General features: G+C 49.5%; 68 protein-coding genes. 41 read left to right on the top strand and 27 right to left on the bottom strand.

Going from position 1 to position 98,978, the window contains the following annotated elements; translation table 11 throughout:
• The 6 genes from IC229_RS28025 to IC229_RS28000 all read left to right on the top strand — a co-directional run.
• The coding region (locus IC229_RS28025) for a beta strand repeat-containing protein (RefSeq protein WP_223834228.1) at window positions 1-1,763 on the top strand (1,763 nt) is incomplete at its 5' end.
• Between the two features lie 49 nt (window positions 1,764-1,812).
• Window positions 1,813-6,642 (top strand): beta strand repeat-containing protein, encoded by a 4,830-nt coding sequence (locus tag IC229_RS28020; protein ID WP_190891157.1) that lies wholly within the window; start codon window positions 1,813-1,815, stop codon window positions 6,640-6,642.
• Between the two features lie 213 nt (window positions 6,643-6,855).
• The gene (locus IC229_RS28015; RefSeq protein WP_190891155.1) at window positions 6,856-7,995 is read left to right on the top strand and encodes an amidohydrolase; all 1,140 of its coding nucleotides are present in this window, start codon (window positions 6,856-6,858) and stop codon (window positions 7,993-7,995) included.
• Window positions 7,996-8,216: 221 nt separating this feature from the next.
• Complete coding sequence (locus tag IC229_RS28010) at window positions 8,217-9,221, top strand: NAD(P)/FAD-dependent oxidoreductase (RefSeq protein ID WP_190891153.1); 1,005 nt, start codon at window positions 8,217-8,219, stop codon at window positions 9,219-9,221.
• Between the two features lie 62 nt (window positions 9,222-9,283).
• Window positions 9,284-9,610 (top strand): 2Fe-2S iron-sulfur cluster-binding protein, encoded by a 327-nt coding sequence (locus IC229_RS28005; protein ID WP_190891164.1) that lies wholly within the window; start codon window positions 9,284-9,286, stop codon window positions 9,608-9,610.
• A gap of 205 nt (window positions 9,611-9,815) precedes the next feature.
• Window positions 9,816-11,960 (top strand): S9 family peptidase, encoded by a 2,145-nt coding sequence (locus IC229_RS28000; protein ID WP_190891151.1) that lies wholly within the window; start codon window positions 9,816-9,818, stop codon window positions 11,958-11,960.
• 145 nt (window positions 11,961-12,105) lie between these two features.
• Here the strand turns inward: IC229_RS28000 and IC229_RS27995 are convergent, their stop codons facing one another.
• The 5 genes from IC229_RS27995 to IC229_RS27975 all read right to left on the bottom strand — a co-directional run bounded on the left by IC229_RS27995 (window position 12,106) and on the right by IC229_RS27975 (window position 17,494).
• Window positions 12,106-12,804, bottom strand: coding sequence for a hypothetical protein (locus IC229_RS27995; protein WP_190891149.1), 699 nt, complete (start codon window positions 12,802-12,804; stop codon window positions 12,106-12,108).
• 81 nt (window positions 12,805-12,885) lie between these two features.
• Window positions 12,886-13,212, bottom strand: coding sequence for a hypothetical protein (locus IC229_RS27990; RefSeq protein ID WP_190891147.1), 327 nt, complete (start codon window positions 13,210-13,212; stop codon window positions 12,886-12,888).
• A gap of 160 nt (window positions 13,213-13,372) precedes the next feature.
• Window positions 13,373-15,043 carry an autotransporter outer membrane beta-barrel domain-containing protein gene (locus IC229_RS27985; RefSeq protein WP_190891145.1) on the bottom strand — a complete coding sequence of 557 codons (1,671 nt, stop codon included), beginning with the start codon at window positions 15,041-15,043 and terminating at the stop codon, window positions 13,373-13,375.
• Between the two features lie 177 nt (window positions 15,044-15,220).
• On the bottom strand, window positions 15,221-17,215 hold the full coding sequence (locus tag IC229_RS27980; RefSeq protein WP_190891143.1) for an autotransporter outer membrane beta-barrel domain-containing protein: 1,995 nt from the start codon (window positions 17,213-17,215) through the stop codon (window positions 15,221-15,223).
• Window positions 17,216-17,311: 96 nt separating this feature from the next.
• Window positions 17,312-17,494 carry a hypothetical protein gene (locus IC229_RS27975; protein ID WP_190891141.1) on the bottom strand — a complete coding sequence of 61 codons (183 nt, stop codon included), beginning with the start codon at window positions 17,492-17,494 and terminating at the stop codon, window positions 17,312-17,314.
• A 24-nt stretch (window positions 17,495-17,518) separates the two neighbouring features.
• Between IC229_RS27975 and IC229_RS27970 the strand changes: the two genes are divergently transcribed.
• The 3 genes from IC229_RS27970 (at window position 17,519) to IC229_RS27960 (ending at window position 23,426) form a co-directional block, all read left to right on the top strand.
• Complete coding sequence (locus IC229_RS27970; protein ID WP_190891139.1) at window positions 17,519-18,073, top strand: RNA polymerase sigma factor; 555 nt, start codon at window positions 17,519-17,521, stop codon at window positions 18,071-18,073.
• Window positions 18,074-18,304: 231 nt separating this feature from the next.
• On the top strand, window positions 18,305-19,114 hold the full coding sequence (locus IC229_RS35950) for an exosporium glycoprotein BclB-related protein (RefSeq protein ID WP_190891137.1): 810 nt from the start codon (window positions 18,305-18,307) through the stop codon (window positions 19,112-19,114).
• 49 nt (window positions 19,115-19,163) lie between these two features.
• Window positions 19,164-23,426, top strand: coding sequence for a putative Ig domain-containing protein (locus IC229_RS27960; RefSeq protein ID WP_190891135.1), 4,263 nt, complete (start codon window positions 19,164-19,166; stop codon window positions 23,424-23,426).
• Between the two features lie 260 nt (window positions 23,427-23,686).
• On the opposite strand, the gene IC229_RS27955 is transcribed toward IC229_RS27960, so the two are convergent.
• Window positions 23,687-25,228: a S10 family peptidase gene (locus IC229_RS27955; RefSeq protein ID WP_190891133.1), complete on the bottom strand. Its 1,542-nt coding sequence runs from the start codon at window positions 25,226-25,228 to the stop codon at window positions 23,687-23,689.
• A 242-nt stretch (window positions 25,229-25,470) separates the two neighbouring features.
• Between IC229_RS27955 and IC229_RS27950 the strand changes: the two genes are divergently transcribed.
• The 7 genes from IC229_RS27950 to IC229_RS27920 all read left to right on the top strand — a co-directional run bounded on the left by IC229_RS27950 (window position 25,471) and on the right by IC229_RS27920 (window position 34,240).
• A complete protein-coding gene (locus IC229_RS27950) occupies window positions 25,471-26,745 on the top strand; it encodes a M20/M25/M40 family metallo-hydrolase (protein WP_190891131.1) in 1,275 nt (424 codons plus the stop codon).
• A 149-nt stretch (window positions 26,746-26,894) separates the two neighbouring features.
• Window positions 26,895-27,650 (top strand): SDR family NAD(P)-dependent oxidoreductase, encoded by a 756-nt coding sequence (locus tag IC229_RS27945; RefSeq protein ID WP_190891129.1) that lies wholly within the window; start codon window positions 26,895-26,897, stop codon window positions 27,648-27,650.
• Between the two features lie 258 nt (window positions 27,651-27,908).
• Window positions 27,909-30,467 (top strand): DUF7133 domain-containing protein, encoded by a 2,559-nt coding sequence (locus IC229_RS27940; RefSeq protein ID WP_190891127.1) that lies wholly within the window; start codon window positions 27,909-27,911, stop codon window positions 30,465-30,467.
• 9 nt (window positions 30,468-30,476) lie between these two features.
• Window positions 30,477-31,535, top strand: a complete 1,059-nt coding sequence (locus IC229_RS27935) for a sugar phosphate isomerase/epimerase family protein (RefSeq protein WP_190891126.1) — start codon at window positions 30,477-30,479, stop codon at window positions 31,533-31,535.
• A 128-nt stretch (window positions 31,536-31,663) separates the two neighbouring features.
• On the top strand, window positions 31,664-32,449 hold the full coding sequence (locus IC229_RS27930) for an SDR family NAD(P)-dependent oxidoreductase (RefSeq protein WP_190891124.1): 786 nt from the start codon (window positions 31,664-31,666) through the stop codon (window positions 32,447-32,449).
• Window positions 32,450-32,547: 98 nt separating this feature from the next.
• On the top strand, window positions 32,548-33,885 hold the full coding sequence (locus IC229_RS27925) for an MFS transporter (RefSeq protein WP_223834227.1): 1,338 nt from the start codon (window positions 32,548-32,550) through the stop codon (window positions 33,883-33,885).
• A 22-nt stretch (window positions 33,886-33,907) separates the two neighbouring features.
• On the top strand, window positions 33,908-34,240 hold the full coding sequence (locus tag IC229_RS27920; RefSeq protein WP_190891122.1) for a hypothetical protein: 333 nt from the start codon (window positions 33,908-33,910) through the stop codon (window positions 34,238-34,240).
• 8 nt (window positions 34,241-34,248) lie between these two features.
• Here the strand turns inward: IC229_RS27920 and IC229_RS27915 are convergent, their stop codons facing one another.
• Window positions 34,249-36,081 carry an Ig-like domain-containing domain gene (locus IC229_RS27915; RefSeq protein WP_190891120.1) on the bottom strand — a complete coding sequence of 611 codons (1,833 nt, stop codon included), beginning with the start codon at window positions 36,079-36,081 and terminating at the stop codon, window positions 34,249-34,251.
• Between the two features lie 262 nt (window positions 36,082-36,343).
• Between IC229_RS27915 and IC229_RS27910 the strand changes: the two genes are divergently transcribed.
• From IC229_RS27910 to IC229_RS27860, 11 genes are all read left to right on the top strand, one after another.
• Window positions 36,344-37,852 carry a hypothetical protein gene (locus IC229_RS27910; RefSeq protein ID WP_190891118.1) on the top strand — a complete coding sequence of 503 codons (1,509 nt, stop codon included), beginning with the start codon at window positions 36,344-36,346 and terminating at the stop codon, window positions 37,850-37,852.
• 120 nt (window positions 37,853-37,972) lie between these two features.
• Complete coding sequence (locus IC229_RS27905) at window positions 37,973-38,416, top strand: hypothetical protein (RefSeq protein ID WP_190891116.1); 444 nt, start codon at window positions 37,973-37,975, stop codon at window positions 38,414-38,416.
• 116 nt (window positions 38,417-38,532) lie between these two features.
• Complete coding sequence (locus IC229_RS27900; protein WP_190891114.1) at window positions 38,533-40,023, top strand: hypothetical protein; 1,491 nt, start codon at window positions 38,533-38,535, stop codon at window positions 40,021-40,023.
• Between the two features lie 95 nt (window positions 40,024-40,118).
• On the top strand, window positions 40,119-43,550 hold the full coding sequence (locus IC229_RS27895) for an acetate and sugar kinases/Hsc70/actin family protein (RefSeq protein ID WP_190891112.1): 3,432 nt from the start codon (window positions 40,119-40,121) through the stop codon (window positions 43,548-43,550).
• 97 nt (window positions 43,551-43,647) lie between these two features.
• Entirely contained in the window at window positions 43,648-44,961 is a 1,314-nt protein-coding gene (locus IC229_RS27890; RefSeq protein WP_190891110.1) for a hypothetical protein, read from the top strand.
• Window positions 44,962-45,185: 224 nt separating this feature from the next.
• Window positions 45,186-46,655 (top strand): caspase family protein, encoded by a 1,470-nt coding sequence (locus IC229_RS27885; RefSeq protein ID WP_190891109.1) that lies wholly within the window; start codon window positions 45,186-45,188, stop codon window positions 46,653-46,655.
• Between the two features lie 21 nt (window positions 46,656-46,676).
• Window positions 46,677-48,188, top strand: a complete 1,512-nt coding sequence (locus tag IC229_RS27880; RefSeq protein ID WP_190891107.1) for a M48 family metalloprotease — start codon at window positions 46,677-46,679, stop codon at window positions 48,186-48,188.
• 37 nt (window positions 48,189-48,225) lie between these two features.
• Window positions 48,226-49,509, top strand: a complete 1,284-nt coding sequence (locus IC229_RS27875) for a caspase family protein (RefSeq protein WP_190891104.1) — start codon at window positions 48,226-48,228, stop codon at window positions 49,507-49,509.
• Between the two features lie 27 nt (window positions 49,510-49,536).
• Window positions 49,537-50,364, top strand: coding sequence for a hypothetical protein (locus IC229_RS27870; protein ID WP_190891102.1), 828 nt, complete (start codon window positions 49,537-49,539; stop codon window positions 50,362-50,364).
• The gene (locus tag IC229_RS27865) at window positions 50,361-51,938 is read left to right on the top strand and encodes a CHASE2 domain-containing protein (RefSeq protein ID WP_190891100.1); all 1,578 of its coding nucleotides are present in this window, start codon (window positions 50,361-50,363) and stop codon (window positions 51,936-51,938) included. Before IC229_RS27870 ends, IC229_RS27865 begins: the two co-directional genes overlap by 4 nt.
• A gap of 53 nt (window positions 51,939-51,991) precedes the next feature.
• Window positions 51,992-52,597, top strand: a complete 606-nt coding sequence (locus tag IC229_RS27860) for a retropepsin-like aspartic protease family protein (protein ID WP_190891098.1) — start codon at window positions 51,992-51,994, stop codon at window positions 52,595-52,597.
• Between the two features lie 213 nt (window positions 52,598-52,810).
• Here the strand turns inward: IC229_RS27860 and IC229_RS27855 are convergent, their stop codons facing one another.
• Window positions 52,811-53,674 carry a glycoside hydrolase family 16 protein gene (locus IC229_RS27855; protein WP_190891096.1) on the bottom strand — a complete coding sequence of 288 codons (864 nt, stop codon included), beginning with the start codon at window positions 53,672-53,674 and terminating at the stop codon, window positions 52,811-52,813.
• A gap of 216 nt (window positions 53,675-53,890) precedes the next feature.
• On the opposite strand from IC229_RS27855, the gene IC229_RS27850 reads away from it, so the two are divergent.
• Window positions 53,891-55,315, top strand: coding sequence for a WG repeat-containing protein (locus tag IC229_RS27850; protein ID WP_190891094.1), 1,425 nt, complete (start codon window positions 53,891-53,893; stop codon window positions 55,313-55,315).
• Window positions 55,316-55,381: 66 nt separating this feature from the next.
• Here IC229_RS27850 and IC229_RS27845 read toward each other — a convergent pair whose 3' ends face one another.
• From IC229_RS27845 to IC229_RS27835, 3 genes are all read right to left on the bottom strand, one after another.
• Complete coding sequence (locus IC229_RS27845) at window positions 55,382-57,022, bottom strand: hypothetical protein (protein WP_190891092.1); 1,641 nt, start codon at window positions 57,020-57,022, stop codon at window positions 55,382-55,384.
• A gap of 82 nt (window positions 57,023-57,104) precedes the next feature.
• On the bottom strand, window positions 57,105-58,145 hold the full coding sequence (locus tag IC229_RS27840) for a hypothetical protein (protein ID WP_190891090.1): 1,041 nt from the start codon (window positions 58,143-58,145) through the stop codon (window positions 57,105-57,107).
• The gene (locus IC229_RS27835; RefSeq protein ID WP_223834226.1) at window positions 58,145-58,534 is read right to left on the bottom strand and encodes a PKD domain-containing protein; all 390 of its coding nucleotides are present in this window, start codon (window positions 58,532-58,534) and stop codon (window positions 58,145-58,147) included. Before IC229_RS27835 ends, IC229_RS27840 begins: the two co-directional genes overlap by 1 nt.
• Window positions 58,535-58,860: 326 nt before the next feature.
• Here IC229_RS27835 and IC229_RS27830 point away from each other — a divergent pair, with 326 nt between their 5' ends.
• Entirely contained in the window at window positions 58,861-62,616 is a 3,756-nt protein-coding gene (locus IC229_RS27830) for a PAS domain S-box protein (protein WP_190891088.1), read from the top strand.
• Window positions 62,617-62,683: 67 nt separating this feature from the next.
• Here the strand turns inward: IC229_RS27830 and IC229_RS27825 are convergent, their stop codons facing one another.
• From IC229_RS27825 to IC229_RS27785, 9 genes are all read right to left on the bottom strand, one after another.
• Window positions 62,684-63,085, bottom strand: coding sequence for a Dabb family protein (locus IC229_RS27825; protein ID WP_190891086.1), 402 nt, complete (start codon window positions 63,083-63,085; stop codon window positions 62,684-62,686).
• 60 nt (window positions 63,086-63,145) lie between these two features.
• Window positions 63,146-63,712 (bottom strand): GNAT family N-acetyltransferase, encoded by a 567-nt coding sequence (locus IC229_RS27820; protein WP_190891084.1) that lies wholly within the window; start codon window positions 63,710-63,712, stop codon window positions 63,146-63,148.
• A gap of 5 nt (window positions 63,713-63,717) precedes the next feature.
• On the bottom strand, window positions 63,718-65,280 hold the full coding sequence (locus tag IC229_RS27815; RefSeq protein ID WP_190891082.1) for a serine hydrolase domain-containing protein: 1,563 nt from the start codon (window positions 65,278-65,280) through the stop codon (window positions 63,718-63,720).
• 254 nt (window positions 65,281-65,534) lie between these two features.
• Window positions 65,535-66,575: a ScyD/ScyE family protein gene (locus tag IC229_RS27810; protein WP_190891081.1), complete on the bottom strand. Its 1,041-nt coding sequence runs from the start codon at window positions 66,573-66,575 to the stop codon at window positions 65,535-65,537.
• 187 nt (window positions 66,576-66,762) lie between these two features.
• A complete protein-coding gene (locus IC229_RS27805; RefSeq protein ID WP_190891079.1) occupies window positions 66,763-68,253 on the bottom strand; it encodes a capsule assembly Wzi family protein in 1,491 nt (496 codons plus the stop codon).
• A 182-nt stretch (window positions 68,254-68,435) separates the two neighbouring features.
• Window positions 68,436-69,365: a nucleoside hydrolase gene (locus IC229_RS27800; protein WP_190891077.1), complete on the bottom strand. Its 930-nt coding sequence runs from the start codon at window positions 69,363-69,365 to the stop codon at window positions 68,436-68,438.
• A 93-nt stretch (window positions 69,366-69,458) separates the two neighbouring features.
• Window positions 69,459-70,811 (bottom strand): magnesium transporter, encoded by a 1,353-nt coding sequence (gene mgtE, locus IC229_RS27795; protein WP_190891075.1) that lies wholly within the window; start codon window positions 70,809-70,811, stop codon window positions 69,459-69,461.
• 68 nt (window positions 70,812-70,879) lie between these two features.
• Complete coding sequence (gene rsmA / locus IC229_RS27790) at window positions 70,880-71,671, bottom strand: 16S rRNA (adenine(1518)-N(6)/adenine(1519)-N(6))-dimethyltransferase RsmA (protein ID WP_190891073.1); 792 nt, start codon at window positions 71,669-71,671, stop codon at window positions 70,880-70,882.
• Between the two features lie 174 nt (window positions 71,672-71,845).
• Window positions 71,846-72,262 carry a hotdog fold thioesterase gene (locus tag IC229_RS27785; protein ID WP_190891072.1) on the bottom strand — a complete coding sequence of 139 codons (417 nt, stop codon included), beginning with the start codon at window positions 72,260-72,262 and terminating at the stop codon, window positions 71,846-71,848.
• Between the two features lie 140 nt (window positions 72,263-72,402).
• On the opposite strand from IC229_RS27785, the gene IC229_RS27780 reads away from it, so the two are divergent.
• The 5 genes from IC229_RS27780 to IC229_RS27760 all read left to right on the top strand — a co-directional run bounded on the left by IC229_RS27780 (window position 72,403) and on the right by IC229_RS27760 (window position 76,320).
• Complete coding sequence (locus IC229_RS27780; protein ID WP_190891158.1) at window positions 72,403-73,038, top strand: histidine phosphatase family protein; 636 nt, start codon at window positions 72,403-72,405, stop codon at window positions 73,036-73,038.
• A 115-nt stretch (window positions 73,039-73,153) separates the two neighbouring features.
• Complete coding sequence (locus tag IC229_RS27775; protein ID WP_190891070.1) at window positions 73,154-74,272, top strand: sensor histidine kinase; 1,119 nt, start codon at window positions 73,154-73,156, stop codon at window positions 74,270-74,272.
• Window positions 74,273-74,364: 92 nt separating this feature from the next.
• Complete coding sequence (locus IC229_RS27770; protein WP_190891068.1) at window positions 74,365-75,099, top strand: LytR/AlgR family response regulator transcription factor; 735 nt, start codon at window positions 74,365-74,367, stop codon at window positions 75,097-75,099.
• Between the two features lie 111 nt (window positions 75,100-75,210).
• The gene (locus IC229_RS27765) at window positions 75,211-76,008 is read left to right on the top strand and encodes a DUF3298 and DUF4163 domain-containing protein (protein ID WP_190891066.1); all 798 of its coding nucleotides are present in this window, start codon (window positions 75,211-75,213) and stop codon (window positions 76,006-76,008) included.
• An 18-nt stretch (window positions 76,009-76,026) separates the two neighbouring features.
• Window positions 76,027-76,320, top strand: a complete 294-nt coding sequence (locus tag IC229_RS27760; protein ID WP_190891064.1) for a hypothetical protein — start codon at window positions 76,027-76,029, stop codon at window positions 76,318-76,320.
• Between the two features lie 68 nt (window positions 76,321-76,388).
• Here IC229_RS27760 and IC229_RS27755 read toward each other — a convergent pair whose 3' ends face one another.
• Window positions 76,389-77,696, bottom strand: coding sequence for a bZIP transcription factor (locus IC229_RS27755; RefSeq protein WP_190891062.1), 1,308 nt, complete (start codon window positions 77,694-77,696; stop codon window positions 76,389-76,391).
• Between the two features lie 402 nt (window positions 77,697-78,098).
• Between IC229_RS27755 and IC229_RS27750 the strand changes: the two genes are divergently transcribed.
• Entirely contained in the window at window positions 78,099-78,638 is a 540-nt protein-coding gene (locus IC229_RS27750; RefSeq protein WP_190891060.1) for a hypothetical protein, read from the top strand.
• A gap of 94 nt (window positions 78,639-78,732) precedes the next feature.
• Here the strand turns inward: IC229_RS27750 and IC229_RS27745 are convergent, their stop codons facing one another.
• From IC229_RS27745 to IC229_RS27730, 4 genes are all read right to left on the bottom strand, one after another.
• A complete protein-coding gene (locus tag IC229_RS27745; protein WP_190891058.1) occupies window positions 78,733-85,602 on the bottom strand; it encodes a leucine-rich repeat domain-containing protein in 6,870 nt (2,289 codons plus the stop codon).
• 217 nt (window positions 85,603-85,819) lie between these two features.
• Entirely contained in the window at window positions 85,820-86,863 is a 1,044-nt protein-coding gene (locus tag IC229_RS27740) for a methyltransferase (RefSeq protein WP_190891056.1), read from the bottom strand.
• Window positions 86,864-87,294: 431 nt separating this feature from the next.
• Window positions 87,295-88,050: a LytR/AlgR family response regulator transcription factor gene (locus IC229_RS27735; protein ID WP_190891053.1), complete on the bottom strand. Its 756-nt coding sequence runs from the start codon at window positions 88,048-88,050 to the stop codon at window positions 87,295-87,297.
• A 97-nt stretch (window positions 88,051-88,147) separates the two neighbouring features.
• Complete coding sequence (locus IC229_RS27730; protein WP_190891052.1) at window positions 88,148-90,175, bottom strand: histidine kinase; 2,028 nt, start codon at window positions 90,173-90,175, stop codon at window positions 88,148-88,150.
• A 249-nt stretch (window positions 90,176-90,424) separates the two neighbouring features.
• Here IC229_RS27730 and IC229_RS27725 point away from each other — a divergent pair, with 249 nt between their 5' ends.
• The 5 genes from IC229_RS27725 to IC229_RS27705 all read left to right on the top strand — a co-directional run bounded on the left by IC229_RS27725 (window position 90,425) and on the right by IC229_RS27705 (window position 95,347).
• A complete protein-coding gene (locus IC229_RS27725; RefSeq protein ID WP_190891050.1) occupies window positions 90,425-90,604 on the top strand; it encodes a hypothetical protein in 180 nt (59 codons plus the stop codon).
• Window positions 90,605-90,854: 250 nt separating this feature from the next.
• Window positions 90,855-91,925, top strand: a complete 1,071-nt coding sequence (locus tag IC229_RS27720) for a hypothetical protein (RefSeq protein WP_190891049.1) — start codon at window positions 90,855-90,857, stop codon at window positions 91,923-91,925.
• A gap of 13 nt (window positions 91,926-91,938) precedes the next feature.
• Complete coding sequence (locus IC229_RS27715) at window positions 91,939-93,426, top strand: MBOAT family O-acyltransferase (protein ID WP_190891047.1); 1,488 nt, start codon at window positions 91,939-91,941, stop codon at window positions 93,424-93,426.
• Between the two features lie 7 nt (window positions 93,427-93,433).
• Entirely contained in the window at window positions 93,434-93,757 is a 324-nt protein-coding gene (locus IC229_RS27710; protein WP_190891045.1) for a hypothetical protein, read from the top strand.
• Between the two features lie 75 nt (window positions 93,758-93,832).
• A complete protein-coding gene (locus tag IC229_RS27705; RefSeq protein WP_190891043.1) occupies window positions 93,833-95,347 on the top strand; it encodes a tail fiber domain-containing protein in 1,515 nt (504 codons plus the stop codon).
• 788 nt (window positions 95,348-96,135) lie between these two features.
• On the opposite strand, the gene IC229_RS27700 is transcribed toward IC229_RS27705, so the two are convergent.
• Both IC229_RS27700 and IC229_RS27695 read right to left on the bottom strand, forming a co-directional pair.
• The gene (locus IC229_RS27700; RefSeq protein ID WP_190891042.1) at window positions 96,136-96,489 is read right to left on the bottom strand and encodes a TerB family tellurite resistance protein; all 354 of its coding nucleotides are present in this window, start codon (window positions 96,487-96,489) and stop codon (window positions 96,136-96,138) included.
• Between the two features lie 65 nt (window positions 96,490-96,554).
• A complete protein-coding gene (locus IC229_RS27695; RefSeq protein WP_190891040.1) occupies window positions 96,555-97,529 on the bottom strand; it encodes a hypothetical protein in 975 nt (324 codons plus the stop codon).
• 200 nt (window positions 97,530-97,729) lie between these two features.
• On the opposite strand from IC229_RS27695, the gene IC229_RS27690 reads away from it, so the two are divergent.
• Window positions 97,730-98,413, top strand: a complete 684-nt coding sequence (locus IC229_RS27690; protein ID WP_190891038.1) for an MCP four helix bundle domain-containing protein — start codon at window positions 97,730-97,732, stop codon at window positions 98,411-98,413.
• Window positions 98,414-98,978 lie beyond the last annotated feature (565 nt).

The raw sequence follows: 98,978 nt of genomic DNA, 5'->3' as shown, positions 1-98,978 counted from the left end.
AAAACCTGGCAACAACGACCAACTCCGCCATTGATCTGAGCACAAACAATACTGGTGGCACCGTCAATTTTGGTGGCGGCAACTTAGTCATCACCACCACGAGCGGTACAGGTTTTAATGCGACGGGTGGGGGCACGGTGAACGTAACGGGTATGGGTAATACCATTACTACGACAACAGGAACTGCCCTGAATGTTGCCAACACCACCATTGGAGCAAACAATCTTACTTTTCAAAGCATAACAGCAGGGACGGCAGCGAGTGGTGCTCCAGCAACGGGAATTAATCTTACAACTACAGGGGCATCAGGAGGACTGATTGTTACTGGCATCGGTACAACGGCGGGTTCAGGGGGAACTATTCAGAAATGTACGCATGGAGTTTACGCTAACTCAAGCCGTAATCTCTCCTTGTCAAATATGAATATTATCAACAATGGTCAGAACCAAACTCAGGCAGGAAGCAGCAGCAATGTAGGAGGTGATTTAGTGACGGGAAACAATTTGCAAGCCGTAGCTAATATCACGCTCTTCACGATTACGAATGCCTCATTCACTAATTTAAGCGTAACAGGAAGTGGTCAAATCGGGATTAATGGCAATGCAGTAAATGGCTTAACCCTATCAAACTGTACTGTCAATAGCAATGGCAATGAATCGTTCGAGAGTGGTATTGCGCTACAAAACGCATCAGGTACTATCAGTATAACCGGAACTTCTGTCCGCAATAATCGGGCACGGCATTTACATATTGCCAATGGTAGTGGTACGATGACGCTCAATACCTCATCTTCTCAATATGGCCATACAGCACTGGGCATAGGTACTCCAGAGTCTCAGCAGGGTATTCTACTCCAATTATTCGGCACTTCGAATTCTACAATAAATGCCTCTTCATTGACCATATCCAACAACGAGATTATTTCAGGCGGAACTGTTTACGCAAACGGCTTCCAAATCAATGCAGATAATGGCAGTCCGGTTGTGAACGGCAGCATCACGAGCAGCACATTCGATTATAATGCGGCACATGTGTTCATTAACGCTGGCGGGACGTCAACTGTCACCTTCAATACACAGAATAATCTCACTATGACACACTGTGATCTTCAGGCGATAAACTATACAGTTCTTGGTGGAAGTGCTGCTATTACCGCTAATCTTACAGGAACAATTTCCGGCAATCAAATCGGAGTTGGTGCTATTGGAGGAACCTCAGCCGGTGCCAATATTCATGCTATCGACATCAATAGCGGCAGTAATTGGGCGGGACAAATGCATCTCACAATTAGCAATAACACAATCCGGCAAGTATCAGGAGGCATTATTTTAACGCTCGCAGGGGCACCCGCAGCAAATGCAGTTACACCAGAGGTACATGCAAAAGTTACCGGCAATACTATAAGTAATGCATTGAATCCGACCGAGGAGGCAATCAAGTTAAATGCAGCTGTTACTTCAGCTAATCCTAAATTATTCGTTTGCTGGGATGTGGGCGGGACAGGTTTACAAAATGTAGTTTCAGGAGATTGGGCAACCGGTGCTTCTCAAGCGTCCTTGTATCTGCGAAACCGGTTTACGGGTAATGGCAGCATTCGTTTGCCAGGTTATGGCGGTTCCAGTACTGATGATGCTGCTGTCACCTCTTATCTGGCTGGTAGAAATTCAATTACGGCTGGTCCAAGCTCCGGGCAGGTGGCGGTCTTGGTTACGCATACTGGCACTACACCGTTTACTGGTGGGGCAGCGTGTACAGTCCCCTAACAATGGAAATTGACAGATGCAAATCTACTTGTATAACTAAATCAAAGACATGAAACGACTATTACTATTCCTCTTCACTCTGCTGACCGGCTATCAGGCCTCGGCCCAGCTTAGTCCCTTAGCCATTGGCGATATGGCCCCCGGTAAATCGGTGGTGGTTATCTACGACGTAACGGTCAATAACCCCACCTCCGCATCGGTCATTACCAACCGGGGCGTCATCAGCGGGACTAACTTTGCCACCGTTAGCACCAACATCACCAATACACCCATCGTCTCCTCCAACGCCAACCTCTCTGCGCTGGCGTTGAGTCCGGGTACGCTGAGTCCGCCCTTTGCTTCCAGCATCACCGCCTACACGGCCTCGGTGCCCAACTCGGCTTCGTCAGTCGCCGTTACGCCTACGGTGGAGCAGGCCAATGCCACCGTATCGGTCAATGGCTCGGCGGTGGCCAGTGGCAGTCCCATCAACGTACCACTGGCGGTTTGTGCCAATATCATTAGTGTTTCGGTTACGGCGCAGGACGGTACGACCACCAAAATCTACTCCCTCACCGTCAATCGGGATGCTCCACCCGTCATCCTGACGGCCAGTAGCCCCATCAGTTGTACGGCACCGGTCGTTACGCTCACCGCTACGTCGGGTTTTGCCTCCTACGTCTTCGGCGGGGGAGCCAGTCAGGTTGGCGGTGCCTCCAGTAACACAGCCACCGTCGCCACGGCAGGCACCTATTCAGTCACGGCTACGGCAGCGGGCGGCTGTAGCAGCACGGCTACCCTATCGGTCACCGGCAGCACCACCGCCACGCCGGTGAACCTGACCCTCAGTGGGGCCATCACGTGTGCCAATCCCACTGTTACGTTGACCGCTACGTCAGGTTTGCTCAGCTACACCTTCAGCGACGGAGCTACCCAAAGCTCACCCGCTAACACGGCCACCGTCAGTACGTCGGGCGTCTACTCGGTCAGTGCTACCAACGCATCCTACTGCGTCTCTACCACCAACGTAACGGTGACGGGCAGCAGCGCCGGTTCGCCCGTGAGTTTAACCGTCAGTGGGGCCATCAGTTGCAGCAGCACCAGCGTTACGTTAACGGCCTCCTCAGGATTTACCACCTATGTTTTCGACGGAGGAGCCAGTCAACAGGGCGGCTCGGGTGGTAACACAGCCGTGGTCAGTACGTCGGGCGTTTACTCGGTAACAGCTACCGATGCCAACGCCTGTAGTTCTACCGCCAACGTATCAGTCAGCGGCAACACCACGCCTACCCCGGTCACCCTGACGGCAAGTGGTACGTTAAGTTGCACCAACACGGCCGTCACGATCACCGCTACGCCCGGTTTTGACAGCTACATATTCAGCACAGGAGCCGCTCAGCAGGGTGGTTCCGGGGGAAATACAGCCATCGTCAGCACAACGGGCGTTTACTCGGTGACGGCCACCAATGCGGCTGCCTGTAGCTCCACCACCAACGTAACGGTGAACGGCGATGGCCCCTCACCGATCAATCTGACGGCCAGCAGCCCCATCAGTTGCACGGCTACCAGCGTTACGTTAACGGCTACGTCGGGCTTTGTCAGTTATACCTTCAACAACGGGGCCATTCAGGGCTCACCAGACAACACGGCCACAGTGAGCACCTCTGGAGTGTACTCGGTGAGTGCTACCAATGGACTAGGCTGCGTTTCCTCGACGTCGATTACGGTCACGGGCAGCAGTACCCCTACCCCGGTGAGTCTGACGGCTGGTGGCACGCTGAGTTGCCCCACTCCGATCGTAACGTTAACGGCGACGTCGGGTTTTGTCAGCTACGTATTCAGTGCCAGCGCCAGCCAGCAGGGCGGCCCAGCCGGCAATACCGCCACGGTCAACACGGCGGGTGTGTACTCGGTGACGGCCACCAATGCCAACGCCTGTTCATCCACCGCCATCGTAACAGTGACAGGTAGCACTACGTCCACTCCCGTTAGTTTGACCACCAGTGGAACCCTAAGTTGTACAACCCCTACCGTTACGTTGACGGCGACGGCGGGTTTTGTCAGCTACGTATTCAGTGCCAGCGCCAGCCAGCAGGGCGGGCCAGCCGGCAATACAGCCACGGTCAACACCTCAGGTATCTATTCCGTAACGGCCACCAATGCCAACGGCTGTAGCACAACCGCCACCGTAACGGTCACCGGCAGCAGTACGCCCATTCCCGTTAATTTGATCGCCAGTGGAACGCTAAGTTGTACCCTTCCGACCGTTACGTTGACCGCGACGTCGGGTTTTGTCAGCTACGTCTTTAGTGCCAGCGCCAGCCAGCAGGGCGGCCCAGCCGGCAATACGGCCACGGTCAACACGGCGGGTGTCTACTCGGTGACGGCCACTAATGCCAACGCCTGTTCATCCACCGCCATCGTAACAGTGACGGGCAGCAGTACACCCACTCCAGTTAATCTGACGTCGAACAGCCCCATTAGTTGTATCACACCGACGGTCACGTTAACGGCGACGTCGGGTTTTGTCAGCTACGTATTCAGTGCCAGCGCCAGCCAGCAGGGCGGCCCAGCCGGCAATACCGCCACGGTCAACACGGCGGGTGTGTACTCGGTGACGGCCACCAATGCCAACGCCTGTTCATCCACCGCCATCGTAACAGTGACAGGTAGCAGTGTCCCCACCCCGGTGAGTCTGACCGCTGGTGGTACGTTGAGTTGCCCCACTCCGATCGTTACGTTGACCGCCACGGCAGGTTTTGCCAGCTATGTGTTTAGTTCAGGGGCTAGCCAACAAGGCGGGCCAGCCGGCAATACCGCCACGGTCAACACCTCAGGTATCTATTCAGTGACGGCCACCAATGCCAACGCCTGTTCATCCACCGCCATCGTAACGGTGACGGGTAGTACTACGGCTACTCCTGTGAATCTGACGGCTAGTGGCCCGATTAGCTGTAGTGCGCCTACCGTTACGTTGACGGCGACAGCAGGCTTAGTGAGTTACACCTTTAGTACGGGAGCCAGCCAGCAGGGCGGCCCAGCCGGCAATACCGCCACGGTCATCACATCGGGGAGCTACTCGGTGAGCGCGACCAACGCGTCGGGTTGCGTTTCCACTACGTCCATCGCCGTCACTGGCAGCAGCACCGGCGCGCCCGTCAGCCTGACGTCGAACGGCCCCATTAGCTGCCCCACCCCCACCGTTACTCTGACCGCTACGTCGGGTTTTGTCAGCTACGTATTTAGTACTAGCGCCACCCAGCAGGGCGGTTCGGGCGGCAATACGACCACGGTGAGCACATCGGGTGTGTACTCGGTGACGGCCATCGATGCCAACGCCTGTTCATCCACCGCCATCGTAACAGTAACGGGTGGCAGTACGCCTACCCCAGTTAGTTTGACCACCAGTGGAACCCTAAGTTGTACAACCCCTACCGTTACGTTAACGGCGACGGCGGGTTTTGTCAGCTACGTCTTCGGCGGAGGGGCCACTCAGCAGGGCGGCTCAGGTGGCCATACGGCGACCGTCAACGCAACAGGGATCTATTCCGTAACGGCCACCAACGCCAACGCCTGTAGCTCCACCGCCGTCGTAACCGTCACGGGCAGCAGCACCGCTACACCCGTCAGCCTCTCTGTCAGCGGGACGCTGAGTTGCTCAGTCACCAGCGTGACCCTGACCGCTTCACCTGGATTTACCGGCTATGTCTTCAGTCCAGGAACCACGCAACTTGGCGGGTCAGGGGGCAATACGGCGGTGGTGAGCACCTCGGGCGTCTACTCGGTGAGTGCTACCAATGCCTCCGGTTGTCAGTCTGCGACCAGTATCACCGTGGGTTACCAGAACTGTCCCCCAACGGTGGCCAATGCCATACCGCCCCAATCGGCATCGGTGGGAGCTGCCTTTAGCTATACCATCCCGGCCAATACGTTCACCGATCCCGAAACGCCCAACAACCTGGTGCTAACGGTGAGCGGACTACCGGCCGGGCTGAGTTTCGTAGCGCCTTCGACCATTACGGGGTCACCCTCGACCTCGGTGGGATCGCCCTTCACGGTGACCGTGGTGGCTACTGACCCGCAAGGACTCTCCGTGTCCACTACGTTCAGCCTGTCGGTAGCTCCCACCAGTTTCGCCATCACCAGCGTGAGCATGCTCGACTGTAACCACATCTCGTATTACGCCCGTCGGATCAATTTCATGGTCAGCTACAGCGGCACCAATGGCCAGCCCATCAGCCTCTCGGTGGTCAATGAACTGACGGCTACTACGGCCAGCGGCCCCTATTCGCTGACGGTCTTCACCGATAATCCGGTCATTACCATCACAGCTCGCCAGCAGGGTACACCGGGCATGGCCAGTTTCAACTACAACTGGCTGGCCAATTGCGCTAACGGCTCCCCGATCGTGCTCAACCCGATTCCGCCCCAGTCGGCCACGCTGGGTCAGTCGTTCAACTATGCTATTCCGGCCAACACCTTCACCGATGCCGAGACGCCTAACAGCCTGGTATTGAGCGTTACGGGGCTACCGCCTGGCTTAACTTTTGGACCGCCTTCGACCCTCACGGGTACGCCTTCCACCACGTTGGGATCGCCGTATAACGTAACGGTGGTGGCGACCGATCCGGGTGGAGCGACGGTGGTCACTACGTTCCAGATCGATGTATCTCCCTCGGCTGTTGTTTGTCCGAGCATGGTCACGGTGAAGGCGGGCCCCTGGAATGACCCCACTACGTGGTCGTGCGGTCGGGTTCCCACCCAAACGGATATCGTGACGCTGAATCATCTGGTGAATCTGCCGGACGGATATGTGGGCAAGGCGTTCCGGGTCATCTATACAGCCGGTGGTCGGTTGTCACTTGGTTCATTGAGTCGATTGCAATTATTCGGGCAATGATGATCTGAGAAACGTAAGCGATCCTCCGGGATAATAGTACTACATCCAAATTCTAACTAGCCCCAATGTATCCCGGTCCTGAATCACTCAGGCCGGGATATTTTTTGCCCTAACATTGCCAGTCGGAGTGATTATTTACGTAACGTTTTATGCTATTTTGGGAGTAAGAACTAGCCAATAGACGTAGTAATTCCATAAAATTCTGCCCTAACCATGAATACCGACACGACCAACGCATTTATTCGATTCCGCCGGGAACTGCATCAATTTCCCGAACGATCGGGGAAGGAAGTGGAAACGCAGTCACGTATCAACGCGTTTGTTCGTCCGTTTAATCCGGTACGTATCGATGAAGTGGGTGGAACCGGACTTTTGCTACAATACGGTGCCGACGTAGCAGGGCCGACTACGGTATTTCGTGCGGATACGGATGCGCTGCCCATTCAGGAAACCAATACGTTTGCCCACCGGTCAACTAAAGCGGGGATTTCGCACAAATGCGGACACGATGGACACACGGCCATTATGGCCCGACTGGCGTCGCTGCTGGCTCAGCAGTCATCACTACGTGGTCGCGTTTATCTGCTCTTTCAACCCGCCGAAGAAACTGGTCAGGGCGCTCAGGCCGTCCTGAACGACCCAATTTTCGCAGCTATCCAGCCCGACCGAATTTATGCGCTGCATAACCTGCCCGGTTTTCCGCAAGGGGCAATTATTTGCAAATCCGGCTCGTTCACGCCATCGGTACAAAGCATGATTGTTACGTTTCACGGGCGAACATCGCACGCGGCTGAGCCAGAAAATGGCGCTAATCCCGCTTACGTCATGGCCGATTTTCTGCTAAAAAGCAAAGCCCTAATCAACCCCGATACGCAGGCTGACGATTTTGCCCTGATTACGCCTGTTCATACGGTGTTGGGTCATAAAGATTATGGTACGTCGGCGGGTTACGGTGAAGTTCATCTGACTCTACGTACCTGGACGTCACTACGTATGGAGCAGTTGGTACGTCAGCTAGTCGATTCACTGTCAACTAGTTGCAATGGGACTGCACTTACGACGGAAATAACGTTCACCGACGTATTTTTTGCCAATGAAAATCATCAGGAAGCTGTCGAAGAAGTCCGACAGGCGACGCACAAATTAGGTTACGTATTCACCGAAACAGAGCAGCCGTTTAAGTGGGGCGAAGATTTCGGACTTTTCACGCAGCAATACAAAGGAGCGATGTTCGGCATCGGCGCGGGCGAACACTCCCCTGCTCTGCATAACGACGATTACGATTTTAACGATGCGCTGATCGAACCAGCCGCCCGGTTGTTTCTGGAATTAGTAAAGTTGCATCACGGGTAGTCTTCGCACTACGTTGACTTAGCCAGTATTCATGTTACGTCTCGAACGGTTGAATCATTCCGTTTGCTTATCCCTCATTCCAAATTCTGATAGTCATCGCACTCACGCGGCACCTACCTTTACGGTGATTTATGAATGGATAACGAAGAATGCAGAATGAATAATCAGTTGACTGTCAGACATTATCCATTATCCATTATTCATTACTCATTACTCAAAAGATGGTAACAACAGATATTTGCATAATTGGCGCGGGTCCGGTAGGCCTGTTCGCCGTTTTCGAAGCGGGTTTATTGAAAATGCGCTGCCACCTGATCGATGCACTGCCGCAAATAGGCGGTCAACTTTCGGAAATATATCCGCAAAAGCCGATTTATGACATTCCCGGTTATCCGGCCATCAATGCCCAAACGCTGGTCGACAATCTGATGACGCAGATTGCTCCTTTTAATCCGGGATTCACGCTGGGTGAACGGGTAGAACAACTGGATCGCCAAGCCGACGGTTCTTACGTAGTGACCACCAACGACGGTACGTCCGTTCATTGTCAGGTGGTTGTGATTGCCGGTGGGCTGGGTTGCTTTGAACCGCGCAAGCCAGAGATAGAAAATCTCGAACGGTTTGAAGGGAAAGGCGTGGCCTACATGGTCAAGAATCCAGAACAATTGCGCGACCGGCGCGTCGTGCTGGCCGGTGGTGGCGACTCGGCCCTCGACTGGACCGTCTTCCTGGCCGACGTAGCGAAAGAAGTAACACTGGTTCACCGTAGTGATACGTTCCGGGGAGCGCCCGATTCGGCGGAAAAAGTGTTTCATCTCGCCAGTCAGGGACGGGTAAATCTGGTGTTGCAATCGAATATCACCAGCATTCATGGAAACGGGCATTTGCAGGAGGTGAGCATCACGGCCAAAGACAAGACCGTAACCACGCTGCCTGCCGACAACCTGATTCCGCTCTTTGGCCTGACGCCCAAACTTGGCCCCATCGCCGACTGGGGACTTACCATCGACAGATCGGCTATCGTGGTCAATACCACGGATTACGCGACCAACGTGGAACGGATCTACGCCATCGGCGATATCAATACGTATCCCGGCAAGCTGAAACTGATTTTGTGCGGCTTTCACGAAGCGGCTCTCATGTGCCAAAGCGCTTTCCGCTACGTTCACCCCGACCAGAAATTGAGTTTCAAATACACGACCGTAAACGGAGTACCAACTTTTTAAAATGAGTCGATAGTCGTTAGTTATTAGTGGCTGACGACTATCGACTGATGACCAAAATACTTATGATCCACTTCACCATTGAAGACCGCGACGGGACGCAGCAACCGATTGAGATTCCCGAAGGCATCAACCTGAGCCTGATGGAAGTGCTGAAAGCATCGGAATACGATATTCTTGCAACATGTGGCGGCATGGCGCTCTGTGCTACGTGCCACGTAAAGGTTTTGGACGGTTTTGATGATCTCCCTTCGGCTCAGGACGCCGAGTTAGATATGCTCGATACGTTACCTGACGCGGATTCAGATAGCCGACTTGCCTGCCAGATACGTGTCGATGAAAGACTGAATGGCGCTACGTTCCGAATTAAAGGCGTGCGGGAATTGGTTTAGTATGATCTGGGATAGAGAGTTTTATCTTAAAAATTCTCTGTGCATCTCCGTGTCTTCTTCGGGCATCTCTGTGTCCCAGCTATTATAACCATATCACGATTTCACGGATAACTAGAATTTTATTTACCCGGCTTGGCAGATTAAAAAATATTCTATTTATTACATGTCTACGCATTTCGGTTACCTAACAACCCACCCGTAGTACATGAAAAAATTTACTCTTTATCTCCTGCTGGCTTGTACGTTTTTACGACAAGCTACCCTAACGCAGGCTCAGCCTTTCTCCCTTGAGTCCATCAAAACGTATCCGTTTCCTAATGAACTGACGAGTTCAGCGCAGGGTTCGCGAATTGCGTGGGCGTTCAACGAGCAGGGGAAACGTAACGTCTACGTAGCGGAAGGGCCTGACTTTACCCCCCGAAAACTGACTAATTACACCGCCGACGATGGACAGGAAATTACCAGCCTGGCTGTATCGGCCGATGGAAAATGGGTCGTTTATGTGCGCGGGGGCGACCACGGCTCCAATTGGGACGACGAACTGCCGGTCAACACAATGGGGACGCCCGTTCCACCCAAAGTTCAGATCTGGAGCGTACCGTTTGCGGGTGGCGAACCCAAAGCGATTGCCGAAGGCGATGCGCCCGTTATCTCACCCAAAAGCGACCGGGGCACGCCAGCCCGAATTGCGTTCATCAAATCCGGTCAGGTTCAGATCGCTCCTGTCGATGGGTCGTCGACGGCAAAAGCGTTGTTTACCGCACGTGGCACCAATGGTTCTATAAATTGGTCGCCGGATGGTTCGAAACTGGCGTTTGTCTGCGACCGGAAAGATCATAGTTTTATTGGCGTTTTTACTGACGAAAAAACGCCTATTACGTGGCTGGCTCCCTCCTTCGCCAAAGACCACTCACCCCGCTGGTCGCCTGATGGCAAGAGGATTGTCTTTGTCCGCACGGCGGGTTCGGGGGGTGCACCTGATTCCATACTGACACGAAAACCGCATCCTTGGTCAATCTGGACAGCCGACGTAGCATCGGGCACGGCTTCGCAGGTTTGGCAATCACCCAAAACGCTTACAGGTTCGGAGCCAACCACGCACGGTGGTACGAATCTGCACTGGGCCGCCAACGAACGTATCGTTTTCTTATCGTATCAGGATGGCTGGCCACATTTGTACTCTATTGCTACGTCGGGCGGAACACCGTTGCTGCTCACACCCGGCGGTTTCATGGCCGAGCACATTACGTTGACACGCGACAAAAAATGGCTGGTTTTCAGCGGAAACACCGGCCCCGACAAGCTCGACATTGACCGCCGACACGTAGTACGCGTACCTGTCGACAAAGCAGCGATGGAAGTACTCACGCCAGGCACTGGCCTCGAATGGACGCCGGTTGTTACGGGCGATGGTGCTACGTTGGCGATGATCAGTGCTACGTCCCAACGGCCTCCACTACCAACCGTTATGGCGTTTGGAAAAGGCACACCGAAAGTGCTTGCCCAAAATCTGATTCCAGCCAATTACCCAATGAATCAGTTGGTTACACCCAAACAAGTTACGTTCAAAGCCCCTGATGGAACAACGGTTCATGGGCAACTTTTTGAACCGGCAGGCGGTCCGTCGAAGAAACCGGCGCTGATTTACGTTCACGGCGGGCCGCCCCGTCAGATGCTTTTGGGTTGGCATTATTCGGATTATTACGCCAATTCGTATGCCATGAATCAGTACCTGACCAGCCTGGGTTTTGTGGTATTATCAGTGAATTACCGGCTGGGAATTGGCTACGGTTACGATTTCCATCAACCGGCAAATGGGGGGGCTACGGGCGCATCTGAATACCAGGATGTGCGCGCAGGTGCGCTCTGGCTGACGGAGCAGCCGCAGGTTGATGCCACAAAAATTGGAATTTACGGCGGTTCGTATGGGGGCTATCTGACAGCCCTGGCGCTGGCCCGCGACTCCAAACTGTTTGCGGCTGGCGTCGATATTCACGGCGTTCATGACTGGAGCGCCCAACGGGCAGGCATGAGTCTCAATCAGTCTGACCGGGTTGAGAAAAGTCCAGATTTAGAGAAAGCAGCCAAAGTGGTCTACGAATCGTCGCCGATTTCGTCGATACGTAACTGGACATCGCCCGTACTCATTATTCATGGCGACGATGACCGAAATGTGCAATTCAGTCAAAGCACCGATCTGGTTCAGCGGCTCGAAAAGCAAGGTGTTCCGATGGAAACTACGGTCATCGTCGATGATACGCATCACTGGATGAAACACACCAACGCCCTGAAACTCGGCAACGCTACCGGCGACTTCTTTAAACGTAAACTCATGACACCCAGACAGTAAGCCGTTTGACGTGGCTTAAAGTCAGCCCGAGCTTATAATGCTCACAACGTAACGGGCGATACGTGTTGATACGTATCGCCCGTTACGTTGGAAATCGTTTTGGAATAGCGTCATTTTTTCTCCAGAAGCTGTTTTACCAGTTGCTTCAACTCATCAACCTCCGCCCGAAGCTGGCTTTTTTTTGCTTCTCTGCCTGAGCGTCTTTTTCTTGTTGGATGCTGTAGAGGGTGAGTTCTTCGATCTTCTCCAGCAACGTAGCGTTCAGGGTCACCAGATCAACCCCTACTTCTACCACCTCTATTGCCGAAGGTACGTTGGGCAAATGACCATGCTCGCCTAGGTACTGCGCCACCCAGCTCAACGGACGTAGCACATACCCTTTTGCAAACACTCGGTCGCTCCACTGTGCTACGTCTTCAATGCGCAGGCGGTGGCGGGCCAGCACGATTTCGCCCTGCTCGTTGACGGTCAGAAACTGGTCGGTCGTGCCATTCCTGAGGTGGGGGTTGAGCAGATGAGTAAACTTGATGGTGCCGCTGTTCTGCAAGCGGATGATACCTCGCACGTCCAGGGGAAACTGCAGGTTGTTGGTGCCGATGCCAACCGCCATACTGGTGTTACCAGGGTTGCCCAGGATAATGGCGTTACTACGGGCCACGGTGGCATAAGCTCCGATGGTCACTGCGTTCTGGAGCGTACCGCTGGTGGGTTGGGTGTTGTAGCCCAGCATGGTATTGTAGCTGCCGGTGATGATGTTGGCCCCCGCATTAGTACCTAGAAAGCTGTTCTGAGAGCCGGTGGTGTTATAGCCCGCACTACTTACTGCCCACAAAACTGTTCTCATCACCGGTGGAGTTGGCGTAGCCCGCATTATGGCCCACAAAGCTGTTGTTGTCACTGGTATTATCGTGACCAGACCCTGTACCTACAAACACATTAAAAGTTCCCCCGTATTGTTCAAACCCGCTTCATAGCCCGTAAACACATTTTCTTTACCCGTCGTTGTGAACTTCCCCGCATCCATCCCGTAAAAACTGTTCCAGTATCCATCAGTCAGCGAATAGCCGGCATTGAAGCCAGTAAACGTATTGCGGTCGCCCGTCAGACTGCCGCTCCCGCCTGCTCCAGGCCCCAGCAGTGTGCTGTTGTTGCCCGGAGAAGCGGCATTGGCTATGTTCGCCACATAGTTAGTCTGGGCCAGAGCCTCCTGGCTCAGCAGGTAGAGGATGGAAATTGCGTAGCATGTTTTCATGTTTTGAATGGGGTTAGGTTTCGATTGAAATGATGTTTACCAAGCCATTTTCGGGCTCAAGGCAAAGGAAAGGTAAACACATTTCAACTGATAGTCAATCGATTAACCCAAACCTAACATACAAAACAAGCGATTAATTAATTGGTGAGCGAGAAAGACATTATTTCTTCTCCAGCAGTTGCCGCACGAGCTGTTTCAGTTCATCTAGCTGGGCCTGTTGCTGCTGATTGATAGCTTTCTGCTCACGGTTATCTTTCTCCAACTTAATGCTATAAAGGGTCAACTCTTCGATCTTGGCCAGTAACGTAGCATCCATCTTCGCCACGTCGATACCCTGCTTCACTACGTCCGTGGCCGAGGGTACACCCGGTAAATGCCTGTTGGCTTTCACGTACCGCTCCACTTCCGATAAGCCCTTCAGTTGGTACGTATCATCGAAGACGTAATCGCTCCACTCGCTGCTGTTCTTGATAGCGACTTTGACCTTCTCGGTGAGGATACCTTCTTCCACAAACAGCTTATAGCCAGAGGGGGTACGTGCTACGTTGTTTCCAATAATGACCGCGTCGTTCTGGGTGCTTTGCAGGAATGAGCCTTTCCGCTGCCAGAACGAGTCAGCTACGCCTTCCCGAGTCGAGCCATTGGTACTGACCAGAATGACATCCCCACTACTGTTGACAGACAGAACTTTAGTTTGGTTAGTCAACGAAGCCGCGTCCGTGCTCTTCAGGTTCGTGAAGCGCAGACCCGACTGCCCATTGGTGCCATGGGTAATCTCCAGCTTATTGTTGGGAGCGGTGTTGCCGATGCCTACTTTCCAGATAGGACTGGGAGCGCCCAAGACAATCGAATTGTCGGCCGATACCTGAGCACCGGCCCCGATGGCAGTGGCGTTATTGACCACGGCCCCGGAGGACACCCCCGCATTCTGGCCGATGAAGGTGTTGCTCTGACCAGCGGCATTGCCGGTGAAGCCAGCCCCATTGCCGATATAAGTATTGTTGCTGCCGGTACCGTTGGCGTATCCCGAGCCATTGCCAATGAAGGTGTTGCCTGCGCCCGAGGTAGTAAGTTGTCCGGAGGAGTTGCCGATGAAGAGGTTGTAGGAGCCGTTGCTACTGGCGCCTGCATAGGCACCCAGAAACAGGTTGCTACCACCACTGATATTGTTAAAGCCTGCCTGGTAACCTGCAAATACATTATTAGTACCTAAAGAGGTTTTATTGCCCGCCTGAACCCCAATCATGATGTTATTTCCGCCTGTGCTCATGTTATAACCGGCCTGGTAGCCTACGGCGATATTATTGCTAGCCGAGAGATTGTAATACCCAGCAGCCCTCCCAAGAAAGGTGTTGTTATCTCCGGTCTCGTTGGTAACACCAGTATTCATGCCTAAGAACACATTATTGTTCCCACTTTTATTGTCGCTGCCTGCACCTGCACCTACAAAAACATTAGTGGTTCCTTGTGTATTACTTTTGCCGGCTTCTTTACCTATAAAAACATTACTACTCCCCGTGAGATTACTATAGCCGGAACTATGGCCTAAAAACGTATTACTGAGTCCAGTGTTATTGCTGAAACCTGCCTGATAACCTACATACGTATTATCGTACCCCGAGGTCAGTTTATTACCTGCCTGGTAGCCTACTACCGTGTTATCATCGCCGTTAGTAGTAATCGATAGACCGGTCCCGATGCCCAGCAGTGTGTTATATAATCCTGGAGTCGCTGTAACCGGCGTACGGATGACTAAATTAGTACCATTCTGCCCATACGTCAGGCCAGATACAAGGGTTGCCACTACGAGAAAGCCGTAAGTCTTTTTCATAATTCTTATCGTTAAGTGTTAGACAATGAAGATAGATTCAGGACGTACTGGAACTGTAAACTTTTGAGTAAGCGGTTGATTACTACGTATCTTACCTATTAACCGGGCATTTAAACATAACGGGCGATACGTATTGATACGTATCGCCCGTTATGTTGGAAATCGTTTTGAGATGCGTTATTTTTTCTCCAGAAGTTGTTTGACCAGTTGCTTCAGTTCGTCGACCTCCGTCCGTAATTGCTTATTATCCTTCTCCTGTTGAATGCTATACAGAGTCAACTCTTCGATCTTGGCCAGTAACGTAGCATCCATCTTCGCCACGTCGATACCCTGCTTCACTACGTCCGTGGCCGAGGGTACACCCGGTAAATGCCTGTTGGCTTTCACGTACCGCTCCACTTCCGATAAGCCCTTCAGTTGATACGTATCATCGAAGACGTAATCGCTCCACTCGCTGCTGTTCTTGATAGCGACTTTGACCTTCTCGGTGAGGATACCTTCTTCTACAAACAGCTTATAGCCAGAGGGGGTACGTGCTACGTTGTTTCCAATAATGACCGCGTCGTTCTGGGTGCTTTGCAGGAATGAGCCTTTCCGCTGCCAGAACGAGTCAGCTACGCCCTCCCGAGCCGAACTATTCATGCTGGCCATCACTACGTCACCCTGTTCGTTGACTGAGAGAAACTTGTATTGATTGGTCATGGCGGCTGGGGTGGAGTTGTTCATGTTCGTGAAGCGCAGGCCCGACTGCCCATTGGTGCCATGGGTAATCTCCAGCTTATTGTTGGGAGCGGTGTTGCCGATGCCTACTTTCCAGATAGGACTGGGAGCGCCCAACACAATCGAATTGTCGGCCGATACCTGAGCACCCGCCCCGATGGCCGTCGAGTTATTAACCACGGCCCCCGATGAGACGCCCGCATTCTGGCCGATGAAGGTGTTGCTCTGACCCGCCCCATTGCCGGTGAAGCCAGCCCCATTGCCGATATAGGTATTGTTCTGACCGGTGGTATTGCCATAGCCTGAGCCATTGCCAATGAAGGTGTTACCCCCACCCGAGGTCGTTTGCTGGCCCGATGAGTTACCGATGAACAGGTTATAAGAGCCGTTGCTGCTGGCACCCGCAAAGGAGCCCATAAACAGGTTACTGCCGCCGGTAGTATTGCTAAGCCCTGCCTGCTGCCCCAGGAACACGTTAAAAGCACCGGAGGTATTGTTAAAGCCCGCCCGGTAACCAGCAAATACATTACTTCCACCGGTATTGGTTCTGTTGCCTGCCTGATAACCCATAAAAACATTGTTCCCACCCGTACCAGCGAGCTCCCCGGCATAAGCACCGACGAAGGTATTCTGGCTTCCGCTGCTATTAGCCCCTCCAGTTCGTCGGCCAATGAAGGTATTAGAGCCCCCACCTTGATTAGAATTACCCGCATAACTACCCAGAAAGGTATTATAGGCTCCACCGGCATTGGCACGACCAGCCACATACCCTAAAAACGTGTTCCCGTCGCCAAGTGTATTACTATAGCCAGCTTCAAAGCCGACAAAAGTTTGTTCAGTACTCGACGAATTGGTGAAGCCAGCTCTACTACCCAACATTACATTCTGGCTTGACGTATTATTATACCCCGCCGAATCGCCTAACATGACATTCCGGCTGGCGGTGGTAACATTTTGCAGCGCTCCGGGGCCGATGGCTACATTCATATCCCCAGTTGTGGTATTGGATCCGGCTAAATGGCCGTAAAACGTATTACTATAACCCGTAGTCAAATCATACCCTGCAAAATAGCCCGTTACTGTGTTTTGAATACCCGCAGTGCCAGCCCCCGAGAACCCACCGATTGAAATGTTTGAATACCCTATTGTAAAGGCCGATCCTGCTCCATACCCTAAAGCCGTATTGTAGCGCCCAGTGGTGTTATTAGCCCCGGCAACCATACCAACAAATGTGTTCCCATCCCCACTAGTATTACTTTGCCCTGCCTGATAACCCACATAAACACCGAACGTACCAGGGCCGCCAGCAGCCGTACCGGCACCAATGCCAAATATGGTGTTTTGCAAACCAGGAGCACCTGAAACCGGTGCTCGGACAATTAAATTATTCTGCCCATACGAAAGGCCGGAAATAAGGAGTGCGGCCGGAAGAAATCCATAAATCTTTTTCATGATGTGTCTCGTTCAGTGTTCAGAGGTGAAGATAGTAGAAGCCTGTCCAATCATCGGTCAAGTTTTGAGTGACCGGTTAGGCCCAACTAGATATACTTAGCGATAGGTATTGAAACGACGTAGCAAATCAGCCATGATTGATTGATTTGCTACGTCGAAACAGGCTAAAATTTGAGCCAATTCCAGAAAATGCGACGAGAGCGTTAGCGAATGCGACGAGAGTGTTAGCGCATGAGTCTCTCCATGCGGAACTTGCCGACCTGTTTTATCAGGAAACAAATAGCTACTCTCCGTTGAAGCCGAATGAAAAAAAGTAAACTTGCCGACAAGCAATTGATAGACGACTTTCAGAGCGTTAATCGTTTTGATAGCTTCGACGAGTTGTACAACCGCTACATCAGGAAAGTCTATCGAACGTGTCTGTCCATGACAAACGATACGTTGACGGCTGAAGATTACACGCAGGACATTTTTATAAAAGTCTTCGAGCGGCTGCATGCGTTTCATAATCGCTCCTCGTTTTCGACCTGGCTGTATGCCATAACCCGCAATCACTGCCTGGATCAGCTACGTTTCAGCAAACGCATTCCCTACGAATCGCTGTCGGCTTATCTGGCGGCTGGAGAGCCTTACTACGTAGCAGAAACCGATTCGACTGAACTGCCGGACTATCGCCTACAGCGATTAACTAATACGATAAACCAGTTGCCGGAAGAAGAACTTACGCTGTTCAAACTGCGGTATGAGCAGGGTTTATCCATCCGGGATATTAGCGCGCGCTGTCAACTGACGGAAGGGAATGTGAAAGTACGCCTGAAACGAACGCGCGATAAGCTAAAGAAGCTGTATACTACCTAATTATCAATAAACTGGACAATAGCTATAATCTGTTGTAATATTATCTTATTAATGTTTACGGTAACTTAAAAACCATTAACAATTATTTTATTTAAATATGTGATTAGATTTTTTTGGTTATAAAATAAAATTACTTACCTATGCACCAGTGATTAATCAAACGTATCATATTGCCTCAATCAGTTACAATAGTTAACAAATGTTCAACCAATTCCTTTAATAAACTCAGTCATGAAAAAAACTTTATTACTCTTCCTCCTCTTTTTCTCATTTGTTAGTTTAGTCAGTTTCGCGCAGGTAGGTATTGGCACCCAAACGCCAGCTGCCGGCGCCCAGCTTGAAATCAATTCCGCAGACAAAGGGTTACTGATTCCCAGGGTAGCCAGCACGGGCAGCGTCACCTCGCCAACCGAAGGCTTACTGGTTTATCAGACGGGCGGCACCGCCGGGTTTTATGTTTATAAAGGCGGAACCTGGGTCAGGCTGGCTACCACGGCGGATATTCCCGCTGGTGGTGGTGGCGGTGGAGCTATCATCCCTTTTGCATCGGGAGTTCCTGTAACCATGGCAACTATTTTGGGTGGTCTGCAAGGAACAGGCGCTTTATTAGGTTTTGGCAATTCTTATTCCGGCGTTTCATTCATTGGCGGAAATATTGATCTGACCGGATTTTCTGGTGGAGATATCAATAAGGCTTTTTCGGTACCGCGAGATGGCACCATTACTTCTCTGTCGGGCTACTTTAGTACAACCAACGCTATGTCATTACTTGGCACGACCATCACGATTCAGGCTCAGTTATATTCATCTAATGCACCAACTAATACATTTACTCCTGTCCCGGGCGCTATTGTCACATTATCCCCTCCGCTCACCGGTATACTGCCTGTAGGAGCTACATCGAGCGGCCTTACTACCGGGTTAAACATACCGGTAACGGCGGGAACCCGTTTACTGCTTGTTTATTCATGCACGGCTGCCGGGTTATCACTTGTAAATACCGCAGTCGGCTATGCTAGTGCTGGGGTAGGCATTAATTAGGGCACTTTTTAAGGTAAGGGTAACTGGGACTTTAGCCAGCCTTTATCTTATGGCGTTCGGCGTATCGCTGTTTCTACGGAACGTAGCAGGCAATCGATTTCCCCCGACGTATCCATTCAATTCGACTCAGTCAAAGCGAAAATCTCTCGACCAGTCATTCATGAAACATATTTTATTTATTATAAGTCTGATGACGCTGCTGTCTGTACGAAGTACAGCGCAGTTTGTCAATCAAGGCACGCTCTTCGTCGGGGCCGGCACCACGGTTTCGACGGTAGACAATTTTACCAACTCCGCGGGCGCCACGGTGACCAACGAGGGTATTATGTCGTTTAGTGCGAACGTAACCAACAACGGTACCTTTGGTAGCGCAAATGGCGAGGCCCAGTTGAAGGGTTCGGCGGTGCAAACCATTGGCGGCACTACTGGATTTACGGCTCGAACGTTAACGCTGCAAAACTCGGCCGCTGGATCGGCTATCGTTTTGGGCGTTCCCATCTCGGTTACCAATACGGTCAATTTTACCGATGGTATTGTCAGTACCAATGGATCAAATCTGCTTACTCTGGGCGATAATGCTGTGGCAGCAGGTGCCGGAAATGCGTCACACGTAGTGGGTCCGGTTCGGAAAAATGGGGATGATGCTTTTTCGTTTCCAATTGGCAATGGTACCACGTATCGCCCAGCGCGAATTGTACCAACAGGCACTCCTGCCGATGCCTATACGGCTCAATACGTTGAAACAGCCCCCGCAAATCCGGCCAACCTGGCAGCCTGTTTAGCCGCTATCTCTGCCAACGAATACTGGCAGATTGATCACACGGTGGGAAGTGGTTCTGCTGCTGTAGGATTAGCGTATCAGAACGTAGCGACCAATTCAGCCATTACTACGTCGTCCGGCTTGCGCGTTGTCCGATACTCGGGTAGCGCGTGGGCTCCTATCTCCTGCTCAGCCAACGGTGGAACAAATGCAGGTATCGTACTGAGCGATGGGGTTACGGGGGGCTCAGCAAATTTCGGCACCTTCACGTTAGGACGTGTGACGAGTGCCAGCCTCACGGCCACGAAAACCGTGTCTGGCTCATTTACTCCGGGGGGCGCTGTTACGTATACGGTAGTTCTAACGAATAATGGAGCTTCCGCACAAGGTGATAATCCAGGAAATGAATTTTCAGACGTATTGCCGAGTGGCTTAACTCTGGTTTCAGCTTCTGCGAGCTCCGGTAGCGCTGGCACCTCTGGAAACACTGCTTCCTGGAATGGGACTATTCCGTCAGGGGGTTCGGTAACGATTACTATTACAGCGATGGTCAACGCAGGAACGGGTGGTCAAACCATTAGTAATCAGGGGACTGTTAATTTTGATGCGGATGGCAACAGCACGAACGAAACCTCTGCTCAGACCGACGACCCAGCGGTAGCGGGTACCAGCAATCCGACTAATTTTACGGTGACCTGTCCAGGTGTGGTAGCCACCCTGACGGCCAGTCCTTCCACCACCATCACCTGCACCCAAACCAGCCTGACCCTAACGGCTCAGGGGGGTAATAGCTATTTGTTCGGCGGTACCGGCATCGTCAGTCAGAATGCCACCTCAGGCACAGCCGTTGTTAATGCAGGAGGTGTCTATTCGGTGACCGTCACCAATACGATTACAGGTTGTTCCAGCACTACGTCTCTGACCATCAGCCAGAATAATTCGGCGCCAACGGTGAGTATCAACCCCAGCAGTGCTACGTTGACCTGCACCAGCCCAACGGTAAGTCTGAGTGCGGTGGGAACCGGTACGTATACATGGAACACGGGCGCCATTACGCAAAGCATCTCCGTAAGCACGGCCACTACGTATTCGGTAACGCTGACGGGCACCAACGGCTGTACGGCCAGCACCTCGATCACCGTCGGTCAGAATACCAACCCGCCCGTGGTAAGTATTAACCCATCGAGTGCTACGTTGACCTGCGCCAGCCCAACGGCGAGTCTGAGCGCAATCGGTACAGGAACGTATCGCTGGAGCACGGGGGAAATCACGCAAACCATCTCGGTAAGCACGGCCAATACGTATTCGGTCACCCTAACAGGAGTCAACGGCTGTACCGCTTCTACCAGTGCGACTGTCATCAGCCAGCAAACCTCGCCAACGGTTACGATCTCGGCCAATCCAGGCCTCATCTTAGGCCCCGGCCAGTCGACTACCCTGACCGCCAGTGGTGCCAACACCTACATCTGGAATACGGGGGCGGCCACCGCTGCCATCGTGGTTACCAATTCAGGAACGTATTCAGTGACTGGCATTGCTGCCAACACTTGCACAGGCACGGCGTCTGTCACGGTAAGTAATCCCTTTGCTATTTCCAGTGTAATCGCCAATACGTGCCAGCAGATTGCCGCTAACCGCTACGTGATCAGCTTTACGCCTGTTTACACCGGTACCAATGGCCAACCCATTAGCTTCTCGGTGGTCAATGAGGTATTCCCAACGACCGCGCCGGGGCCTTATACGCTCCAGTTATACACGGATAACCCCGTGATTACGCTTAAAGCACAGCAGGGTGGCACGCCGGGTGAGGTTACCTATGCCTATAACTGGCTGGCTGCCTGTTCCTCGACCCAACCCAACACCTCCCCAAGGGTGAATCAGCCCCTGACTGATCAGATCGCTAAAGTGGGCGAAGGGTTCGGCTATACCATCCCGCAGCAAACCTTCACCGACAATGAGACTCCTCAAAGTCTGACCCTAAGTGTGACTGGTTTGCCAGCCGGATTGAGTTTCACTCCACCGTCCCAGATTGGAGGTGTACCCACCACGGCGGGCGTCAGCTCGGTAACGGTGACCGCTACTGATCCTGGTGGACTCACCGCCAGAGCCAGCTTCGTGCTGACAGTTGTCGAACCAACGGCAACCAACACACCACCTACGCTGGCGAATCCAATCCCGGCTCAGGTTGGTATTCAGGGGCAGCCCTTCAGCCTGAGCGTCGGTACTACCTTCACCGATGCCCAAACGCCCAATGGACTGGTGCTCTCAGCCAGCGGATTGCCAGCCGGCCTAAATCTGGTGGGTACGATTATCTCCGGTACGCCTTCGGTAAGTGGCACCTCGACGGTTTCGCTAACGGCGGTCGATCCGGGTGGGCTGAGTGCGACCACCAGCTTCATGCTGACGATTCAACCCGCTTCGGTAACGGCCAGCGCACCGTTCGCCATCACAGGGGTGAATCCGATCACCTGTACCCAAGTGGCCAATAATCGCTACGAGATCAGCTTCCAGCCGCGTTATTCGGGCCTCAATGGGCAGACGGTTAATTTCTGGGTAGTCAATGAACTAGTGCCCACCACGGCTCCGGGTCCGTATTCGTTGCAGCTCTACAATGACAATCCAACCATTGTTTTGAAGGCCCGCCAGGATGGCAGTCCGGGTGAGGCTACTTTCAGCTACAACTGGCTGGCTAATTGTGGAGCGCCCCCGCAACCCAATTCGGCCCCACGGGTCAACCAGCCGCTGACCAATCAGACGGCCCGCGTGGGTCAGGAATTTGGCTACACCATTCCACAACTCACTTTCACCGACAATGAGACTCCCCAAAGTCTGGTGCTGAGTGTGAGTGGCTTACCGGCCGGCCTGAACTTCAGTCCGCCGACCCAGATCGGGGGTGTACCGAGCGTGAGCGGGGTGAGTTCAGTGACGGTAACGGCTACTGATCCGGGTGGGTTGTTTGTGAGCACCACGTTCTCGCTGACGGTGTTACCGGCCAATGCACCAGTAGGTTTTGCCATCACAGGTGTGCAGACGATCAGTTGTGTAAGCGCGGGAGCCAATCGTCGGACAATCACGTTCACACCTCAGTACAGTGGTCTGGATGGCAGTCCGGTGAGTTTCTCAGTGGTCAATGAGCTGCTGCCCACCACGAACTCGGGCCCTTACAGTCTAACCTTATACACCGATAATACGACGCTTCAGTTGCGGGCTCAACAGGGCGGGGCAACGGCGAGTTATGCGTATAACTGGCTGGCTGTCTGTAACGCGCCAACCCGGCAGGGCGTATCGGAGCAGACGATACCGTTGCAGGTGAAGGTGCTGGGCAACCCGATAGAGGGGAATGTCGTCAGGCTTAACGTAACGGGTGCTCAGGGTCAGCGGCTGAAGGTCGCACTGGTGAACGGACAGGGTGCTGTAGTTGGCAACCAGGCTGTTGAAGACGCATCTGCTGAGCAGTCGGTCGAACTGCCGTTCAAGGGCGGGGCCGGACTGTATCTCTTACGAGTGAGTACTCCTGAGCAGCAGCAAACGCTCAAGCTTATCAAGCAATAGGCTTCAATTAAATTTGTTTACTCTAAAAACACAAATGCCAACGTTGTTTCCGACGTTGGCATTTGTGTTTTTAGGGTAATTCATTAACAGTGCATTGCTGTCGCACCGGGCTTCGACAGGCTCAGCCTGACAGTCAATCTTGAGTTGACAATTTTAACTTGACTGTCAGGCTGAGCCTGTCGAAGCCCGGTGCGACAGCAATACGTTAATTGATCCTTTATTTGCGGTACGTAGTGATTTTAACCTGAATCGGCCCCAACTCAGCGGCTGCCAGAATAACGGGCCGGGGCGCTGTTTTTCGGCGTACTTTTCTGAATAAACTGGCGCAGATGCTCGTTGCTGGTGGCCAAGTCCTCTTTCCGCAAATACATCATGTGACCGCTTCGGTAGCCTTCCCAATCCATCCGATCTTTCATTTTGCCACCCGCATCCATTTGCCACATGTTGTATTTGGCGTTGAAATAATCGCAGGCACCATCGTAATAGCCCGACTGAACCAGCAGATGCAGGTACGGATTTTGTGCCATCGCCTGACGCAGGTTTTCGCCGGTTCTGTTATTGGTGTTATCCCAAGGGAACGTAGGGCCGAACATGTAGTATTTCAGGTCGGTTTTATAATTCAGCTCGTCGCGCATGTACATGTTGATGGCGGGCGTAAACGAGTGCAGCCACGACGTCAGTTCGGCGTTGTAGTCAGGTGCGACACCCGCATCTTTGCTATCCATACCCAGGTAACGCGAGTCCAACCGGCCCACGGTCTGGCTGCGGGAACGTAGCAGTTCTTTCCAGAAAAAGTTGGTCGGTACGTCGAGATTCTGCTGCATCACCGACGCTTCCGAAAGCCCTGAATAGCGCGCGACTTTCGTCGCAATTTCTTTCCGTTTCTGGTCGCTTAACGCCCCTCCCATCGCCAGCGCAGGTAAGTATTCCTGAATAGTAAAGGTTTCCACTTCGGGCAGTACGTCGGTCAAATCTTTCTTCTGTAAATCGGCCGGTAAGGTTTTATGATACCAGGCCGTAGCCGCAAAATAAGGCAGTTTCAAGGCCCCAGCCGCCGGGCCATCCCGTTCGATACCCAACGTAGTGGGCGATACCAGAATCACCCCATTCAAATACATCCAATGGGCGTTCTGTAACTCCAGCGCCAATCCCGAAACGCGCGTGGTACCGTAGCTTTCGCCGATCAGGTATTTTGGAGACGCCCAGCGATTATAGCGGCTCACGAACGTATTGATCCAATCGGCCAGATACTTAATATCGGCATTGACACCAAAAAACAGTTTAGCCGCTGGTACATCCTTATTGACGGGTCGCGAAAAGCCGGTATTGACGGGGTCGACATACACAATATCCGCTACGTCCAGAATCGAGTTCGGGTTGTCTTTGATGCCGTAAGGCTGAATCGGATATCCTTCATCGTCGACTTTGAGGATACGTGGTCCTGTATAGCCAATCATCATCCAGACCGAAGCAGTGCCTGGCCCTCCATTGAACGAAATCATCAGCGGACGCGCCGACCGATCTGCTACGTCGGAGCGTTCGAAATAAGTAAAAAAGACACCGGCCACGGGCTTGCCTTCTTCGTCCCAGACCGGAATGGTACCTGCCGTGGCTTTATAAGGCACACGTTGCCCCTTGATGGTCACCTGTCCGTTGGTAACTACCTGCGAATCAATATTCAGCGTACGTGAAGCGGGTTTATCGTCTTTAGGCGGTTGCTTTTCGGTCGTGGCCGGTTTTTGTGCATACGTAGCAGTGAGGACAACCGTACTTAATAGCAGGTTGTATAAAGCTTTTTTCATGGATAAAATTGGGTTGATGAGCTAAACAAGAACAAGCCTGAATGGGATATAGGCAACGTAGCAGCCCGTTTTTCGACCGAATATAGGCAGAATTGCAAAATAGTATTTGGCTGTAACTTCATTTCGTACCTGCTTCAGCAACAACGAGGACAAAATCAGGCACTTATTGTACTATTGGCTCATTGGCTCATATCGACAATTATTTTTCTGTATTTTAGCCAGTTAGCGTAATCAAGTCATCTATGAAACCGATTCTTTACTTTGTGCTGCTCGCCAGCTACGCCGTAACCGCCCAATCGCTCACCAAGCCCGAAACCAACGTAGTAACCACTGTAAAAAAGCGGATGCCCGAAACTGAAGCTTTTTTAGAGAAAGTGGTCAATATCAACAGCGGTACGCTCAACAAGGAAGGGGTACGTAACGTCGGCAAACTCATGTCCGACGAGTTCGATAAACTGGGTTTTAAAACCGAATGGATTTCACTACCCGATTCCCTCAATCGGTCGGGCCATCTGGTAGCGACCCGACAAGGGAAAAAAGGCAAAAAGCTGTTTCTGATCGGCCACCTCGACACCGTCTTCGAGAAAAGCCTGCCTATGGAACCGTTCACCCGAGTAAACGACTCGACCGCATCCGGACAGGGCGTGAACGATATAAAAGGGGGTGACGTAGTGATTATTGCCGCGCTCAAGGCGCTGCATGAGCAGAAACTTCTGGACGATACGTCCATTACCATCTATTTTACTGGGGATGAAGAGAGTAACGGTGGTCCCGAGAGCCGACGCGATTTTATTGATCGAGCCAAACGCTGCGACGTAGCACTGGCATTTGAAACCGCTCAGAATCTGAACACCATTACGACCGGGCGCCGAGGTTCGAGCAGTTGGACGTTGAACGTAAAGGCGCGTTCGGGGCATTCATCACGAGTTTTCAGTGATCTGGGCTACGGCGCTATCTACGAAGCCGCCCGCATTCTGACCGAATTCCGGCGTGTGTTGGGCCAGGAAGAATACCTGACGTTCAATCCCGGCCTGATTGTAGGAGGTTCGGAGGTGAAATACGACGATAAAAACGCCAAAGCCGAAACCGTAGGCAAAACCAATATTGTAGCTGGAACAGCACTGGTAAAAGGCGATCTGCGGTTTCTGACTGAAACCCAGAAAGAAAAGGCACGCGCCCGAATGCGCGAAATTGTAGATAAAAGTTTGCCACTGACCAAAGCCACCATTACGTTCGCTGACGGCATTCCGGGGATGGAACCAAATGCAGCCAACGACGAACTTCGGAAACAGGTCGATAAAGTGAGCCAGGACATGGGACTTGGTCCCGTAAAAGCGGGCGATCCTGGCTCGCGTGGCGCTGGCGACGTATCGTTCGTGGCCCAATACATGCCGTGCATCGACGGGTTGGGAGCTTCTGGCAAAGGGGCTCACAGCATCGAAGAAAACATCAACATGAAAGAATTCCCGTTTCTGATTCAGCGAGCGGCCGTACTGATTTACCGTCTGACACGGTAGACGCAGCACCGAATAGCCAAAACTTTCCGCTACCATCATCGTAGTTTTCACCCCATTTTTGCTTTGCTATATGTAACAGCCTTTTCAACTTGCTGAAAAGGCTGTTACGTTTCCAGCTGTTCAACTATCAGTACTAATCCATTTCGTTCATGCAGAGCCGATTTGCGGGTCAGGTAGCTATTGTTACCGGCGGGGCCGATGGCATCGGGAAAGCCATTGCCCAACGTATCGCTTCCGAAGGAGGAACCATTGCTCTCTTCGACATCAACCACGTAACACTCGATCAGACCGTTGCGAAATTCACCAAAGTCGGCTACAACGTAACGGGGCACGTGCTCGACGTATCACAGGAAACGTTGGTTGAGAAAGCCATTCAGGACGTAGTGAAAGCCCAGGGAAAGCTCGATATTATGGTGAATTCGGCGGGGATTGTGGGGCCAACCAACACCAAAATCACCGACTATTCCGCTGCCGATTTCGACCGGATTTACCACATCAACCTGCGGGGTGCTTTCCTGATGACTAAGTACGCCATTAAATTCATGGAGCAGCGAAACTATGGACGTATTCTGCATCTGGCGTCTATCGCCGGTAAAGAAGGTAACCCGTTCATGGCGGGCTATTCTTCCACCAAAGCGGGCGTAATTGGGCTGGTGAAAGGGATTGGCAAGGAATACGCTGAAACCGGAATTACGGTCAATGGTTTGGCTCCGGCGGTTATTAAAACGGCGCTGAATGAAGATACAGCTCCCGAACAACTGGCCTACATGGCCGCCAAAATTCCAATGAAACGTCTGGGCACAGTAGAAGAGGTAGCCGCATTGGCCGCGTGGGTTGTCTCAACCGAAGCGAGCTTCACAACCGGCTTCATATTCGATTTATCGGGCGGCCGCGCTACGTATTGAGTTAGCCAATAGTCGTCAGTCAGTTCAACTTACTAAATAGCCATTTTTGTCATGCTGAGGAACGAAGCACCTTAAAGTTTCCTAGCTAACTCATCAGGAAACTTTAAGGTGCTTCGTTCCTCAGCATGACAAAAATGGCCTTTAAGAAAAGTTTACTATTAAATCCTTCTTCAGGATAAAAGTATTTGTTGCCAATTCTGGACTTTTAGGGTAAACAATCGTTTATCTTCTTCTAAACGATTTCTGTACAGATTGTCCATGCGTAAACACATTCATAGTATTGGTCTGCTGGTTGGATTGGTGGGAATTGGCTTGTTGAGCTTCACGGCCAATCAGCGTGTTACGTGGTCGGAAGGGCCATCACCAGCCAAAACGCCTGCCGAAGAATTAGCTACGTTCCAACTCGACTCCGGCCTGAAAATCCAGTTGGTAGCCTCGGAGCCGATGGTGCAGGACCCGGTGGTGATGACGTTCGATGAAGATGGCCGGCTTTGGGTGGTGGAGATGCGCGGTTTCATGCCGGATATCGACGGAAAAGGTGAATCCAACAAAGTAGGGCGTATTTCCATTCTGGAAGATACCGACGGCGACGGACAGATGGACGCCAGCCGCATTTATATTGATAGTCTGGTGATGCCGCGTGCGCTGGCGTTAGTACCCGGCGGTGCCCTAATCGTCGAAAATTCATCGCTGTGGCTTACGCAGGATAAAAACGGCGATTTGAAGGCCGATTCTAAAACGCTTATCGACGCCAACTACGCCGGAAGCCCGCTGCCTGAACACTCGGGAAATGGCCTCTGGCGCAACATGGACAATTGGTATTACAACGCCAAATCGCGTTTCCGGTACCGATTAGCAAACGGCAATTGGGAACGCGACAGCACGGAATTTCGGGGCCAATGGGGTATTTCTCACGACGATAAAGGGCACCTGTACTATAACTACAATTGGTCGCAATTGCACGCGGATCTGGTACCGCCCAACTACCTGTCCCGAAACAAACATCACAAGCCAACCACCGGCATCGACCACGGCCTGACCATCGACCGCCGGATTCACCCCATCCGGCCAACGCCCGCCGTCAACCGGGGCTACATTCCCGGCACGCTGGATAAAGAAGGTCGTATTCAGGAATTTACGGCTGCCTGCTCACCGCTTTTTTATCGGGAAACAGCGTTACCTAAGGCGTATTACGCCAGCGCGTTTGTTTGTGAGCCAGCCGGAAATCTCATTAAACGCAACGTAGTAAAAGAAAATGGATTGTTGCTAACAGCCCACGATCCTAATCCCGGCAAAGAATTTCTGGCCTCGACCGACGAGCGTTTTCGACCCGTTTCCCTGGCTACCGGGCCTGACGGGGCGCTCTACGTAGCAGATATGTACCGGGGGTTGATTCAGCACCAGGCATACGTAACACCTTACCTGCGCGAGCAAACGCTTTCCCGTGACCTCGTTCTACCCGTTAACCGGGGACGTATCTGGCGGATTGTTCCGGCCGACTGGAAACCTCAGAAATCAAAGAAACTCTCCGGCCTATCGACCGAAGAACTGATACCCGTACTATCATCGCCCGACGGTTGGCACCGCGACATGGCGCAACGATTACTGGTTGAACGTAACGATCAACGTATCGGCCCCGCACTGGCAGAAGCTTCGTTAAAAAGTGACAATTATCTCGGTCGATTTCACGCCTTGTGGGCACTCGACGGATTAAAACTGACCAAATCCGACGTATTGTTTAACGTACTGAACGACAAGGAGCCGCTGCTACGTATCACGGCGTTACGTCTGCTGGAGCCGATGGCGAAAGCCGACAAAACGGTTCGGGATAAGCTTGGACAACGCCTATTAGCTAGCTGGGGAGACGCTCCTATCGAGCAGATTCTGCAAATGGCGCTGTCAGCGTCGGCGCTGGAACCGGCAGTTGCTCACCAACTTTTGGCGAACATAACTGATCGTTACGGTGACTCGGCCCTGATTCGGGATGCTGTAATGAGTAGCTTGCCCGATCAGGAATTCGCTTTTTTGCAGCGATTGATGGCGTCTCCACAATGGAAGCAGCACAGCCCGTCGAAGGAGATTTTTCTGGAAACACTGACCACAGCTATCGTTAAGAAACGTAACACATCAGAACTTACTACGTTGCTGGTCATGCTGGATAAAAATTCGCTGGATTGGCAGCAGAAATCAGTGGTAATGGGCCTGTCGATTCAGGGGGCCAGCAGCAAGTTCAAGCCAATTAAACTCGCATCGACTCCGCGTCTGCTGACCCGCGCCAATTCGTCCATCGACCCAAATCGTATGGCGACGCTACGTTCGCTGTTCGAGTGGCCTGGACACGTAGCAGCCAAAAATCCGGTTCAGAAAAAATCGCTTCTATCTGAAGACGATCAGAAACTTTTCGCCCTCGGTCGGCAGCAGTACCTGACTACTTGTGCAGGCTGTCATGGTACCGATGGCGCGGGTATGGCTCGTTTCGCTCCACCGCTTATCGGTTCCGACTGGGTTCTTGGCGACGATAAGCGTCTGTCACTCATCGTGTTACATGGCATGGAAGGTCCGGTTGAAGTAAACAAGAAAATATACGACGTACCAGATATCCTGCCCGTCATGCCCGCCCATTCTACGTTGGACGACGGCTCCATTACGGCCATTCTAACCTACATCCGCAACGAATGGGGCAACAATGCGGGACCATTAACCAAACGAGTTGTGGGTATGACCCGCGTTACGTCGCAGGGGCGCGTGGTGCCCTGGACGGCTAAAGAACTGAACAATTACATGCTCGAAGCCAAATCCTCTACCGGTAAATTATAAGGCCATTCCATGAACAGACGTGATTTTATCCAACAGGCAAGTGCCGGTACGCTGGCTTTTTCGTTGCCTGATTTTCCTGCTTTCGCCAAAGATGCGCGTATGGGCATTGTCGTTCATTCGTACGCCTTTCGCTGGAATTCAAAAATAACAAGCACAAAATATCCTGGATTCACCGACGCCATCGCCCTGCTGGAGCACTGCCACCAGATTGGCGCAGGTGGTTTGCAGGTTGTCGTCAATGGCTGGACGTCTGATTTTGCCGGTAAAGTGCGCGAAAAACGCGAAAAACTGGGCCTGTATCTGGAGGGTTCCATCGCCGTACCAAAAACAGCCGATGCGCTCCCGAAATTTGAGCAGGAAGTACGTAGCGCCAAAGAATCGGGGATGCAGATACTACGTACCGTTTGTTCGTCGGGGCGTCGGTACGAGACGTATCATTCGGCCGAAGCGTTTCGGGAGTTACAGAAAACGGCCCTGGCGTCCCTCCAACTGGCCGAACCGGTGTTGAAAAAACATCAGGTGAAGTTGGGCGTGGAGAACCATAAAGATTGGCGGGCACCGCAGTTGGCGGCCATGCTCAAGCAAATTAGCAGTGAATGGATAGGCGCTACGGTCGATTTTGGCAATAACATTTCGTTGCTCGAAGACCCGATGGAAGTTGTGCAGACGCTGGCTCCTTATGCCGTCAGTACGCACATCAAAGACATGGCCGTTGAGGAATATCCTGACGGGTTTCTGCTGTCCGAAGTTCCTTTGGGCACAGGCATTTTGGATCTACCGAAAATGGTTGACATCTGTCGGCAGAAAAATCCGAACATTACGTTCAGCCTCGAAATGATCACCCGCGATCCGCTGGAAATTCCCTGCCTGAAAAAAGAGTACTGGGAAACGTTCGGCGACGTACCGGGTGTCGACCTCGCCGAAACGCTACGTATGGTTCGGCAACACAAACCCAAAACGCCCCTCCCCCGCGTTGCCCAACTGGACGGCGAAAAAAAGCTGGCAACTGAGGAAGATAACATTCTTGCCTGCATAAGTTATAGCAAAGACAAACTGGGGCTTAAATAATAGATAATTGTCATTTTTGTCATGCTGGCGAAGGAAGCATCTTAAGGTATCCTTACCCTCGAATTCGGAAACCTTAAGATGCTTCGTTCCTCAGCATGACAAAAATATTCTCCGTATAAACCGTACCAATGACAAAAGAAAAACTTCCAGGAATCAGCCAATTTAACCTGACAGGAAAAGCCGCCATTATCACAGGTGGTTCAAAAGGTCTGGGTCTGGCAATGGCCGCGGGTCTGGCTTCGGCTGGTGCCGACCTAATGCTGGTAAACCGAACCGCCAGTGAGGGCGCTGAAGCCGCCAAAGAAATAAGCGATGATTTTGGCGTAAAAGCTATTTCGTTCGCTGCCGATATTACAAATCAGGAACAAACGGAAGCAATGGCCAAAACGGCTTTTGATACGTTTGGACGTATTGATATTCTCATCAATAGTGCCGGAATCAACATTCGGGGCCCCATAGACGAACTGAGCCTGGACGATTTTAACAAGGTAATGCAAGTGAACGTACAAGGAACCTGGCTCTGCTCCCGCGCTGTAGTTCCATTTATGAAAGAAGCCGGTCGGGGTAGTATTATCAACCTGGCCAGTACGTTAGGATTAGTCGGGTTATCGAACCGCACGCCCTACACCGCCAGCAAAGGAGCCGTCGTGCAGATGACTCGTGCACTGGCTCTCGAACTGGCCCCTTTCAACATTAATGTCAATGCCATTTGTCCAGGCCCTTTCCTGACTGCCATGAACGTACCGATTGCCGATACCGAGGAAGGCAAAAAGTTCGTAGTTGGTGCCACAGCATTAGGTCGCTGGGGCGAACTACGTGAGATTCAGGGAGCCGCCATTTTCCTCGCCAGTGACGCCGGTACGTATATGGTTGGCTCCATGCTGACCGTCGACGGCGGCTGGACGGCGAGGTAAACAATGATGAATGATGAATGATGAATGATGAATGATTTACAAAATCAATTTTTCATTATTCATCATTCATTTCCTATTCTCTAAAACCCGACAACTAAATGCAAGTAAACCCGCTTCCTGTTAAACCGACTCGAGTGCGTTACGGTATGTTGGCGCTCGTTTTTGTCAACGTAGCGATAAATTATCTGGACCGCGCCAATCTGTCGGTGGCAGCTACCCAGCTTGGGAAAGATCTGGACCTGTCGACCAAAGAATTGGGGTATATTTTCTCGGCGTTTGGCTGGGCGTATGCGGCTTTGCAAATTCCAGGAGGCATCATTGCGGATCGATTTGGCCCGCGAATTCTATACGCATTCTGCCTCATTACCTGGTCACTTGCTACTATAGCGCAGTCAGCTGTCAACGGATTCCTGAGTTTATTTTCGCTCCGACTACTGACTGGTACGTTTGAGGCTCCCTCCTACCCAATAAATAATCGAGTTGTAACCAGCTGGTTTCCAGACAATGAGCGAGCGTCGGCTACCGCTATGTACGTGTCCGGGCAGTTTATCGGATTGGCTTTTCTGCTGCCGGCCTTAACCGCAATTCAGGCTTATTCAGGCTGGAAAGTGTTATTTATAGTAACTGGTTTAGTGGGGCTGGTTTGGGGAATTATCTGGTATTTGTTCTATCGTGACCCATTAGACCACCCGCAAGTCAACAAGGCTGAACTGGACCATATTGAGAAAGGAGGAGGATTGTTTCACGGAAAGAAATCGGGCGTCGATAATCCATCGCTGTGGCGCTGGAAAAACTTCAAATTAATCCTGTCAAACCGAACCTTGTGGGGTGTTTACATTGGGCAATTTTCGCTCAATGCGACGCTCTGGTTTTTTCTGACCTGGTTTCCAACTTATCTGGTCAAATACCGGGGAATTGATTTAAAACAATCAGGCTATCTCGGCTCCATTCCATTTCTGGCGGCTTGTGCGGGGTTGCTCCTCTCAGGGTTTATATCCGATCGGTTAGTGAAGCAGGGAACATCGGTAAGTATAGCCCGGAAAACGCCGATTATTGCTGGCCTGCTATTGTCGATAGTTATTATCGGGGCCAACTACACGAACGATGTTACCCTGATTATTTTCTTCATGTCCTTGGCCTTTTTTGGGGTTGGTATGGCACTGATTTCCTGGGTATTTGTGTCGATTTTATCGCCCAAACATTTAATTGGCCTGACTGGTGGTGTATTCAATCTCATGGGCAATCTGGCGTCCATTGTCGTACCCATCACCATTGGGCATTTGATTACGGGGACGGATTTTAAACCGGCTATCGTGTTTATCGGGATCGTCGAATTTATTGGCGCCTGTGCCTATATTTTTCTGGTCGGTAAGGCTGAACGAATTTCGACGGGCGATGATCAATCAGAAAATGCGCTGATTTTTGAACAGAAATAAGTGCTACGTTGTATGCTGGGAAATGAGCTCTCGATTCATCCTTCATATTCCTTCGCTACGTCCTGATGGGATGGCCCTGTTTCCGTTCATTCTGGTACGGCGGCCCAACCCAGACAAAATATTGCTGAATCACGAACGCATTCATTTACGTCAGCAGGCTGAGTTAGGAATTATTCTGTTTTATCTCTGGTACGTAGTGGAATACTTAATCCGCCGAATTCAGTTCCGCGATCACTATTCGGCCTATCGGAATATCTCTTTCGAACGCGAAGCCTTTGCCAACGAACAGAATCTAACGTATCTGACTACCCGAAGTCTCTGGCGTTTTTTTCGTTACGTATCGAAAGAAACCTGAAACGGCACCTAGAAATCAATATCGGTTAGCTCGAAATTCTGCTTCACCCGGATCGTGCCGTCTTCTTCGGTGCCGGAGGTGTAAATGATACGTTCAGGCTGGATACCTTTCTGAACGTTACCAATGTCGCGTTTTCCATTGCCGTTGCTATCGACAATCAGTCGGACGCGGTAAAGACCGGGTTTAAGTCGCCCGAAACTATACGACGTAGTATTCGTCGCCGAACGTATCACTTTGTATTTATCGTCCAGTAATTCCACGATGAATTTGGTACCTGGTGGCCCCAGCGTAGCCGTGTTCACACGTCCGGCGATCAGCCCGTAACTATCCTCATCGGCAATGAGATAGCGAGCCGAAAACCGCGCTAACGTATCACCCTGAACGCTGATGAATGTGCCTTTCCGCAATCGAAAGAGCAACGTATCACGCAGCGTTGTCTTCTGTTTAATCACCAGTCGGGAGAAATTATTGCTCCAGGCCAGATCGGCGAGTGTCAGCTTGAGGGGTTTCGTACTATCTGGCCCGATCACAATTTCGTCAATGCTGTAACGTAGCACGGGTTTGTTGAAAACCAGCGTGAACTCCAGGTTATTGTCAATCGGTTCGCCGGGCGATGGCGTTACCGTAACATTCAGTGGCGTCCGGTTTTTGGCCCTGGTTTTCAGTGGAGAAAAATAAATCCGTTCGCGTAGCTCTGTTACGTTACCTACCGAATCTTCGGCTATAATGGTCGTGTATAACGTATCGCCCGCTGCCCGGTTGGCTGGTCGATACAACCGAATCATTTTCGGGCTTTCCAGAAACGAAACCAACGTATCGACCGACGAACCACCAGTTGTCGATGCTACCGATGTCGACGTAGTAGAAACCGACGTAGCAGTTGTTGAAGCAGGAGCAACCGTTGCCGACGTAGTGGTAGTTGACGTAACAGAAGTATTTGTGGCAGAAGTAGACGTAGAAGATGCTGACGTAGCAGATGCTGATGTAGGGGAAGTTAACGGAAACCGCCCGAACTTGAGCCGGTATTTGGCGATGCCGCTGCTTAGTTCGAGGCCCAGTGTTTCGTCGGTACGTTCGCGTCGGCTGATGCGCGGTTTGCCGTACCCTCGGAACGCTACCATATTCACATCGGTATAATTGCGATTCAGATTTAGTATCGTGTCGCGAAACGCTACCCGCTCTTCTGGCGCGTTGTTTACCAGATTTAAATCTTTATCGTCGAAACCATAAACTCTGTATAGTCCGGCTTTTACGTTTTCGATACGGTAATTTCCGTTACTATCGGTTCGGGCAAAATACTGTGGCCGTTTTCGGTTGATAGGTAACGTATCGGTAGGGGCAAATAAACCGATCACAAAATTCAGAATCGGAAGTCGGCTTTCATCGTCGACAACATTGCCAGTCAGATACAACGAGTCAATCATGTTGCCGGTACTGAAAACCACTTTTGTATCTTTTGCTACGTTACGTTCGGTAATGTCTTTGATACCATCGGCAAAATCGATGGTATACGTAGTATTCGGCAGAAAATTCTTAGCGAAATTCAACCGAATTCCTTTCGGCAATGATTTGACAATGAACGTATTACTATCCTGAGGGGTGATAGTAATTTTCTGTTGCAGGTTTTCGGCATTCACGTACTCATCAAACTCCAGCTCGACCGTTTTTCCAGAATAATTCAATTGGCGGGCCGCTGGCATACTGCTCACCAGTTTAGGAGCTAGTGTATCTTTCTTACCACCCGGCGGCTGGGCAACCTGAGCACAGTTTTGCAGCAAAAACGGAAGAGTTAGCAGAAAGGCAACGACGCAAGAGCGAACTAATTTAGTGTATGAAGCCATCGTGATTAGCTGGCTCAACGTAGGATTTGAAATTGGGGAATCGCTCTTTCGCTCTTTCACTCTTGCGCTCTTTAGATTTACAAAGGTAAACGTCCGTTCATCGTTTCTTGGTGCCGATTGACATAAAATGGGCGTCGGCTTCGTTAGGTTCTATAGAATTTTAAGAAAATTTAAGCCTAGTTACCGAATGGTCGGGTAGTCCGTATGCGATTTGGTACATTTACCGCCCGGAACTGGTTCGCTCAATCACCCGTAAACCTGCATGTTGCAACACCGTTTTTATTTATTCATCCTGCTGATAACATCGTTCGGTTGGCTGGCTTCCTGCTCAAGCCCGGTCGGCGAACTCGATAGCCAGATCAGCGATGCGCTCACCAACGACAATCAAATTGATGCTACCGAGGCCCAGGCCATCCGAGCACTGCTGATAAAAGAGAAGCAAGACCTTGCCGACGAGAAAAAAACGACCAAGCTCTACACCGCTGACGGCGAGGTAGATGACGTAGCATTGACGGCCTACATCAAACGCCATATCGACTACCGAAAACTGGCTAAAGAAGGTGAAGCACCCACCATTGCTCTGACCGGTGCCGCTACGTCGACCAAACCGCTACGTCTGAAACTCTACCTCGAAGCCAGCGCCAGCATGTTTCCATACGATACGCCCGGCGGTAACGGAGCCTTCAAACGCACGCTTAACGATGTACTGACGCAGTTCGACGCCGTGAATCCCGGGAAAGGCCAGCTACACGTAGTGAATACGGAAGTGAACGACCTGGGATTGTCGATGTCGCAGTTTTTCAAGGAGAAAAATATTTTTACGGTCGCGAAAACCAAAGGCAAAACCACCAGCACCGACTTCGAAGGTATTTTCACCGAAATACTACGTAGTACGTCAGGCGACGATTTAAGCGTGCTGGTTTCCGATCTTATTTATTCTGACCCCAGCCTGACTGGAATGAGCGCTCAGAAAACCCTGGACGCGGCCAGTTCATTGCTGACGACCGTTTTCAACCCGTATTCGAATACGCATTCGATGCTGGTTATTAAGCTTAAGAGCGATTTCAACGGTACGTATTATAGCTGGAACAACGCCAAGAAATCCTACAACGGCGAACGTCCGTACTATCTCTGTCTGATTGGACGTAACGAAACCATGCAACGACTGTATAAGGACCAGACGTATCAAACTATCCGCCGTTTCGACCAGTTGCCGGGCTTTGTTGATTCATGGTTTTTCGGTCGTGACACCAAAGCTGTTACGCCATTTTATAGCATCCTGGTTACCGATCCGGCTCGAAAGGGGCGTTTCAAGCGTTCGAATGAAGATGTTCGTAGCCACTCGAAAGCCGTTCACGCGATCACCGATGTGCAACCCGACGTAACAGACAAAAGCCTGACCATTCCGGTAGCAGTCGATTTATCGGCGCTACGTTTGCCCGCTACGTTGCTAACCGACCCTGGTCAGTACGTTGTTTCTGGCAAGGACAATTTTCAGGTGTCGGCGGTACAAACGTATTCGGGAGCGAACGGCACGACGCATAAACTGCTCATTTCCACTAAAAAACCAGCCCGTGGAGAACGTAGCGCCACCATTCGGTTGCGTCGACAGTTTCCACCCCGCTGGATCGCTAACACCACCACAACCAACGATTTGTCGCCGGACCAAAACTCGACGTTCGGTCTCCAGAACCTCCTTCAGGGAGTCGAACGAGCTTATAACCCAAACAACCAAACCGAATATTTCACGCTAACTATCAATTTAGAATGAGTGAAAGAAACCTAAAGAGCGAAAGAGTGAATGAGCGAAAGAGCGGCTGGCGATCCAGCGAAAAGCCTGCGCAAGTTTTCTTTCGCTCTTTCGCTCATTCACTCTTTCGCTCTTTAAACAATGGAAGAATCACTTTATAATTTCTACAACCTGTTTGTCAACGGCGCGCTGCTGGAGGATTTGTATCAGGAAGAACTCCTGTCGCCCCTGACCTGGACGGCCATCGGGATTGCGTTTGTGGTGGCGTTTGCCTTTTACATCTGGCCGTTTAACAAAGTGAGTTTCAGCGGTATGGGAAGCTGGCTGCTGATGATGGGCGTGAGTGCGTTGGTGCTTTTTGTCATTACGCTTGTTACGTGCTACCAGAAAGCCAATCAGGAAATCCCTCGCGACGAAGCCGACCCCGATCAGGGAAATCTGTTCGATCAGGGCGTGAGTATTTTTTTAAGTTACTCCTTTACAATGGCGCTGCTGACCGTCGTTATTTTCTTCATCATCTCAATGTTGATGAAAAATTTCAGTAAAAACGCAAAACACCGGCCTATGTTATGGCCTTCTAAATAATAATGTAGAGACAAGGCATGCCTTGTCTCATATGCGTCAGCAACCATCCGGCATAAAAACCATCCGGACGTGAGACAGGGTGTGCCCTGTCTCTACAAGACAATTGATAAAAAATTATGGCTAAACTATTTGTCTTCGCCATTGGCGGAACTGGCTCGCGGGTGCTGAAAGCCCTGACGTTTTTGCTGGCCTCTGGCGTAAAACTCAACAATACCGACGAGGTGATTCCGATTGTACTGGACCCTCACGCTACGAATGATGACCTGCTACGTACCAAAGATTTGCTACGTGAGTACGGCAATATTCGGGCAAATCTGCAAAACAAACCGACATCGGGATTTTTCAGTACCGAAATCAAAACGCTGAACCGGTCCATTGGTGGCAATGCAACTATTGCCGATACGTATGTCTTTGAATTACAGGGCGTTCAGCAGGAAAAGTTCCGGGATTATATCAATTACGAAGGTTTAGACGCGTCCGCCAAAGCGTTTGCCAGTTTGTTGTTTTCGGAAGAAAACCTGGAAACAAAAATGGACATCGGCTTCGTCGGAAATCCAAATATTGGTAGCACAGTACTGAATCAGTTTAGGTATTCCGATGTATTTCAAGCGTTTGCGGAAAACTTCGGCGCAAACGACCGGATTTTTATCATCAGTTCAATTTTCGGAGGAACGGGTGCCGCTGGCTTCCCAATTTTGCTCAAGAATATCCGGGGTGCGCAGGCCATCGGCCAGATTCCAAACCCGGCGTTCCTACGCGATGCCAAGATTGGAGCCGTAACGGTAATGCCCTATTTCAGCCTCACGACCAATGACAACAAACTGATTGACCCGGCTTCGTTCATCGCCAAAACCAAGGCTGCGCTGAACTATTACCAGAAGGGCGTAAACCCGTCGGTCAATACGTTGTACTATATAGGCGACGATCAGACAAAGGCCTATACGTATGACCCTGGTGCGGGTGGTCAGAAAAACGAAGCGCACTTTGTAGAAATGGCGTCGGCGCTGTCTATTGTCGATTTTATGAACATCGATGATGCTAGTCTGGCTGTCTCGAACGGTCGCCCGAATAACCCGGTTTATAAAGAATTTGGTATCGAGCAGGACGGTATCAGCCTGCAACTGGGCAATCTGGCGGGGGCTACGAAACAACTCATTAGCCTGCCGCTATCGAAAATGGCGCTGTTCAGTACGTATCTCAGCCAGCGGATTCGTCAGGCCGCAGGTACGGTGCAATGGTCCAAAGCGAATCCGCAGATTTCGACTTCATTCCTGAATTCTGGGTTTTTCAATAGCGTCAAAAATTTCGATGCGGCATTCCGGCAGTGGTTGACTGAGATGCGGGAGAACAAACGTTCGTTCGAGCCATTTCTACTTGATGCGGCCAACCTTGGCCATACAGTACGTGGTTTTGAGCCGAAAAAGCGGGGAATTTTCGGAGGTGAGTCGGACGTAAAACTCGACATCATCGACGATTTCGACCAGACTCTCAACAAAAACGCCGAGGGCAAAGCTTACGGTAGTGAAGCCGACAAATTCATTCAGCTTTTTTCCGAGAGTACCGATCAGTTCGTTCGTGAAAAATTGCCCAAAGTGACAGACCATTAATTGTTTCAAGTTTCATGTTCCGGGTTGGCTGACGCCGGTCCGCCGTTATAGTCAGCCAACCTGGAACATGAAACCTGGAACTTTGAACAGAAAAGATGCCTACAACATTCAGCCTACATAACCCCGTACCAGGATTGCATTGGTACGTTAGTAAACCCTTCGGAACCGACCAGATTGCGGCCATCCGCGACCCGCAGGGCGGTCAGACAGTGAAGCAGCCGACCTCGATTCCAAGTCCGTTTGCGCGGTTGGATCTGGTACGTTCGGCATTCCTGAATCTGGCCCTTCGCCCTGACCTCAACGGCACCATGAACGATCAACGTATCGTGTCGGATGCGCTCGATGTGGGGGAGTTGTTTTTTAATTACGACAAGCTTAAAACGTACATCGTCATTACGCCATTCGACGTACGTACCGACCTTGACCGACTACGGCAGCCAACGTCTAATCTGGGGCATAAACGACTCGGCGACGCATTAAAACTGTTTCTGGATCAGGATGCCGCTGAATATAATTTTGGCGACATTAACCGGCTGTTTGTGCTGAGTTACCGGGGGCGAGTGGTGGGTGGTACGTCGCCTAAAACGTTGTTTTTCAGTTCGGGGAACGACCTGAGCTGGGTCGACGTATCGATGGGCAACGACCGGCTGTTTGATAACTCGGTTTGTGCGTTATACCAGCGCGATATTGAGTATCAAAAATTCTGGTATTCCATCAAGCAGTTTATGCCCAATTTCCGCGACCGGTTCCGCGAAGTAGACGACTACCTCAATAGGAACCTCGCATTATTGCAACAAACTAACTCGTCGCTATTCTATGAACACATTCAATCGCAGAATGGGCAGCCGCTGCTGACGCGGGAGAAATTTGAGCAGGATTTTGAGGAATTGACCACGGGTCCGGGCGACATTGTGGAAGTACTTGGTTTTCCGCTACGTAAGAAAAAGTCTGATTCGCGAGCTATCGGTCAGGTTAGTGATTTCATCATTAAGTCGGATAAATACGCTCGGTTATACCCGAATTTGCCGCGTCCGATGGCACTGCAAAACCGCTTTTTCCGGCAATTTACCTACGTACCCCAGGCGCAGTGGAATTCAAATACCGCCGTTCCGTACTTCGCTCGTGAGTCGTGGCGCGACAATCTGAGGCCATTACCCGGTCAACCCGGCAATTATCCATGGCTGACTGTCAGTGATTTACTGGAACCCTACCTCATCCGGCTCCCCTTCCCCACCGACCGGGGCCGCTATTTCGATGGCAACCTGCAAACGCCCGCTTCCGACAAAGGTTTTCTGTTACCTCTCAAGAAAGACTTCTTCGACTTTTTTGATGTCGATGATCTTTTACTTGGCCGCGTTCGGTTGAAAATGGTGCCGCAAGCGGGTGGGATTAACGTAACACTCGACATTCCGGTTACGGCGCCAAGTCAGCCTGGGAACCAATTCGTTACGTTCGAGCGACTCTATAGCTCAACGACAAACGCTGCCCCTAACGAAACGACGAATGAAGGTATCATTGTCGAAAATTCGTTTACGGTTAATATTTATCCGTTCGTGCGGTCGGGGTCAGTAACTGTTCCCGCTGATTACCGGGTGCAGCTCATTGAGTCGGGTTTCGACAGTCAGAATCAGTACGAACTAGCTTATTTCGGGCAGAGAGAAAATAGCGAAGTTAAAGTCGAATCGAAGCACCAACGTACTGTCCGTCAGCAAAATACCGACGGTTCCAGTGTGTACTACGTCCTGCGTGAAGAGTTCGATTATCTACAGGCCAACATTCGTGGCGATGGTAAGGAAATGCACGGCGTCCTGATTCCACGCTGGCAACTTTACAACGGCGGTAGCAAGCAGTTTGAATTTTCAGTCGATTTTGGCACGACGAATACCCACGTCGAATACAAAGTTGATGGGGGCTCTCCCCGCCCCTACGACGTAGCAGAATTGACGCCACAGGTTGCTACGTTGGTTTCTCCCACGCAGTACAATCCGGCCCTGTTCGAGCTGTTTTTACTGTATGATCTGGAATTCGTGCCGCCGACTATCGGCCCCGGCAGACCTGATAATTTCCCGACACGAACCGCCATTGCCGAACCGCTGAACCTGAGTTTCAACCAGCAAACGCAGGCGCTGGCCGATTTCAACATTCCATTCTACGTAGAGCGTCAACCGGCTGGTTCCAACCGCATCACCACTAACCTGAAATGGGCAAAATCCAGCGATCAGACTGAACGGCGTGTAGAGGCTTTTCTGGAAGAATTGCTGATGCTCATCAAAAACAAAGTGCTTACCGAAGGTGGTAATTTGGCCCAGACGACGGTTTACTGGTTCTACCCCGCCAGCATGACGCCCGGTCGCGTGAGCCAACTCCGCGCCGACTGGCAGGAACTGTACGACCGTTATATTGGTGGGTCGGCGGGTCGGCTGCGGGAGGTATCGGAATCAGTCGCGCCGTTCTATTATTACAAGCAGAATCCTACGTTAAGCGCGTCGGCCCGGCCCGTTATCAACGTCGATATTGGCGGTGGTACGTCGGACGTAGTGGTTTACGAACGTAACGAACCAAAGTTGCTGACGTCGTTTCGATTTGCGGGAAACGCCATCTACGGCGACGCGTTCAGCGAGTACGGAGCCGCCAGCCACAATGGATTCGTTCGGAAATATGCCGATAAAATTCAGACACTGCTGGACAGTCAGAGTCTGGGTAACTTGAGCGATAACAACCGGCGCATTCTGGATACGAATCGTTCGGAAGATATCATGGCGTTCTGGTTCTCGATTGAGAAAAGTAACGACGTGAAGGCCAAAAGTATGCTGTCGTTCAACGGGATGCTGGCGAAAGACGAAGATATGAAAGTGGTATTCGTCTTGTTCTTCACGGCGTTACTGTATCACATCGCCAAACTGATGAAGCACAAAGGCATCAGTTTGCCGGGTGCCATTACGTTCAGCGGAACGGGCTCTAAAGTACTGACTATCATTAGTTCCGACGATCAGATGCTGGGTAAACTGGCGCGGGTTATTTTCGAAAAAGTCTACGACCAAACCTACGACGCCAGTGGACTAACGCTGTTCTACGAACGGAAAGGACCGAAAGAGGTGACCTGCAAAGGTGCGCTGATGCAGCCAACCAACAGCCGTCCGGTTGATACGGAAGCGATTAACTACGTCTACCCTGCTACGTTCGAAGACCAATTCCCTACGCTGACTTATGCTGAATTACGGAAACCGGAAGTAGTTGATTCGCTACTGAAAGAAACCAACGCGTTTATCGATTTCTTCTTTGCGATTAATCAGCAGTTTAGTTTCGTGCGGAATCTGAATGTATCGGCGCGGTCGCTGGTGGTGGCCCAACAGGAGTTACGGACGCATCTCGATACGTCGCTCATGGACGGTATTCAACGCAGGGAGAGCGACATTGCAGCTGAATACAGCGGCATGACCGACGCGCTGGGCGCACCCATTGATGAAACGCTGTTTTTCTACCCGCTTATCGGAGCTATCAATAAATTGGCCAATACACTAGCGTGAGTTATGACACAGAGATCACGGAGACACACGGAGATGCACAGAGAAAAATAAAATCTCTGTGTGTCTCCGTGCATTTCTGTGTCCCAACAAAATCCTTATGCGACTACTTATCATTCTTAGCCTACTCACTACGTCTGCGCTAGCCCAGAGCGCGAACCAGGCGGCTGTCGATACGTTGACGAAAGACGTAGCAACGGTTGTTTTTGCCCGTATTCAGCAACCGAAAGCGCAGGAGATTTATGCCATGCTACGTGATTGTGGCGACGGCTGCGATCCGCAAACGATTATTCGGACGGTGGGCGGCTGGGATGCGGTTGGGGCGAAAATGCAGGAGTTGAGCGAGTTAAAGAATACAGCGCAGTTCAACAGTATGGCACCGGCTGAAGCCAATACAGCCATTCGGAAACAACTAGCGCAATTTTATGCCCGCTACAAAACAGATAACAACTACGGGAAGCCACTGACTCCACCGGTACAGGCCCAAATAATTGCCCGAATCGACCAGTTACTTCCGCCCGCTCCAGCACCCGAACCAACAGCAACTGTAACTGAATCATCTGCCAGCTCATCAACGGTTGCCGACGAAGGCACGGGCATCGATCCGAATGCACTCCGGCTGAGTCAGTTGGAACGTGAGCAGAAAGAAAAACAGGACAATCAACTCTGGATGATGATACTTAGTGGAATAGTTGGGCTTTTAGTTGGTGCCGCAGGTATTTATTTTGCGCTCTACCGAAGAGCCAAAGCTGAAATAGAACGACTGACGGACGATAATCAAAAGCTGAGTCGTGATGTTGACTTTTACCGACGTACCAAACCGGCCAATGAACCTCGCCAATCGCAGAATGAGCCAAATCTGAAAGCCAGAGCTTACGACGCTATTATAAACGAACTGGGTACCTCAAATCCACTGGAAGCCATTAAGGAATTAAAGAAACAGTCTACTACGGCATCTAAACCAGCCCCAAGACCCCGTTTTGGCGAACCAACGATTGAGTCGGCGCTAGTTGGCGAGCCCGACCCTATTCAGGTGCAGACGCCTATAGAGCCGCTCCCACCTCTGGAACCGCTGCCACCGATCGCCCGTTCCGAAGTTTTTTATTGCCCTCCTCCCGACCAGAACGGCCAGTTCGACGTATCACAGAAATCGCCGACACTCATACCTGAGTCAGCTTATCGATTTAGCGTGAGCGCCGATAATCCGACGCTCGCTATGTTCCGGTTTGAAGCCGATCCCGGACGTGTAGCTCGCTTCCTGACGTATCGGAATTACATGATTGAGCCTGCCTGCGAAAGCGAAAATCCTTATTCGTCGGTCCACACACGTATCGCCATGCGCCGTGACGGTGAAGCTACGTTGGAAAACGGCACATGGCGTGTAAAAACGAAGGCGTTGATACGTTACGAGTAAGCAGTGGGCTGTACGCTAACAGGCTGATTTAAAGATAAGGAGTTAAACTCCTGTATTGACTTTACCGCTTAGGTTTTCTAGATTTAACACCTTCATTAGTTACATTTGGTACCAATCCAGGTTGGCATGCCAATCAACTATCCACGTGTTAAGTATATCGAAAAATGGGCAGGTGTATTTTCAATTCAAAGTACCTATCAATTTTCTGTATACTCGGCTGGACGATGTTCCTGTCGACGGGCACCGCTCTGTCCCAGACGGCACAGGAATGGGTTAATCGGGCAGATCGGGAAACCAACTATGTCGAGGCAGAACGTCTCTATACGGAAGCCCTTCGCATACAACCCCTGGCCGATGCCGCTTTGCTTGGACGAGCCATCGTGCGGGGGAGACTGGAGCGATTTGATGACGCCATTGCTGATGCTACCGCTGCCATTGCGCTTGTCGATACGTCAGCCCGCTATTACGCCCAGCGCGCTTACTTAAGGGTGCAGATTCATGAGTATGACCGGGCCGCTACCGATTATGAGCGAGCCATTAAACTGAAACCCAGAGAAGCAAATTACTATAGCGGATTAAGTTACTGTCGGGTTAAGCTTGGTCGTTATTCCGAAGCGCTCACTATTGCACAGAAGGGGATTGATCTGAATCCGACTTCTCCCTATCCGTATCGAAACAGGGGTAGGGCCAAAATGTACAGCGGAAAAATAGATGATGCCATTGCCGATTTTCAGCAAAGTCTGAACCGTAAGCATGGAGAAGCCCATCGTGTATTTACGGATTTGGGCGAAGCCTACGAGCGAAAAAATGACTTAACGCGCGCATCGGATTATTACAACAAGGCGCTGAATCTAAAACCGGGCTATCCCGATGCCGCGGCTCGTTTGCGCGGATTATCCCGTTCGGGCGAATCAGGCAGCACAAAATCTACTTCTACGTTTACCGGGAAACGGGTAGCATTAATCATTGGCAATTCTGAATACACCTATTACGCCGAACTCAAAAATCAGCCAATAAATGATGCAGATTCTATGAATATCCGGCTCAATAAGCTTGGATTCTCGACTACCCTGGTAAAGGATACAAAAGGAAAACTTCTCAAGGAAAAAATCAAGGCTTTTTGCCAGGCTGCAACAAATGCCGACCTGGCTTTCTTTTATTTCGCTGGTCACGGATTGCAGTATAATGGCACTAATTATTTACTTCCCGTTGATATGGGTGAATTTTCTGTAACGGATCAGTACGTTCAGGAACTCACTGAAAATGCCTTACTGATTACAACCCTGATCGAACAACTTCAGCAAGCCAACCCGAAATTCTGTATGATTGTGCTCGATGCTTGCCGAGAAACTGCGTTGAAGGGCCTTAAAACTACGTCCTCATTAACCGCGAAAACTACAGGAACGGCTACGAAAGATCGTTTTCCCCTCCCTCCATTCGCGCCTATTGTGGTCGAAAATTTTATCCGGAACTGCTGTGTGGCACAGGCTACTATGGCCGGTACAAAAGCCTGGAATGGACCAGGGAAAAACGGCTATTACACGGAGGCTTTGCTTCGACATCTGAAGAAAGGCAATACCCTGGAACAGACCATGAAGAGCGTTCGGAGTGATGTGCTTGAAATGTCTAAACAGGAGAAACCACCACAACGCCCTGACTATCTGAATCAAACCGCCGACGATCTTATTTTTTAAGGTGATTTTTTTATAACACCGATGAAAATCCACTCCCCTCTCCGATTATTATTTTTCCTGGTGTTGGCTCAACAGCTCGCAGCTCAAACGCCAATGGTCGAAGTGCCACTCGACAAAGAATTTGATAACGCAACGGTTTTGTTGTTCAAGCCACCGTATCAGACGATGACGGTATATATCGAAAGCGACCTTGACCTTCGGTATTCAACAATTAGCATCAACAAAAACAGCCTGTTTTTGAAAAAATCGCTGGGCAATCGAAAGATGGAAAAGTTAAAACCTGACGATCAGCTAATACCAGAAGCTATCAAGTCGGGCATGAAAGTCAATTTACGGATAGATCACTACCAGCGCAGCCTGAAAAATACCGCCAAAGAAGTTGTATTGGCCGACGATTATTATGGCAATACCGGGCTAAAAGGTCTGTACGAGTTTCTGGAGGGGAATCAGGCATCTGTGGATGGGCAGTTGGTGGCACTGAATAGTGGCGTTACTCTGAAAGGACAGAATGAATGGAGAGACAAGAAATTTGAGTCATTTAATGAACTCCAGCTAGGATGCGAATTAAACGTACACGGCAAACGTGAAATAGATGGCATTATCTACGTAACGCGGGGCACTGCCCGGCCAGTTGAATCGAACAGCGATGATCGTCTGCTTCGGCGCGGAGTTGAGCTAGGGATGCAAGTCGATAAGAATCGATTAAACCTGGGGAAAGGGTTTAATCGCACCTTTATTACCGACAATGTTCTTCAGGATTACGTCAATAGCATAGGGCGCAAAATTGTCCCTGAATACATCCGCACCCTACCTATTGATCACCCCGACCATATTGATTTCAAGTATTATTTAGTTGAAGATGAATCGCTTAATGCATCAGCTTTTCCGAATGGAGCCGTAATTATTCATACCGGAATGCTGAGAAGGATCAGCAATGAAGCCCAGCTTGCAGCCGTCATTAGCCACGAAATCGCCCACGTAACGCAAAAACATCACTCAAAGAATTTCCGCAAACGCAAAAACTGGAAAGATGCCAGCAACGCAATCATAGCCGTTTCGACTATTACGACAAGTAGTACAGTACCTGCTCTGGCTGTTGGTATGCTATCGGAAATGTACGTCAGTGAATACAGCCGCACACAGGAAACCCAGGCCGACCGAATTGGCTTACGGTATATGTATGATGCAGGTTATGACCCCCGCGAGGCTGGCAATCTATGGAAGAAACTAGCGCTGGATGATGCCGAATCGCTACGCGACGTGGAGGCTACCAACATGATGCTTCAGATGATGGGCGAAAAAACCGATGACATCCCCGAAAAGCCGGTCGCCCCCGAAAAACGAGAGTCGATTTATGCCTCGCATCCCCGCGCCCGTGACCGGTTTAATCACGTAAACTTTTTACTATCAACAGCCTACGCCAACGCTAACTTCTCAAAAGCGATTGTCAACGCCGAACAACATAAGGCAATGGTGAAACGATTGCGTCTGAAGCCAGCACCAAAACCAGTCCGTCCTAAATCGAAAAAGTAATTGTTCCTATTCGCCTAGTTTATCCCTACCCTTCCCGATGACCAGAAACCTTTACCTCTTAAGTCTACTACTGACACTGCTGATAAATCTATCAACAGCCAAAGGTCAAACGCTTCATTTCATCGTTTTTGCGGATACCGATGATCCAAGTATTGGCGGCAATAATCTTAAAACATACAGTTCTCTCACGGGCAACAATGGTTTGGCCCAGAATATTGCTCAATACAGTGGCCTAAAACCAGAAATAATCGGACGCTACGCTACTGATTGCCGGGCTGATGAGTTGGACAAAGTGCTTAGTAGTTTGAATGTTGGGAAAGATGATGTCGTGTTTTTTTATTTTGCCGGACATGGATTCAACAGTCGTCAGAATGATTTCCCATCACTCATTGTCGGAAAAGCTAACGCCGACCCGGCCACCATTACCGCATCGGCACGCAGCCTGAGCGAACTCTACGCCCGAATTCAGGCCAAAAATCCGCGAATGACCATCGCCATTGCCGATGCTTGTAACACCTATCTTACCGACCCGCCCATAGCCGTCAGCAGTGGCCGAGCTATTGATATTATGCCTTCAACAAGTCTGGCTCCTGAACGGATAAAAGCGCTGTTCCGAAACTGGCAGGGTGGTATACTGATGAGCAGCTCTCGTCCCAAACAATCTTCCCACAGCGACTCAAAAGGAGGCTGGATGAGCATTTCTCTTGAGAATGCATTCAATGACTGGTGTTCGCTGAATTGGAAAAATCCACTACCCCTCAGTTGGAAAACGCTGCTGGATGACGTAAAGAAGCGCACAGAAACCATGGCGCAACAAAACAAACGACAACAGAATCCGCAATTCGTTCTTAACCTAACACCTTTTGTCCCATCGAACGTAGCAACTACTTCCGCCAGCCGATCCATAGCGCCCAAAGCAGAGGGACCATGCCCAGCGCTGGATAAGTTTGTCAATGAACGGGCACTGGCAGGTATCAGGGAAGACATGCCTCTGCTGCGGGATATGAACGAGCACATAACTACCGACAATGCCGAGGAGTACGCCCAGTCGTTTTCAAAGTTCTATACCAATCAGAAGTCGTTCTACGATAGTCTGAATAAGGTACTATTCAATCGCATTGGCAATTTATCGCCCCGTTGCCAGCAGCAATTTGATACGGACACGAAATGGGTGCAGAACAGTGCCAACGAAGTTAACGAGCGTTACCAGGTTATCCAGAAGTACTCCGAGCGCCCCCGCCAACTCGTGCAGCAGGCACGTAGTGATTTGCCTTCAATTATTCGTCGTCTTGAAGAAATACTGGAAAAACTAGACAAGTAAACTGTGTATACTTCTAATGGTGTAACTATGGCAAGGCATAACGTAATATTCAGCTTTCTGCTGGTCACACTAATCCCTTTAGTCGGATTGGGGCAAGGGAAATACCGAGTTGGCTTATGTCCAGGCTCAGTTCAGGCTTATCGTGAACTTGCCGAAACTGTTGATAAGATTACGGGCAATGAAACGAAGGCTACCAATGACCTGATTTACGCTCTAATGAAGTGGAAATCAAATAATAATAAACTAACACGCTTTCAGGTGGCGATTCATTATCCGGATAAAAGAGTACGGTTTTGGCGACTTGGAAACAATGGCGAAGCAACGTTCTTTGCTGTCGCGGCCAGTACTGCGGCCGGACGGGGTGACTTAAATACACAAGCCAAACCAGGCGACAGCCAACGGTGCTTTTTTCAGGATACAACCGTTGTGCTGGATACGCTACGTATTCCGCTGGGAAACCTCAACCCCGATACCCGCTTTACGCTTACCGTTAATGAAAAAAACCATGCCTTGCCCCTGAATGCCGACCGTACAGAATTGTTACTGTATGCGGGTATGTTACCAGAGCTCCCAGCAGGTCGTTATTTACCTGCTACGGTTACAATGGTCGATGAAGTTCACCCGGTGACCTTTTATTTTTTATCGGTCGATGATAGGGCACAGCTCGTACGTTCGCTTCGGGACTGGACATCGAACGATTCGCCAGCCTGTACCGAACTCCCTGATGAGTTAGTATCTTTCTTAACCCAAAATTGGGGCGGAAAACAGTGCGTTAGCCCGGCGTTGTATAATTCAGCCTTACGTCGGGTCGCCAAAAATTTGCTTCGGGCGGAAAAAATCAGTTGTGAGCCATGATCGAAATCTGGCACAATATACTGCTCGAAGCAGTACTTTTTATAGCCCTGTCGGCGCTTATTTTTTATCTATTGACGCTAATTCGGTATAGAGGAGGAAAACGTAAACGGAAGCTTTTTCGCGGGTTATTTTCTTTTGGCAATGCACTTTTACTAACCCTGTTCACCATTGGCTGTTCAAGTAATTATCCGCTTTTGCTCGAAGAGCAAGTAACTTTATTCTCCAAACTTCATCGTTTTAAAAGCTACCTTCACTGGAATCAATCCCCCGACGTATTGCTCGGCAATAATCGTCTTTTGCTTGTCGACGTATCGCATGACATGGCGTTAATTCCAGATCCTTCGCTAAACGAAACCTGGAAATCGAATCAGGTAATTACGGATCGTAAGAAACTAACTCAGTTTTTACAAACACTCGAGGCATTTTCCGATAGCTCCAAGGTAGACTTAGTGGTTTGCGACTTGCTCTTCCCTGAATTCTCACCAGATTCTCTGATAGACAGTACCCTGCGAACCGCCCTTTATTCGCTCAACAAAAAGGGAAAACTAGTACTGGCTCAAAGCGGCCTGGAGGAGAACAAAAACCTGTCCAATACTTCAGCCATTGATTCAGACTTGATGGCTGGTGGATCGGTCGATATTACAAAATATTACGACGAAACATACTTTTCTTATAAGCCTGTTAGTATTAATAAAGACACTAGTCAATCACAACCAAGTTTGCCGTATGTCCTTTACAAAAGACTCAAATTGTATCCATCAATACCTACGAGAAAAGACCTGATATCCAAACCTCCACCTGCCTTTATACCTGACTTCTGGATAGATAATGAAGACGTTAGTCGGGACCCTGATGAATCTGTATGGACCAGGTTTGTAAACTTTCTTCGAGAATCGCTCCCTACATCCACTCTTAGAAAAAATGAGGCTGAATTACAGGAGTTTGCTTATGATTTTCGCAGCAATTTGTTTTACCTGGGTCAGGTTACAGATACGGATACATCCGCATATAATGGACGTAAATTATTTTTAGAACAACTCGATACTAATCAGAAAGAACATAAAAAAACGATTGTCTTTATAGGTGTTTTCGAAGATCCTAACCGTGACATCCATCAAACGCTCGTTGGTCCGATGCACGGATCAATTCTGTTAATTAATTTATTACTGAATTTACTGGCTGAAAGCCATCAGGTTAGTCTATATTATTTTTTCTATTTGCTCATAGGATTTACAATAGCGAGTTATCTACTTTTCCCCCCTGAACAATCTAATTCGGACAGAAAACCACCCGAGGAGCCAGACATAAAGCCTCAAAAACGCAGTTTTCGTAATTTCTGGCGCGAGAAACTTCACGAGCTGGCACATGGAATTATAGCAAGACGCGCCTTTATTGCAGCTTTTATCATTCTATTAGGGGCAATTACGTTTTTTAATCACCTGATTAACATTGCAATTATTGGTCTCTATATGCTTGTCTGTAATGAACTCTTCACCTATGTATTTGAACCCAAACCAGAATCAACGACAAAGTCTGGACTCAAAAACGCAATACTCCCTAACAAGAGACAATAGACACCACTCAATTACCGTTTTGAAAGTCTGGACGAAAGGTCCGGTACAACCTGATGAAACCCAGACTTATTCACCAACTTATTAGTCGATGCTTCATATTCCTGGTGTTAGTCTGGACGGCGCTCTACATAGCAGGTTGCTCGGGCTGTTCGCGCTCAGGAAGCCACCAGCCGCGTCGAAACAAACGTAGCAATATAGCCAAGCAACCAGCCGCCGAACCCGTCCAGAAAGACACCACTACGCCAAAGCCAACCCTAACTCAGCTTAGTGACGGCCCTACTGAAGTGGCGATGGAAAAAGAAAACGGCGTTTATAAAATCCCGGTAGAAATCAATGGTTTACCGTTGAAATTCATCCTGGATACCGGTGCCAGCCTGATTTCGATTTCCGCTACAGAGGCCGAGTTTATGTTCAAGCAAGGCGTCATCACGGAAGATGACATTATCGGAAAATCGAAATTTCAGGATGCCAACGGGGATATTTCGCCGGGCTCTATCATCCGACTTAAATCGGTACGTATCGGCGATCGTGTTCTTGAAAACGTGAGTGCTAACGTAGTGAGCAGCACCAAAGCGCCATTGTTGCTGGGGCAATCAGCCCTCTCAAAGTTCGGCAAGATTTCCGTTGATTACCGTCGTAACATCGTTACGTTCGACTAGGCTAATAAAATTTTCAATAGGTTAAGCTCGACTTTAGCTGTTTGAAAAATGCTTATAGCCGTTTCCTGGATGGATAGGCCACGTTGGTGATTTATTTTTGAACATCTGCTCTAGAATGAGGGTATTCAAAAATTTAGCAAGTACGTATTTAGGCCTATACAAGCCAATTTAGGGCATTCTCGAAAGGCTAAAGTCAAGCTAATAGCTAGCTAATTATTGCTGATACACCCGAACGAAATCAACTTCAAAACGAGCGGGGAAATCCGTCTGAACCGGATCACCACCATTATCTCCACCGATAGCGAGGTTTAGTAACAGGTAATGAGGCTGATGAAATGGGTTACGCTTCGTTCCATCCTGATTAATGGTTTCGGCCAATGAGACTTCGTTTAGAAGTTGACCGTCGACGTAGAGCCGGATAGAGTTTTCGTTCCAATCCATGCGCCAGAGGTGGAATTTCTTCGACCAGTCGGCATCGTTGAACGTAGTAATGGGCTTTTTCACACTTCGCCATTCGGCTTTGTATCGCGTATCCGTAGCCCATGCTACGTTGGCCAGTAGCATATTGCGGTAATATTCCATGATGTCGATTTCGCCGTTAGCTGGCCATTCGCCAGTTGCGCCCAGCGTCCAGAAGGCGGGCCACATGCCGGAGCGGATATCGATACGTCCGCGCATGTCGAAACGACCATATTGCCACTGATGTAATCCACTCGTTTTCAGGCTCGACGATGTATACGTAATCGTTGGTCGATTCGTTTTCCAATCGATACTATTGGATCGATACGTCGGATTGGGACGTTGTTCCCGTTTTGCTTCGATAACGAGCAGACCGTTTTCGCAACGAGCATTTTGAGGCTGATACCACTGAATCTCATGGTTACGGACAAAACCCTGTTCAAATTTCCAGTTTTTAGGATCAGGGGCACCTGCCTTGTTGAACTCATCGGACCAGACCAGTTTCCAGGCTGTGTCAGGTTTCACTACGTTCGATAGGCTATCCAGCCTAATGAGTCGGTCAGACAGTGTCAGAACGAACAAAAAAGGAATCGACAGCAGAAAATAAACAGGTTTCATGGCCATTCAGCGTTAGTAATAAAAAGCTTGTCCACTCCCTAAACTACCATTATTGACATACGTAGTAACCGTTTATTGAACGCGTGTTGAGCCAGAAAATGAGGCTTTTTTACATTTCAGTAGATTATCAATCTAATTTTGTGACGTTCAAATGAGATTCGGTGTTTACTTGTCGAACACTCTTGCGTGACACCCACTCATTCAGCAGTAAAACCTATGACGGAAACCGAACTGATCGACCGACTCCGTGAAGCCATTGTGCTTGACGGCCCCGACGTTTGGCGCACCAATGGCTATCTTCAGGACGCCCAACAGGTGGGTATTCCCCTGGCCGATGCCCTCAAACGAGCCACCGAAATAAGCCAGGAAGTTGCTAATAATTCGATACTGTTTCAGAACATACAGGCCCGTATTGTGCGACTAGCCGAGCCGTCACGCAGTCATTTGGTGAACCAGGATTTAGCGCAGATTGTGAATGCAGCTACGTCGTTGAAACTTTCCGCTGATTTTGTCAGAAATCGCTGGGTACCAACTGTTCTGAAACGTATCGCGCCACCGCCGGTCAAACCTGCTGAACCTGTCGTTCCGGTCACTACGTCTCCGCCGGTCGCAGTGGTTCCTCCACCGGCTCCATCCAATACATACGAGGATTTACTTGAGGATGAGGCCGATGCAAAAAAATCAACTGTTCCAGTTGTTACGTCGAGACCTATAGAACCTCAGTCTGCTCCAACCAATACGTCAACGGAATCATTTTTTGATGCTATTGAGCAGCAGAAAATTGATCAACAGAAGAAAGCTCAGAGCCAGCCCGAAATGCCACCGGTAGTGCGGTCGTTCACAGCGACACCCGCTCGCATACGTAAAGGGCAGACTGTAACACTGGCGTGGGAGGTAGAGAATTTACTTGCCGTTACTATCGACGATCTGGGCGAAGGGCTCTCTCCTAGTAATCGAGGCTGGGTAAAGCCGTCGAAGAGTACAGATTATACGCTTTTTGATGTCAATAATAATCCATTAAGTACAGTTCGGGTTGACGTAATTCAACCCGACCGAAGTGGCATTTATGGAATTTTGTTTGCGCTGGCGCTCCTGGCCATCATTTACTGGTTTATTAAAAATAGCGAATCCAACGATACTCCAGCCGAACCGAAGAAGAAGACCGAACAAACATCGGGTGCTTTTCTGGAAAAAAAGTCTCGCCAGGAATCCGCCACTGAAGAGCCAGAAAAAAAACCAGAAGTTACTGATGAAGCCACCGATACGTCTGACCCAGCTTTAAACACTCCGCCATCGGTAGCTGCTGACAAACAACCCAAAACCGTTGTTGAAGAAACCCCTCGAAACGCTCCTCCGAACCTTGCAGACGAGAAACCAACAACGGCGGCCAATGCCCGGCAAGGAAAATATCAGGAAGTATTTGGGGATAAACCTTACGATAAAGTCGAGTTGGGTACCGATGAACGCGGCTGGCGTCGAGCCCGAAGTAACGGACGTTGGGGATTTGTAGATGAGGCAGACGAGTGGGTTATTAATCCAGACTATGAAGCCGTTACGCCTTTCCGTGATAATCAGGCAAAGGTATTTTTGAACGGGGAGACCCTGGTCATCAATCGTTCAGGGATAGTAGTGAAAAATTAGCCGATAGTTGATAGTCAGTGGCTACCAACGTCAGAAACTGGCAACTACTAACTATCGACTAATTTTTCACTTCACTACTTTCAGATTCTGAAATTTTACGGCCTGCGCAGCCGAAACAAAGCCAATTTTATTACCTGAGAAGGGTTTAAACTCGTAAGGGCTGCTTTCTACCTCGCGGTTATTGACGTAAAAGTAAAGCTTTTTATTTCGCTTCTGAATCATCAACGTATTGGTTTCCTGATTGATCGGAACTCGGGCAGGTATTGGCTTACCCGGCATATACGTGGGGGATGACAGACCGTTACGTAGTGATTTCACAATGACTTTCTGGCGATCAGCTACTCGAAATTCGCAGAGATTATCTTCATCATTTACCCCAATTACCAGTCCCGCATTGGGTTGAATACCCGGCGGAACGATCATATCGACCGTAATAGTAAACGACTCAGCTTTATTCAGATCTAGGGCTGTTGGGAGATTAATATAACCATAACCCGCTCGTGAAGTGCTTGCTGACGTTTTACGAATGAAGTAGCTGCTCTTTGCCACTTCAAATTCATAACCGCCCGTCTGCCCAACCAGCCATTTATTCTGATTGTCCGCAAACAGCTCGCTAAATGTTATGTTGGTCGGTTTATTGGCGCTGGTTTCGGGACGAGTTGCTGTAACCAGTGCCGAAGTGCTACTTGCCACATCGTTCTTCGTAGGCGGGTTAGCCGCAACTGTCGATACGTTGGTGGCCGTTGTCAAAGTCGGGCTGGCAGAGCGACTGGTGGTTGTTGGGCGCGTAACCGGCAGAGACACAGGCGTTGGTGGCGGATCGGATGGGGATGTCCCTACGGTAACCGTTAGTTTCTGAAACGTTGTCCAGGAGGCATCGGTTATGAGGCCAACGCCATTGCCTGGCAGTGTTTTGAACGCATAAGGGCTACCACGTACTTCCTGTTCATTAACGTAAAACGAGAGGGACTCTTTGTTACGTCGGATGGTGAGCCGGTCACGATTCTTCTCGACAGGAACGCCAGGTGCAAAAAAATCACCGGGCATGTAATCGCCGTAGGCTTCACCGTTCGTGACGCGAATTATGGACGTTTCGCCCTTGCTATTCAGGGTAAACGCACAAAAATTAAGCGAATCTTTCACTCCAAACAAAAGGCCTCCGGTTGGCACCCGCCCCGAATCGGCCATTACGTCTACCTTGATGGTAAAGGCATCATCGCGGTTCAGATTAATGTCGTTTGGTAATGATACGTAACTGAAAGCGACCTGACGAGTACTCGCTTTACGTTTGCGGATACTGTAGCGGCCCATCCCAATCTGGTAGTTGTAATCCCCTTTGTTACCTGCTTTCCAGCCGTTTCGATTGGTGACAAAATCACCTGTAAAAGCCGGACGAAAACCTGAACTGGGCATTGTCGTTGGGGCTGTAGAAGCAGGTTTCGGCTCCGTTCGAACCACGGATTCAGTTGGTTGAGTGGTTGGGGTAATCGGCTGACTAGTTGGGTTATTGGGCTGGCTGGCCGATGGGTTCGGCTGAACAACCGGAGCTGATGGGGTACTACTGCCGGACGCTGCTGGTTGAAGCGTTATTTTCTGCCATTCGCCGGAAGCCGAATACACGGTTGATTTGCTACGTCGCCCGGCAGGCTGGGCAACGATGCTACCTATAAACAGGAGCATAAAGCTAATCGTGAGAAGTAAACGCATAGGTTTCAGGTTGGCTAGTTAGTTAACGAATTTTGTACTGAAATTACTACGTATCTTCACTATGTTCTGGACAAAGATATTGTTAAAATGAGTAACGTACTACGGCTGTCGGTTGCCCTGCCTGTACACCAGGTTGAACTGTAAAGCCCTGATAACGAGCCGCTTCTTTTTGAATATGGCTATTTCGAACACCACGTAGCACCGTCAGAATCACATCGGCAGCGGCCATAATCATTGCGCCCCGGGTAGCCAGAAAATACTTGTGGTAATGATCATTGGCGGTTTGATAATAGGGTTCGCCAGCCGACAGATTTTTCTGTTCCTGATATACTTTATAGACATCCTGCGATTTTTGCCGCTCCGATAAACCGTAGGCCACTAATCCATAACAGGCTACCGTGAGTAACGGTCGAAGACCCACTCGTGGTTTTGGCAACTGTACAAATATGTTTCCTATGCCCGGCGCCACCGCCGACACAACGCCCCACAATGGCCCAACGTAACGCATTTTGGGCCGACGGGCTGTATCGTCTGGGGTTGTCGGTTGCTGGGCCACAGGTGGTTCAATATCGGCAGACTTGGGTTTCGTTGTATCCGCAACCACCGCAACGGGCTTTTCTCGTCTCCGTTTTCGATCCGATTTGGGCTCTTCAGTTTTAGGCGTTTCGGCAGTTGCTACGTCGACTTTAGGCTCTATCGGGATCGGTTTAGGCGCAACCGTTTCTGAGCGGGGCGTAGTGACGGCTGGCGGGACAGACGGAGTTTGAGTAACGGCTGGAAATACATTTGTTTTTACCTGCACAAAGGCCCGAATTTCTTCATTGAGCGGATACCCATTGGCTACCGCATTCCAGACGATACGTCGGTCGGCACCAACCGTAACACGCGTCCCAATATCGCCCCGAACGTATTCTGGCAGGATACGCAGGGTTCCCCGTAACCGACTCCGAACTTCCAGGTAGATGGAATCGCCCGGCCGGGCCACCGTCAAATCATAAATTACTTCGAGTTGTCCGGCGTCGAGGGCACGCATCCGAATATTACGAACCCGTTCCTGCGCCTGAACGCTTCCGACCAACAGTATGCCTAGTAAGAATGTGAAAAGAAAACGTAGAGCAGGCATCAGTTTTGTACAGTGATTTTACGCGTTGTGGTAAACTTGTCATCACACTCATTAGCGAGTACAAGCGTAACGTTGTATTCGCCCGCTTTTTCGTAGGTATACGTAACGCGCGTGCCAACCCGGCCTTTTCCTTTGCCATCGCCAGGGTCCCAGCCGGCCACGCCAATGTCACCTTCCTGATTTTCCAGAAAAAACGTAACATCGAGCCGCCCGATACTGACGCCAATCGCAGCCTTTGGCGGAACACAGGTCGGGAAATTTTTCTTCTCCAGATCAAACGGTTCGCAGGCCATCATGACCAGCAAAACCAACATACAAAAACATCGTTGCAACATGGGTATAAACCGAAACGTAGCAAAATAAGCAATACTTATTATACAGTGATTCATCTGACTGGATAATCAGACGCTATTTGTCGAATTGAATCACGCAATAATCTGTTATACAAACGCTAGGCAGTGTTTTGCTTTTTTAACCGCACCGGCGGCCCGGCGCAAAGAACGTAAAGGAATTCGCAAAGAATGCATAGACTTACTGTTCGGTGACTTTTGCGTTCTTTGTGATCAAATAACAATTACCAAATGAGCATTCGTAAGACGACGTAACACGGATACGTCATTGTCGAAAACCAGCATTTTTTATAAATTTAACCAGTCTGTTTGCGCAACTGCTACGTTCCCAAACCCTGGCTATTTGTTTATCACCCACGTACCTCATGCCCTGGTCTGCCAAAACCAAAGATGAATTAGTAGCCGAAATTGAACGGCTCCACCACGAACGCGACGGCCTGAACGGAACCGACGCGAAACATACCTTCGATGTTCGCCAAACCGTCGATCAGCTTAACCTGGTTGGTCTGACCGTCGAACAGGATGGTACGTTAACGTATGCAAATCCTTACACGTACCGAGTAACCGCCTGGCAACCAGCCGATATCGTCGGTCGAAATTTCTTCGACATTTTTATTCCGCCCGCCGACCGCGCCCGTATCGAATCGGAATTCGAGGAAGCGTCGCAGAAAGGCAGTTTTCCGGAACAGCGAGAAATCGTTCTTCTGGCCCGAAGCGGAGCCCAACGTAACGTCCAGCTCAACTCATTCATCGTTAACAGCACCGACGGTCAGTCGCCTTCGTTCACCATCATTGGCGAAGACGTAACGAACAAACGACGCGTCGCTTCGGCCCTGTCGAATACGAATGCGCAGTTGCAGGATTTAGTCGATAATACGTCTGACTTAATTCAGTTACTCACCCTCGACGGAAAGTTCATTTTCGTGAACCGTGCCTGGCGCGAGGTACTGGGCTATAATTCCGACGAAATTTCGGTCCTGAACCTGCGCGACGTACTTCATCCCGACTACCTCAGCAGCACCCTGGGTTTGCTGAAACGTATTCAGGAAGGCGACAAACTTCCGTATTTTGAAACCGTTTTTCGGAGTAAGTCGGGCAAAACTCTTTTTCTGTCAGGGAGTGTCAACTGCCGCTTCGAGAATGGCCGCCCAACTGCGTTCCGTTGTATTCTGCACGATACTACAGGCAAAATTCGCGCCGAAAAATCGCAGAAACTGTATTATAGTATCGCCAACTGGACCATCAATACGCCCAATCTCGGCGAGTTGTACCAAAAGATTCACGAAGAACTGGGCAATATCATCGATGCCCGTAACTTCTTCATCGCCCTCTACGACTCCAGTAAAACGTACCTATCGTTCCCGTATTACGTCGATGAGTACTTCGGCAGCAACATGCGGTTCACCAAACGGAAGCTCGGCAATGGAATTATTGAATACACGATCCTGGCCAATAAACCGCTGTTTTTATACGAAAAAGACGTCCGGCAATTGGCCGATCAGAAGCAGGTTGATTTATACGGTCAGAAGCAGCCTCAGGTGATGCTCACGGCTCCACTACGTATTGGCGACGAGATTACGGGCATTATTGGCGTGAAGTCGTATACCGATGCGCAAACCTACGGCCCCCGTGATCTGGAGTTGCTCGAATTTATTTCGGGACAAGTGGCTCTGGCTATTGCCCGCAAGCAATCTGAGGCCCGTCTGGATAAACAAAATGCTCGTTTACAGGCCATTTTCGACAATAGTACGTATCTGATCTGGTCGGTTAACAAAGCGTTGCAATTAACGTCGTTCAATAAAAACTACGCACGCCTGGCAGGATTTTCGCTGAACGAGCTTTCTGCTAATCAGCATAGTACGCCCGAACTAGGCTGGCGTATTGTTGGTGACGAAAATCGGAAGGAAATCGAAGATCGGTATCGGCAGGCGTTCCGGGGTTTTGCGCAGAATTTTGAACTCAACTTCATGACGTCCTCGGGTGAGAACTTTTTCGAGTTTCACCTGAACCCAATTATGCTGGCGGGCGGTCTGATTGAAGAAGTGTCGGGAATTGCACGTAACATTACCAACCGCCGACGCGCCGAAATTGCGACCCGCCAGAGTGAAGAAAAATTCCGGGGTATTTTCGAAAACCTTCAGGATATCTACGCCCGCGTCGACCGCAAAGGGCGTATCACCATGATCAGCCCGTCGGTTTTCAAGCGAATGGGCTACACGCCCGAAGAAGTGCTTGGGCAGGATATCAGCCAGTATTTCATAGATCAGAATGCCATTCGTCGGGCCATGTTCAAAGTGGGCCGTAACCGAAGCCTGCGGAATTTTGAAGCAAGTATGCGCCGGAAAGACGGCAGTGAGCGACAGTTTATGTTTAACATGCTGATGCTCAACGACGAACCTGGTAATGGTTCCGTTGTAGCCGTACTGGCCCGCGACATTTCTGAGCTGAAACGACAATCGGCCGAATTAGGGAAAGCGAAAGACGAAGCGGAGCGCTCGCTGAAGGTGAAGGAGCAATTTCTGGCCAACATGAGCCACGAAATCAGAACCCCCATGAACGGGGTCATCGGCATGATTGACCTGCTGAACGATACGCGACTCGATGACGAACAGCGTGGTTACGTCAAAACCGTAAAACGTTCGTCGGAAACGCTGCTCAATATTCTGAATGATATTCTGGATTTGTCGAAAATTGAAGCTGGTAAGATGGTGCTGCACGAAGCGCCGATCGCTTTCAAAGAGATTTTCGAAAAACTAATCGCGCTGTTCGGGCAGCAGGCCAACTCCAAAGACAACGAACTAACGTATCACCTGGCCCCCGATCTGCCTACGTTCGTTATTGCCGACCAGACGCGGCTGCTCCAGATTTTGTCGAACATGACTTCGAATGCTATCAAATTTACCGAACATGGCAGCATTCGGGTGGAAGCAAAACTGCTCAGTAAACGGGGCAAATTCAATCGGATTCGGGTAGCGGTAATAGATTCAGGTATTGGCATTTCGGCTCAGAATATCAGCCTGTTATTTAATTCATTCAGCCAGGTCGATACGTCGTCGCGGAAGTCGTTTGGCGGTACGGGTCTGGGTCTGGCGATTTCCAAAGAGTTGGCCCATCTGATGAAAGGCGAAGTTGGTGTAGAGTCGACGGTGGGTATGGGCAGTACGTTCTGGTTCATTATCGAGTTAAAAGAAACGTCCATCAGCCCGATTCAGCAAACCACCGAAGTAGCTGAAATTGCATTGGCAAACTTCTTCTCAACGTATCATCCGAACGTACTGCTGGTGGATGACAACGCGGTAAACCGGAAAGTAGCCAGCGAAATTCTACGCAAATCCGGCTGTGTCGTCACTACCGCCGACAGTGGGCCGGCGGCCATTGCGGAGGTAACGCAGCGGGCAGAGGGGAAAGAGCATGGGGCATGGGGAACGGGGCATGGAATGGACTTAGAAGCACAATCCTCTGCACTTACCTCTCTGCCTTCTACCCCACCCTTCGATGTCATTTTCATGGATATTCAGATGCCTGATATGGACGGCGTTGAAACAACCCGCCAATTGCGGAAGCAATTCGGGAAAGCCTTACCGACTATCGTTGCCATGACGGCTTATTCGATGAAAGAAGATCGGGAGCGATTCTTAAGCCAGGGCCTCGACGATTACATCGCCAAGCCGATACGTGCCCAAAGCCTGATTGCGAAAGTGAAAGAGATTGTTGATGTCCGCCGGGCAAAACAGGCCGAAACATCGACACCAGCCCCAAAACCGATTGCGCCAGCGTCTGAGCCAGCACTTCCCATCATCGATGCCGACATTGTGGGCCAACTGCGGGATATTGGTGGTCAGGAGTTGGTCGACAGTATTATGGAGGAGTTCGTCACCGAAGCTACCGAGCTTGTTAACGGAGCCATATCTGCCTATGGACTCGGGGATATTCCAACCGTAAAAAGCCATCTACACACGCTTAAAGGCAGCGCAGGTACTATTGGAGTAGCTCGTGTAGCCGATATTGCCAAGACGGCTGAAGCCAAACTGAAAGTCAATGATACCAGCGGCCTGGCTGAAGCTTTAAAGGCTCTGGAAGATGCTTTTAAGGATTTTTTAGCAACGCAGGATAAGTCATGAATAATGCACAATGGATAATGTTTGACCATCAACGCCCAACATTATCCATTGTGCATTATTCATGACTCTACCGTTTTGGCCCTATGGAATCGTAGATAACAACTTTCTCCCAGAGGTGGGCGTAATTGTTCCGGAAATCGTCGTGAATGGGGTGTTTCTGATACGCTTCCTCGTCGGCAGGGCTATCGAAAAAGCATAGCCAGGAATAGGTGTAGTTCCGCTCGATAACTTCCCGATTGGTGGCAGCGGGCGTGCCAATATTGACCAATTTAATGGTAGGGCACTTCGCCAGTTTGTTCAATCCTTCCAGCAGCTTGGCTTTATCAGCTTGGTTACCTGCATTTTTCAGGTAAAACAATACGTGATGAACAAACAATTCGCCCGGTGCTGCTACGTTAGCAGGCAAACTTGCGCCCAATCCGGCGACTACACTTTTTTTAAGAAAACGTCTGCGTGATGGTTGATTCATGAGTAATAATTTGATTGAAACACAGAGATGCACAGCGCATGAAAGAGATTCACAGAGTTTTTATTTTTTTATCTGCGTATCTCCTTTAATCTCCGTGTCATAATTCTCTTCTAACTTCTTTTTCATTACAATAAATTCCAGCGGCTGTTTAGGCTGACCAAAACGTTCGTCGTCTGGAAAAGGCACTGTTTCGCCCGTAGCCCGGAAACCTCGTCGCTCGTACCAGGCAATGAGTTCGTGGCGAATGGAAATAACCGTAATAGCTATCACCTGATATTCCTTGTCAATAGCAATCTGTTCAGCAATGGCCATCAGTTTTTTACCAATGCCATTAGCCTGCGCATCGGGCGAAACGGTCAACATTCCCAGGTATAAATCTGGTTTTTTCTCTTCAAGATAGACACAGCCCAGCAGTTGGCCGTCTGCTACGTATTTCAACAACGTAGCAGACGGATTCTGAAACATTTCCCGCAAACTCTGCTCACTGGTACGTATTCCACCTAGCAAATGTCCTTCGGATGTCCATCCCCGTTGTGAGCTTTCTCCCCGATAAGCACTGTTAACCAATTCGTTCAGGGCAGGAATATCCGCTTCACCTGCGGGCGAAATTTGTTCATTCAAAAGCATGATAACTATTGTTTCGAAACTTCCCGGAAATCCAGTTGCTGAATCAGGGCCGGATTTTCAGGAGTAAGGGTGAAGAAAACATCTATATTCCCTTTTTCGCCTTCGAGCAGGAAATGACCCCGTAGCTGATTCTCAGGTATAAGTTCGCCCACGCTACGTATCGATCCCACTTTGGCGTATAAATCCTGCACCTGCTTCCTGCGAATGGCTACTGATCTGTCAGGGAAAAAATTCTCGGCAAAAATGCCGCTTTGTTCGGCGTTCGTCCAATCAGGTAGCAGTTTTACCAGTTCGGCTTTTCGTTGCGCGAGGATGGTAGATACCGGAAGCTGGCGGGGTTGCAGTTTAGCCAGCGCCACCAACGTATCGAGCACGGCCGTATTGACCGACCCCAGGCCAGCGTAAGTCAAATTCGCGTAAGCAATGACACCGATACCATAGTCGGGCAGGATGCGCCACTGACTACCAAATCCCGGCAACCCACCACTATGCCCTACCCCTTTCTGACCTTTGCAGTTTTCGCTCCACCCCAAACCATATCCGTATCCACTGGCAACCGGACAAACCTGCCCGGCTGCATTTCTGGCCTGGGCGAACAATCCCGAAAATGTCCAGGGCTGTTGCATTTCACGTACCGAACTTCGCTTCACTGGCCCGTTGTCGGCATCGCTACGTGGTGGCCAGGCGGATTCGTGTACCGCTACGTATTTACTGAAGTCTTCGATGGACGTAATGAGTCCACCCATGGCGCCCCACGAACCGTCGTGCAGAAGTGGTTCTTCGAGCCAGTCGTTGTCCTGCCAGCGATAGCCCAAAGCCAGTTTCTCGGCCGGAATTTTTGTGTATTCCCATTGGGTATCGTTCATGCCCAACGGTTTCAGAATGTTTTCGGTAATGTACTGCTGATACGGTTTACCCGAAACAACCGTGATGATACGTCCGAGCATGGCAAAACCGAGATTGCTATATTCATAAGCAAAACTTGGTACGTTCGAATTCGAGATGCCGTCTTTAATGAGTTTCAACAAATCGGCGTCAGAGTCAGCCAGTTGACGGTCGCCCCAGGGGTTATCTTCGGGAAATCCGGCCGAATGGGTCATCAGGTTACGTACCGTTATGCGGGGCGCGTCGGCAGTGAGGTATTTATGGGTTTTCAGTTCAGAAATGTACTGTTCGGCGGGGTCGTCGAGCCGGAGTTTGCCTTCGTCGCGGAGTTTAAGAATAGCCATCGACGTCAGACTTTTGGTCATCGACGCAATTCGAAACAGCGATTTGGTATTGGCCGGAATTTTCTTCGCTACGTTGGTAAAGCCAAATCCGCCGGAATAAACCAGTTTGCCATTCATCACAACACCAAACGCAAGCCCCGGAAAATGCCGTTTTTCGGCAGCGTCTTTGTACAATTTTTCAACGATAGGAAAAGCCGCTTCCAGTTTTTTCAGTTGATCAGCATCCGTAAAAACGGGTGGTTGATACGTTGTGATGTGCGCTACGTTCCGGTTGGATGCTGTCTGAGCGAACGTAGTACATGTTGCCAATAATGATAGGTAAAGAAGAAGATGTTTCATGGTCAGGTTGTTTTCAATCGTGCTAACTTACGAGATAACAGCTTACAGACGTTGCCAAACGTACTGAAATCATGCCGAATACGTAGTACTGCTAACGTAGCACGGTTAGAGTATCGCATTACAAAAAACGCTGGGCAAATTGAGAGCCCAGCGTTTTTGACTATTCCAGTATTACCTTGCGTTTCTCCATACGCCTACAACCGCCAACGGGTTGCATGTTATAGAAAGTTAAAGTTATCCGAGGGATTCTACGCTCATTGCGCGGTGAATTTTGTGATGATGCCTGGGCCATACGATAATACGTAATACGTATCGAGGCTTGTTGTGCTCGGATGAATATCCACTGCCGTAATGACCGGAGAGACTAAGGTAGCCCCGGCCTCATTAGCGACACGTCCTGGAGGTCCGAAACCAAATTCGGTTACCAGTGGCAGTCTACTAGGAGCCAGCGTAATATCCGTAAGTCCCGAGAAACCAGTTTTATAGATCGTAGGCGTAACAGGAGCCGTGCCATTAGCATTCACCTGATAAATTCGGGCAGCGCCAGCCGGGAAAGGAGCGCCGGTTAGTGTGCTTACGTAAAAATTTGTTCCGTCGTACACAATCCCCGTTGGTACCGCATCAACCATCGGTGGTCCTACGGTCGTAGAATTTGGTATATCATTGAAAACAGCGAAAACACTCAGCGCGCCGGAAGTCTGGTTTCGGCGGATAATCGCATTGCCGCCCGCATCTACAATAAACAGATCGCCATTGGGGCCAAAAGTCAGGTTATAGGGATTCGAATCGGGAGCATCCGGCGCATTCGGACGAGCAGTTCGCACAAACGTACCGATGTCGATTCCCAGCAACGAACTCGCCGGAATGGGAGGACTTACGCCCGGAACGAAATTCGATATATCTGCAACAAAGAGTTGTTCCTGAACGCCATTTAAAATATACAGTTTGCCGTCCTTATAAGTCAGGTGAGTAAGTCCTTCGGGAGAACCTTCCGGGCTGATCGCGGATACAAAGCCAGTAATTGCAGGATATTTTACACCCGCTGGCGTAATCACGGTTACCTGACCGTTGTTGATCGTACCGCTACCAGCTTCAGTGACCCATACATTTCCTCTCGGATCATCGGTCAGGCCAATTGGTGAGCGCAATCCGCTTGCAAACGGCGGCCCTGCTACGGGTGCTAGGGTTAATGGATTCGGGATTCGGTGATCCAGGCAACTAACAACTACCAAAAGACAACTGCCAATCAGAAGCATCGGCAGCAGAGAGTAAAGTGTAGATCGTTTCTTAAACATGGTTGAGATTGTTTGGAAAGAGGTTATTAGTGCTCACTCAGCGAAGTAGCTAACCATTTACATCGGCACTATTTAATTTCATGGTGGCTAATCTACTGAGTAGGCAAGGCAAATTAATAGTCAATTAAAAATATCGGTTACATTTTACGCCCCAGAGCACTCAAATATTGAGTTATCGGTCACAAATTTATTTCCAGACCCGTCGTAGGCTCATAAACCCGCCAAAACCATCTGGTAATAACTCACCCCGGTCGTAGGCAACCGATGTGGTGAGCAACGTATTGCCCCGTTTTGTAAGCATCCATTGCATCGATGCCAGGGCCGAAACCTGATAGAGCGCTCTGGGATACGGTTGGTTGAACGTACCAGAATTACGACTATACGACCCTCTGAACTGAAGGATATGCCGCTGATGAAAATTCCCTTCTATTCCGGCATACCAGGCCGTCAGTCGATTATTGGGAAATAAGGGCCCTTGCGGATAAGCAGTAGCCGGAACAAGATCGGTATTCGGCATGATCAGGGGTGTACCCAACGTATTACCCCGAAACGTCCATCCTTCGCGATACTGGCTGTGGTTGAAATAATTATCGCCACCCTGGTACCGGGCGGTCGGATCGAATTTTGGGCCGCTCTGGTCCATCGTACTGAGGAATTCAGCAACGATTTTTTGTATTCGAAAACCTTTTGGCGAGCGTGGTTTCTGATTAATGTAGCGCAGACCAGTCAGGCCATCCGGTACGTTTTGCAGGGCTAATCCAGAAGCATCTTCATAGGGGTGCTGGTGATAGACCAACCAGTGTTGGGCAATTCCTTTCAATTCCAGCGCCAAATCGTAACTACCCACGTGATTACCAATGCGATTGGTCCCATCAAAATCGGTATACTGATCCGTTTGCAGTGCGTCCGGATATTGACCAGTTACCATCGAAAGATAATCCCGGAAACTCGTTGGCAGATGGCCGTTGACTGCCAAGGGCGTTCCAATCAGGTACTCAGCGTGCCCTCCCCACTGGACATGATGGTTCAGTCCAGCCGTGAGACGAGCCTTCCAATGCGGTTTTCCAAGTCGAACGTAGAGGTATTTCTGATGCAGGTAACTTCCTTGTATATACGTATTGACCAGCCAGCCGTGCGCATAACCAGCCCGAAATGCGATGAGTTGTTTGGTAAAACCCAATAATACGAAATCAGGCGTATGTATCTGAATTTTCGGAAACGGCAACGCATTCCCCGACCACGCTACGTTGCCCGATGTTAACGTAGTATCGCCCAGTCCGAATGTTTCCTTACGATTGCCCGCATACAATTCAACTTTACCAAACCGCACTTTCACAAAACTTTCGGGCAGTAGCAGACTGGCGTTATAATTCCCAGGCTGCTGCCCTACGTTAACGACAGCGTTCAGACCAAAACCCCAGTCGAAACGCGATTTTCGCTGAGTGGCCGAGTCGTTTTTCGGTCGATAGTCTTTCATCGCCCCAAACCGCCCCGTACCGAATGAACCACGTAGCGGTACGATACCATACTGATTGGCCCGCAACCAAAATGGTATTTGCGAATTTGTTGTTACAATTCCGCCCAGTTCAACCGAATAGTTAACCCGCTCTGGCGATTGCGCCAATGCAGACAGGTTAACGGTCCAGCCCAACAGTATCCAAAGGAATGGCTTTGACATAAGGGCGATTTGGTAAATGAGTTGATCCGGCGAGCAACAGGCAAATTAAATAATTGACTAACAAGATCTTATTTGTAATTTTTGTCATCCTGACGCAGGAAGGATCTTAATGTGCCCTTACCTGAGTGCCAGGAGGCTTTAAGATCCTTCCTGCGTCAGGATGACAAAAATTAACTACCCATTTACCGCTTAAACTGTTCCAGCAAATAATCGTAGAAAAAAGACGTATTGGCATCCGTGGCAATGGTCAACTCATATCCATTGTCGTCCAGGTACGTTTGGCCGGCGTTTGGCGGGCGTGTGCTTATAGAAGCCTTTATTCGCTCTGTTTTAAACTGTTCGGGAATGGCCAGATAGCTGGTAGCCAGAATGTCCCACATGAAATAGGTGTAATGATAACTCGGTATCGTATCGAGCGTTAAGGCCCAGAACTGACCTGTCAGATTCGAAAGCGGGTAGTCAATTTGAGTAGCCAACGTACTGAGGAACTGCTTCGTAACGGGTACGTTATTCGTTACGTCGAGCGGAATCAGTGTCAGTGGCAGACCAAGCGTCAGGAGTTTTTGCGAGCTGACCGGGTCCCAGAATACATTCCATTCGGCAGAACCATCGTGCTGGAACATCTGTACATTCCCCGACGTCCGGAAAGCACCCGCCATCCAGACCACTTCGGCAATTTTCGATGTCAATTCGGGCGCTTGTTCGAGGGCGAGTACCAGATTCGAGCAAGGGCCTGTCATCAAAATTGTTACGTTGTCGGTAGCCGCCGACAGCCGTTCGATAATAAGTTCGGGGGCGCTCAGATAGGTGTACGGATCGGGCGATTTGGGCAGATTAATCAGCATCGGTAGCGCATTGATAATCTCAGGTCGGGCGCGCCATTCATTCGGAAACGCGTTGATGCCGTAGTAATCACCTCGCCCCAGCGGAATATCTTCCCGCCCCATCAGTTGGAGCAGTTTATAGGCAGATTCAAGAGCGGGTTCAATATAACAATCGGCAGGGGTAACCGTAACGCCGATTAGCTCCGTATCGGGCATAGTCAGCACGAGCAGTTGAGAGAGCAAATCGTCGATGGCTCCGTCGTGATCCATCAGTACAAGTTTAGCCATAGGAGTGATAGTGTCTGGGCCAAGCTCCAGCCTGGCTTGTGATTAAAGCGGTAGAATTTTACACGGGCCAACCTGGAGCTTGGCCCAGACACATTACACTTCGGCCAATAACCACTGCGCAATCAGAAAATATACGCCGATACCAATCAGGTCATTGGCCGTAGTGATAAACGGTCCTGATGCTACAGCCGGATTTATCCCTATGCGATTGAGTAACAACGGCGTAACGGTACCCATAAAGGAAGCCAGCAACACAACTGCCAGCAAGGACGTAGCAACCACAAAAAACAACCGGGGTTCACCAATAATGAACGTATAAATGCCCGCTATCAGCCCGACAACCAGTCCATTAATGATCGCAACCAACAGGGTACGTAGCAACCGCTTCGCCATCGTCATACTCAGACCCGACGTATCGGTGAGGCTTTGGAGAATCAGTGACGAGGTTTGAATACCAACGTTGCCGCCTGTTGAACCAATGATAGGAATGAAAGCCGCCAGAGCGGCAATTTTTCCTAATTCGCTCTGGAATCCGTTAATAACAGTGGCCGCCATCAGACTACCGACCGCACCCGCTATCAGCCAGGGTAATTGAATTTTCGACCGTTTCCAGACGCTGTCGTATTCTTCTACTTCGCCTGATAAACCCGAAATAGCCTGAATATCTTCTTCGGCCTGCTCGGTAATTACGTCTACTACGTCATCGATGGTGATACGTCCTAGTAACCGTTGCTGCACATTTACTACCGGTACTGAGTCAAGGTCATATTTCTGCATCACTTCGGCAACTTCGGCTACCGGACGATACGTTTCGACAAATACTACGTCCTCGTCGTAGATATCGGCAATTTTGGTGTTTTTCCGGGCCAGTACAATTTTTTTCAGCGATACCAGCCCAAGAAGTTTACCGACATCGTCCACTACGTACACGGCATACACATTTTCGACATCTTCAGCCTGCTGGCGAATCTCTTCGATACAGGCATTTACTGTCAGATTGACGTTGATACGTATCAACTCTTTCTGCATCAGACTACCCGCCACGCCGTCTTCGTAATGCAGCAAATCCAGAATAAATCGCGCCTGTTCGCGGTCTTCGAGCAGCCCGATCACTTCTTCGCGCACCTGAATCGGCTGTTCGTTCAGCAAATCCACGGCATCGTCCGAATCCATCTGGTTGATGAACGGCGCAATTTCCGTAGATGGAAAAATTTTCAGCAGATTCGCTCGTTCGGTCGGGTCCAGGTTTGCCAGAATTTCGGCGCCAACCGATTTATCCAGCAGACTAAGCAGATAATGCGCCTGTTCGTACTCCAACTCGTTCAGAATTCCCGAAATGTCGGCCGGAAACAGCTCTTCCATTTCGGTACGTAGCCAGGCTTCATTGCTGGCTTCAATAGCCGTCTGAATCTGCTCCAGGTATTCTTTGGTGAGTTCGAACGTCACGGGGCAAAAAATGTATGAAGTATAATGTATGATGTATAATTTGAGTAGATGATATCATATATTCTATATCATACATCATACATCAATTTTGTAAGTTCCACAAACTGTGCCACGCTTAGTTGTTCGGCACGCTTTTCCATAAAAGGGCTATTTAGGGCCGCTTCTGATGGATTTAAGGGTTTGAGGGCGTTACGTAGTGTTTTCCGGCGTTGACTGAAGCCTTGTTTTACGACCTGCTTAAACTTTCGTTCATCGCAACCGAGATTCGTTACGTTATTACGTCGGAGCGAAATAACGCCGGAATGCACTTTGGGCGGTGGGTCGAACACGTGGGGTTCCACCGTGAATTCATACTTAATATCATACCATGCCTGAAGCAATACGCTCAGAATGCCATAATCTTTATTACCGGGGCCTGATGCGATACGTTGCGCCACTTCGCGCTGAAACATACCGACTACTTCAGGAACCCGGTCGCGCATGTCGAGCACTTTGAAAAGAATCTGCGTTGAAATGTTGTAGGGAAAATTACCGATGACGGCAAATGGTGTTACGTTATCAGGCTGTTTGTCGGGCAACAAATCCGGGCGAATGGTCAGGAAGTCGGCGGGGAGAATTCGTCCTTCCAATGCCGGAACATGCTGTTTGAGGTAATCGACCGACTCGCGGTCAATCTCGATAACATACGTAGTAAACCGATTATCCTTCAGTAAAAACTGGGTCAACACGCCCGTTCCGGGGCCAATTTCCAGAATTTTCTGGTATCCACCGTGGCCAGTGAGGAGCGCGGCAATATCCTGAGCAATACTCAGGTCTCTCAGGAAATGCTGACCGAGTGCTTTTTTCGGTTTTACGTACATGCTACGTATGGGTTTTGCGTCCGTAAAGGTAGGCCGCTACGTCTGAAAAATCAGCGTATGGACGTAACTAAACGTAGCAGTAGGCGCCGACAGGCTCTGACCGTCGAAGTCGCCGGATGGGTTGTCGTTAGTCGCTGGCGCGATTCCGACGGCCAGAGCCTGTCATGGCCTGAATCAACTCCCAATTATGGCAATGGTCAGCCGGCTGACGCACACGGCTTTACCCAACTCATCGGTGATACGTATGTCCCAGACGTGCGTGGTACGTCCCGTGTGAATTGGCGTACAACGGCCATATACCCAACCATCCCGTACCGACCGGAGATGATTGGCGTTGATTTCCAGGCCGACAGCCCGCTGCTTTTCAGGATTGTCGAGTAACATATAAGAAGCCACACTTCCTAACGTTTCGGCCAGCACAACCGACGCTCCACCGTGCAGAATACCAAACGGCTGCCGGGTTCGCTTATCGACGGGCATACGGGCCATCAGGTAGCCTTCGCCCGCTTCCGTAAATTCAATACCGAGATGTTTACCGAGGGAATCCGTATGGATAAAATCAAGGGCATTCAGGTCGAAATCAGCTTTCATAAAAGGAGAAAGTAAACGCAAAGCAGGAAGGATAGCCGGAATGACACTTCGCCCCTTGCCTATGCAAGCGTATGAACTATTTTTTATGTAATTTTGCGGCTCAAAATCGGGAAAAATTGCCAATAGGCAAGCGTATAAGCTTGGGACAAAAGTTAATCTATCTAATTCGCCACGGTGAAACCGACTATAATCGACGGGGCGTAGTGCAGGGAAGTGGCGTCGATGCCGACTTGAATGATATGGGCCGGGCGCAGGCGCTGGCTTTTTTTCAGGCGTATCAGCACGTAGCGTTCGACAAAATTTACATTTCGGGGCTCAAACGAACGTATCAGACCGCCGAACTTTTTATTGAGCTGGGGCTGCCCTACGAAAAGCTAACGGGCCTCAATGAGATTAGCTGGGGCGTGATGGAAGGCAAGGTTCCGGGCAATCTGGACAATGAGTATTACCGCACCCTTATTGAAACCTGGGCATCGGGCAATACGTCGGTAGCAACCGATGGTGGCGAAAGTCCAGATCAGGTCGTTATTCGCCAGAAAGAAGCCTTTGCCACTATCTTGTCGCATCCGGAGGAAGAAACCATTCTGATTGCCATGCATGGTCGGGCGATGCGAATTCTGCTTTGCTGGCTAACGAACCACCCGTTATCAGACATGGATCATTTCGAGCACAGCAATCTGTGTCTTTATACGCTACGTTACGATTACGACACAGAACTCTTCACCGTGGAATCATCGAACGACACGGCGCATCTGCTTTCGCTGGCAATGGCGTAATCCTTTCTTTTCCATCCTTCACTCATATTCTCCACTAGTGTAGTATCTTGTTCAGCTGAACATTAATCCCATATATTCGCTTATTGTCCGGTAATGGGACCGCCTAACATTGCCTATGTCTAAGCAGAAAATATATTGGTTTTGTCAGTTTTTCGGATGGTCGCTACTGGTGTTGGTCGATTATCTGGCCTACGTATTCGAAATTGGCTTTGATTACGAGACGTTCTATCTGGCTATTGCCAATATTTTTCTGGGTGTTACCCTCACTCATCTGTATCGACTCATGATACGTCGCTGGAACTGGGTACGGCTACCTTTCTTCCAGCTAGCTCCCCGCGTACTGCTGTCGGTTTTAGTGATGGCCCTGATTATGACCATGGTCAATCTGCCTATCGATCGCATTATTGCTCCCGAAACGCTCATGAACGAGCCCTTTGTTTTTCTGGGGTACATTATGTCGTGGGGTAAAATCATGCTGGCGTGGGTACTGAGTTATACGGTTTATCACTACGTTGAAGAGAACCGGAACGCCGAGATTGAACGTATCCTTCTGAAAACCAGCATCCGCGAAACCGAAGCAAAAGTGCTACGTTCGCAATTGAATCCACATTTTGTTTTCAACGCCCTGAACAGCATTCGGGCCCTCGTTTACGAAAATCCGACCAAAGCGCAGCAGGGTATCACGCAGCTTTCGAATCTGCTACGTAATTCGTTGCTGGCCGACCGACGCAAAACCGTCGAATTGCGCGAGGAAATTAAAACCGTGGAAGATTATCTGGCGCTCGAAAAGGTACGTTACGAAGATCGGCTCACCTCGCACATTGACCTCGACGGCCGGACGTTATTCTGGCAGGTGCCACCGATGATGCTTCAGACGCTGGTTGAAAATGCTATCAAGCATGGCGTATCGACAGCCGTGGGGGGTGGTTTTGTAGAAGTAAAATCAATGGTTGAGGCCGATAAACTGCATATTCTCATCCGCAATACGGGCGTACTTGGCGATAAGAAAGCGTCAGGAGGTTTTGGGCTAGCCAATACTGCCCAGCGGCTTGAGCTACTTTACGGTCCAGAAGCCGAATTCCGCATTTTTCAGGAAGAAAATACCCACGACCAGACTGGTGAAACGTTTGCAATACGTAATGGCGGTCCGGTGGTTTGTGCCGAAATAACCATCCCTGCTCAGTCGGAAGGTATCTTCCGAAAGAAGGAAGTAAGTGTCAGGAGTGAAAAATGAGCCGCGAAAATGGCCGTATTCGTTGGCCTTTTATCGCAGACATTCTTAGTATACGCTTCTGATTTCTTACGGCTGACTCATAACTTTACACTATGAAAACCATCATTATCGACGACGAACGGCTGGCTCGCAACGAATTACGTCGGCTGCTCGAAAACTTCCCCAAGATTCAGATTATAGGCGAAGCGGCCAATGCCGATGAAGCCCTGCCGATGATTGAAGACTTACAGCCGGAATTACTGTTTCTGGATATTCAGATGCCGGGCAAAAACGGCTTTGAGCTATTGCAGTCGATTGAAGGCAAAACACCGGAGGTCATTTTCACCACCGCTTTCGACGAATACGCGATCAAAGCTTTCGAATTCAATGCCCTCGACTACCTGCTCAAACCCGTTGAGCTGGCCCGTCTATCCGAAGCCATTCACCGGGTCGAAGAAGAACAGCACATTCCTGATTCAACTGGATTGATCTCGGGTTCGTCGGGTAAAATTCTGGGTGAAAACGACCAGGTTTTCGTAAAAGACGGCGAGAAATGCTGGTTTGTGAAATTAGGGAAAGTCCGTTTATTCGAGTCGATGGGCAACTACGTCCGGCTGTATTTCGACGATCAGAAACCATTGGTTCTTAAATCGTTAAATGCACTGGAAGACCGTTTAAATCCCGCTACGTTCTTCCGGGCCAATCGCAAACATATCATTAATCTTCAGTGGATTGAGAAAATCGAACCCTGGTTCAGTGGTGGATTGCTGGTAACGCTACGTGGGGGCGATAAAATCGAAATTAGCCGTCGGCAGGCTATTCGGTTTAAAGATTTGTTAAGTTTGTAAAAGGGAGTGAGCAGGAAGGGGCGGAACCGTACTGATACGTAACAAGAGCGAGCCGCTGCACTTGTTTGATTACTTCTGGTTCTCATCGTTAGTCAGTACGTTCCCTTTTGCATGAAGTATTGTATTGCCGCATTTTTTCTCTTTGCCATCTGCCTGTTTTCAGCGTGTCAGTCAACGCGATCAGGACCACCCGCTCTGGACAGGCAGCACTTTACGTTTGCCGGCTCAACGCGTTGTGATACAACCAGCAATACAGGCGTTTCGGTATCTGTTTCCTACGTATTACTGAAAGAAGATACCGAAGTTGCCCGCAAAATCAATGACAGCCTGCACCTGCTGGCGGTCCACAGCATTGTCAACTGGCTCGACAGTAGTTCGGTAGCTCAGAGCCCCGACGCCCGAACCAATCTGGATAAAGCAGCCGCGTTATTTGCAACCGATTATGAGGATGTCCGAAAGGACATGGGTTCGTTGAATGGTTGCTGGGAACTCGAAACCACGGCAGATACCGTTCATGCGGGACCGAAAGCGTTGACGGTTAAATTTGAAACGTACGCCTATACGGGCGGGGCCCATCCAACCAGCAATCTGACGTATTACACCTTTGATCGCGATACGGGGCGTCGGCTTACGTTAAATGATATTGTAGCCGATACAACGGCTCTGCTGGGTGTGGTGGAGAAAGCCTTCCGAAAACAGCAGTCGCTACTGCCACAGGATAATCTGGAACAACAAGGTTACTTTCTGCACGACGGCCGTTTTTTCTTACCTGAAAATGTGGGATTTAACCGCGACGGAATGATTTTTTATTACAACTCGTATGAAATTGCTGCCTACAGCGTCGGCCCAATTCAGGTAACAATTCCGTACGAACAGTTGAATGGGCTACTACGTGACAACTGGTTATAAACTTATATTATGACTGTTATGACGTTCGAACAGTTCAGTGTATCACTCGCTGGCTCCAAACCGCCCGTTGACCTGCACCCCGTTTTACAGGGTCTATGGTATGACGCAAACGGCGATTGGGAAAAGGCACACAATATTGCCCAGAGTTGCGAAGGTGAACAGCGATATGACCGACTCCATGCTTATTTGCACCGCAAGGAAGGCGACCGTTTTAATGCCGGATACTGGTACCGCCGAGCTAAAGCCCCGTTTTTCGAAGGCACACTGGACGAAGAATGGAAAATCCTTGTTCAGCAAGCGTTAAGTGAATGAAAAATGCGTAATGAACAATGACCTATCAGGGATTATTCATTACGCATTTTTCATTCATTTATTGGGCCTTATTTCCTGGCTCCTAATTGCTTCATTAACTTTTTCAACTGATTAATTTCGGCCTGTTGGTTCTGAAACTGTTGTTGCTGTTTCTTTAACTCGCCAACTTCGGCTTCCAACTGCTGGATCTTCTGCTGCTTCACCTGATCAGCTTTCTCCAATTGAATGCTGTAGAGCGTTAACTCTTCAATCTTTTCCAGCAATTTAGCGTCGGTCTTGTGTAGGTCATTGCCTTTTTCCACCATTTCCTGAGCCGATGGAATTCCTGGTAAATGCTTGTTGAGTTTGATATAGTTTTCCACTTCAGACAAACCTTTCAGCTGATACGTATCATCAAATACTTTATCACTCCATTCCGACGTATTCTTCACGGCCACTTTCACTTTCTCGGTTAGAATACCCTGTTCTACGAATAGTTTGTAACCGGCTGGAGTACGTGCTACGTTAGAGCCAATGACTACTGCATCATCCTGGATGCTTTGCAAAAATGAACCTTTACGTTGCCAGAACACTTCCGTTACACCCTCCCGAGTCGAAGCATTAGTGCTAACTAGAATGACATCGCCATTCTCATTGACGGACAGTACTTTGGTTTGATTAGTCGCTGAAGCAGCGTTTGAACTCTTCAGGTTGGTAAACCGCAGACCCGATTGACCATTGGTGCCATGAGTAATCTCCAGCTTATTGTTGGGAGCGGTGTTGCCGATGCCTACTTTCCACAAAGGACTGGGAGCCCCCAACACAATCGAATTGTCGGCCGATACCTGAGCACCCGCCCCGATGGCCGTCGAGTTATTAACCACGGCACCCGATGAGACGCCCGCATTCTGGCCGATGAAGGTGTTGCTCTGACCAGCCCCATTGCCGGTAAAGCCAGCCCCATTGCCGATATAGGTATTGTTCTGGCCCGTGGTATTGCCATAGCCCGAGCCATTGCCAATGAAAGTGTTACCAGACCCGCTCGTGGTTCCTTGCCCCGAACTATTGCCAATGAACATATTGTAGCTGCCGTTGCTGTTATAACCAGCGAGTTGACCCATGAACAGGTTACCAAGACCAGTCGTGTTACTGTAGCCGGTTTGAAACCCAATAAAAACATTCGCCAGGCCAGACGTATTTGAGAATCCGGCTTGCTCGCCTAAAAAGGAATTATTAATGCCACTAGTTGTAGCTCGGCCAGCATTATGCCCAATAAATGTGTTATTAGTAGCCATTGTTGTGCTACTGACACCAGCTCCTCTTCCTAAAAATGTATTGGTCTGAGCTATCAGTGCATGGCTAAATAGAACAGCAAATAGCAGGTAAAGTGTTTTCATACGAAAGTCAGTCTAAGAAGAATAGCTAAAAGTAGATAACTATCTATCAATTAACAATATAAAATACCTAAGAATTAGTTATCGGTAACTATTTAAATGCTGGCCTGAAACTGTCTGAATTATTTTCTGTCGTAGCAAGATGATTTACTTACCCCAATCAGTTTCTGAGCCAATTTTCATAGTTTCTAACACTATTGAGATCTACCTGTACCCTTCCAAAACGCAACGGTAAAACAGCCAGCCCTAACTGACTCTCCGGGCAAATCAATCTATTTCCTACCTAACCAGGCTTTTGTGTGATAAAATATAGATTTTCCTATAGCCACAATATAGGCATGCCTCGATTTACAGCCAGTTGGAAGCGATGCAACTTTGCAAGGTATCTTTTAACTAGCTAAACCGATGGAGACGAATTCAGCCAATAAATTGATTACCAATGATTCAGATAAAAATCTGGCGCCTGTTTTCCCCAATTTTGTTCCCTTCTCAGAAGCAGATAAGGCCAAGGTAAAATCCTTTATGCAGCAAATGATATGGGCATGGGTCATTTTTATGGTTGGTACGATCTTGTTTGGCCTCTGTAAAGGGCATTTTTCCCGGTATAATTCAGATGACTATAGTATGAATTATTTCTTTTTGATACTTGGCGTTTCTACTATATGGGGTTGCGTACTTCTGCAACAGCGGCAGGATACGAAAATAGGTGTTAAGCAGGCTGGCCAGATCGAAGTACTCTCGAAAAATACGCATTTCCGCAATAATGGAGGTACATCCTATCAGGTGGAATTTAAATGGTTAGCCGATCCAAAGGAAGAAACAGTATCAATCACTGATGGTTGCTTTTATGATTATCTTGACGAGGGCGATGTAGCTTATCTGGAGTTGCTTCCTATTACCAAACAGGTGTTATTGGTCCAGAAGCAGGCGTCCGAAAAGCTTTAACACAATGTGTCTTATGGGGTATCCTGACGCAGCGGATCACCCCATAAGACACTAAAAGTAAGCCGATTAACTCGGAAAATTTTTATAACTCGCGCTAATTACCACCTAATTGTAATCGACTATTAGTGCCCATCATCAGTTGCCCAGCCTGCGAATATAGTAACCGTTGGGCCTGAGCCTGGTAACTGACAGGTACACTGACAGCATGATTGAGCGTCACTACGTCCGTAAGCGAAGGCACCCACCCACACGACCATACACTCACATCGCTCCAATCGCCCGCTTTCAGGGTGTGCATACTACTACAGGCACCTGTATTTAGTACACTCAACGGAAAAATCGTGAAAACCGAACCGCCACTTGCATCCGTAGCGACGACCGTCACCGTAAAGGGTGACCCCACCGTCGTTGATGGTACGCCCGTAATCAGATTGGGCGAAACAAAACTCAGCCCGGCTGGCAGACCCGCTACCGACAGGCTCAGACTGTTAGCCGTTTCAGCATCGGTGAAGGTGTTGGCGGGAATCGTATAGCTAAATACGGTCGCTACTGTAACCGATTGGGGAGGAATGGGATTCTCCACTTTAGGATTTCCGTTGGCACAATTAGTCAGCCAGTTGTAGTTGAATGTAGCTTCTCCCGGAGTACCCTGCTGACGAGCACGTAGCACAATCACCGGGTTGTCAGTGAACAGATTCAGTTGATAGGGTTCAATGATTGTCGTACTATTCATCTCGTTGACCACCGACACGCTGATGGGCTGTCCATTAGTACCGCTGTAGCTGACCTCGAAGTTGATTCGTCGTTCATAGTAACCCACGTGATTACAGTCAAGCATGATAACCTTCACAATGCTAAAACTCGTAGGCTGCACTGTTAGCGAAAAGCTCGTGCTGGCTGCAAGTCCCCCGGAATCGGTAGCCACTACTGTCACGGTGAAGGGCGAACCAACTGTTGTGGAAGGCGTACCACTGATGGTGTTAGGCGAAACAAAACTCAGCCCAGCGGGTAAGCCAGCCACCGATAGCGTGAGGCTGTTGGGCGTTTCAGCGTCGGTGAACGTAGTGGCAGGGATGACATAGCTAAATGCAGTCCCCAAATTGGCAAACTGGGACGGGATGGCATTGGCCAGCGTGGGCGCACAGTTCCGATACGTAACGCTGGTACTGGCCGTACTCGAACAGCCATTGGTTCCTGTCAACGTAACGGAGTAAGTCCCCGCCAACGTAGCACTGATGGAGGACGTAGCGTCGCCTGTATTCCATCGATACGTACCCGTGCCGACTGCACTCAGACTCACCGAAGAGGTATTACAGCTCAATGTAGCGGAGCCCGGAGTTATGCTCACCGTCGGCAACGAGTTATTCTGGAAAACCTGGGCTGACGCTGTAGCGGTACAACCATTGGTGCTGGTCAATGTAACGGAGTACGTATCGGCTAGCGTAGCACTGATCATGGACGTAACGGCTCCCGTATTCCAGCGATACGTACCACTACCAATGACACTTAAACTCACCACTGGATTCGCGCAACTCAACGTAGCACTGGTCGGATTGATATTCACGGAAGGCGCTGAGTTATCCTGGAAAACCTGGGCAGTTGCTGTACTTGAGCAGCCATTGGTTCCCGTCAACGTAACGGAATATATAGCAGCCGACGTAGCACTAATGGAGGACGTAGTGGCCCCGGTGTTCCACCGATACGAACCAGTGCCTACTGCGGTCAAGCTTACCACTGGATTGGTACATGTTAACGTAGCACTCACTGGGTTGATGCTTAACGTGGGCGGGGTATCATGCTGACTAATTTGGATACTTGCTGTACTTGAGCAACCATTGACGCTCGTCACCGTAACCGAGTAAGGGCCTGAAGCGGTGACCGAGCGAATGGCACTTATCGAGTTATTATCCCAACGATACGTACCGCCCCCGGTGGCCGTGAGGCTCAGACTAGGCATGGTGCAGGTAAGGGTAGCGCTTGATGGAGCCAGAATAGTGGCCGTGGGCGTAGTGGTGTTGCTGCTGACCGACGTAGTGGCCGTAGCCGAACAGCCTCCTGACGTAGTGACCGTAACCGAGTACGTACCAGTTGCAGCCGCTACTGCCGTGCCACTGATCGGATTCTGGCTCACCAGTCCAGCCCCACTGAAGCTATACGAGAACGGCTGCCCAATGCTTCCCCCGCCAGCGATCAGGGTGACACTGGTCGTGGCGCAGGTGAGCGTACCACTGGCTTGCAGACTGGTGGTGGGTAGAGGATTTACCCAAAGGCCGGCTGTAGCCGTAGTAGACTGGTCATTATTGCTGACGATGAGCGTAAAGCTTTGACTACCTGAACCCGATGCAGGTTGAGGTAAGGTAAGAGCCGTATTACTGGAGGTGCCAGTGGTGGAACTAGTACCATTCGTGAGCGTGTAAGCGTAGCTGCCCGATACGTTGCCAATCGTAGCGGTGAACGTAGCAACACTACCTACGCACACCGTTCCCGACGTAGCGGCAAAGCCACTCACAGTGGGCACAACAGCTGTGGCCGTCACCGAAACCATAGCCGTCTGAGTACAACTACCTCCCTGACTGACCACCACGGTGAAGGTTTTTACTCCTGATGTTGTCAGGCTAGCCGAAACCACATTGCTACTGGCACTACTAGTGAACACTGCTCCAGACGGAACACGCCAACTGTAACTGGCCCCTCCTGTGGTGCTCAGACTGATCACATTGCCCACCGTGGTGGAGGCTGGACTGGCTGTTGCGATAGGCACAAAGGCATCACTGCCCCGTCCGGTCGCACAGAAGGCATTGAAACCGGCACTACTGCCCCCGCTGGGTAAACCCACATTGCTCGCGAAAACTTTATTCGATATCCCACATAAAGCGGTTAGACTAGCCGGATAACAACCACTCAACTGATTGGAATTCAGATATAACGATTGCAGATTAGTTAACGCCCCCAAACTAGCTGGAATACTCCCACTCAAATTATTAGAATGTAGAGATAGCAGTTTCAGGTCCGTTAATGCGCCCAAATTAACCGGAATACTCCCACTCAATTCGTTTCTGTCCAGGTATAAATATTCCAGATTGGAAAGGGCCGATAAGCTCTCAGGTATACTCCCACTTAGTTGATTGGAAGATAGGAATAGGGTTTGTAGATTGGAGAGGATCGATAAACCGGCTGGAATATTCCCACTCAATTGATTGATATTCAATTCGAGACGTTCCAGTTTGGAAAGGGCCGAAAAACTAGTCGGAATACTCCCACTCAACGCATTGGAAGACAGCCCCAGATATTTTAGGTTAGCTAAAGCCCCCAAACTTCCGGGAATACTCCCACTCAACTGATTATTGTCCAGGGATAGGGTTTGTAGCTTGGAAAGGGCCGAAAAACTGGCCGGAATACTCCCACTCAACGTATTGTAAGATATATCCAGGTATCCCAGGTTCGTTAAAGACCCTAGACTGGCCGGAATACTCCCACTCAACTCATTACTGATTAGATTGATAAAAGTCAAGTTAGTGAGTAATCCCAAACTCGACGGGATACTTCCTCTTAATTGATTATAGTCTAACTGTAGGTTTTTCAGGTTGGAAAGGGCACTCAAACTGGAAGGAATACTGCCACTCAACGCATTGCGAGATAGATCTAGCGTTACCACTCGCCCCCCGATGCAACTAACCCCATACCAACCACAGGGGTTACAACTGGTTAACCAACCTGTCTTATTGGTCCAGCCTGCACCATTCGTGCTGTTATAGAGATCGGTCAAGGCTTGCAAGTCTGGATGACTGCCCACTGTCAGCGTTGTGGTAGCCACTGTCGTGCCATCATCGCTCACCACCAGACTGAAACTTTGACTCTCCGAACCACTCACCACCAGACTTGCACTGAAAATAGTACTACTGCTGGTGCCACTAGTAGTGCTGCTACCATTGGTGAGTGTGTAAGCGTAGCTGCCTGATACGTTGCCCACCGTCGCGGTGAACGTAGCGACGCTGCCTGCACAGACAGTTTCCGACGTAGCAGCAAAGCCACTCACCGTAGGCGCAACTGCCGTAGCTGTTACCGAAACTATGGCTGTCTGGCTACAACTGCCCCCCTGACTGACTACCACCGTGAAGGTTTTTACCCCCGCTGTTGTCAGCGTGACCGAGACCACACTGCTGGTGCTGCTATTGAGCTGAGCCCCCACCGGAGCCGTCCATCTGTAGCTGATGCCCCCGGCTGTACTCAAACTGACTACATTGCCCACCGTGGCGGTGGATGAACCGGCCGTAGCGGTGGGCACAAAGTCATCCCGGCCCTGGCCAGTGGCACAGAAGGCATCAAGGGCTGTATTGCTCCCTCCCCCGGGCAGGCCAGCGTTATTGGAAAAACTCATGGTAGATATCTCACACAAGGCTGTCAGGCTCGCCGGATAACAGCCACTCAACTGGTTTGTGTGTAGTACAAGCAGTGTTGGGTTGGTCAGGTTGCCCAGCGTAGATGGTATACTGCCACTCAACTGGTTATTGTTCAGATAAAGCTGAAGTAGATTGGACAGGCTGCCCAGCGTAGATGGGATACTGCCACTTAACTGGTTATTATACAGATTAAGCACTTGCACATTAGTCAGACTACCCAGTGTAGAGGGGATACTGCCACTTAACCGATTATCGTTCAGCCTAAGCTCTTGCAGGTTAATCAGACTACCCATACTCTCTGGGATACTCCCACTTAACTGATTAGTGGTCAAGTCAAGGTATTGCAGATTCGTCAGATTGCCAATTGTAGATGGGATGCTGCCACTTAACTGGTTATTGTTCAGATAAAAATGTTGCAGATTCGTCAGACTGCCAATTGTAGATGGGATACTACCACTTAACTGGTTATTGGACAGAAAAAGATATTTCAGATTCGTCAATGCACTCAAACTAGCTGGGATAGTGCCACTTAACAAGTTACCACTCAGAGTAAGCCGCTGTAGATTCGTTAACGCACTCAAGCTAGTTGGGATACTGCCACTTAACTGATTAGCGCTCAGATTAAGCTGTTGTAGATTCGTCAACGCACTCAAACTAGCCGGGATACTGCCACTTAAGCCATTGTTTTGAAGTTCGAGTTGGCTCACCCGCCCAGCTAAACAAGTCACTCCATACCAGGGGAACCCTCCATTGCCCGTACAAGGGTCACAGCTTGTCATCCATCTCGTTTTGTTGGTCCAGTTTGGCCCGTTGGTGGCGTTGTAAAAGTCTACCAAAGGCTGGTAGTCGGGGTGGCTGCCCACCGTCAGATTCGTGATGACCACGGTCGAGCTGCCATTAGCACTCACTATCAGACTGAAGCTCTGAGTGCCTGACCCACTCGCCACCAGACTCACATTGAGAGCGGTATTGCTGGTGGAACCGGTGGTTGTACTAGTGCCATTCGTGAGTGTATACGTATAGCTGCCTGATACGTTGCCAATCGTAGCGGTGAACGTAGCAACACTCCCCACACAGGCAATACTCGACGTAGCGGCAAAGCCACTCACAACAGGTGCTATTGGTTGATTGAGTAACACATCTACCAGGTTGGAAGCACCGTCGACTGCCAGTAAATCGAGATCACCATCGCCATCCACATCCCCTAAATTGACGCCAATGGGGCGACCATGTACATCGGGGTTGGCGTTCGTGGGGTGTGGATTAAAATTACCCGATCCATCGTTAAGCAGTATACCCGCATTGAGGTCGTTATAGTTAGCTACTAATACGTCCAGATCGCCATCGCTATCCACATCCCCCTTCGCTAACCAGCGGGGGAAGCTTCCTACCGATATATCAGCATTACTTGTCGGGGCAGTAAAGTTCCCTGAACCGTCGTTAAGCCGTACACTCACATTGTTGCTATTCTGATTTGTTGTAACAAAATCGAGATCACCATCGCTATCCACATCCCCAGATACGAGTACGACACACCCACCTCCAACCGGAATAGTGGTTGGCTGTAGGATAAAACTGCCAGACCCATTATTGAGAAACACACTCACAAAGCTGGTACCTGAGGATACCAGCGCGTCGAGATCACCATCGCCATCCACATCCCCAAGAGCGACGTAGTAGACGCCACTCGCCGAAGGACGGGGATTAGTGGAGTGTGGTGTAAAGCTGCCTGATCCATTATTGAGGAGTACGCTCAGGTTATCATCACCAACATTTGGGGCCAGCATATCCAGATCACCGTCACCGTCTACATCCCCCAATGCTACGTTATAAGGATTTAAGCCCACCAAAATCTCTGGATTAGTGGAGTGGGGTATAAAGTTGCCCAACCCATCATTGAGCCGTACACTTATATTGTTGCTATAAATGTTGGCTGTTACTATGTCCAGATCGCCATCGCCATCCAGATCGCCTACTTCGGCGTTATAAGGCGTGTTACCCACGTAGACAATGGGGGTGGTAGGGTGCGGTTTGAAGTTACTTTTACCCGTACCTCCTGACTGGGCAATAAATTCAAACACATTTCCCTGAGCCAACGTAGCACTCCCAGTGCTCTGAATATCAGTGGTTACTGTGGCATACACCTTTTCGCCGGGCTTGAAGTCAAGGGTTGGATTGAAGGTAAGTGTGTTTCCACTAACGCTGGCACTTCCGCCGGCTCCGTTACGCAGTTGGCCGCCCCGCTGTTGGGAGAATAAGCGCAACGCCCCCAACGTAGCACCCGTATTACTCAGGGGTTGATCGAAGGTAACTGCTACGTTGGTGTTTCGAACGGCATTACGCTGATTGCGGGTAGGTGAAACGCTCGCTATACTAAGCAAAGCCGCCTGCCGTGCCATAGAACGGACAGCTGCTGAAGGGGGTGGGCCAGTAGTGTCCGCTCCCATTACAAAACGCACTTCGTGGGCCATTGTGGTCGTGTACGCATGCGACAGCAACATAAGCCAGGTACTCAAGATAGGGAACGCCCGAAGGGGGAACAGGAAGGTAGAAAAGTGAGTCATAATCACTAGGTAGCTGGTTCAGACAAAGACAATCCTGTCAGCCGGTTTTCAACCAGTCGGTGAGGGACGTAACAGGAACTAAAAAATAAATGAATCCAGACCGGCGGTGTGGGTGAAAACCGGTCTCCTACGTTTCAGGATATGGGTTATTGAAGAATGAGCGACTTGGTAGGGGCTCCGGTGAACACGACTACCTGATCAAAAACGAATTGAATTACTACTTGTAAGCGATAGCAGCGCTGGATGGTCCTGCCAACGGAATTACGTCAACCCTGCGAAATCCTACCTCCTTCGTCCACCGTTCAAAATCAGCGCCGGTGAAATCAAAAGCAACGCCGAATTCGATCAGCATATTGAGCGACATCATTAGTCCAAAAGCGTTTTTCCGACGGTCATCATCGATCAGGGCTTCCACCGCGATCAACGCACCGCCTGTTGGTAGCGCATCATACGCTTTTTTAATCAGCATCATTTTATTGGGAAGGTCCCAATCATGCAGGATCATCCCCATGGTAATGACATCCGCTTTTGGAAACTCGTCTGTAAAGAAATCGATGTTGGCGGTTTTCACCCGGTCCGACATACCCTGTGCGGCTATATATTCCTTTGCAATGGGCTCAACCGCTGGCAGATCGGCTGTCGTGCAGGTTATTTTTGGGTGTTGTCTGGCCACCTCAACAGACAAGACACCTGCCGCGCCCCCTATATCACAGAGGCTCGAATACCGTGAAAAATCGAACTTTTGAGCCAGGGCCATAAAGTTGCCGGTAGAAATACCCGACATCGCATTGATGAACTGTTTCAGCCGTTCCGGTTTGGCATAAAGCTCCTCAAACATTGACCGGCCTGTGTGCTTGATCTCATTCTGGGGTTGACCAGTAAGCAACGCTTCATCCAGGTCTCCCCAAAATGGGTACAGCCGATCATTGGCCATTTCCACAAATCCCCCGATGTACGAAGGCTTGTTTTTGTCGAGAAAGATTTCGGTTTCTGGAGTATTGGAATATTCAGCTGTTTCAAGCAAACCCGTGCGGTTTAGAAAGCCAAGGGCCACCAGCGCATCTAAAAAATCGTAAACACTCCGGTCGTGTAGTTTTAAGGCTTTTTGAATCTCTTTACCAGATAAGGACTGATTGCCAGAGAGTGTAGTAAAAACGCCAAGTTTAACCGCGCTCAGGAGCGTTTTCGACGCAAAGAAAGCCGTTGCGGTTTCCATGATTCGAGCCGGTGTAAGCTGTTTTTGTTCAGGTGCTGTGTTCATGATGGAAAGGACTGGGGTTTAGGAAAATTTTGAATTATAGAATGACGTACCGTTCACTAAATCAAAATGACCCCATCAGCCATGGGCTGCCTGGTTTTTGACGGAATCAAACAGCAGGACAATTCTAGGGAGATTGCCTAAAAAGGAGGTGGACTCTGGTGCCAAAAAGGTGGACTACTGTTCCAACGGCCGGAATTTTGCCGGAGAAATGCCAAATTCCTCGAATAAATGCCTCAATGAAGCAATTATCTACATAGTAGTTCAGACCGGAAGAGGTCAGTTGTTCTTAGTGTATCGCTAAAGAGTTGTGACACAGAGATGCACAGAGAATTAAGGAGAAACACGGAGAATAATCCTCTGCATATCTTCTTTACTCTCTGTGGCACAACTTCTTAGCAACTCCACTTAGGCAGGCAATGAACGTAGTGGTTTTAGACCCAGCCAAATCGTTCCATCAGCCGGTCTTTCTGCTGGCGGGCTATCGGAATGCTGGTTCCATTGGTCATCAATAGATAGGTGCCTTCTCCTTTGACTAATTTCTGAATGTGCTCCAGATTAACTATGTATTGTCGGTGCACCCGAACAAAATCGCCCGTTTCAAGGACTTCCTGTACATCACCTAAGGTTTTGGCAATAACGTAGTGTTCACCACTGGCCAGACAGAAACGAGTATAATTACTATCTGCTTCGCAGTAAATAATCTGTTTTGTCTCCACAAAAACCATCCCGCTGGCGTGGGGTAAGGCGATACGTCCTTTCGCAATTGGGCCACCACCCGCTACGTTAGTTGGATAGTATTGCCGCATCAGGTCCAGTTGTTGAGGGTTGATACGTGTTGTGGTCTCAGCCCGTCGTACCGTAGCAATCAGATCAACCGTATCGATGGGTTTGAGCAGATAATCCAGCGCACTGAACCGAAAGGCCCGCACGGCATACTGGTCGTAGGCTGTGACGAACACGATATGGAACGTAATATCACCGACTTTTTCCAGGAGTTGAAACCCATTCATGAGTGGCATCTCAATATCCAGAAAAACCAGCGCCGGTCGAAGCGCCTGGATAGCCTTCAACCCTTCAATACTGTCGGTAAACTGGCCTACTACGTCAACCTGCGGACAGTGCCGGGCTAGTTGCAAGGCCAATAGTCGTACATTGTCGGGTTCGTCGTCGATGATGAGCGCATGCATAGTTGAAAGAGTGAATGAGCAAAAGAGTGAAAGCCAGTCGGTAAATCGCACGTTCGCTCTTTATATTGGTATCTGTATAGTTACTAACGTAGCGTTTTCATACGGGTATTTTTAAAATTACCTGCGTTCCACCAGGCTCTCCAAAACTATCCACTAAATCGACAATCTGAGCCTGCGCCTGGGTATTGTACAGCTGATTAATCATCCGAATCCGGTCGGCTGTCACCTGCATCCCAAACGACTTGTATTTACCGGCCGACTTGCTCTTTAGTTCACTTGCCTGCTGCCGTCCTACGCCATCATCGGTAATCTCAATGTGCAATAAACTTTCCTGGGGCTGAGTTACGTCTACACTTACTGTACCACCTTCGGGTTTATGCATCAATCCGTGCCAGATCGCATTTTCTACGTAAGGCTGCAACAGTAAGGGCGGAATGCGGATAAAGCGTTGGTCGATGGCTGGGTCTACCTGAATGCTGAACTGGAGTTTATGCTTAAAGCGCATCGCTTCCAGTTCGATATAGAGCTGGAGGGCCTCCAGTTCATTTTGTAGGGTTACATATTCGGAACGAGAGTTTTCGAGTACCAACCGGATCAGTCGGGCGAATTTGGTGAGGTAGTCGGAAGCTTTTTCGGCTTCGTTGTCGAGGGTGTAAAGTTTGATGGAGTTGAGGCAGTTGAAAATGAAGTGAGGATTCATCTGGGCACGTAGCGCCGTCATCTCGGTATCGGCCAATTTCTGTTCGAATTCAGTTTCTAACTGGCGGATGTGCTGGACTTCCAACTGACGGCTCTGTTCCTGAACTTCTTTCGTTCGCAGGGCTAATTGCGTTTCAAGTTCTTCTGTATGACGTTGTTGAAGCTGTTTCTTTTCTTTTTCGACCAAATAGGTTCGTTTGCCCAAAGCCAGCGAGAAACAAAACACCTCCAGTAACGTAGCACCCCCCAGGAATATAGAAGGCATTTGCAGAAATATTGATGTACGTGACAGGTTCATACGATTCAGTAAGAGCATCGCTATAGCCCCAATAGCAATGAAAACCAGCCCGACAAACGCATAGGAACGTAACGCATGTTTCCCACGTAGCGCCAAACCCGCTAAGATTATTATGGCCACCAATGTCATCATGACCAGCAATCCTGACGGTCGACTGAAATAGATTAGCAGCAAACTTCCACCTCCCCCAATCAGCAAACTGCCCAGGCTTAAACCAAACAAGACGGTCAAACAGGCTAGAAATGAGCGGTACCACTGCCAGAGTCGGGGCTGGTAGCGTGGTAACTCCAGAAGCGTACCGAAGAAAAGCAGGTAAAAGAATTGTGTGGCTAACTGAATAATCGGCAACAGCGTCAGTCGAACCGTAGGGTGATTTGGCAACCACCAGTCGAGCTGGAACTGTGTTTCGGGTACACGGAGAAAATTGAAACAGGTAGTCAATATGTAGAGTGAATACCAGACGTAGATAACATCCCGATTTGTTACGTACTGCGCCGTAGCAAACAAACCCATGAACAGCAGACAGGCGATCAACCCAATATAAAAAGCAAGGACGGGTAGTTGACGTTGATGGAAATCATTGAGGAAACTTTTGTAAAACGGAAGCGTGTACAAGGTTGTTTGTATAGGATCAGGGCTCTGAAACGTAGCAACACTGAGTAAAAAAGTTTGTTGTTGGTTAGGTGCAAGGGCAATGCGCACGACCATTCGGCCAGGTGCGTCGGACGCAATACCATCCGCCGGAATACTCCCTCCCGCAACCGTCAGTAAGTTGGTATTTTTCAGAGAATCAACGGAATACAAACGTATTAAACTATGGCGCCCAACATGAAGCCACAAGTTGACAGGTTTATGTAAATCCGTATTTTGTAGGGTGAAACGTAACCATTTCATTACCGGCCCCCGAGTAGAAAGCCGATTCGTGGGACGTAGTAAAAATGGTTGAAATGGTTTTGTCAAAATGGCTTTAGCAGGCAACGTATCGGTTGAGGCATCCTCGTAAAAGCTAACGTAACGCCCAATATCCAGAGAGCCTCCAGGCAACTCTGCTGGCAATTCAACGGGTTTCTCCTGCCCAAAGGCAACCGATACGTTTAGCAATAGAGCTAGAAGAATTAGTGTACGCATAGAGTTAGGAATGTCAGACAAGGTACTGATAAACAGACGTAGTATTCTTCTTTATCTGGCTGAAGTATCCACTCTTTTGAGTGAGTGGTTTATTTTCTGAGTGAACCACCTGGCTGACCGTTCACAGCTTTCACGCAAAATTCCGACTGCTCACACAGAATTCTATACCACTCACCCTGACTTACTTTCAATCTGTCCTTCAACTCACTACGTTTGGATCGTTAGCTATTTCTGCTATTTATACCCGCCATGAAAACACCTTTCTGTTTGTGGGCGCTTCTATCCACACTATTTACATCCCTACCCTACTCTGTCTGTGACAGCGCCGGGCAGAAGCCATCGCTCGTGAACGTAGCACGGCTAAATTCCCGCGATTCAAGTCTGTTGAAAGGCACTCCAGCAAAGTTTGGGGTAAATCTACTCTGGTGATTATTCTAGACCTAAGATCCATACTCATAAACCCATGAAAGTCAGCCTATTCTCACTAGTCCTGTCAGCTATTACGTTTACGACTTTTACAATAAGGTCATCCGCGCAAAAATCGGGAAAGGGTTCGGCGCCCCGATGGAAAATTGCTGCCATGACTTGGCATGACTACCCCTATGGAAACCTGATCGAAGTGAAATAGTTACCTGCAAAATGTCAAAACAAGCGAACCGATACGTCTATCCCGCAAATCATGAAAACTACAAACTACGTAAAAGCAACCTGGCTCACGCTGATCCTCGTACTAACCTTCGTGGCCGGCTGGGAAGCCTACTGGCGACATAACCACTACGTGCTGGCCTATAACGACGATGAAAGTCTATGGGCCAATACTCGGAAGCAGATTTATCAGAGTAGCCCGGCCAGACCTGTCGTCATTGGCTCTTCCCGGATCAAATACGATCTGGATCTGGAGACGTGGCAACGTATCACTGGCGAAAAACCTATTCAACTATCCATCGTCGGTACGTCTCCACGGCCCCTGTTGACCGACCTGGGAAATGACCCTGCTTTCAAAGGAACCCTGATTATCGACGTAACAGAGCCACTGTTCTTTACGCCATCGGGCGCTTTTCCCGAAAAGGAAGCCGACAAACGAGTCAAAGCTTATCCGAACTGGTCGCTTTCGCAACAGGCCAGCTTTCAGATCAACCGTGTTCTGGAAGCGAATTTTCTGTTTCTCGATGACTTTTATCTGGCACTGAATCCATTGCTGAGTCGCTTACCGATTCCTCAACGACCCGGTACGTGGGGTGGGCCGGTATTTCCGTATGAGTTTTCAGTCAATGGGTTTGACCGGCAAAACAAGATGGCTGATGCTATGGTCGCAGATACGGCCATTCAAAATAAGGTAAAGCAAGTCTGGATGGATGTTGGTGCACACAGCCCCAAAGATGTCATCGCCGGCCCCCCACTCGTGGATATTTTGAACCAGACTCGAAAATCCATCGATCAGATTCGGGCGCGCGGTGGACAGGTCGTTTTTGTCCGCACACCTTCCGACGGACCAATGTATGCGATTGAAAAGCAACTGTTTCCGCGTGCGCAATATTGGGATCGGCTGCTTGCCTACACCCAAACGCCGGGCATTTATTTCTCCGACTACCCAGCCCTGACGCGCTTCACCTGCCCGGAATGGTCGCACCTGACGCCTAAAGACGCCATACTTTTCACGCAGGATCTGCTTCCGATTATTGAGCAGAAAACAGGCTGGTCATTGCGAAAAAATGCATCGGCTCCGAAATTATCTTCCTCCACACTTTAGCTAACCTCCGATTATGGTCTTCAATTCCTACACCTTCATTGTCTTTTTTGCGATTGTTCTGGTGCTGCACAATCTTCCTTTCGCCTGGAAGACTAAGAAAATCAACCTACTACTGGCCAGTTACCTGTTCTACGCGCTCTGGAATCCGCCTTTCATTCTGCTGTTGTGGCTCTCGACAGTCGTCGATTATTATATGGCGAAGCTGATTGCCATTGAACAACGTCCCCGAAACCGTAAACTCCTGCTGACCGTCAGTCTGGTACTAAATTTAGGAATGCTGAGTTATTTCAAATACGGCGGGTTTCTGCTGGAAAATTTCACGGCCTTGCTGTCGGCAATGGGTATTGTCTATCAGGCCGCCCGGCCCGACATTATTCTGCCGGTCGGTATCTCGTTCTATACGTTCGTTACGCTCTCTTACACGCTGGATGTGTACCGACGCAAGTTTGCTCCCGAACCTTCATTTTTGAATTTCGCCTTATTCGTTACGTATTTCCCGCATTTGGTGGCCGGCCCAATAGTACGTCCGGAAGATTTGATTCCACAGTTCAAAACGCCCCGTCGTGCTACGTCCGAACAACTGAGTTGGGGATTGTTTCTGCTTTCGTTGGGTCTATTCATGAAAGTAACAATTGCCGACGGGTTGTTGGCCGACCCTGCTGACTTAATCTTTGGTTTGCCGTTTCCTGTCCAATCGCTCGATGCCTGGATGGGTGTACTTGCTTTTTCAGGGCAAATCTTCTGCGATTTTGCGGGTTATTCGACCTGTGCCATTGGTGTTTCACTTTGCTTAGGATTTGAACTACCCGACAATTTTCGCTATCCATATGCGGCCATTGGCTTTTCGGATTTCTGGCGTCGCTGGCACATTACCCTTTCCACCTGGTTACGTGATTATCTCTACATCCCACTGGGCGGCAACCGGCATGGAGCGTTCAAAACCTATGTCAATCTGATGATTACGATGCTGTTGGGCGGCCTCTGGCACGGAGCTTCGTGGACCTTTGTCGTCTGGGGAGGACTGCATGGATTGTTTCTCTGCCTTGAGCGATTCTGGCGTAACAGGGCTTCTCGTCGCCGGGCAATGCGAACTGATGCAATCCCTGTGGAATCAGTAGTCAGTCGTGCCGCCGTCATTCCGCCCATACGTTTATCCAATCCACTCGCACAGTTTGGATTGGCGATGCTGACGCTGTTTCTGGTAAACATTACATGGGTATTTTTTCGGGCTCCTACGTTCGGTGGTGCTACGTTGCTGCTGCTTTCCATGTTCGGTGTCATTCCTAACGGTGCACCCATGCTCACGAATCTGGCCATTCTGACGGTCAGTAGCGTAACGATTGGCATCATTCTCTGTCATTGGCTGATGCGGAACAGCTCGTTGCTAGCTCTGTCGAAACGCCTGCCCTGGTGGGGATTGAGCCTGGGTTGGTCGAGTCTGCTAATCCTGGTGATTCTGACCCAGAAAAGCAGTGGGTCTTTTATTTATTTTCAGTTTTAGCCATCCAATGCTTTATCCCGATGGGAAATCCTCTTTCAACCCTACATCTGCTTTGTCGATCGGCTCACCCGCCTGGCACCGGTCCTGGTACAATTTGACAGGTAATTATGGGGATATAACCTGGCACCTGACCCTCAGCCAGGAAGAGTGTAAGGTTTTCCTGAAATTACCCGATCAACCGAGATGGGAACTGGGTGCTACGTCAGATACAACATTGTTTGTCAGAACGATGCCCTGGGGTATGCATTTTAAGAAGGCAGCCGATGGGCAGGTAACGCAACTTACTAATACACAAGGGCCATTGGTTTGGAAGGTTTCGAAATTGAAGTAGCCTTTAACCTTACCTGCGCCAAATCCGCTTACGCAACGTATGAATTTGTCAATCAATCTCAAACAATCGATTCTTATGAAATATGTCCTGGCTTTTATCCTATTTCTGGCATTATTACCAGTTGTGCACGCTCAAATAGGAATTAATTCTCCGGTTGGTGTAAAACCTACTCAAGATTTGGAAGTATATACCCGCAATGGCTTTCTCGTTCAGGCGAAATACCAATACGTTTCTGACAACCCTAATGCCAGTATAAATACCCTGAGTTGCATTAATAACGCACCCAGTTTGACAGCACTTGCCGGCATTTTGAAAGAACCAACGGGCGATGGATCATATACAGCAGGTGTAAGTTATTCCTGTACACAGTCCATCAGTTTGCAAAGCGTAGTATCCGGTTCGTTCGTTGTCGGTATTGAACTGGTATTCGAGGATTTAGATACTGAGTCAATTACCGATTATGTATCTATAAAAGGCAATAATTTGCTACCGGACCAAAAGTTCTCAGGGAATACACCTCCCGAACGTATTATCATTTCAGGCCGTACAGCGGAAGTTAAATTTGTTACGAATGCGAATACAACGGTGGGACGAGGATTTAGAATTCGCTGGCGAGCTCTCCTTTTCGATAATAATACAGCAGCAACACCCATAGCCTTTGGAATGGCCATGCAATTTGATGTAGGCACAGGCTCATTCACGACTGGGTTTAATAATAAAGCGACGGCTTTTGCTTCGACGGCAATGGGATCACTTAATACGGTCGATGCCGAAGGATCCACTGTTTTTGGGGTTGCCAATTCAGCAACCGGCGCTATTTCAATTGCTGGTGGCATGTACAACACGGCCAGTGGTAATTACTCGAGGATACTTGGATCATATAACACCGCTAGTGGTGATTACTCAACTGCTATAGGCTCCTACAATGTTGCAAGCGGTGATTATTCAACTGCTATCGGAAATAAGGTATCAACGAACTTGAATACAGGTGTCTTCGTTGTTGGTGATTCCGATCCGTTAAGTCAGGGAGTAACGCCGGTTGGTTTTCCCGACCAATTTGTAGCTCGATTTCTAAATGGCTATATCTTATTAACCAGCGGCAATAGTAATCCAGGCGGGGGTACGTATGGGACTGTTCGTACGGGAGTACAGATTGGTAGGGGGCAAAACTCCTGGGCTACAATCTCCGATTCGACTAAAAAAGAACGCTTTTTACCGATTGATAACGTAGCACTGTTACGTAAAATTGGAGCCATGAAGCTTTCTACCTGGAATTACAAAGGGCAACGTAGCATTCGACATTATGGCCCGATGGCACAGGACTTTTACGCTGCTTTCGGGCAGGACGGAATGGGGCAAATCGGTTGTGATACGTTAATTTATAGTCACGATTTTGCCGGTGTTACGTTCGCTGGAGTTCAAGCGCTCATTCAGGAGAACGCTACGTTAAAAGCAACATTGAGCCAGACAAATGCTCGTCTTAATCAAGCGTTATCCAGACTCGATACGTTGGAAACAGTATGGATTTCTCAGCGGCAACGTAGCGCGACTTCATCAAAAACAAAGCCGATCGCCTATAAATCGAACTAGGTGTTACGTACTCAGTTGCCGGGTAGCTCAACCACGTAGTGACTTTACCCACCATCTACGTATCACATTAAAACACTACGTAACAGCACCACCGGGAAGGCCACCTATCTATTCGGTGCTACGTTGAGGCTGTGCTTTTGATTTTCCCTGACCAAAAAAGGATTGTGACACAGAGATGCACGGAGGAGCATAGAGATTTACAGAGGACAATATAAAACCTCCGTGCATCTCTGTGTCACAATCCTTTTCCTGACGATATAGCTAGCTTCTAAGCTCGACTTTAGCTGTTTGAAAAATGCTTATAGCCGTTTCCTGGATGGATAGGCCACGTTGGTGATTTATTTTTGAACATCTGCTCTAGAATGAGGGTATTCAAAAATTTAGCAAGTACGTATTTAGGCCTATACAAGCCAATTTAGGGCATTCTCGAAAGGCTAAAGTCAAGCTAAGAAGCTGTCTGAAAACTATTTTGTAATTCGTTCAAAAACCCCTAAATCCCCTGAAGAGGACTTTGTTGGAGTGCGAGTTAAATCCCCTTCAGGGAATTCAGGGGTTTTTCAGACAGTTTCTAAAACAGGAAGGGCTGTGCCTACGATAGCCAGCAACATAGAAACTGAAGATAAAGAAGGGGAATTAATATAGTATGCTTTTTGAAGGTAGCAGCTTGAACTGGAGTTGTATATTTGGCTGAGGTTATAAGTTGAAAGTCAGTAAATTATAGGGCTCTTTGCTTATTATTTAGTGGTTCTATAGATCCGCTACAATTACTAGTTATCAAAAAATTAAGCCTAGAGTTGCTGAAGCTCATGCCAAAAAGCCCGGATGAAGGTCCGTTCTTGCCGCGAAATGCCATCGTGTGCTCTGGCAACCCGCAGGAGAATGTGGATAAAACGCTTCTTGGTCTGTTTGGTAAGCTCAAGGCGTTTGTCGGCCATTCGGCGTAATCCAAAGGCATAAGCTTCTTCAACAGCTTCGCCTGTGTTGTCCCGTAAGAAGCAGGCACAAATGGCCAAATCACTATAGGGTTCTTCAGTCAGCAGTTTATGGGCTGCCTGCTGCTCTTCAATTTGGAGGTGACCATCCAACTTAGCCAGCGCATAGACGATGCTACCCAGGCCAACGGCTATATCGGGAGAATACATAGATAATAATTTAGACAGTGTTGAGAACTAATGCAATAGGCATTCCCTATGAAAGCATATAACTGTTAGCCATATGCCTGAGCAGCCAACTGATGAAACACCCGTTCATCGAGTCGATAACGGTCGTTGAGTGTCAGGCTGCTACGCCCCGTAAACAGGGCATAATTGACCGCATTATAGAGTAACCAATAAGAGGGTGGTGAATTCAGCAAGCGTTCTTCTAGGCGTAATCGTTCCTGTGCCTGTTTGGCAAGCTGAACTGGGACGGGCAATTTACGCAGCAATTGCACCGTAGCGCTGGATACGTTGATCTGCTGAAGATGGTCATATACCGTGGCCGTCAAGTTGTGTTCGGCCTTTAAATGGTCAGCCAGTAAGTCGCGCAGATGCTGCTGGAACACCTCAATAGTGAGACCACGGTGATGGATGGTTCGAAGCAATGGGTTCGATCCCTTCGAGGGGGCTTTGGTCGGTAAACGACGCGCTGACCGGCTCGTATCCTGATGAACACCCGCTTGAAGCCATGCCTGATAGTTAGATAAGTCATTAAATTTGTCAGCCCAGCCCATCAACCCATTCTGGCACACATCCCGATAAACGCTACCACCCACGGCTGTGGAAGTGTCTAGTAGCGTGGGTAGTGATACGCCCTGTAGACTGAAGGGTGTTTTTCCATTGTAACTGTTGGTAAGAATCAAACTACGGTGCAGTAATTCACCACCAATGGCTACCGTATTGGGCAGAATGATACTAATGCTGAATTCGCCCGTTGTTGTATATTTAATCTGGAGCTGGTAGCCCGTCATCAATGCATCGACAACTTCCCGGATGGCACTGTTGGGAATGATGGCATAATCGGCGCTGTGAATACCAAAGATAGTTTTGCGTCCGCCCTCTAATTGGCCAACCACTAATTGCTGACGATCAGTGGCCATAATGTCATACTCCGGCAGCAGATCGGCCAGCCAGACTGGCTGCACTGGATAGCAGATATCGTCCCAGGAACTGGTCAGGCGAGGCTGGGCACTAATATAGGTCATTGATTTGATTTTTATTTTTACAGTTGTAAATTTACGATTGCAGAACAATTAGTCAACTAAAATAAATAAAAATAGGGCTAGGTAAGCTAACCAGGTTGGCTAATTAGAACGGGCAATGCTGAGTTTATAGCGGTCCAAGGCACCTGCCCTCAACCAATAACAAGCGCTGGCCATCAACCAGCTTATCACCATAATAAACTATGAACCGGTACTTTAGTAGCGCTTCCAAAGCCAAAGCCTCCCTGCTCTTAGTAGGCATCATGGTTGTAATTGTGGTGGTCGCCTTAAGCATGAAACAGGCAATGCGAGACGTCGATCAGGCCCTAACATCGGTTTATATGAATCGATTGCAACCGGCTGTAACTATTGTTTACCTCAGTGAGCACATTCATGCCAAACGTTTGGCTATGGAGGCTTTCCTACTCAATCCACGATCCATGACTTCACCACCAATCTACCACCAGTTGACCCAATTCGACAGGCGTATTGGCCAACTTATTAGTGAATTTGAGAAAACGGATTTGGTGAAGGGGGAAGCCAGACGCCTACAGCAATTTAAGGCTAGGATGCACGACTATAGCCAATTAGAGCAAATGATGCTACAGTTACAGACATCTGGCCAGGTAGAAACCGCTGTGCAGTTGTTCAACGGACGTGGATCAGTCATTTTTCAGCAGAGTGTTCATTATTTGCATGAACTAGCCCACATTCAAGCCGAAACAGGGCAGGCCCTTGTGGGGAGCTCTCACCAGCAGACCGCAGGAGTTTCTCTTCATTCTACCCTACTCATTAGTCTGGCCATCCTAATCGGTCTGCTGATCCAGGGCCTGATTTACAAAACGCGTCTGGTGAGTACGAACCCGCAGCCTTTTCATCTTAACTGAGTCATTGATAGATCACCTACTACGGTTGAAATGACTGGACTTACACTGTATGAAGTTTCCTAGAAGAGCTAAACTTATTGCTGGCTTGCTGACTGTACTAGGTGCGACACTAACCCTGAGCATCGGCTATGACACTACAGCCGAACAGCCACCCAACACGTTCTTATTCCTTGTCGGTATACTTAGTTTTTGGATAGGTGTTGCCTGGTTGATCTTGATAGCTGCATCCTAAACTTTACATTGCAGGTTTTCATCAACCCCCGGCAGACTGTATTGATTTGACAACTACTGCGAGCCATTGTAAATTCCGAATAATAATGAGGGAAGCAGGCTTCAGTCTGCATCGGAAGCTACCAAGGTGTTTGTCAGCCAAGTTCTTTACCCACACAGCTTCAGTAAACGCCCGTTCGATAAGCAGATATGTGAGCTCTTTTTCGCATCACGCTGGGAGCCAAAATTGATTTCAGTCAGCTTACTTCTTTACTAACAATGTGAATCAAGGGTTGAAACCGACAAACGTAGCGTGAGTGGTAAGTTTGTAGAATGCTACAACTACAACTTATTG

It is taken from the genome of Spirosoma profusum (assembly GCF_014699005.1).
Taxonomy (GTDB): domain Bacteria; phylum Bacteroidota; class Bacteroidia; order Cytophagales; family Spirosomataceae; genus Spirosoma; species Spirosoma profusum.
The sequence above is the reverse complement of the archived record's forward strand: the minus strand, read 5'-3'. Positions and strand labels throughout refer to the sequence as shown.

Coding starts and splice junctions, on each gene's coding strand:
- IC229_RS27695 (WP_190891040.1), bottom strand. CDS start 97,529: ATGACCTATATTAGTGCCCAGCCTCGCCTGACCAGTTCCTGGGACGAT.
- IC229_RS27720 (WP_190891049.1), top strand. CDS start 90,855: ATGAAAACTACAAACTACGTAAAAGCAACCTGGCTCACGCTGATCCTC.
- IC229_RS27855 (WP_190891096.1), bottom strand. CDS start 53,674: ATGAAACCTGTTTATTTTCTGCTGTCGATTCCTTTTTTGTTCGTTCTG.
- IC229_RS35950 (WP_190891137.1), top strand. CDS start 18,305: ATGAAAAAAACTTTATTACTCTTCCTCCTCTTTTTCTCATTTGTTAGT.
- IC229_RS28010 (WP_190891153.1), top strand. CDS start 8,217: ATGGTAACAACAGATATTTGCATAATTGGCGCGGGTCCGGTAGGCCTG.
- IC229_RS27940 (WP_190891127.1), top strand. CDS start 27,909: ATGCGTAAACACATTCATAGTATTGGTCTGCTGGTTGGATTGGTGGGA.
- IC229_RS27890 (WP_190891110.1), top strand. CDS start 43,648: ATGCGACTACTTATCATTCTTAGCCTACTCACTACGTCTGCGCTAGCC.
- IC229_RS27750 (WP_190891060.1), top strand. CDS start 78,099: ATGGAGACGAATTCAGCCAATAAATTGATTACCAATGATTCAGATAAA.
- IC229_RS27845 (WP_190891092.1), bottom strand. CDS start 57,022: ATGCGTTTACTTCTCACGATTAGCTTTATGCTCCTGTTTATAGGTAGC.
- IC229_RS27800 (WP_190891077.1), bottom strand. CDS start 69,365: ATGGCTAAACTTGTACTGATGGATCACGACGGAGCCATCGACGATTTG.
- IC229_RS27735 (WP_190891053.1), bottom strand. CDS start 88,050: ATGCATGCGCTCATCATCGACGACGAACCCGACAATGTACGACTATTG.
- IC229_RS27895 (WP_190891112.1), top strand. CDS start 40,119: ATGCCTACAACATTCAGCCTACATAACCCCGTACCAGGATTGCATTGG.
- IC229_RS27745 (WP_190891058.1), bottom strand. CDS start 85,602: ATGACTCACTTTTCTACCTTCCTGTTCCCCCTTCGGGCGTTCCCTATC.
- IC229_RS27880 (WP_190891107.1), top strand. CDS start 46,677: ATGAAAATCCACTCCCCTCTCCGATTATTATTTTTCCTGGTGTTGGCT.
- IC229_RS27700 (WP_190891042.1), bottom strand. CDS start 96,489: ATGTATTCTCCCGATATAGCCGTTGGCCTGGGTAGCATCGTCTATGCG.
- IC229_RS27710 (WP_190891045.1), top strand. CDS start 93,434: ATGCTTTATCCCGATGGGAAATCCTCTTTCAACCCTACATCTGCTTTG.
- IC229_RS27885 (WP_190891109.1), top strand. CDS start 45,186: ATGTTCCTGTCGACGGGCACCGCTCTGTCCCAGACGGCACAGGAATGG.
- IC229_RS27810 (WP_190891081.1), bottom strand. CDS start 66,575: ATGTTTAAGAAACGATCTACACTTTACTCTCTGCTGCCGATGCTTCTG.
- IC229_RS27760 (WP_190891064.1), top strand. CDS start 76,027: ATGACGTTCGAACAGTTCAGTGTATCACTCGCTGGCTCCAAACCGCCC.
- IC229_RS27910 (WP_190891118.1), top strand. CDS start 36,344: ATGTTGCAACACCGTTTTTATTTATTCATCCTGCTGATAACATCGTTC.
- IC229_RS27875 (WP_190891104.1), top strand. CDS start 48,226: ATGACCAGAAACCTTTACCTCTTAAGTCTACTACTGACACTGCTGATA.
- rsmA (WP_190891073.1), bottom strand. CDS start 71,671: ATGTACGTAAAACCGAAAAAAGCACTCGGTCAGCATTTCCTGAGAGAC.
- IC229_RS27770 (WP_190891068.1), top strand. CDS start 74,365: ATGAAAACCATCATTATCGACGACGAACGGCTGGCTCGCAACGAATTA.
- IC229_RS27990 (WP_190891147.1), bottom strand. CDS start 13,212: ATGAAAACATGCTACGCAATTTCCATCCTCTACCTGCTGAGCCAGGAG.
- IC229_RS28005 (WP_190891164.1), top strand. CDS start 9,284: ATGATCCACTTCACCATTGAAGACCGCGACGGGACGCAGCAACCGATT.
- IC229_RS27820 (WP_190891084.1), bottom strand. CDS start 63,712: ATGCTTTTGAATGAACAAATTTCGCCCGCAGGTGAAGCGGATATTCCT.
- IC229_RS28020 (WP_190891157.1), top strand. CDS start 1,813: ATGAAACGACTATTACTATTCCTCTTCACTCTGCTGACCGGCTATCAG.
- IC229_RS27785 (WP_190891072.1), bottom strand. CDS start 72,262: ATGAAAGCTGATTTCGACCTGAATGCCCTTGATTTTATCCATACGGAT.
- IC229_RS27935 (WP_190891126.1), top strand. CDS start 30,477: ATGAACAGACGTGATTTTATCCAACAGGCAAGTGCCGGTACGCTGGCT.
- IC229_RS27705 (WP_190891043.1), top strand. CDS start 93,833: ATGAAATATGTCCTGGCTTTTATCCTATTTCTGGCATTATTACCAGTT.
- IC229_RS27755 (WP_190891062.1), bottom strand. CDS start 77,696: ATGAAAACACTTTACCTGCTATTTGCTGTTCTATTTAGCCATGCACTG.
- IC229_RS27950 (WP_190891131.1), top strand. CDS start 25,471: ATGAAACCGATTCTTTACTTTGTGCTGCTCGCCAGCTACGCCGTAACC.
- IC229_RS27945 (WP_190891129.1), top strand. CDS start 26,895: ATGCAGAGCCGATTTGCGGGTCAGGTAGCTATTGTTACCGGCGGGGCC.
- IC229_RS27960 (WP_190891135.1), top strand. CDS start 19,164: ATGGCGTTCGGCGTATCGCTGTTTCTACGGAACGTAGCAGGCAATCGA.
- IC229_RS27995 (WP_190891149.1), bottom strand. CDS start 12,804: ATGAGAACAGTTTTGTGGGCAGTAAGTAGTGCGGGCTATAACACCACC.
- IC229_RS27775 (WP_190891070.1), top strand. CDS start 73,154: ATGTCTAAGCAGAAAATATATTGGTTTTGTCAGTTTTTCGGATGGTCG.
- IC229_RS27765 (WP_190891066.1), top strand. CDS start 75,211: ATGAAGTATTGTATTGCCGCATTTTTTCTCTTTGCCATCTGCCTGTTT.
- IC229_RS27930 (WP_190891124.1), top strand. CDS start 31,664: ATGACAAAAGAAAAACTTCCAGGAATCAGCCAATTTAACCTGACAGGA.
- IC229_RS27740 (WP_190891056.1), bottom strand. CDS start 86,863: ATGAACACAGCACCTGAACAAAAACAGCTTACACCGGCTCGAATCATG.
- IC229_RS27865 (WP_190891100.1), top strand. CDS start 50,361: ATGATCGAAATCTGGCACAATATACTGCTCGAAGCAGTACTTTTTATA.
- IC229_RS27985 (WP_190891145.1), bottom strand. CDS start 15,043: ATGAAAAAGACTTACGGCTTTCTCGTAGTGGCAACCCTTGTATCTGGC.
- IC229_RS27970 (WP_190891139.1), top strand. CDS start 17,519: ATGAAAAAAAGTAAACTTGCCGACAAGCAATTGATAGACGACTTTCAG.
- IC229_RS27715 (WP_190891047.1), top strand. CDS start 91,939: ATGGTCTTCAATTCCTACACCTTCATTGTCTTTTTTGCGATTGTTCTG.
- IC229_RS27690 (WP_190891038.1), top strand. CDS start 97,730: ATGAACCGGTACTTTAGTAGCGCTTCCAAAGCCAAAGCCTCCCTGCTC.
- IC229_RS27955 (WP_190891133.1), bottom strand. CDS start 25,228: ATGAAAAAAGCTTTATACAACCTGCTATTAAGTACGGTTGTCCTCACT.
- IC229_RS27915 (WP_190891120.1), bottom strand. CDS start 36,081: ATGGCTTCATACACTAAATTAGTTCGCTCTTGCGTCGTTGCCTTTCTG.
- IC229_RS27905 (WP_190891116.1), top strand. CDS start 37,973: ATGGAAGAATCACTTTATAATTTCTACAACCTGTTTGTCAACGGCGCG.
- IC229_RS27920 (WP_190891122.1), top strand. CDS start 33,908: ATGAGCTCTCGATTCATCCTTCATATTCCTTCGCTACGTCCTGATGGG.
- IC229_RS27805 (WP_190891079.1), bottom strand. CDS start 68,253: ATGTCAAAGCCATTCCTTTGGATACTGTTGGGCTGGACCGTTAACCTG.
- IC229_RS27730 (WP_190891052.1), bottom strand. CDS start 90,175: ATGCGTACACTAATTCTTCTAGCTCTATTGCTAAACGTATCGGTTGCC.
- IC229_RS27725 (WP_190891050.1), top strand. CDS start 90,425: ATGAAAACACCTTTCTGTTTGTGGGCGCTTCTATCCACACTATTTACA.
- IC229_RS27815 (WP_190891082.1), bottom strand. CDS start 65,280: ATGAAACATCTTCTTCTTTACCTATCATTATTGGCAACATGTACTACG.
- IC229_RS27860 (WP_190891098.1), top strand. CDS start 51,992: ATGAAACCCAGACTTATTCACCAACTTATTAGTCGATGCTTCATATTC.
- IC229_RS27980 (WP_190891143.1), bottom strand. CDS start 17,215: ATGAAAAAGATTTATGGATTTCTTCCGGCCGCACTCCTTATTTCCGGC.
- IC229_RS27830 (WP_190891088.1), top strand. CDS start 58,861: ATGCCCTGGTCTGCCAAAACCAAAGATGAATTAGTAGCCGAAATTGAA.
- IC229_RS27850 (WP_190891094.1), top strand. CDS start 53,891: ATGACGGAAACCGAACTGATCGACCGACTCCGTGAAGCCATTGTGCTT.
- IC229_RS28015 (WP_190891155.1), top strand. CDS start 6,856: ATGAATACCGACACGACCAACGCATTTATTCGATTCCGCCGGGAACTG.
- IC229_RS27900 (WP_190891114.1), top strand. CDS start 38,533: ATGGCTAAACTATTTGTCTTCGCCATTGGCGGAACTGGCTCGCGGGTG.
- IC229_RS27840 (WP_190891090.1), bottom strand. CDS start 58,145: ATGCCTGCTCTACGTTTTCTTTTCACATTCTTACTAGGCATACTGTTG.
- IC229_RS27835 (WP_223834226.1), bottom strand. CDS start 58,534: ATGAATCACTGTATAATAAGTATTGCTTATTTTGCTACGTTTCGGTTT.
- IC229_RS27825 (WP_190891086.1), bottom strand. CDS start 63,085: ATGAATCAACCATCACGCAGACGTTTTCTTAAAAAAAGTGTAGTCGCC.
- IC229_RS27870 (WP_190891102.1), top strand. CDS start 49,537: ATGGCAAGGCATAACGTAATATTCAGCTTTCTGCTGGTCACACTAATC.
- IC229_RS27925 (WP_223834227.1), top strand. CDS start 32,548: ATGCAAGTAAACCCGCTTCCTGTTAAACCGACTCGAGTGCGTTACGGT.
- IC229_RS28000 (WP_190891151.1), top strand. CDS start 9,816: ATGAAAAAATTTACTCTTTATCTCCTGCTGGCTTGTACGTTTTTACGA.